The organism is Curtobacterium sp. NPDC098951 (genome assembly GCF_044759965.1).
In the GTDB taxonomy this organism is placed as follows: Bacteria; Actinomycetota; Actinomycetes; order Actinomycetales; family Microbacteriaceae; genus Curtobacterium.
Window position 1 is genome coordinate 525,633 of record NZ_JBIWAG010000001.1, and the last position, 114,582, is coordinate 640,214.

Sequence of the window (114,582 nt, forward strand, 5' to 3'; positions counted from 1 at the left end):
GCCAGCCCGTGCGAGGTTGCTCGCTCCGTGCCCGCCTGTAGCGCCGCACCCAGCAGTCAACGCCGCACCAAGTGACCGACACCGCACCGTGCGGAAGTGGCCCCGTGCCAGACGCCCGCCGGCCGGCCTCGTGCCGGAGCAGCACCGACGCGCGGCACCGTGCCGGATCCGCCAGCCCGTGCGAGGTTGCTCGCTCCGTGCCCGCCTGTAGCGCCGCACCCAGCAGTCAACGCCGCACCAAGTGACCGACACCGCACCGTGCGGAACTGGCCGCGTGCCAGACGCCCGCCGGTCGACCGCGTGCCGATGCAGCACCGACGCTCCGCACCGTGCCGGATCCGCCACCCCGTGCGAGGTTGCTTGCTCCGTGCCCGCCTGTAGCGCCGCACCCAGCCGTCAACGCCGCACCGAGTGACCGACACCGCACCGTGCGCCGCGCCGGACGGCCGGCTCCCCCCGCACCCCGCGCCCCGCGCCCCCGCGCCCCGCGCCCGCGCCTCAGCGCCCGCGCCGCGTCGGCACCGAGCCCGTGGCCACCGCGACCGACCCCGTGAGGGTCTGGATGGCCCGTGACACCACCGGCACCGAGGTCGTGACCACCTGGAGCGACGACGTGATGGCCTCGATGGACGACGTCGACAGGTGCTCCTGGTTGTGCGTGTGCACCGGGAAGCCCCGACGCGCCGCGATCACGACACCGAGGGACCCGACCAGCACGGCGGCGCCGGCGAACGGCATGAACTGCAGGCCGACGACCCCGAGTGCCTGGCCGCCGATGGCCGCACCGCCGGCGATACCGATGTTCGACGCACCGTTGACGAGGGCGCCCGCGATGTCGGGGGAGACACCGCCGGTCCGGATCGCCGCCGCCATGAACAGCGTGCCCGTGGTGCCGTTGGCGGCCATCCACACGCCGGCGACGACCATGGTGCCGAGCAGCGACCCGTGCACGAACGGCAGCACCGCGAACGCCGCGGCCATCACGGCGACGGCTGCGATGAGGGTCTGCCGTGGTGCCCGGTCGACGAACATCCCGGCGAGCCAGAGCCCGACGACACCCGTGCCGCCGAGGACGAGCAATGCCCCGCTGACCATGTCGGCGTCGAGCCCGGCGTCGATCGCGTAGGGCCCGATGTACGTGTAGACGACGTAGTGACCGGCGAAGAGCAGCAGGTCGGCGACCACGACGGAGAGCAGGCCGGTGCGAGCCCAGGCCTTCGGCGAGCCGATGTGCGGCGAGGAGGCCCCGCGGACGCTCGGCAGGAACAGGAGCGCGACCACGGCGAGCACCGCTGCGGCGACCGCGACGGCCCCGACAGCCGGGCGCCACCCGATGGACTGCGCGACCCAGGTCGCCACGGGCACGCCGATGACGAAGCCGAGCGAGCTGCCGGAGTACACGAAGGCGATCGCACGACCGGCGAGCCGCGGCGGGACGATGCGCGTGGCGTACGCCGAGGCGACCGAGAAGAACAGCGCGTGGGCGACACCGCCGACGACCCGGCCGGCGCACACGACCGCGAAGGACGGCGCGAGGGCGATCATCACGTTCGACACCGTGTAGCCGACGAGCGTCGCCACGAGGACGGTCTTGCGCGGGAGCCGGGCGGTGAGCGAGGTCAGCGGGAGCGCGAGGATCGCCACCGCGGCGGCGTACACCGTGACGACGATGCCCATGGTCGACTCGGAGACGCCGAGGTCGGCGCTCATGGTGCCGAGCAGCCCGACGGGCATGAGCTCGGTCGTGATCGCGAAGAACGTCGCGAGACCGAGCACGGCGATGCCCACGACGGACTGCGTGGTGACGGTGATCGGCCGCGTGTTCGTCGACACGGCCGAGGTGGTGGTGTGGGTGGACACGCTGCTGACCTCCTCCGGGGAACGGCGGAGCGCGCGTCGGTGTCGACGTGACGACGACCGGACCGGACGGTGCCGGCCGACGATGCGCGCTCGCTGTGGTGTGTGGGTTGTGGGTACGACTCCACGGCGAGTGCGCTCTTCCAGTGTTGCACGGTGCGCCGATGAGATGCGAGAGCCTTCGCCGAGAAAGTCCTAGGAGCGCTCCAACGCCTGTGGCGCCCAGGCATTCCCGGTCAGTTCTCGTTCGTCACCGTGCCCTGCACACCGCCGCCCCGGAGGTTCAGCGTCAGCGTCCCGCTCATCGACTGCGCGGACAGTGACACCGACCCGTGCAGCGCGTCCTGGCGCGGGTAGCACGCCGAGGTCGACTCCAACCGGTTCGCCGTCGCGACGAGGCAGATCGTGGATCGGTCGGTCCCGACGCCCGCCCAGACGCTCCAGGGCGTCTCGAACGAGCCCCCGTCGAGCGCTCGGTTCGTGAAGATGAGCCGGGTCGTCCGGAGCGTCACCGGCGCCTCGACCGGACCGGGCAGCTGGTCCGCGTAGGTCTGCGGCATGTCCAACAGATCCTCGAGCGTGATGGTCCCGGCGCTCGGCGTGACGCTCGGCGCCGCCGCGGGGTCCGGTCGCGACGTCCCGACGACGGTCCCGGCGGCGAACGCGACGCCGACCGCGGCGGCGACCCCGAGACCGACCCATACACGCGGGCGCGTGGTCCCGATCAGGCGCGTGATCCGTTCACGTACGGCGCGGGTGCGGTCCTGGAGGCGCGGCGCACCCCCGCCTCCGATGCCCGCCCCCGCCTCGTGGCCGGGCATCGTGCGTCCATCCGGACCACCCGTCCCGTCGCCAGGGGCGCCGGTGGCGCCAAGGGCGGCGGCGCCGCCGTCGACGTCGGCCGACACGTCCGCGTCGGCCCGGCGCACCGCCGAAGCGGCTGCGTCCGGCAGAGCGCCGACGGCCCCGGGACCGACCGGTGTCACACCGGTCGGTCCCGGGGTGGATGCGGACCCCGGAGCCGGGGCCGGAGCTGTGGCACCGGGAGCTCGGGATGCGTCGCCGCCGGCCGCGCCCGCCGCTGCCCCCGACGAACCAGCGAGGGGCCGTGCGCCGCCGGTGCCGAGTGACGCCCGAGCCGCGCGTCCGGCGCTGCCGTCGCCCGCGGCACCGGACGGCGCCGACGACGGACCGACGGCAGACGGCGTCCGACGCGACCGCGTCGTGGACGGTACCGGCGGGGTGACGCCAGCCGCGCCTCCTGGACCGCGCCGTGGGGCGCCGAGTCGTTGTAAGGCGATCCTCGCGGCGGCCGCGTCGGCCTCCGACACGCCACCGCCCCATGCGAGCGCCTCGAGCCGTGCTCGTTCTGCTGCCACGTCGTCGTCGGCCATGCGCACTCCCGGTCGGTCGCACTGTCCGCCCATCGTCCCACCGGCGGCGGGCGGGCGCGCACCCAGTTCGCGGGGCGTAGACGGGGTGCATGAGCGACAAGCACGATCCCGACCCCGAGACCCTCGAGCCGCTGAGCCATGACACGCAGTCCGGCGAGGCCGACTACGTCGCGACGAGCCCCGGGGGGACCGGCACCGAGCGCCACGTGCCCCTGCCGGAGGAGGAGCAGGGTCGCGGCACCGAGTACGACCCCGTCGACCAGGGTCCGCAGCAGGAGGGCCAGGGCGGCTGACACCCGGCGGCGCGGCCGAGGGTCGACCAACGGTGCCCGGCATCAGGCCAGGACGCGCCGCAGCACCGCCCGCTCCCCGAGGGTCCACACGGCGCTCGTGACGACGTAGAGGGCGGCCGCGAGCGGTGCGATCGCCGCGAACACGACCGTGACGAAGGGCGCCCAACGCCCGATCGCCGCCGTCGCACCGGCACCGGGCACCGAGGGGTCCGCGACGGCTGCCGGGTTCCACCGCAGGTTCGCGCGGCGGGTGAGCTCGACCACGAGGGCGAGCACGGCGAGCAGGAGCACCACGACCCAGGCGTGCGCCCACAGCGGCGAGGTCACGACGACGACGAACGAGTGCCCGAGCGGCACCCCCGCGAGGGTCGCCGAGAGCAGGGTGTTCACCGTGCCGTCGATCGAGGCGTGCGTGAACAGCGTGTAGACGAGCGAGAGGACCGGCGCCTGGGCGAGGACCGGCAGGCAGCCGGCGAGCGGCGAGACCTTCTCGTGTGTGTAGAGCTCCTGCATCGCGCGCCGGAGCCGCTCGGCGTCCTTCGCGTGGCGCTGTCGCAGCGCCGCGATCTGCGGAGCGAGGCGACGGCGGTCCCGTTCCGCGCGCACCTGCAGCACCGCCAGCGGGACGAGCACGGCGCGGACGGCCAGGGTGAGCAGCAAGACGGCGATCGCGGCGGCGAGTCCGCCGAGCGTGGGGGAGAGTGCCGCGGTGGTGGCGGCGAGGAGGTCGGCGCCGCCGTGCAGCAGCGGCCCGACGAGGGGCAGGGTGGTGAGGTCCATGACGTTCCGATCGGTTCGGTGGGAGTGGGTCGCGTGTGCGGCCCGGCCACCGATCGGTGGTCAGGCCGGTGCGACGGCTCCCGGGGCCCGCGGTCGCGCGTGCCCGTCGGCGTCGGGATGACTCCAGGCGATCCGCGTCACGAGGTCGGCCGGGGCCCGCGACGGCACCGCCGACCGCGCCGGCACGAGGCCGACCACGATCGCGAGGACGGCCGCCACGAGGACCGCGACCGCCACGGCCGTGAGCCCGAGCGCGACGACGGCGACGAGCGGGACGGCGCCGACCGAGGGGTCGCCGAGCACGAGCGCGGCGGTGCAGCGCAAGACGAGCTCGACGATGGTCATGGTCCGTTCAGGGTAACGCCCGCGCGCCGTCGCGGGGGAAGTGCCTGGTCACGGCAGGATCGTGCCCATGACCGCAGGTTCGCCGAGCACCCCAGCGACCGTCGCCCTCGAGCAGGCGGGGGTCGCGTACACCCCCCACGTGTACGAGCACCACGAGACCGCCACCAACTTCGGCGAGGAGGCGGCTGCCGCGCTCGGACTCCGCGAGGAGCAGGTGTTCAAGACCCTGGTGGTGTCGGTCGACGGCGCCCTCGCGGTGGCGATCGTCCCGGTGGCGAACCGACTGGACCTCAAGGCCATCGCGGCGGCCGTCGGTGGGAAGAAGGCGACGCTCGCGGACCCGGCCCTCGCCGAGCGGCGCACGGGCTACGTCGTCGGCGGCATCAGCCCGGTCGGTCAGAAGACGAAGCTGCCGACCGTGGTGGACGAGTCGGCGCTCTCCTACCCGAGCATCTTCGTGTCGGGCGGCCGGCGGGGCTTCGACATCGAGGTGGCCCCGGCCGACCTCGTGCGGGTCACGGACGCCACCGCGGCGCCGATCGCACGGACCTGAGCCGGGTCACCGCAAGTTTCTCCGCCGACCGGGAATGAGCCGGTCCCTCCTGCGTTGCATTGAGTCGAAGGCACTCAAGTTCCCAGGAGGTCCCTTTGCCAGCAACGTTCGGCCCGACCGGCGGCAACGACTCGTTCGACGAGTTCCTCGCCCGTCTGCTCGCGGCACAGGAGACCGGCGCCCAGCGATCCGTCCCGCTGGGACGCCCGGTCGACATCACGCGACTGCTCAGCCGTCGCACCCACGAGCTGCTCCAGCGCACCGCCGAGTACGCGGCCGCGCAGGGCCAGCGCGAGATCGACGCCCTGCACGTCCTGCACGTGCTTGTGCGCACCGACCCGTTCACCGCCGTGCTCCGGCACGCCGGCGTCGACCCCGAGCGCTTCGCCGACGAGGTCGAGCAGCGCCTGCCGGTGGCCCGCGAGCCCCAGGAGCAGCCCGACCCTCGCCCGGCCCTGACCGGCACCGCCCAGCGCATCCTGCTCGAGGCAACCCAGGCCGCCCGCGGGTTCGGCAGCACGTACACCGACCCCGAGCACGTCTTCTTCGCGCTCGTCATGGACCAGGACACCGTCACCGGGCAGCTGCTCGCGAGCGCCGGCGTCACCCCGCAGGTCATGCAGGAGTACGCGGCGGAGGCCGCAGCCGCCGCCAGGGAGGGGCGCACGATGCACACGAGCACGGACCAGACCACCGACACCGCGAGCGACACCCCGACGCTCGACCAGTTCGGCACCGACCTCACAGAGCGAGCCCGCGACGGCCGCATCGACCCGGTGATCGGCCGCGCGGACGAGATCGAGCAGACCGTCGAGATCCTGCTCCGTCGCACCAAGAACAACCCCGTCCTCATCGGCGAGCCCGGCGTCGGCAAGACCGCCATCGTCGAGGGACTCGCGCAGCGCATCGCCGACGGCGACGTGCCCGTGCTGCTCCAGGGCAAGCGGGTCGTCGCGCTCGACCTCGCCGGCATGCTCTCCGGCACCCGCTACCGCGGCGACTTCGAGGAGCGCCTCACGACGGCGATGGACGAGATCGCGGCGCACGCCGACGAGCTCATCGTGTTCGTCGACGAGCTGCACACCGTGGTCGGCGCCGGCGGTGGCGGCGAGGGCGGTTCGATGGACGCCGGCAACATCCTCAAGCCCCGGCTGGCCCGCGGCGACCTGCACCTGGTCGGCGCGACCACGCTGAACGAGTACCGCCGGATCGAGAAGGACGCCGCACTCGAGCGTCGCTTCCAGCCGGTCACGGTGGGGGAGCCGAGCGTCGAGGACGCCGTCGCGATCCTCACCGGCCTCGCACCGCGCTACGAGGAGCACCACGGCGTCACCTACACGCCCGACGCCCTCCGCGCCGCGGTCGAGCTGTCCCACCGCTACGTCACCGACCGGCACCTGCCGGACAAGGCCATCGACCTCGTCGACCAGGCCGGTGCGCGCCGTCGGCTCGCCCTGTCCGGGGACGTCGACGTCGAGGCACTGCGCGCCGAGGTCGCCACGCTCGTGGCGTCGAAGGACGCTGCGGTCGCCGAGGAGCACTACGAGGAGGCGTCGCGCCTGCGCGACGAGATCGACGGACTGGAGGCGCGGATCACCGCCGCCAGTCAGGCCGACGCTGGTCGCGCCTCCGGTCCGGAGACCGTGGGCACTTCGATCACGGAGGAGGACATCGCAGCCGTCGTGTCACGTGCCACCGGCATCCCGGCGACCCGCCTGACGCAGGGCGACCGCTCCCGGCTCGCCGCGCTCGAGGACGAACTCCACGAGCGCGTCGTCGGCCAGGACGACGCCGTGCGCGCCATCGCCACCGCGGTGCGGCGCAGCCGGACCGGCATGGGCGACCCCCGTCGTCCGGTGGGCAGCTTCCTGTTCCTCGGCCCGACCGGTGTCGGCAAGACCGAGCTCGCGAAGGCGTTGGCCGGGTCGCTGTTCGGCGACGAGTCGGCCATGCTGCGGTTCGACATGAGCGAGTTCGGCGAGCGGCACACCGTCTCGCGGCTGGTCGGCGCCCCTCCCGGGTACGTCGGCTACGACGAGGCCGGGCAGCTCACCGAGCGCGTCCGTCGGAATCCGTACTCGGTCGTGCTGCTCGACGAGGTCGAGAAGGCGCACCCGGACGTGTTCAACCTGCTGCTGCAGGTGCTCGACGACGGTCGTCTCACGGACGGCCAGGGCCGCACGGTGGACTTCCGGAACACGGTCGTCATCATGACGTCGAACATCGGCTCCGAGTTCCTCGCGTCGCGCTCCGGTGCGCTCGGCTTCGCGCCGGTCGGTTCCGGGGACGGCTACGCCGAGGACGACCTGCGCGCCCGGGTCATGGGCAAGCTGCGTGAGGCGATGCGGCCGGAGTTCATCAACCGCATCGACGAGATCGTGCTGTTCCGGAAGCTCGACCGCTCGCAGATCGAGTCGATCGTGTCACTGCTGCTCGAGGACACGGCGCTCCGGCTCGTCGCGCAGGGCATGACCCTGACGGTGACGGACGCCGCGGTGGCGTGGCTCGCCGAGCACGGCTACGAGCCAGAGTACGGCGCCCGCCCGCTCCGACGCCTGATCCAGCGCGAGGTCGATGACCGCATCGCGAGCCTCGTGGTGGACGAGGCCGTGACGGGCGGCGACACCGTCCGGATCGACGTGGTCGACGGGGCGCTCGAGGCCTCGGTCGCGGTCCCAGCGGCGGTCTAGTCCGGTCTGGCCCACCCTGCGCCAGGACGCCCCGGCACCCCTCGTGGTGCCGGGGCGTCCTTCGTGTCCGGATGTCCGTGGTGCCGGTGCGTCCGAACGGTTCGGGAATGCAATTCCAGACGGATCCCCGGAAAAGGGTTGCGCGGGGAATAGCGGTGTGGATAGTGTTCACGAGCAGCAATCACCGCGTCAGCACGAGACCGAGAGGGGGCCTGACCATGATGTTCACCGCAACGACTCCGTTCCGTGGAATCCGTACGTCCGGCGGCACCCCGATCCGGGTCCGCTGACACGGAGCGTCCCACACCAGCCGCATCTCCGACCGGCCCGTCCGCGCTGAGGTCTCCTCGCCGCACGGTGCCGATCCAGCCGTCCTGTGCGCTCGTCCGACACCCTCGTGGTGCCTCGGTCCGAGCGCGCCGGATGGTCGTCGTGGACGCTGGTGGTCGGTGCGACGCTCCCACCATCGGTAGTCATTCCTGACCGCACTCGTCGTGCATTCTTCGACGGCGGGCGGAATGCATTCTCGCGCATTCATCTCTCTGCCCGCGTTCCGGGCAGCACTGCCATGCCCTGGCAGTCTTCATCACGCCTGAAAGGCACCACCTTGTCAACGAAGACCGTCATCCGCCCTCCCGATACCCGCGCGGTGCGCCGTCGGGTCTCCCTGTCCGACCGCATCGCGCTCCGCGTCGGGCTGTCCCTGATCATCTGGAGCCGCCGGACGCACCACGTCCGGCATTCCGTCGACCTCGAGACGCGCCGGCGTCTCGAGCAGGAGCGGGCTGCCCGCGAGGCCGCCTGGCTCCTGCAGGTCGGCCTGCAGAACCGCTGGCGCTGAGCGCCGCGCGGTTGCTCCGCGCACGGTGCGGGGTGCGTGACCCGGCTCCCGCTGCAGCGCGGCGGCCGCACCGTGCGCCCTGCGTCAGCCGGTGCCGCGCTGCCCGCTCGGTGCGAGGTTGTAACCCCGCACCGAGCGGTCGCGCCCGCACCGGCCGGCGACCGCCGCACCGTGGCGCGCGGCCGCGACCGGCCGCACCCGGCACGACCCGCCCGACGCACCGTGCGCCCTGCGTCACCCGGTGCGGCGCTGCCCGCTCGGTGCGAGGTTGTAACCCCGCACCGAACGGTCGCGCTCGCACCGGCCGGCGTCCGCCGCATCGTGCGGCCGTGGCCGCAACCGGCCGCACCCGGTACGACCCGCCGGACGCACCGTGCGCACTATGTCACCCCGTGCGGCGCTGCCCGCTCGGTGCGAGGTTGTAACCCCGCACCGAGCGGTCGCGCTCGCACCAGCTGGCGTCCGCCGCACCGTGCGGCCGCGGCCGCGGCCGGCCGCGTCCGCGGCCCGCCGCACCCAGCACGACGCGCTTGCTGCACCGTGCGTCCTGCGTCACCCGGTGCCGCGCTGCCCGCTCGGTGCGAGGTTGTAACCCCGCACCGAGCGGTCGCGCCCGCACCAGCCGGCGTCCGCAGCACGGTGCGGCACGGCCGCGACCCGCACGGCGCGGCGCACCCGCACCCGCACCCGCACCCGCACCAGCGCGCCAAGCTCGCACCGTGCGGCGAGCGCGCACGCACGCCCGGCCACCTCGGGACGGGCCGCGCGTGACGGAGGCGCCCCGCGCCTCCCGTAACGTTGTCGGGTGACCGAAACCGCAGCTGCCCTCGTCGAACGCCTCACCGCCGTCGTGCCGGACTTCCCCTCGCCCGGGATCCTGTTCCGCGACGTCACGCCGGTGTTCTCGGACGCCGTCGCGTTCGGCCGGGTGTGCGAAGCACTCGCGGCGCCGTTCGCGATCGGCGACGGCTTCGCAGCGGTCGCCGGCATCGAGGCCCGGGGCTTCGCCCTCGCGGGCGGGATCGCCGCACAGCACCAGGTCGGCGTCCTGACCGTGCGCAAGGCGGGCAAGCTGCCGGGCGAGGTCCTCAGCGAGCAGTACGCGCTCGAGTACGGCGAGGCCGAGCTCGAGCTGCGACCGGGGCAGCTGCCGGCGGGGACGCGGGTGCTCGTGGTCGACGACGTCCTCGCGACCGGTGGGACGGCCGCCGCGACCGTGACCCTGCTCGAGCGCGCCGGGTACGAGGCGATCGGCTTCGCCGCCCTGCTCGAGCTGGACGGACTGGCCGGCCGCGAACGCCTCGAGCCGCGCCTGCCCGTGCAGACCCTCGGCGCCGTCCCCGCCTGACCATTCAGCGGACGGACCGGCCTGACCGTCCAGCGGACGGACCGGCCTGACCCGCCGGCGGACCGCCCGCGCACTAGTCTTGATCCACCCCATCCAACCGAGGAGTCCCATCATCGTGACCGAGTCAGTCGCACCCGAGCCCGCAGACCTTCCCCAGGCACCCGAGCCCCGCACCGCGACGACGACCACGACGGGCACCGAGCTGTTCGACGGCGTCCGCGGCGTCGTGGCGATCCGGGTCGCCGGCGTGCTCAAGGACCTCGCGGCCGAGGTGCACGACGGCGACGTCGTCGAGCCGGTCACCCTCGACGAGCAGGACGGCCTCGACATCCTGCGCCACTCGGCCGCGCACGTGCTCGCGCAGGCCGTGCAGCAGATCAACCCCGACGCCAAGCTCGGCATCGGCCCGCCCGTCACCGACGGCTACTACTACGACTTCGACGTCGCCGAGCCCTTCACCCCGGAGGACCTCAAGGCGATCGAGAAGAACATGGACCGCATCATCCGCCAGACCCAGCGCTTCCGTCGCGTGGTCGTCACCGACGACGAGGCCCGCGAGCGCATGGCGGGGGAGCCCTACAAGCAGGAGCTCATCGGCCTCAAGGGCGCTGCCGAGGCCGGCGACTCCGGCGAGAGCGTCGAGGTCGGCGCCGGCGAGCTGACGGTCTACGAGAACGTCGACCCGAAGACGGGCGAGGTGCTCTGGCAGGACCTCTGCCGCGGCCCGCACCTGCCGCACACCCGGATCATCGGCAACGCGTCGAAGCTCATGCGCGTCGCCGCGGCGTACTGGCGCGGCTCCGAGAAGAACCCGCAGCTCCAGCGCATCTACGGCACCGCCTGGCCGGACAAGGACCAGCTCAAGGCGTACCTCGTCCGCCTGGAAGAGGCTGCCAAGCGCGATCACCGCAAGCTCGGTGCCGAGCTCGACCTGTTCTCCTTCCCCGACGAGATCGGCTCCGGCCTCGCGATCTTCCACCCGAAGGGCGGCATCATCCGCCGCGAGATGGAGGACTACTCGCGCCGTCGGCACGAGCAGGAGGGCTACTCGTTCGTCTACACGCCCCACATCACCAAGGGCGACCTCTTCGAGCAGTCCGGGCACCTCGGCTGGTACCGGGACGGCATGTTCCCGCCCATGCACATGGACGAGGCGCGCGACGAGGACGGCAACGTCACCCGCCAGGGCGCCGACTACTACCTCAAGCCGATGAACTGCCCGATGCACATCCTCGCGTACCGCTCGCAGGCCCGGTCCTACCGCGACCTGCCGCTGCGGATGTTCGAGTTCGGCACCGTGTACCGCAATGAGAAGTCCGGCGTGATCCACGGCCTCACCCGTGTGCGCGGCCTCACGCAGGACGACGCCCACATCTTCACCACGCAGGAGAAGATGAAGGAGGAGCTCACCACGACCCTCCAGTTCGTCCTGTCGCTGCTCCGCGACTACGGGCTGAACGACTTCTACCTCGAGCTGTCGACGAAGGACCCCGAGAAGTACGTCGGCGACGACGACGTCTGGGACGTCGCGACCGACACCCTGCGCGAGGTCGCCGAGGAGTCCGGGCTCGAACTCGTCCCGGACCCCGCCGGCGCGGCCTTCTACGGTCCGAAGATCTCGGTGCAGGCCCGCGACGCGATCGGCCGGACGTGGCAGATGTCGACCGTGCAGCTCGACTTCAACCTGCCGGAGCGTTTCGACCTCGAGTACGCGGCGGCGGACGGCACGCGTCAGCGTCCGGTGATGATCCACCGCGCGCTCTTCGGTTCGATCGAGCGGTTCTTCGGCGTCCTCACCGAGCACTACGCCGGCGCCTTCCCGGCGTGGCTCGCGCCGGTCCAGGTCGTCGCGATCCCGGTCGCGGCCGAGTACGGCGACTACCTCGACGAGGTCGTCGCGAAGCTCCGTGCGCACGGCGTCCGCGCCGAGGTCGACCACTCCGACGACCGCATGCAGAAGAAGATCCGCACGCACACGAAGCAGAAGGTGCCGTTCCAGCTCATCGCGGGCGGCGACGACCGCGACGCCGGCGCGGTGTCGTTCCGCTTCCGCGACGGCCGTCAGGACAACGGCGTGCCGGTGGACGAGGCGGTCGAGCGCATCCTCACCGCCATCCGCGAGCGCGCGCAGGTCTGATGACCCGGCCAGGAGGCACGGATCCCGCCCGGGGGACCGGTCACGTCGACGACGTGGCCGGCCCCACGGCCGCGCCCACCGCGACCGGGTCGGCCGACGACCCGCTCGTCATCCGCGACGCCGCGACCGGCGCCGCGGTGCCGGACGCGTTCCAGCGCCTCTGGAACCCGCACCGGATGGCGTACATCGACGCCGGCCGCGAGGGGAAGGGCCGCGGACACGACGACGACTGCCCGTTCTGCGAGGCCCCGCACAAGTCCGACGAGGACGGCCTCATCGTCGCCCGCGGCGAGCACGCCTACGTCCTCCTCAACCTGTTCCCGTACAACAACGGGCACCTCCTCGTCTGCCCGTACCGCCACGTCCCGCTCTACGACGAGGCGACGCCGGACGAACTCCGCGAGATCGGCGAGCTCACCCAGACGGCGATGCGCGTCCTGCGTGCCGTGTCGCACTGCGACGGCTTCAACATCGGGATGAACCAGGGCGAGGTCGCGGGGGCCGGGGTGGCCGGCCACCTGCACCAGCACATCGTCCCGCGGTGGCAGTCCGACGCGAACTTCTTCCCGATCATCGCGCGGACGAAGTCGATGTCCCAGCTGCTCGGCGAGACCCGCCGACTCGTCGCCGACGGGTGGCCGTCGGAGCACTAGACTGTCGGCATCATGAGCGACAGCAGCAGCACCACGAGCACCCCCGGCACCTCGATCACCGGCTCGGACCGCGTCAAGCGCGGCCTCGCCGAGATGCTCAAGGGCGGCGTGATCATGGACGTCGTCGACGCCGAGCAGGCCCGCATCGCGGAAGAGGCCGGCGCGACCGCCGTCATGGCCCTCGAGCGCGTCCCCGCCGACATCCGTGCGCAGGGTGGCGTCGCCCGCATGTCCGACCCGTCGATGATCGAGGAGATCATCGCCGCGGTGTCGATCCCCGTCATGGCGAAGGCCCGCATCGGCCACTTCGTCGAGGCGCAGGTGCTGCAGGAGCTCGGCGTCGACTACATCGACGAGTCCGAGGTGCTGTCCCCGGCCGACTACGTCAACCACATCGACAAGTGGAACTTCACCACGCCCTTCGTCTGCGGTGCGACGAACCTGGGCGAGGCGCTCCGTCGCATCACCGAGGGCGCGGCCATGATCCGCTCCAAGGGCGAGGCCGGCACGGGTGACGTGTCCGAGGCCACCAAGCACATCCGCACGATCAACAAGGAGATCGCGGCGCTGCGCCACCTCAAGGAAGACGAGCTCTACGTCGCCGCGAAGGACCTGCAGGCCCCGTTCGACATCGTGAAGGAGGTCGCGCAGACCGGCAAGCTCCCCGTGGTGCTCTTCACCGCCGGTGGCGTCGCGACCCCGGCCGACGCCGCGATGATGATGCAGCTCGGCGCGGACGGCGTGTTCGTCGGCTCGGGCATCTTCAAGTCGGGCGACCCCGCCAAGCGCGCCGCCGCGATCGTCAAGGCCACGACCTTCCACGACGACCCCAAGGTCATCGCCGAGGTCTCCCGTGGGCTGGGCGAGGCGATGGTCGGCATCAACGTCGCCGACGTCCCCGCACCGCACCGCCTCGCCGAGCGCGGCTGGTGAGCGCCCGGCCCCGCATCGGGGTCCTCGCGCTGCAGGGCGACTTCCGTGAGCACATCGCGTCGCTGACGGAACTCGGCGCCGACGTGGTGCCGCTCCGTCGCGCCGAGGAGATCGGCGCCCTCGACGGCGTCGTGATCCCCGGCGGTGAGTCGAGCGTCATGGACAAGCTCTCGCGGGCGTTCGGCGTGGCCGAGCCCCTGTCCGAGGCGATCCGCGGCGGCCTGCCGACCTACGGCACCTGCGCGGGCATGATCATGCTCTCCTCGCGCATCGCCGCCGGCATCCCCGGACAGCAGACGCTCGACGTGCTCGACACGACCGTCCGGCGGAACGCCTTCGGCAGCCAGAACGACTCGTTCGAGATCGACGTCCCGATGCCCGCGCTCGGCGAGGCCCCGGTGCACGCGGTGTTCATCCGCGCACCCGTGGTGGAGCAGCACGGCCCGGGGGTCGAGGTCCTCGGCGCCCTGCCGGACGGCCAGGTCGTCGCGGTGCAGCAGGAGAACGTCATCGCGAGTGCGTTCCACCCCGAGGTCGCCGGCGAGGACCGCTTCCACCGCCGCTTCCTCGCCCTCGTCCGCAGCGCCTGATCGCGAGCGGGCATGCACCGGACCCGCGAGGCGGGGCCGCACCGTCCCTCCCGGCCCGGTAAGCTGGACCGGACTTTCCGCAAGACGCAAGGAGCACCGTGTCCGGGCATTCCAAGTGGGCAACGACCAAGCACAAGAAGGCCGTCATCGACCAGCGACGTGCCAAGTCGTTCGCGAAGCTCATCAAGAACATCGAGGTCGCCGCCAAGATGGGCGGCGCCGACATGTCGGGCAACCCGACGCTCGTCGACGCCGTGCAGAAGGCCAAGAAGACCTCGGTCCCCAACGACAACATCGACCGCGCCATCAAGCGCGGCGCCGGCCTGACCGGTGAGTCGATCGAGTACACGACGATCATGTACGAGGGCTACGGCCCGAACGGCGTCGCCATGCTCATCGAGTGCCTCACGGACAACAAGAACCGTGCCGCTGCCGAGGTCCGCACCGCGATGTCGCGGAACGGCGGCACCATGGCCGACCCGGGCAGCGTCGCCTACAACTTCTCGCGCAAGGGCGTCATCTCGGTCACGAAGACCGACGGCCTCGACGAGGACACGGTCATGACGGCCGTGCTGGACGCCGGCGTCGAGGACGTCATCGACCAGGGTGGCGGCTTCGAGGTCATCACCGAGGCGAGCGACCTCGTCGCGGCCCGCACCGCGCTGCAGGACGCCGGGATCGACTACGACTCGGCCGACGCCGAGTTCGTGCCGGGCCTCAAGGTGCCGGTCGACGCCGACACCGCCCGCAAGGTGTTCCGCCTCATCGACGCGCTCGAGGACAGCGACGACGTCCAGAACGTCTACTCGAACTTCGACATCCCCGCGGACGTCCAGGCCGAGCTCGACGAGGACGAGGACTAGCCCGATGCTGCGCGTGCTCGGGGTCGACCCCGGGCTCACGCGGTGCGGCGTCGGCATCGTCGAGGTCGCATCGAACCGCCGCGCCCGGCTCGTCCACGTGACGGTCGTGCGCACCCCGGCGGACATGGCACTCGAGCAACGACTGCTCCGGATCGCCGACGGGATCGCCGCCGAGATCGACGAGCACCATCCGGACGCCGTCGCGGTGGAGCGGGTGTTCGCGCAGGCGAACGTCCGCACCGTGATGGGCACCGCGCAGGCCGCCGGGCTCGCCCTGCACGCCGCGGCGGCGCGCGGCCTGCCCGTCGGGCTGCACACCCCGTCCGAGGTCAAGGCCGCGGTCACCGGGTACGGCAACGCGGACAAGCGCCAGGTGCAGACGATGATCGCCCGTGTGCTCGGCCTCGACGAGGCCCCGAAGCCGGCGGACGCCGCGGACGCGCTCGCGTTGGCCGTGTGCCACGCCTGGAGGCTCGGGTCGCCCGACGCGGTCGGCACGCGTGCCACGAACCTCACCCCGGCACAACGTGCCTGGCGGGACGCGCAGGGCGGGACCACCGACTCGCCGCTCGCCCGGGCCGCCGCGGCCGCCAGCCGCTCGCAGCGTGGCTCGTCGGCATCGTCGGCGGCCGGCCGTAGGCTCGGAGCATGATCGCGAGTCTCCGGGGCACCTGCATCGACATCGCCGGCTCCGGCGTGGTGATCGAGGTCGGGGGAGTGGGCTACGCGGTCACGGTCACCCCGGCGCACGCGCTCACCATGCGGCACGGGTCCGAGGTCTTCGTCCGCACCGCCATGATCGTGCGCGAGGACGAGCACCAGCTGTTCGGCTTCGCCTCCACCGACGCGCTCCAGGTGTTCGACCTGCTGCGCAGCGTGTCCGGGGTCGGGCCGAAGTCGGCGATGGGTGTGCTCGCCCACATGGAGCCCGCCCAGGTCGCGAACGCCGTCGCGAACGACGACGACGGCGCCTTCCGGAAGGTGTCCGGCATCGGCCCGAAGACCGCGAAGCTCATCATCGTCGCGCTCTCCGGCAAGCTCGCCGCGTTCGAACAGGCCCCCGTCGTGGCGTCCAGCGGCGGCGCCGCGCACCCGGCCGCGACCGACGTCGTCGCCGCCCTCGTCGGCCTCGGCTGGCGCGAGGACGCGGCGCAGCGTGCGGTCGACGAGACCATCGCGTCCGAGCCGGGCGTCGCCTCGATGGGCACGCAGGCCCTGCTCCGCGCCGCGCTCGGTGCCCTCCGTCCCGCCGGTGCCGGCCGGTGAGCGGGATCACGTCCGCCGGCGCCGAGTCGCAGGAGGAGCTCGCGTTCGAGGGCGCCCTGCGACCGAAGTCCCTCGACGAGTTCGTCGGGCAGCGGAAGGTCCGGGGGCAGCTCGACCTGCTCCTCAAGGCGGCCGCGATGCAGGACCGCACCCCGGACCACATCCTGATGGCCGGCCCGCCCGGGCTCGGCAAGACGACCCTCGCGATGATCGTCGCGCACGAGTCCGGCCGCCCCCTGCGGATGTCGAGCGGACCGGCGATCCAGCACGCGGGCGACCTCGCCGCGGTGCTGTCGTCGCTCGTCCCGGGCGAGGTCCTCTTCATCGACGAGATCCACCGGATGGCGCGCTCGGCAGAGGAGATGCTCTACCTCGCGATGGAGGACTTCCGCATCGACGTGATGGTGGGCAAGGGCGCCGGAGCGACGAGCATCCCGCTCGACCTGGCGCCGTTCACCCTCGTCGGGGCCACCACCCGGGCCGGCCTCCTGCCGAACCCGCTGCGCGACCGCTTCGGGTTCACCGCGCACCTCGAGTTCTACGAGAAGGACGAGCTCGAACAGGTCCTGATCCGCGCGGCCCACCTGCTCGAGCTCGACATCGACCGGTCCGCCCTGCGCGAGATCGCCGGACGCTCGCGGGGCACCCCGCGCATCGCGAACCGGCTGCTCCGCCGTGTCCGCGACTACGCCCTGGTGCACCGCACGACCGACGGCATGGCCGCCGTGCAGGGAGCCCTCGACCTCTACGACGTCGACGAGCTCGGTCTCGACCGGCTCGACCGCGCCGTCGTCGAGACCATGCTCACGCGCTTCGACGGTGGACCCGTCGGCCTCAACACCCTCGCGGTGTCCGTGGGCGAGGAATCCGAGACGATCGAGTCGGTGGTCGAGCCGTTCCTCGTGCGCGTCGGGCTCGTCACCCGCAGCCCCCGCGGCCGGATCGCCACGCCGCAGGCCTGGCGCCACTTCGACATGACCCCCGGGCAGAACGGTCTCGCGCAGCCCGGGCTGTTCGACGACGACGCCGACTGACGTCCCCGCCCGCAGTCCCGGTGACATGCCACGCACAGACGTGTGCCCTAGACTGCTACGGCCCGAAACCGAGCAACCAGAGAAGGCAACGCATCATGGGTCAAGAAGTCATCCTCATCGTCATCGTCGTGGCGTTCGCGGCCTTCATGTTCTACAACAGCCGGAAGCGCAAGAAGCAGCAGTCCGAGCTCGCCACCAAGATGGTGCCCGGAGCGAAGGTCATGCTGTCCTTCGGCCTGTACGGCACGCTCCTGTCCGTCGACGACGAGAAGGTCACGGCCGACGTCGAGATCGCTCCGGGAACGGTCGTCACCGTGCACCGCCAGACCCTGTCGCGTGTCGTCGACGACACCGCGTCGGACATCACCACCACGGCCACGCCCGAGGACGAGCCCGCTGCGCCGAAGCCCGTCGCCGAGCTGAACGGGGAGCCGATCTACGGCGAGCGTGTCGACTCCACCGACGCCGACGCCGACGCTGCGAAGCGCAAGACCGAAGACTGACTCCCTCGGCCGCCGGGTCCACCGACCCGGCGGCGACACCTGCCGCCGGTCTCCCGCCGTCGGTCCTGACAGAAAGACGAGACGACCGGTGGCACGATCGACACCCGTCAAGAAGGCGATCCGCTCGCTGACCTGGTTGGTGATCCTCATGGCGGTCCTCGCGGGGTTGAACACCGCCGCGTCGGTCCTCGCCGGGAACACCAAGGACGACACCGGCAAGTGGTTCGAAGGGGCCAGCTGGGTCCCGGAGCTCGCGCTCGACCTCCAGGGTGGGACGCAGCTGACGCTCGCGGCCCAGAACACCGAGGGCGGCTCGGTGACGAGCCAGCAGCTCAACCAGGCCGTCAACATCATCCGTCAGCGCATCAACGCGACCGGTGTCTCGGAGTCCCAGATCAACACCCAGGGGACGAACAACATCGTCGTCTCCATCCCGGGCAAGCCGGACAAGGCGACGATCGACCGCATCGAAGCGGCCGCGAAGCTCACGTTCCGCCCGGTCCTCTACACCGAGGCCGCGACGAACACCGCGGTCGGCGGCAGCGACGGCTCCACGGCCTCGCCGACGCCGTACTCGCCGCCCGCGTCGCTGCAGTCCACGCCGAGCACGAAGCCGACGAACGGCAGCGACCTGTCGCAGGTCACCCCGGCACTGCAGGCGCTGTACACCAACTACAACTGCAACGCGCCCGACGACGTCACGGCAGCGCCGGACGACGAGCCCCTCGTCACCTGCGACCAGGACGGCGCCGCGAAGTACATCCTCGGCCCCGTCGAGGTGTCCGGCTCGGGCATCAGCAACGCCACGTCCGGCCTCGCGACCGACTCGCAGGGCACGTCGACCGGCCAGTGGGCCGTCAACCTGACCTTCAAGGGCAAGAGCTCGGACGACTTCCGCGAGGTCACGAGCCGGCTCGTGAAGCTGCAGGCGCCGCAGAACCAGTTCGCGATCGTGCTCGACGGCTCCGTCATCACGGCGCCGGCGTCGAACGCCGCGATCACGAACGGCAAGGCGCAGATCACCGGGTCGTTCACCGCGGAGTCCGCGAAGACCCTCGCGGACCAGTTGAAGTACGGCGCGCTGCCGATCAACTTCCAGGTGCAGTCGAACGAGAACATCTCCGCGACGCTCGGCACCGCCCAGCTCGTCGGCGGCCTCGTCGCGGGCCTGATCGGCCTGATCCTGGTCATCATCTACTCGGTCATCCAGTACCGGGCCCTGGCGTTCGTCACGGTCCTGTCGCTGGGTGTGGCCGCGGCGCTGACCTACCTCGTGATCGCGATCATGTCGTGGCGCGTCGACTACCGCCTGTCGTTGGCGGGTGTGGCGGGTCTGATCGTCGCGATCGGCATCACGGCGGACTCGTTCATCGTGTACTTCGAACGCATCCGCGACGAGCTCCGGGACGGCCGTGGCCTCGAGAGCGCGGTCGAGGCCGGCTGGAAGCGGGCACTCCGCACCATCCTGGCGTCCGACTCGATCAACTTCCTCGCGGCCGTGGTGCTCTACATCCTCGCCGTCAGCGACGTGAAGGGCTTCGCGTTCACGCTGCTGCTGACCACCCTCATCGACGTCGTCGTGGTCGTGATGTTCACGCACCCGATGATGCAGCTCATCTCCCGCAGCCGGTTCTTCGGCGAGGGCCACCGGTTCAGCGGCCTCGACCCCTCGGCCCTGGGTGCGGTCTACCGCGGTCGCGCGCAGTTCCGCGCTCCCGTGGTCGACGGCAAGCGGCAGCGCAGCGCGGGCGAGGCACAGCGTCGACAGACGATCGCAGAGCGGAAGGCCGCGCAGGCCTCCGGCGAGAACGGCCAGGCGCCGGACGGGAAGGACGACTGATGGCCAGCTTCAGCCAGTTCGGCAGCGACCTCTACACGGGGAAGCGCTCGTACGACATCGTCGGCCGGCGCAAGACCTGGTACGTCATCGCGGTCGTCGCGATCGTGGTGTCGCTCGCGGTGCCGTGGCTCCGCGGCGGGTACCAGCTCGGCATCGAGTTCACCGGCGGGTCCGAGTTCACGCTCTCCGACGTGAAGAACCTCGACCAGAACCTCGCCACCGACACCGTCGAGTCGATCGTCCCCGACGGCGTCCCGCGAGTCTCCCAGCTCGGCACGCACGGCATCCGCGTGCAGACCGGTCAGCTGACCGACCGTGAGACCTCCGAGGTCCAGGACGCCCTCGCCAAGGCGTACGACGTGCCGGACAGCCAGGTCGCCGCGACCTTCATCGGTGCGACCTGGGGCGCCGACGTCCTCAACCAGGCGATCCGCGGCCTCGTGATCTTCCTCGCCCTCGCGGCGGTGTTCATGGCCCTGTACTTCCGCACGTGGAAGATGTCGGTCTCCGCGATGGTGGCGCTCCTCCACGACCTCCTCATCACGGCGGGCGTGTACGGCATCGTCGGGCTCGAGGTGACGCCCGCTGCGGTGATCGGCTTCCTGACGATCCTCGGCTACTCGCTGTACGACACCGTCGTGGTCTTCGACAAGGTGCGCGAGAACACGTCGCAGGAGTCGCACCGCACCTTCGTGCAGTCGGTCAACCTCGCGGTGAACCAGACACTCGTGCGCTCGATCAACACGTCCGTGGTGGCACTCCTGCCCGTGGCGGCGATCCTCTTCATCGGGTCGTACGTCCTCGGCGCCGGCACGCTCCGCGACATCTCGCTCGCCCTGTTCATCGGCATCATCGTCGGGACGTACTCGACGATCTTCATCGCGTCGCCGATGTACGCGCACCTGCGTGAGAACGAGCCGAAGATCAAGCAGGCCGACGCCAAGAAGCAGGCCGCTGCCGCCAAGCGCCAGCGCGAGGTCGACGCGACGGCGGGCGTCTGATGCCGGCGGAGATCGTCGACGTCGACGTCGCCGAGGCCCGTCGCCGGATCGAGGCCGGGGCGCGCCTGTTCGACGTGCGCGAGCAGGGCGAGTGGGACGAGGTCCACGCCGAAGCGGCGACCCTGGTGCCGATGTCCGAGCTCGTCGCCCGCTGGAAGGAGATCGACGGCGGAGGCCAGCCGGCGATCATCGTCTGCCACTCCGGCGGACGCTCCGCCCGGGTCGTCGCCGCGCTCGAGCAGTCCGGTGTCCCCGCGGTGAACCTCGTCGGCGGCATGGTCGCGTGGGAGCAGTCGGGCGCCCCCGTGGTGCGCGACGCCCAGGGCGAACCGCGTCACGAGCACTGACCGGACACGCGTAGTCTTGTCGGATCGAGCTCGGACGGGCACCCCGGGAGGCGCAGCATGACGGACACACGTGAGTCCACGCCCCAGGACGCCCCTGCGCCGCGAGCCGGCCAGGACACCGGGTCCGCCAGCCGGCCCGGTTCGCCGCAGCGTCCGACGAGTCCCCTCGGTCCGAACACGACCGGCAACCTCGGCTCGCTCCGTTCGCTGCTGCCCCGGCTGTTCTCCCGCGCCCAGCCCGCGGGGGCCGTCGACACCCTGATCCGCACCGTCCGGTCGCACCACCCCAAGGCCGACGTCACGCTCATCGAGCGGGCCTACTCGGTGGCGGAGCGCGCGCACGACGGGCAGAAGCGCAAGTCCGGCGAGCCCTACATCACGCACCCCGTCGCGGTCGCGCAGATCCTCGCCGACCTGGGGATCGGGCCGATCACGATCGCCGCCGCGCTCCTGCACGACACCGTCGAGGACACCGACTACCAGCTCGACCAGCTGCGCGAGGACTTCGGCGACGAGATCGCGATGCTCGTCGACGGCGTCACGAAGCTCGACAAGGTCAAGTACGGCGACAGCGCCCAGGCCGAGACCGTCCGCAAGATGGTCATCGCGATGTCGAAGGACATCCGGGTCCTGGTGATCAAGCTCGCCGACCGCCTGCACAACGCGCGCACCTGGGGCTTCGTCGAGTCCACCTCCGCCACACGCAAGGCGAAGGAGACCCTCGAGATCTACGCGCCGCTCGCGCACCGGCTCGGCATCCAGATGATCAAGCTGGAGCTCGAGGACCTGTCGTTCGCGGTGCTCCACCCGAAGCTCTACGTCGAGATCGACAGCCTCGTCAAGGAACGCCAGCCGAAGCGCGAGCAGTTCGTCCAGAACGTCATCGGCACGCTCAAGAAGGACCTCAAGGCCGCCAAGGTGCGCGGCGAGGTGATGGGTCGTCCGAAGCAGTACTACTCGATCTACCAGAAGATGATCGTGCGCGGGCGCGAGTTCGACGAGATCTACGACCTGGTCGGCATCCGTGTCCTCGTGCCGACCGTGCGCGACTGCTACGCCATGCTCGGCTCGGTGCACGCGCGGTGGACGCCGCTGCCGGGTCGCTTCAAGGACTACATCGCGACGCCGAAGTTCAACCTGTACCAGTCGCTGCACACCACCGTCCTCGGGCCCCAGGGCCGCGCGGTCGAGATCCAGATCCGCACGCACGAGATGCACCAGCGCGCCGAGTTCGGTGTCGCCGCGCACTGGAAGTACAAGCAGCGCGCCGCCGGCCGTGACGTCGACTCGTCCTCGGCGACCGACCAGGACATGGCGTGGCTCGCGCACATCACCGACTGGCAGGCCGAGACCAGCGACCCGGGGGAGTTCCTCGACTCGCTGCGCTACGAGATCGGCGCGAAGGAGACCTACGTCTTCACGCCGCAGGGCAAGGTCATCGGGCTGCCGTCCGGCGCGACCCCGGTGGACTTCGCGTACGCCGTGCACACCGAGATCGGGCACCGCACGATGGGCGCCAAGGTCAACGGCCGCCTCGTCCCGCTCGAGAGCGCGCTGTCGAGCGGCGACGTCGTCGAGATCTTCACGTCGAAGAACCCCGACTCTGGTCCGAGCCAGGACTGGCTGACCTTCGTCCGGAGCCCCCGTGCCCGGAACAAGATCAAGCAGTGGTTCACCAAGGAGCGCCGCGAAGAGGCGATCGAGCAGGGCCGCGACGCGATCGCACGGGCCATGCGCAAGCAGAACCTGCCGCTGCAGCGCATCATGAGCCAGGACTCGATCTCCGAGGTCGCGTCCTCGATGCGCTACGACGACATCTCCGCGCTGTACGCGGCCGTCGGCGAGGGGCACGTCTCCACGCAGTCGGTGATCGAGAAGGTCCTCGGCAACGTCCAGACCGAGACCGAGACGGAAGAGCCGGAGCTCAGCTTCCCGCGCCAGGTCACGAGCCGGCAGCTGCGCAACAGCGACAGCGGCGTGCTGGTGCGGGGGGCGCCCGACATCCTCGTCAAGCTCGCGAAGTGCTGCACCCCCGTCCCCGGCGACCAGATCGTCGGGTTCATCACCCGCGGTCAGGGCGTCTCGGTGCACCAGGCCTCGTGCACGAACGTGAAGTCGCTCATGAACGAGCCCGACCGCATGATCGAGGTCGAGTGGGCGCCGTCGTCGAAGTCGGTGTTCCTCGTGCAGATCCAGATCGAGGCCCTCGATCGGTCGGGCCTGCTCAGCGACGTGACCCGTGTCCTCACCGACCACCACGTGAACATCCTGTCCGCGACGGTCTCGACGTCCTCGGACCGGCTGGCGCTCAGTCGCTTCGTGTTCGAGATGGGCGACACGACGCACCTCGACCGCGTGCTGAACGCCGTGCGCCGGATCGACGCGGTCTACGACGTGTACCGGGTCAGCGCGGGCTGACCGGGTCGCTGCAGCCGCCGAGCCGCTGCACTGCCGCCAGTCGCCGCTCCGCCTGACGAACCATCGGGATCGTCCCGAGCGCCGCGAGGTGTCCGGTGACCTCGTCGACCGAGACGGCCTCGATCGCGAGGAGACCGGCCACGGCTCGGGCGTCCGCCGGATCGAAGCCGCCCGGACGGTCCCCGGGGCTGCGCAGCAGGTCGACGACGGTGCGGAGCGGTGTGGTCACGCGGAGTCCACCGAGGACGACCGTGTCCTCGTCGGTGATCACGACCTCGCGGACGTGGACGGCGCCGTCGGTGTGCACGCGGACGCGGAGCGGTACACAGCCCTGGACCGGCGTCGGCGCGCGGGAGACGGCGCCCCAGATCCAGGCGGCCGTCCGGGTGCCGGCGATGAACCGTGCGTCGCCGAGCGACCACGCGGCCGCAGCAGCCCGGAGCGACGGCGTCTGCGGTTCGGTGGGGGAGGCCCAGCAGGCGCCGACCGCCACGAGCTCACCGGCGAGGACGGCCGCCCGCAACTCGGCCTCCGGCCAGTCGTCGGTCGTCAGCAGTCGGGTTCGGGGCACCCGGACATCCTGCCCGACGCGCGCTGCGCACCGGCGCCGCCTGTGGAGAGGCTGCGGGACGCGTCGACGACGCGACCGTCTGCCGGACGGGAGGCGCGGGTCAGCCCCGCACCGCGCCTCCCGTCCGTCAGCACTCGCGTCGCGAGCACCGCGGTCGCCGTCCGGCGACGCCGGGTCAGCGCAGGACGTCCGCGCGGTGCACGAGCGCCGCGGCGCCGATGAGCGGGCCGTCCTGCGAGAGCCCGGTCGGGACGATGCGCACCTTGGTCACGAAGCCGAACTCGACGCGCTCCGCCACCGCCTCGCGCGCGTACTCGAACAGGTCGGGGGTGACGTGCGAGAACCCGCCGCCGATGGCCACGACCTCGAGGTCGACGAGGCTCGTGGCGGCCGCGATGGCCTGCCCGAGCGCACGGCCGCTGCGCTTGACCGCCGCCACCGCGATCTCGTCGCCGGCCGCGTACGCAGCCGAGAGCTCCTCGCCGGTGCTGCCCGCGAAGCCCTGCCGCTGCGCCCAGGCGACGGTCTTCGGCCCGCTGGCGATCGCCTCGAGGCACCCGGTGCCACCGCAGGCGCAGTGGTCGTCGAAGCCGCCGCACTCGACGTGGCCGATGTGCCCGGCGTTGCCCGTCGGGCCCGACACCGTCCGGCCGTGCAGGATCAGGCCACCGCCGACCCCGGTCGAGACGATCATGCCCATGACGTGGTCGGAGCCCTGCGCAGCGCCGACCCAGTGCTCGGCGAGGGTGATCGCGAGGCCGTCCATCCGGAGCGTCACGGGCGTGCCGGCGGGGACGTGCGCCGCGACGCGGTCCCGCAGCGGGTACCCGCGCCAGACCGGCATGTTGAGGGGCGAGACGAGGCCGTGCTCCTCGTCGACCGGACCGGCCGAGCCGATGCCGACCCCGACGAGCGCGGCGTCGGTCGGCAGCGCGGCGAGGGCGGCCGTCACGACCTCGTCGACCGCGGCCTGCAGTTCGTCGGACGTCCGGCCCGGGCCGGTCGGGCTGCGGAACCGGGTGGCCGGCAGGACGACGCCGGCGTCGGTGACGAGGGCCGCCTCGACCTTGGTGCCGCCGAGGTCGACGGCGAGTGCGAGGGCGGTGGGCTGGGTGGTGGTCATGCGCGCTCCGATGCGGCGGTCGGGAGGCGCGGTGCCGGTCCTGGACGCGTCGTCGCGTCCGGCGGGCGCCGGCCCCGGTGGGGTCGGGTGGTGCTCTGGCGGTCCGGGGCTCGCGCCCCGGCAGGTCAGTAGGACGTGGTGTCGTCGCCGACGGAGGACGCGGTGCCGGTCTCGGCACGGTGCGCGACCTCGTCGAGGATGCGGGCCGAGGCACTCGTGCCGATGCGGTCCGCGCCGGCCTCGACCATCTCGACGAGGGTGTCGAGCCCGCGGACGCCGCCGGAGGCCTTCACCCCGGTGTCCGGGCCGACGGTGGCGCGCATGAGCGCGATGTGCTCCGCGGTGGCGCCGCCGCCGGCGAACCCGGTGGAGGTCTTCACGAACGCGGCACCGGCCGACTGCGCGGCGCGCGAGGCTGCCACGATCTCGTCGTCGGTGAGGAACGCGGTCTCGAGGATGACCTTGACGACCGTGCTGCCCGCGGCGTCGACCACGGCGCGGACGTCGGCCTCGACCCGCTCCCAGTCGCCGGACTTCGCGGCGCCGATGTTCTGCACCATGTCCAGCTCGAAGGCGCCGTCGGCGAGGGCCTGCAGCGACTCGGCGACCTTGGCGCCCGTGGACGTGGTGCCGTGCGGGAAGCCGATGACCGTCCCGACACCGACGCCGGTGCCCGTCAGGCGCTCGACGGCGTGCGCGACGTCGCTCGGGCGGACGCACACGCTGAAGACGCGGTACTCGGCGGCCTCGTCCAGCTGGGCGTCGACGTCCGAGCGTGTCAGCTCGGGCTTGAGGATCGCGTGGTCGATGAGACCACGGACGGCATCGGCGGTGACGGAGAACGCTGCTTTGTCCACCCGGCAAGCCTACCCGGAGCCGAGCCGCGTACCGTGCCCCGCATGCGCGTCCTCGTCACCGGGGCCACCGGCTACATCGGCGGTCGCCTCGTCCCACGTCTCCTCGAAGCCGGTCACACCGTCCGGGTCTTCGTCCGCACCCCCCGCAAGCTGCAGGACGTCCCCTGGCACGACGACGTCGAGATCACCTCCGGCGACCTGCAGGACGCCGACGCCGTCCGCACCGCGGTGCAGGACATCGAGGCCGTCTACTACCTCGCACACGCGATGGGCGCCGACGGCGACTTCGAACGCGCGGAGCGCGACGCCGTCGAGACCATGGCGCACGAGGCGAAGGCGGCGGGGGTCCGACGGTTCGTCTACCTCGGTGGGCTGCACCCGGACGGCGAGCTCTCGAAGCACCTCCGGAGCCGCAAGGAGGTCGGCGACGTCCTGCTCGGCTCGGGCGTCCCGACGATCGCCTACCAGGCCGGTGTGGTGATCGGGTCCGGCAGCACCTCGTTCGAGATGATCCGGCACGTCACCGACGTCCTGCCGTGGATGCCGACGCCCCGCTGGGTCCGCAACTTCATCCAGCCGATCGCCGTCCGCGACGTGCTCTACTACCTCGTCAAGGCACTCGACATCCCCGCCGACGTGAACCGCACCTTCGACATCGGCGGGCCGGACGTCCTCCGGTACGGGCAGATGCTCAACGGCTACGCGGTCGAGGCGAAGCTCCCGCAGCGGGCGATCTCGGTCCTGCCGGTGCTGACACCCGGACTCGCCGCGCACTGGTTCAACCTGGTCACCCCCGTCCCGCGCAAGCTCGCGACGCCGATCATCGAGTCGCTCCAGTTCGAGTGCGTCCAGCGCGAGCACGACATCGACGAGGTGGTCCCCCGACCGGAGGGCGGGCTCACCGGGTACCGCCGGGCCGTCCGGCTCGCGCTCACCCGCATGCGCACCGGCGAGGTCGAGACGAGCTGGCGGAACGCGACGCTCGCCGCCACGCCGGCCGACCCCCTGCCGAGCGACCCGGACTGGGCCGGGCACACCGTGTACGTCGATGACCGCAAGCGGCACTCCGCGGCGTCGGCCGAGGACGTCTGGCGCGTCGTCGAGTCGATCGGCGGCGACAACGGGTGGTACTCGTTCCCGCTCGCCTGGGTCGCCCGTGGGTGGATGGACAAGCTCGCCGGGGGAGTCGGACTCAACCGTGGCCGGCGGGACCAGAAGCGCCTCGAGCAGGGCGACGCGCTCGACTGGTGGCGGGTCGAGCGCCTCGAGCGCGGCCGCTACCTGCGCCTGCGCGCCGAGTTCAAGTCGCCCGGGCGCGCGTGGCTCGAGATGACCGTGACCCCGGCGGACGACGGCGGCAGCGACTACCGGCAGCGGGCGATCTACTTCCCGCAGGGACTCGCCGGTCGCCTGTACTGGTACTCGATCCTGCCCTTCCACGGCGTGATCTTCCCCGGCATGGTCGAGCGCATCACGGCGGCCGCCGAGCGGGAGTCCGAGCACACCGAGTCGACGGGGCGGAACTGGACCCAGCAGAATGGGACCCCGGAACCCGTACACGAGGAGGCAGCATGACCGAGGAACGCACGAGCGTCCTGTTCCTGGGCGACAGCATCACCGAGCAGGGGTCATGGGACGCCTGGCTGCCTGACGAGCGGACCGTCAACCAGGGCATCGGCGGTGACACGACCGACGGGGTCCTGCAGCGGCTCGATGCCGTCGTGGCCGAGCAGCCGGAGGTGATCGTCCTGCTCATCGGCACGAACGACTTCGGGAACCACCGCAAGAGCGTCGAGCACGTCGTGCGCGGCGTCGAGTCGGTGCTCGTGACGCTGCGCCGCGAGCTGCCCGGCGTCCGCCTGCTGCTCGTGTCGATCCTGCCGCGTCAGGCCGAGTACACCGCCAAGATCGAGGAGGCCAACCGCCACCTCCGCCAGTTCGTCGCGACCTGCCACGCCCAGTACCTCGACGCCTGGCCGGCCCTCGCCGACGGCGACCACCTCGACGACCGCTTCACCGACGACGGGCTGCACCTCACCGAGGACGGCTACCGCGCGTACGTCGCCGAACTCCTCCCGGCCCTCGAACGTGTCCGCGACCTCCCGCCGATGTCCCGGTCCATCCAGGCGATCGACCTCGACGGGGCCACCGCCTGATGGCAGCGCGGAAGGGTCGGCCACCGGCGGGTTCGTCCCTGCAGGGTGTCCCGACCGGCACGCCGGCTCGGCCGACCAGCACCACTGCCGGCAAGTCCGGGCGCGAGCTGCCGGGGTTCACCCGGCCCGCGCTGGCGCCGTCGCTCATCGCGGCGATGCTCCTGCTCGCCTGCCTCGCCGTGATCGACTCGTCCGCCTTCGTGTTCGCCCGGTGGGGTGTCTCGGTCCTCGCGCTCATCGTCCTGGTGTTCGCCGTCCGGGGTCGCACCTGGTGGGCGGCGGTGCTCATGGCGGCCGTAGCCGTCTGCTGGAACCCGATCGCGGTCGTCCCGATCCCCGGCGAGGTGTGGGCGGCCCTGCAGCTCGTCGCGGCCGCTCTGTTCGTCGTCGTCGGCATCGTCGTCACGGTGCCGCGCGAAACGGAGCCGACCCGCGCCTCCCGGCCCTGACGCGCCGCCGCGGACGCCCGGCTCGGACCGTGCGTCCCCGAGCGGACTGCAGTCCGCTCGGACGGTAGGATGAGGGGCCGGGCACCGAAGGCCCGCGCACTGATGCGAAGGGCATGGATGAGCAACGAGACCGAGCCGGTGACCGAGAGTCCTCTGCTGAACCCTCGACCGTCCTCCGGCGGTCTCGAACGTCCCGACGTCGTCGTGCGGAAGGGCCGTCTGACGCTCGTCAACGGACACCTCACGCCCCAGCAGTCGATGATCGAGGACCTCCTGTTCCTCGACGACGCCCTCACCGCGGGCGACGTCGACCACCTGCTCATCCGCGGCAACGACCAGCGCCCGGTGATCGCGCTCGACGAACGCGACCGGCAGCGGGCGGAGAGCGCCGTGATGGCCGCCGCCGCCAACGAGCCGTTCTACGCGAAGCCGCCGGGCAAGCCCGCCGTGCTCGTCATCGACGACGGACTCGGCTCGGTCGACGAGCCCGTCCTGCGCGTGTTCCGGCCGCGCCTCGAGCCGCTCGGACGCCTGCGCTACGGCGCCGAGACGAGCGTGCAGCTCGAGTTCTGGCGGGTCACCGACACCGAGGTCCTCGCGCCCGTCGAGAACGCCCTCATGCGACGCAGCCTGCCGGTCGACGAGTTCGTGCTCGTGGACATCGAGCGGTACGGCCGCACCTGGCGCACCGTCGAGCACATGTTCGACGACCACGTCTCCGACATCCGGTTCCCGATCGACATCGTGTTCTCGTGGGTCGACGGCAACGCCATCGAGTACCAGCGGGCACGCCAGGCGGCGCAGTCCGGGGCCGTCCTCGGCGAGGGGGACGACGCCCCCGCACGCTTCCGGCAGATCGACGAGCTGAAGTACGCGCTCCGCTCGGTGCACACCTTCGCGCCGTGGATCCGACAGATCTACATCGCCACCGACTCTCCGGCGCCCGCGTGGCTCGCCGACCACCCGAAGGTGCGGATCGTCCGCTCCGAGGAGTTCTTCGCCGACCCGTCCGTCCTGCCGACGCACAACTCGCAGGCCGTCGAGTCGCAGCTGCACCACATCCCGGGCATCAGCGAGCACTTCATCTACTCGAACGACGACATGTTCTTCGGCCGCCTGGTGGACCCGTCGGTGTTCTTCAGCCCGGGTTCCGTGACGAAGTTCATCCTCGCGACGACCCGGATCGGGCTCGGCTCGAACAACCCCGCACGCAGCGGGTTCGAGAACTCCGCCCGCGTCAACCGCCGACTCCTGCAGCAGCGGTTCGGGGCGGTCACCACCCGGCACCTCGAGCACGCGCCGACCCCGCTGCGCGCGTCGATCATGACCGAGATGGAGCACGAGTTCGCCGACGAGTTCGCGGCCACCGCGGCGTCACGGTTCCGTGCGGCCGACAACATCTCGGTGACGAACTCGCTCTACCACTACTACTCGCTGCTCACCGGGCGCGCGATCGTGCAGGAGACCGCCGAGGTGCGGTACATCGACACGACGATGCAGTCCGGGCTGCGGGCACTCGGCGACCTGCTCAAGAAGCGGAACGCGGACTTCTTCTGCCTGAACGACGGCAGCTTCCCGGAGGTCAGCGACGAGGAGCGGACCGAGCGCGTGACGGACTTCCTCGAGAAGTACTTCCCGTTCCCGGCGCCGTGGGAGCGCGACGCCGGCTGACGGTCGGCTCGGCGACGGGTCCGCTGTCGTCCGACGACGGGCGTGTCGTCCGTTGCGCGCACGGAGTGATGGGCGCACGGAGTGGTGCGTGTGCAGGTTCCGACATGCCGCCTGTCGAACGACGACCACGGTGTCGCCCCATGCACACGCAACCACCCACGGGCCGCGCCCGCACGATCGAGCCGACCCGCGCCTCCTGGCCCCGAACGGGGCGCGCCGGGCGCCCCACCCTCAGCGGTGGACGGGGGAGACCGGTACCGAGTCGAGCGTGAACACCGGGATGCTCGACGTCACCGGCGCCGGCTCGGCCGCCGCAGGGATCGTGACGCCGGCCGCTGCGAGCCGCGCCTCGGTCTCCACTGCTGACACCGGCTCGCCGACCGTCGAGTAGTGCCCGATCGGCACGACCGAGTGCACCACGTTGTGGCCGTAGACGTGGACGAGGTTGAACGACTGGGCACCGTCCTGCCCGCGGGTCCCACCCTGGTACTCGGTGAGGTCCTGCGTGTAGCACGTGGCACTCGCCACCGACACCGGGATGCCCGCGAAGACCGCACTCGTCGAGTAGTGCAGGTGACCGGCGATGATCGCGATGACGTCGCTGCCCTCGACGACCTCGGCGAGGGCGTCCTGGTCACGGAGCTCGACGAGCACCGCGAGGTCCTGGACGCTCGGCACCGGCGGGTGGTGCATCGCCAGGATGGTGCCGTGCGGCGCCTGCTCGGAGAGCACCTCGGCCAACCAGTCGAGCTGTTCGGGGGAGACCTCGCCGTGGTGAGCGCCGGGCACGCTCGTGTCGAGGGTGATCACGCGCAGCCCGTTCACGTCGTACACGAAGTCGACCGGGCGATCGGTCGGCTGGAGCCCGAACAGCTCCTGCCGGAACGCACCGCGCTCGTCGTGGTTGCCCATCGCCCAGATCACGGTCGCACCGATGCGCTCGGCGGCCGGCTCCACGATGTCGCGGATTCGGGCGTACGCGCCCGGTTCGCCCTTGTCGGCCACGTCGCCGGTGACGACGATGGCCTCGGGTCGGGTACCCGACGCCTCGATGTCGGCGATGATCGCCGCGAGGCGGGCTGCCGAGTCGACGTCACCGTAGAGTTCGCGGTCACCCGCCGCGAGGTGGGTGTCGCTGAGGTGGAGCAGGAAGTGGTTCGGCCTGGGGTGTTCGGCCGTCCGGCTGTCCATCGGGGTCTCATTCCGTTGGTCGGGTGCGTGGTGCAACACAGTGCCACACCGTCCTGGACGAGTCCAGCACGAGTCGGTGAACCCAACGTGAACGCGGCCCGGCGTGTTCCCGCACGCACGACGAAACCCCCGCCACGACGTGACGGGGGTTCCGGGATCCGATCGCTCGGATCAGCTGACTGCCTAGTGCTTGGCCTCGACCGCGGGGGCGGCGTGACCGGCCTCGAGGTCCGGGCCGTGGTGCGCGGCGTGCGCAGCCTCGAGCTCGGCCTTCGAAACCGGGGTGATCCGGTCCTCGAAGAAGAAGCGCGACAGTCCGGCGCGCGCCTTCTGCAGCCCGGAGATCTTGCCCCGGGCGTTCGGACGGATCATCAGCGGCTTGTACTCGTTGAACTGCAGGAGCTTCCACCGCTCGTACTCGTCGAGCTGCTCGTGCACCTCGATGTACTCCCCGTGGGGGAGTCGCACGATGCGTCCGGACTCGTAGCCGTGCAGGACGATCTCGCGGTCCTTCTTCTGCAGGGCGAGGCACACGCGCTTCGTGATCCAGAAGGCGACGAACGGGCCGAGGACCGTCGTGGCCTGGATCACGTGGATGACGTGGTCGATCGACACGTAGAAGTGGGTCGCGATGATGTCCGACGACGCGGCGGCCCAGAGGCTCGCGTAGAGCGTGATGCCGGCGGCACCGAACGCCGTACGGGTCGGGGCGTTGCGCGGACGGTCGAGGATGTGGTGCTCACGCTTGTCGCCCGTGACCCACGCCTCGATGAAGGGGTAGATGAAGATGGCGAGGATGAGCAGCACCAGGACCGCGATCGGCACGAGGATGTTGAACGACACCGTGTAGCCGAACCACACGACCTCCCAGTGCGGCGGCACCAGACGGAGCGCGCCGTCGGCGAAGCCGATGTACCAGTCGGGCTGGGTACCGGCGGAGACCGGGGACGGGTCGTACGGGCCGTAGTTCCAGATCGGGTTGATCGTGAACAGCGACGCGATGAGGGCGAGGATGCCCGCGACGATGAAGAAGAACCCACCGGCCTTCGCGGCGAACGCGGGGAGGATCGGCACACCGACGACGTTCTCGTTCGTCTTGCCGGGCCCGGCGAACTGCGTGTGCTTGTTGATGACGACGAGCACGAGGTGGACACCGAGCACGGCCACGAGGATCGCGGGCAGCAGCAGGATGTGCAGCGTGTAGAGACGGCCGACGATGTCGGTGCCCGGGAACTCCCCGCCGAAGAGCAGGTAGGCGATCCAGACGCCGATGACCGGCACACCCTCGATCATGCCGACGATGATGCGCAGACCGTTGCCGGAGAGCAGGTCGTCGGGGAGCGAGTAGCCCGTGAAGCCCTCGGCCATGGCCAGGACCCAGAGGACGAAGCCGAACACCCAGTTGAGCTCACGCGGCTTGCGGAACGCGCCGGTGAAGAACACGCGGGCCATGTGCAGCATGATCGAGGCCACGAACAACAGGGCTGCCCAGTGGTGGATCTGCCGGACGAAGAGCCCGCCGCGGATGTCGAACGAGATGTTGAGCGTCGACTGCAGCGCGGTCGACATCTCGATGCCCTTCAGCGGGACGTACGAGCCGTGGTAGACCACCTCGGCCATGGACGCCTGGAAGAAGAACGTGAGGAAGGTACCGGAGAGCAGGACGACGACGAAGCTGTATAGCGCCACCTCGCCCAGCATGAAGCTCCAGTGGTCGGGGAAGATCTTGCGCCCGACCTCCTTCACGAGGCCCGAGATGCTCGTGCGCTCGTCGATGTAGTTGGCGACCCCGCCGATGATGCGGGATCCGCGCTCCGGTGCCGGCTTGGTGGTCGACGACGCGGGTGCGTTGGTGGTCGTGCTGCTCATCAGCGTTCACGCTCCCAGAAGGACGGTCCGACGGGCTCGTGGAAGTCGCTCTGCGCAACCAGGTAGCCGTCGTCGTCGATCGCGATCGGAAGTTGGGGGAGGGGGCGTGCAGCCGGTCCGAAGATGACCTCGCAGTTGTTCGAGACATCGAAGGTGGACTGGTGGCACGGGCAGAGCAGGTGGTGCGTCTGCTGTTCGTACAGGGCGACCGGGCATCCGACGTGGGTGCAGATCTTCGAGTACGCGACGATGCCGTCGTAGCCCCAGTTCTCGTGGCCCTTGGAGGGGTTGAGGTCCTTGGGGTCGAGGCGCATGAGGAGGACGGAGGCCTTGGCCTTCTCCTCGAGCATGTCCTCCTTGTCGAGCATGCCGTCCGGGATGACGTGGAACACCGAACCGATGGTCACGTCGGACGCCTTGATCGGGAGACCCGTCGGGTCCTTGGTCAGGCGCGTGCCCTTCGCCCACATGGTGTGGCGGAGGAGTTCGTTGGGGTCGGCCGCCGGCGCGAGGTCGCGCACCAGGACGATGCCCGGGAGGGGGAAGGCCGCCAGGGCGCCGATCATCGAGTTGCGGATCAGCTTGCGACGGCTGAAGCCGGACTCCTTGTCGGCGAGCTGGAACGCCTCGACCGCCTTGGCACGGGTCGCGTCGGTGCCGCGCGTGCTGTGGCGGAGCTCGGTGATCTCACGGTCCACCACGAGCGACTTCGACCAGTACACCGCGCCCAGGCCGAGCGCGAGGAGGGCGAGGGCGATCGACAGACCGAGCCAGAGGTTGGCGGTCCGGACCGTGCCGAAGTTGTCGGAGTCGATCGGGAACGCGACGTAGGCCGCGATCGCGAGGACACTGCCGACGATCGACAGGTAGAAGAACGTGGCGACCTGACGCTCGGCGAGGCGCTGCTTCTTCGGGTCGACGTCGGTGCGTCGTGCGCGGTGCGGCGGCTCGCCCGGGTTCTCGAACGGGTCCGTCGGCAGGACCGCGGTCCCGGGCGACGTGGTGGTCGTGCCGTGCTTCTCGACAGCCGAGGACGAGTTCAGTGCCTCGTCGTCGTGCTCTGCCATGGTGTTCCCTTCAGTGTCGTTCGACACGGACGATCAGTTGGACTTCGCGGTCAGCCAGACGGTCATCGCGACGACCGCGCCGAGTCCGAAGATCCAGATGAACAGACCCTCTGCCACCGGGCCGAGGGAGCCGAGTGCGAACCCGCCGGGCGACTTGTTGTCCTGCACGTACTTGAGGTACGTGATGATGTCGGCCTTCTGCTCGGGGGTGAGGTTCAGGTCGTTGAACACCGGCATGTTCTGCGGGCCCGTGACCATGGCCTCGTAGATGTGCTTGCCGGACACCGACTGCAGGTTCGGCGCGTACTTGCCCTCGGTCAGCGCACCGCCGGCGCCGGCCACGTTGTGGCACATGGCGCAGTTGATGCGGAAGAGCTCCGCGCCTTCGGCGGCGTCACCGTCGGAGCCGTTGGTGAGGCTCTCGGAGGGGACGGCCGGGCCGGGGCCGAGCGACGCGACGTACTCGGCGAGGGCGTCGATCTGCTCGTCCGTGAACTGCGCGGGCTTCTCTTCTGCCTGCGGTCCTTGGGCGGCCATCGGCATGCGGCCGGTGCCGACCTGGAAGTCGACCGACGCGGCACCGACACCGATGAGGGACGGACCCTCGCTGGTGCCCTGCGCGGAGAGGCCGTGGCAGGTGGCGCAGTTCGAGGCGAAGAGCTTCTGGCCCTCGTTCACCTTCGACTGGCTCGACGCCGCCACGGTGGTCGTGCTGTCGTCGGCGTTCGCCGTGGAGCTGAACAGCGCGTACGCACCGCCGGTGGTCATGAGACCGACGACGATGAGCGACACGGTCGCCATCGGTGAACGGCGGCCCTTCTTGGACTTGCTTCTGTTGAACATGCGGTGGGGGCTATCCAGTTCCTACTTGAGAAGGTAGATGACGGCGAAGAGGCCGATCCAGACGACGTCGACGAAGTGCCAGTAGTACGACACGACGATCGCGGTGGTCGCTTCCTTGTGACCGAAGTTCTTGGCGGCGAACCCGCGGCCGAGCGTCAGCAGGAAGGCGATGAGGCCGCCCGTGACGTGCAGACCGTGGAACCCGGTGGTCATGTAGAAGGCCGAACCGTACGCGCTGGAGGAGAGCGTCACGCCCTCGTGCCAGAGGTTCGCGTACTCGAAGATCTGACCGCAGACGAAGATCGCGCCCATGCAGTACGTGACGAAGAACCACTCCGTCATGCCCCAGTCCTTGGGGTTCCAGCTCGTCCGGTGCACCTGGAAGCGCTCGGCGGCGAAGACCGCGAACTGGCAGGCGAAGCTGGACAGCACCAGGATGATCGTGTTCACCGAGGCGAAGGGCACCTCGAGCTTGGCGGTCTCGGTCGCCCAGAGTTCGGGCGAGGTGCTGCGCAACGTGAAGTAGATCGCGAACAGGCCGGCGAAGAACATGACCTCGCTGCCCAGCCACACGATCGTCCCCACGGCAACGGCGTTCGGCCTGTTCAGGACCGGACCGCTGGCGGATCTGGAGAGAGGGGTGCTAGTCACAGACTCCATTATGGCCGAAACCACGGACAGTGTTTTCCTAGCCAACTGGCGGGTTGCTCGAATTCACTACGATCGGAGCATGCTCGACGCTCTCACCTGGCCTGCCGTGATCAGTGCGCTCATGGCGCGCGAAGACCTGACGATCAGCCAGTCCACATGGGCCATGCAGGAGATCGTGGCAGGCTGCGCCACGCCGGCACAGATCGCGGCCTTCGTCGTGGCCCTGCGCGCCAAGGGGGAGACGGTCGACGAGGTCGTCGGCTTCCGCGACGCGATCCTCGACGCCGCCGTCCCGCTCGACGTCGACCCGATGGCGCTCGACATCGTCGGGACCGGTGGTGACGTCGTCGGGACCGTGAACGTCTCGACGATGAGCGCGATCGTCATCGCGGCAGCGGGCGTGCCGGTCGTCAAGCACGGCAACAAGGCGAGCTCGTCGAAGTCCGGGTCCAGCGACGTGCTCGCCGCACTCGGACTCGACCTCACGATGGACGCCGCGCGTGTCGCCGACACCTTCCGGCGTGTCGGTCTGACCTTCGCGTTCGCGAGCGCGTTCCACCCCGGTTTCGCGCACGCAGGCCCGGTGCGGCGGGAGATCGGCGTGCCGACGGTGTTCAACTTCCTCGGGCCGCTGGTCAACCCCGCACGGTGCGAAGCGAACGCCGTGGGCGTGGCGCAGCTCGAACTCGTGCCGATCATCACCGGCGTGTTCCAGACCCGCGGGGCCACGGCGCTCGTGTTCCGCGGCGACGACGGCCTCGACGAGCTGACGACGACCGGCCACAGCCACATCTGGGAGGTCACGGGCGGGCGTGTCACCGAGCACGACCTCGACCCGCGTGACCTCGGCATCGCCCGTGCGCGCATCGAGGACCTCCTCGGGGGCGACCCGGAGCACAACGCCGCGGTGGTGCACCGCGTCCTCGCGGGGGAGACCGGTCCGGTGCGCGACATCGTGCTGCTCAACGCCGCGGCCGGTCTCGTGTCGTTCCGACTCGCCGAGGACCCGACCGAGGTCGACCGGCCGATCCTGCAGCGGTTCCGCGAGCAGCTGGTGGTCGCCGCGGACGCGATCGACTCCGGCGCCGCAGCGCGCAAACTGGCTGATTGGATCGGCGTCGCCCCCGCCGCCTGACCTGCACCGTGCGAGGTTGCTGGCCGCTGCACCCGGTGCCCCTGCCGCCTGACCTGCACCGTGCGAGGTCGTTGGCAGCGGCACCCGCTGCCGCCGCGCGCCGCACCGTGCGTACTTCGTCACCGGGTGCGCGGTTGCGCGCACGGTGCGGCGCCGCAAGCGCGCACCCCGCGGGCAACCTCGCACCGAACCACGCACGCCGCACCGCGCGCCGGCCGCCGCCGCCCGGAGCTCGCACGTGCAGCACGGCGCAGCCGCTCGCCGCGCCGTGCGTACTTCCTCACCTGGTGCGCGGTTGCGCGCACGGTGCGGCGCTGTAGGCGCGCACCGTGCCGGCAACCTCGCACCGGACCACGGACGCCGCACCGTGCGCGAGTGCCCGCGCCTCACCGCACCCGCGCCGCGCCGCGCCCGACCCCAGCGCACCCCACACCCGACCGAGCGCACCCCACACCCCACCGCGCCCACCCCGCGCCCCCGCGCCCCCGCGCGCCCCCGCAACGCCAGGAGGCGCGGTGCCGGTCCGTCGGACCCGCACCGCGCCTCCTGGCGGTCACCGCAGAAGCGGACTACTGGACGTCCTCGTCCACCCAGTCGAACGTCTTCGTGACGGCCTTCTTCCAGAGGCGCAGCGTGCGCTCGCGCTCTGCCTCGTCGAGCTGGGGCACCCAGCGCTTGTCCTCCTGCCAGTTGGCACGGAGCTCGTCGAGGTTCGCCCAGAACCCGACGGCCAGGCCGGCCGCGTAGGCCGCACCGAGCGCCGTGGTCTCGGCGACCACCGGACGGACCACCGGCACGTTGAGGATGTCCGCCTGGAACTGCATGAGCGCGTCGTTGGCGGTCATGCCGCCGTCGACCTTGAGCTCCGTCAGGTCCACGCCCGAGTCCGCGTTGACGGCGTCGAGGACCTCGCGGGTCTGCAGCGCCGTCGCCTCGAGGGCGGCACGGGCGATGTGCCCCTTGTTGACGTAGCGGGTGAGGCCGACGATCGCGCCGCGGGCGTCCGGACGCCAGTACGGCGCGAACAGGCCCGAGAACGCCGGGACGAAGTACACGCCGCCGTTGTCCTCGACGGTCTTGGCGAGGGCCTCGACCTCGGGCGCGCTGCCGATCAGGCCGAGGTTGTCGCGGAGCCACTGGATGAGCGAACCGGTGACGGCGATCGACCCCTCGAGCGCGTAGTGCGTCTCCTGGTCGCCGAGCTTGTAGCCGACGGTGGTGAGCAGCCCGTTCTCCGAGCGGACGATCTCCGTGCCCGTGTTGAAGATGAGGAAGTTGCCCGTGCCGTAGGTGTTCTTCGACTCGCCCTGGTCGAACGCGGCCTGGCCGAACGTCGCGGCCTGCTGGTCGCCGAGGATGCCGGCGATCGGGACCTCGCGGAGGAGGTTCGACGACTCGACGTGGCCGTAGACCTCGGAGGAGCTGACGATCTCGGGGAGCATCGACTTCGGCACGCCGAAGTCGGCGAGGATGTCGTCGCGCCACTGGAGCGTCTCGAGGTCCATGAACAGCGTGCGGGACGCGTTCGTGACGTCGGTCTTGTGGACGCCGCCGTCCACGCCACCGGTCAGGTTCCAGAGGACCCAGGTGTCGGTGGTGCCGAAGAGCAGGTCGCCCGCCTCGGCCTTCTCGCGTGCACCCTCGACGTTCTCGAGGATCCAGACGATCTTCGTCCCGGCGAAGTACGTCGCCAGGGGCAGGCCGACGACCGACTTGTAGCGGTCGGTGTCGCCGTCGGCGAGCTTGTCGACGATCGACTGCGTGCGGGTGTCCTGCCAGACGATGGCGTTGTAGACCGGCTTGCCGGTGTTCTTGTCCCAGACCACCGCGGTCTCGCGCTGGTTCGTGATGCCGACCGCCGCGACGTCGTGGCGGGTGATGTCGGCGCGGGACAGTGCCTGGCCGATGACCTCACGGGTGTTGTCCCAGATCTCCGACGGGTCGTGCTCGACCCACCCGGCACGCGGGAAGATCTGCTCGTGCTCCTTCTGTCCGACGGAGACGATCGAGCCGGAGTGGTCGAAGACGATGGCTCGGGTGGAGGTGGTGCCCTGGTCGATGGCGACGATGTAGTCGGCCATTGGTGCTCCTTACGCTGGTGCTCGGGTTGGTGGGGTGAAGACGATCAGGAAGCGATCGGCAGCAGGAAGGTCGAGAGGCCGGCCGCGAGGGCGCCGCCGACGAGCGGTCCGACGACCGGGACCCAGGCGTACGCCCAGTCGCTCGAGCCCTTGCCCTTGATCGGCAGGAAGGCGTGGGCGATGCGCGGACCGAGGTCACGTGCCGGGTTGATGGCGTAGCCGGTCGGGCCACCGAGGCTGACACCGATCGCGATCACGAGGAAGGCGACCGGGACGGCGCCGAGCTCGGCCGGGGTCTTGCCGTTGGTGAAGGCGAGCACGACGAAGACGAGCACGAAGGTGCCGATGATCTCGGTGACGACGTTCCACCCGTACGAGCGGATGGCCGGGCCGGTCGAGAACACGCCGAGCTTGGCGGCCGCGTCGGGCTCCTCGTCGAAGTGCTGCTTGTAGGCGAGCCAGACGATGACCGCACCGATGATCGCGCCGATGAGCTGGGCGATCCAGTACAGGAGCATCTCCCCGACGGTGATCTTGCCGAGGATGGCGAGCGCGAGGCTGACCGCGGGGTTGAGCTGGCCGCCGGAGCTGTAGGACACGGTGACACCGGCGAAGACCGCGAAGCCCCAGCCGATCGTGACCATGAGGAAGCCGGCTCCGAAGCCCTTGGACTTCGTCAGCGAGACGGCGGCGACGACGCCGCCACCCAGGATGATGAGCATCGCCGTGCCGACGAGCTCGGACAGGAAATTGACGCCGATGCCGTCCATCGGTGACCTCCAGTGCGTGAGGGTGGGGGTCCGGTGGTACAGCGCCGGCACTCCCCGTTGAGTGATTGGGGCCGAGCATACTGACGGGCATCGGCGGATAGCGACGCATCGGTGAGGGAAGTGCGCGATTGTGCACGAACGTGCACGGACCGTGTGCGCTCGCGCATCCCAGGTCGGTAGGCACCCCTCAGCGGCCTGCACGAACGTGCACACGGCAGGAACGGTCGCCCGGGGTGGCGATGTACATTGAGGGCACTCCGGTCGACGACGGCGGTGCTGCCTCGCGATCGCCCGCACCCCGTGGAGGTCAGCATGAAGAAGCTCATCAACGATCCGCAGGCCGTGGTCGACGAAACCGTCCGCGGGTTCGCCCGCGCGCACGCCGGACACGTCGTCCTCGTCGAGGACCCGATCCACATCCACCGCGCGGACGCCCCGGTGTCGGGCAAGGTCGGCATCGTCAGCGGCGGCGGCAGCGGGCACGAGCCCCTCCACGCCGGGTTCGTCGGACACGGCATGCTCGACGCCGCGGTGCCCGGGCCGGTCTTCACGAGCCCCACCCCGGACCCGATCGTCGCCGCGACGAAGGCCGTCGACGGGGGAGCCGGCGTGCTCCACATCGTGAAGAACTACACCGGGGACGTCCTCAACTTCGAGACCGCCGCCGAGCTCGCCGGCATGGACGACATCCGGGTCGAGTCGGTCGTGGTGGACGACGACGTCGCCGTGCAGGACTCGCTCTACACGGCCGGCCGGCGCGGAGTCGCCGGGACCGTCGTCGTCGAGAAGTGCGCCGGCGCCGCAGCCGAGCGCGGCGACGACCTCGACGCCGTCGCCGCCGTGGCGCGGCACGTCAACGACGTCACCCGTTCGATGGGGCTCGCGCTCGCCTCCGGCACGGTGCCGCACGCCGGCGAGCCGTCGTTCACCCTCGCCGACGACGAGGTCGAACTCGGCATCGGCATCCACGGCGAGCCCGGCCGCGAGCGCATCCCGATGGCGCCGGCCGACGAGCTGGTCGACCGGGTGCTCGAACCGATCCTCACCGACCTCGCCGCTCCCGCCGGGTCGAAGCTGCTGCTCCTCGTGAACGGCATGGGCGGCACACCGCTGTCCGAGCTGTACATCGTGTACCGACGCGCCGCCGAGGTCCTCACCGACCGCGGCCACGACGTCGCGCGTAGCCTGGTCGGCGACTACGTGACATCCCTCGAGATGCAGGGGTTCTCGCTCACCGTCACGGTGCTCGACGACGAACTCACCGCCCTCTGGGACGCACCGGTGGAGACCCCGGCACTGCGCTGGGGACGTTGACCCACCGCCCACCCTCCAGGAAGGAACACCGAATTGGCGCTCGACACCGCATGGGCCATCGACTGGGTCCGACGCACCGCCGCCACGATCGACGACCACCGGGCCGAGCTCGTCACGCTCGACCGCGAGATCGGTGACGGCGACCACGGCGAGAACCTCGACCGGGGCTTCCGCGCCGTGCTCGAGGCCGTGGACGCCGGTTCCTTCGACACCCCCGGAGCCGTGCTCAAGGTCGTCGCGACGAAGCTCATCTCGACGGTCGGCGGGGCCGCCGGGCCGCTCTTCGGGACCGCGTACCTCAAGGCAGCACAGGCTGCGGGCGACAAGACGGAGCTCGACGCCGACACGCTCGTCCAGGTCCTGACCGCCGCGCGGGACGGCATCGTGTCGCGGGGCAAGGCCGCCGTCGGCGACAAGACGATGGTGGACGCCTGGTCGCCCGCCGTCGACGCCGCGGCAGCCGCCGCAGCAGCCGGCGACGCACCGGAGCGGGTGCTGGCGGCCGCGGCGGACGCCGCCGCCACCGGCGCCGAGTCGACCGACCCGCTGGTCGCCCACAAGGGTCGGGCCAGCTACCTCGGGGAGCGCGCGGTCGGGCACCGTGACCCGGGCGCGCAGTCGACGGTCTACATCCTCCGTGCGGCCGTGGACGCCGCGTGAGCGTCGGCATCCTGGTCGTCTCGCACAGCGCGTCGATCGCGACCGGCACCGTCGAGCTGGCCCGGCAGATGGCCGCCGACGTCCCGATGGTCGCCGCGGGCGGCACGGACGACGGCGGGATCGGGACCTCGTTCGAGGCGATCACGGCCGGCATCGAGGAACTGGGTGCGGCCGACTCCGTGGTCGTGCTGTGCGACCTCGGATCCGCCTACCTCACGACCGACACCGCGCTCGACTTCCTCGACGACGACGCCCGGGCGCGCGTGCACGTCTCGCCGGCTCCGCTGGTCGAGGGGACGGTCGCCGCGGCGGTCGCCGCGCAGACCGGCGGCGACGTCGACGCGGTCCTGGCCGCTGCCGCGTCTGCCGCAGCCTCCGGGACGGACGCGAGCCGTGCCTCCAGTGCGTCCGACGACGGTCCTGGAGGCGCGGCACCGGTCTCCGGGACGCCGCCCGTCGACGAGGCGGCCGCGTCCGAGACGGTGGAACTCGTGAACGAGAGCGGGCTGCACGCCCGGCCCGCCGCGGAGTTCGTGAAGACGGCCGCGAAGTTCGCGGCCGCCGTGCGGGTGAACGGGGTGGACGCCAAGAGCCTGCTCGCGATCATGGCGCTCGCGCTGCCGAAGGGGGCCACCGTCACGATCGAGGGCACCGGGCAGGACGCCCCCGAAGCAGTCGACGCCCTGGTGGCGCTCGTCCGTTCCGGCTTCGGCGAGTGACCGGACCCGTCCGGGTTCCAGCGAGGCGCCGGATCTAGCGGATCTCGCGGATCTCGCGGATCGAGACGGTCCCGGCGAGGTCGAGGTCGGACGGGCCGCCGGTGACCCCGGCGTCGGCGAGGAGCGTGGCGCCGAACACCGCGCTCCAGAACGTCCGTGCGTCACGACCGACGCCGCTCCCGCTCGTCCACCCGTGCTCGATGACGACCCGCTCGAGGTAGCGTTCCGACTGGCGGAACAACACCTGCAGGAGCAGCCGGACCCGGTCGCGTTGCGCGGCGTCGTCGCCCGCCGCGGCGAGGGCCCGGACGACGAGCGGGGTCGACGGCATCGCGAGGGCGGTCCGCGCGAGCACCCGGCGGAACGCCTCGGCGCTGCCGGCTCGACGCCCGGCGGCCTGCAGGCGCGTGGTGTCGCGGAGGAAGAGCGCGAACGCGGCGTCGAGCACCAGGCGGTCCTTCGAGCCGTAGTGGTGCGTGATCTGGTTCGGGTACACGCCCGCGGCCCTCGCGATCTCGCTGACGGTGATCGTCCGCCGCGTGGGCCGACCGCCTTCGCCAGCACCGAGCAGCCCGGCGGTCGCGGCGAGGATGCGTGCCCGCGTGGCCGCACCCCGCGGGGTGCCGGGAAGGTCGCTCGTGGTTGCCATGCCGGAATTGTACGTGGTACAACTCAACTTGTTCAACGTACAAGAAGGAGTCACCCGTGCACATCTCCATCACCGGCTACGGGGCGGTCTCGCCGTTCGGCCACGGCGTCGACACGCTCTGGGACGCCCTCGTCGCCGGTCGCTCGGGCGTGCGCGTCCTCGACCGGACCGGAGCGCACTGGGACCAGGTGCCGACCCGGGTGGGGGCCGCCGCCGCACTCGACGCCGACGCCGCGCTCGGACGGGTCCGTGCGAACCGGCTCGACCGCAGCCAGCAGCTCGCCCTCGTCGCCGCGGAGGAGGCATGGGCGGACGCCGGCGCACCCGAGGTGGCGGGGGATCGGCTCGCCGTCGTCGTCGGCACCGGGATCGGGGGAGTGGAGACCCTCCTCGACGCGCACGACGTGCTCGGGACGTCAGGGGCACGTCGGGTGTCGCCGCGCACGGTGCCGATGCTCATGGCGAACGCCGCCGCCGCGCAGATCAGCATCGCGTTCGGTGCACGTGCCGGCGCCTACACCACGGTGTCGGCCTGCGCGTCCGGTGCCGAGGCGATCGCGACGGCCGCGCGACTCATCGTCACCGGGGAGGCCGACGTGGTCATCGCCGGCGGGACCGAGGCGGCCGTGACGCCGGTGACGATGGCGTCGTTCGCCCAGTCGCAGGCGCTCGCGAAGCCCGGCGACGCCGACCCGACGACACTCTCGCGACCCTTCGACGCCGACCGCCGCGGGTTCGTGCTCGGGGAGGGCGCCGGGTTCGTCGTGCTCGAACGGGCCGACCACGCCGCCGCCCGTCGTCGGCCGTCGCACGGGACCCTCGCCGGCTGGGGCATCACGTCGGACGCCTTCCACATCACCGCGCCGCTCGCCGACGGCTCCGAGCAGGAGCGCGCGATGACGGCGGCGATCCGGATGGCCGGGCTGACCGGCGCCGACATCGACCACGTCAACGCACACGCGACGAGCACCCCCGTCGGCGACGTCGGCGAGGCCGCGGCCATCGCCCGCGCCGTCGGCACGGGCGCCGTCGTGACCGCACCGAAGGGAGCGATCGGCCACCTGTTCGGTGCGGCGGGCGCCGTCGAGGCGATCCTCGCCCTGCGCGCGATCGAGACCGGGATCGTCCCCGCGACCCTGAACCTCGAGCACCTCGACCCGTCCGTCGAGCTCGACGTGGTCGCGGGGGCCGCGCGAGAGGTGCCGATCCGAACGGCGCTGAACAACTCGTTCGGGTTCGGTGGGCAGAACGCGTCGCTGGTGTTCACCGCGGCATGACGCTCTGTGACGCCGATCGCGCCAGGAGCGGACGCGCCTGCCTACGCTCCATCCACTGGCACCGTGGCCAGCACAACCCGTCATCGAGGAGCCCGACCGTGACCGAACAGACCATCGCCCGCCAGGTGCACGAATTCAACGAGGGCTTCACCGCCCAGATCGGCCCGGACCTGTCCGCGGTGTTCGACGGTGAGCAGCGGGACCTCCGTGCCGCGGGCGTGCCAGGGGACGTCGTCGGCGTCGGCGACACGACCCCGGACGCCCCCCTCGTGACGCCGACCGGAGAACGGACCTCGCTCTCCGCCGTCCGTGGCGATGCGCCGACCGTGCTCGTCTTCTACCGCGGCGCCTGGTGCCCCTACTGCAACATCACCCTGCGCACGTACCAGCAGGAGCTGCTGCCCGCGCTCGAGGGCCGCGGCACCCGGCTCGTGGCCGTGTCGCCCCAGACACCGGAGGCCGCGGAGCAGTCCATCGCGAACGGCGAACTCGCCTTCCCGGTCCTCACCGACCCGGAGAACGAGCTCGCCGGACGGTTCGGCATCGTGACGGAGCCGAGTGCCGCGGCGCGTGGTGCGCACACGGCGCTCGGGTTCGACGTCGCGGACAGCAACGCGGACGCGACCGCCGCGATCCCGTTCCCGTCGGTGTTCGTCATCGACGCCGGCGGCGTCGTGCGCTTCGCGGACGTCCACGTCGACTACACGACCCGCACCGAGGTCGCCGAGGTCCTCGCCGCCGTCGACGCGCTGCTCGCCGAGGCGCGCTGACACGTCGGAGCGGAGGTTGCCGGCGGCGTTCGGTAGGGTCGTGCTCAGCTCGGCGTGAGTTCCTGCAGACCGGTGACGCGCAGGAGGTCGAGCTTCGCGGCGTCCTCGGTGCCCGGCACGGCGGTGTAGACGACGATGCGGAGGTCCCCACCCGGCACGCTCAGCACGTCGCAGTCGATCTCGATCGGGCCGACCGAGGTGTGCACGCGCTTGCGGCTCGCGCGGTGTTCGGCGACCCTGCCGGTGTCCCAGCGGCGCTCGAACTCGGGTGACTCGCGACGCAGGCGGGCGACGAGCTCCGCGAGGTCGCGATCCGCCGGGTACCGGCCCACCGCGGCACGGAGGTCGGCCGCGAGATCGCTCGAGAACTCCTCCTGGTGCTCGTCGTCGAACTCGACCTCGTCGTGCCCGTGCATGAAGTGCCGCCACACGAGGTTCCGGTCCATGCCCGTGTACCGCGACGGGTCACCGGTCATCGCGGCCCAGAGGGCGTTCCACAGGATGATGTCGTGCGCGGCGGTGAAGACGGCGAGCGGGACGTCGCCGAGGCGGTCGATGATCCGCTGCACGCCCGGCGTGACGTGCCGCGGGACCATCCGGCGGGACGGCAGCGCGGTCCCCGCGACCCGGTGGAGGTGCTCACGCTCCGCATCGGACAGCCGGAGTGCGGTGGCGAGCGCGCCGAGCAGTTGCGGGGACGGGTTCGTCGCCCGCCCCTGTTCCAACCGGACGATGTAGTCGACGCTGACACCGGCGAGGGCGGCGAGCTCCTCACGACGGAGACCGGGCGTCCGTCGACCGGACCCGGCCGGCAGGCCGACCGCTTCAGGACGGACCCGGTCGCGCCAGGAACGCAGCACACTCGCGAACTCGCTCATGCCCACCATCCTCGACCTGCGCCTCCCGGCCTGCCTGGTACTGGTGGTCCCACTGTCGAGCGGTGCCTGGGGGACCCGGCCACGGGGGCGGAGGCTGGGGGCATGACAACGACACTCATCACCGGAGCCAACCGCAGCCTGGGGCTCGAGACCGTCCGCCGCCTCGTCGAGGCCGGGCACACCGTGTACGCCGGCATGCGCGACCCCGACACCGGGGACGAAGCGCGGGCCCTCGGCGCGCACGTCGTCCAGCTGGACGTCACCGACCAGGCCTCGGTCGAGCGGGCGGTCGGCGAACTGCCCGGACTCGACGTGCTCGTCAACAACGCCGGCATCCTCGGGACGTCGTTCGGGGTCGACGACCTGGACGCCGACGCGATCACGGCGGTGCTCGACACGAACGTGACCGGCGTCGTCCGGGTCACGCAGGCTGCGCTGCCGCTGCTGCGGGAGTCGGCGAACCCGGTCATCGTCAACGTGGCCTCGGGTGTGGGCTTCCCGCGGTGGCTGACGACCCCGGGTCGGGACGAGTACCCGGTACCGGCGGTGCCGTACGCGGCGTCGAAGGCGGCGCTCATCGCCCTCACCGTGCAGTACGCGAAGAACCTGCCCGGGTTCCGGGTGAACGCGAGCGACCCCGGGTACACGGCGACGGAGTTCAACGGCTTCGGCGGACACCAGACCGTGACCGAGGGGACGGACGCCACGGTGGCGCTGGCGACGATCGGCGCGGACGGCCCCACGGGGGAGTTCCACGACCGGGACGGGCGCATCGCGTACTGAGGGGCGGGGCGGAGGCGCGCCACGGGGCACGCCGCGCGCGCCCCGTGGCCGCTTCGTGAGCAGGAGAAGTCGGGTCTGACGGACGGACCCGACACCTTCTGCTCACCGAGTGCGTCCCCACCGCGGGCGGGACGGCCTGGAGGCACGGCGCGCGTGGGACGGGGCGAGCTCGCCCCGTCCCGTGGCCGGGTCGCAGAGCGCCCGGTTCAGTCGTGCACGTCGGCACCGAACCCGGGGCCGGGACGCATCATCCAGCCCGCGGCGTCGGGGAGCGGGCGGAACCCGAACCGCTCGTACAACCCGTGGGCGTCGGCGGTGAAGAGCGCGAACCGCTTCAGCCCGAGCGGCTCGATCGCCTCGGTGACACCCCGCACGAGGGCGACGCCGACCCCGCGGCCCCGCGTTCCCGGGTCGACGAAGACGTCGGCGAGCCAGCCGAACGTCACGCCGTCGGTGATCACACGCGCGTACCCGAGCTGCTGCCCCGAGTCGTCGTCGTACACCCCGAAGTTCCGCGAGCCCGCGATGATCGCGTCCTGCGTCGCACGATCACGGCCGCGGGCCCAGTAGGACTCCTCGCTCAACCAGCGGTGCACGCGGGCGACGTCGAGGTCGTCGGGGTCGGCGGAGAAGCGCAGTCCGTTCATGCAGCCAGTGAAGCGGCGGCCGCGTCCCGCCCGCAACGGCCGATCCGCGATCTGTGGACAGCACGCACGTCGGGCTCCGTCTGTCAGGATTGCCGGATGCGCGCAGTCCAGTACGACGAGTTCGGTTCCGTCCCCGCAGTCGTCGAGGTCCCGGACCCGACCGCCCCCGGCGACGGCGTGGTCGTCCGGGTCGCCGCGACCGGTGTCTGTCGGAGCGACTGGCACGCGTGGAAGGGGCACGACGACTCGGTGCACCTGCCGCACGTCCCGGGGCACGAGTTCGCCGGCGTGGTGTCGTCGGTCGGATCGGACGTCCGGGGATTCGCCGTGGGGGACCGGGTCACCGCGCCGTTCGTCTTCGCGTGCGGCGAGTGCGAGCAGTGCCTGGACGGCGCGACGCAGGTGTGCACCCGGCAGCAGCAGCCGGGCTTCACGCTCCCGGGCTCGTACGCCGAGGCAGTGGTGGTCCCGCACGCGGACGTGAACCTCGTCGCGCTGCCGGAGGTCGTCGGGTTCGCCGAGGCCGCTGGGCTCGGCTGCCGCTTCGGCACCGCGTACCACGCCCTGCACGCCCGGGGACGGGTCGCCGAGGGGGAGTGGGTGGCCGTCTTCGGCTGCGGGGGAGTCGGGCTGTCGGCCGTCATCGTCGCGGTCGCCGCCGGAGCGGACGTCGTCGCGGTGGACGTCTCGCCCGCAGCGCTCGCACGTGCGGAAGCCCTCGGCGCGATCGCAGTGCCGATGGACGACGCGGTCGCGGACGCCGTCCGGACCGTCACCGGTGGTGGTGCGCACGTCTCCGTGGACGCGTTCGGCAGCCGTGCCACCTCCGTCGCTGCGGTGGACTCACTCCGGCCGCGCGGTCGGCACGTCCAGGTCGGGCTGCTGCTCGACCACGAGGCCGTGCCGGCGATCCCGATGGGCCGCGTGATCGGCGACGAGCTCGAGCTGCTCGGCAGTCACGGCATCTCCGTGGGGGAGTACGCCGCGATGCTCGACGACGTCGTCGCGGGTCGTCTCCGCCCGGCGGAGTCGATCGGTCGGACGATCGGGTTCGACGAGCTCCCCGAGGCGATCCTCGCGATGGACCGGCCGGCGACGTCCGCCGGCATGACGGTCGCGGTGTTCTGACTCTCTCGGCCGGGGAACGTCTCTCGGACGGCCCGGCTCCGACGGTTCCTGCCGAGCTGGTCTCTCGCGGTGGTCATCCTGCTGACTCACCGGTCCGCATGGCAGATCGAGAACGAGGGCCTGCTGGAGTCGAGTGGCTCTCCGCGGAGGCGCGGGTTCTCGTCCGAAACGTAGAAAGTCCGGGGTTCGGTCGGAGCAATGCCGCGCGGCCGGGGGTGGTCGTCGCGGAGCCGATCGTGCGGTCGAGCAACGGGTGGGGACGAGCACGATCGATGCTCCTCGTTCCACGAGTTGACATAATATGCATTATCGGCGCACTACACAGAACCCCGGATGGGTTTCAGGACTGGTCGTCGCCGCTCGTGGGGACGTCGTCCGCGTCGATCTCCAGCGAGGCGTGCTCCTCGCCGTGTTCCTCGAGGTTCGACCGGTCTGTGTCCGGCTGCTCCGGCTCCTCGGCGTGCGTGGTCTCTTCGGCGGGGTCAGGCTGGCTGTAGCTCATGTGACGGACCGTACGCGGGCACACCTGGGCGGGCATCCGCCGGTCCGGAACGCGCACCCGGCCGACCGTGCGTCCTGAACTCCCTGGCTGTGCACGACGGAACGCCCCGCCGGCACGGGCCGTCGGGGCGTTCGGTCACGAGGTGGTGACCCGTCAGGAGCTGTCGTCGGTCACCGGCGCTCGTCGTGTCAGTTGTTGGTGACGGCGGGCACGACGACCGCCAGCGCGACGATGATCAGGATGATGGACAGCACGATCGCGATGGCGCTCAGGACGATGCCGGCGAGGACCATCCCACGGCTGCCGACCGCACGACGACGGGCGATGATCCCCAGCACGAGGCCGACGATCCCCGCGATGAGACCGATCCAGACGAACAGGAACGAGAAGACGACCCCGACGATGCCGAGGACGAGCGAACCGATCGCGATGCCGTTGCCACCGCTCGCGGCCGGCGCAGCACCGTTCCGTGCGGGCGGGTATCCATTCGTGGACATGAAGAGCTCCTTCGGTCAGGGACGCTCTCGACGGCCGGGCAGCCGCGGACCAGAGGACGTGAGCGTCAGCCCGGACGCTAGACCGCTCGGCCAGCTGGCGCTCAGGTTCCTCGTGGTCCGCCGTACCCCGTTTCAGGTTCCGACGTAGGCGGCGAGGTGCTCCCCCGTGATCGTCGACCGCGCCGCGACGAGTGCGGCCGGGGTGCCTTCGAAGACCACACGACCACCGTCGTGACCCGCGCCGGGGCCGAGGTCGATGAGCCAGTCGGCGTGCGCCATCACGGCCTGGTGGTGCTCGATGACGACGACGGTCCGGCCGGCCTCGACCATCCGGTCCAGCAGCCCGAGCAGCTGTTCGACGTCCGCCAGGTGCAGCCCGGTGGTCGGCTCGTCGAGCACGATGACGCCGCCGGGGTCACCGAGGTGCATCGCGAGCTTGAGTCGCTGCCGCTCGCCGCCGGACAGGGTCGTGAGCGGCTGGCCGATGGTGAGGTACCCGAGACCGACGTCGACGAGTCGGGCGAGGATCGCGTGCGCCGCGGGGATCCGCGACTCCCCTGCTGCGAAGAACGCCGCCGCGTCGGCCACGGGCATGGCGAGGACCTCGCTGATGTCCTTGCCGGCGAGCCGGTACTCGAGCACCGACTGGTCGAACCGCTTGCCGTCGCACTCGACGCACGGGGTCGCGATCCCCGCCATCATGCCGAGGTCGGTGTAGACGACACCGGCACCGTTGCACGCGGGGCAGGCGCCCTCGGAGTTGGCGCTGAACAGGGCGGGTTTCACACCGTTGGCCTTGGCGAACGCCTTGCGGATGGGTTCGAGCAGTCCGGTGTACGTCGCCGGGTTGCTCCGACGCGACCCCCGGATCGCACCCTGGTCGACCGCGACGACACCGTCGCGGGGTGCCAGTGACCCGTGGATCAGCGTGCTCTTGCCGGAGCCCGCGACACCCGTCACGACAGTGAGCACCCCGGTCGGGACGTCGACGTCGATCCCCTGCAGGTTGTGGGCGTCGGCACCGCGGATCGCGAGCACGCCGGTCCGCTCGCGCACGACGCCCTTCACGCGCACCCGGTCGTCCAGGTGCCGACCGGTCACCGTGTCGCTCGAGCGCAGGCCGTCGACCGGCCCCTCGTAGCAGAGCGTGCCACCGTCCTTGCCCGCACCGGGTCCGAGGTCGACGACGTGGTCCGCGATCGCGATGACCTCGGGCTTGTGCTCGACGACGAGCACCGTGTTGCCCTTGTCACGGAGCCGGAGCAGCAGCGCGTTCATCCGCTCGATGTCGTGCGGGTGCAGGCCGGTGCTCGGCTCGTCGAACACGTACGTGACGTCGCTCAGCGACGAGCCGAGGTGCTTCACCATCTTGACGCGCTGCCCCTCTCCCCCGGACAGCGTCCCGGTGGGACGGTCGAGCGAGAGGTAGCCGAGACCGATCTCCACGAAGGAGTCGACGGCGTCGCGGAGGCCGTCCAGCAACGGCCCGACGGTCGGCTCGTCGAGTCCGTGCAGCCAGGTGGCCAGGTCGGTGATCTGCATGGCGCAGACGTCCGCGATGCTCTTGCCGGCGATCGTCGACGAGCGGGCGACGTCGTTCAGCCGGGTGCCCCCGCACGCCGGACAGGTGGTGAAGGTGACCGCGCGGTCCACGAACGCCCGGATGTGGGGCTGCATCGCTTCGCGGTCCTTCTGCAGGAGCGAGCGGCGCACGCGCGGAACGAGTCCCTCGTACGTCATGTTGATGCCGGCGATCTTCCGCTTCGTCGGCTCGCGGTACAGGAAGTCCGCTCGCTCGGCGTCGGTGAAGTCCCGGATCGGGGTGTCCTTGTCGAAGTACCCGGACTCGGCGAACATCCTGACGTTCCAGCCGTCGGTGCCGTAGCCCGGGACCGTGATCGCACCGTCGGACAGCGCCTTCGTGTCGTCGAACAGCTGGGTGAGGTCGATGTCGGTCACCGTCCCGCGACCCTCGCAGTCGGCGCACATGCCGCCGAGGCGCGAGAACGAGACCTTCTCGGCCTTGGCGTCCTTGCCCTTCTGCACCGTGATCGCGCCACCCGCGGTCACGGTCGCGAGGTTGAACGAGAAGGCGTTCGGTCCCCCGACGTGCGGCGTGCCCAGCCGGCTGAAGAGGACGCGGAGCATGGCGTTCGCGTCCGTCACGGTGCCGACGGTGGACCGTGGGTCGGCACCGATGCGTTCCTGGTCGACGACGATCGCCGTGGTGAGCCCGTCCAGTACGTCGACGTCCGGACGCGCCAGCGACGGCATGAACCCCTGCACGAAGGCGCTGTACGTCTCGTTGATCATGCGCTGCGACTCGGCCGCGATCGTCGCGAAGACCAGGGAGCTCTTGCCCGAACCGGACACGCCGGTGAAGACCGTCAGTCGTCGCTTCGGCAGGTCGACGTCGACGTCCCGGAGCGTGTTCTCACGCGCACCCCGGACCCTGATGCGGTCGTGGCTGTCGGCGGCGTGCTCGGCGCTCGGTTCCATGATCACAGCGTAGCGGTGACGTGTCACGTTCCACAGGACGGTTCCGGAGCGGAACGGACGCTCCAGAGGGTGGTTCCGGTCCGGAACGAGCGGGGATCAGGTCGTCGTGTACCGACGGACCAGCTCGGGGAGCTCCGCCGGCTCGAACGGCTCGTCCGTCGCGTCGAGTTCGTCCGCCGTCCACCACCGGGCGCGCAGGATGTCCACCCGCTCGTCATCGGTCCACTCGGCGTCCGACAGCGTGAAGCCGGGCGTCCGGACGACGTAGAACTCCGCGTGGCCGCGGTCGTGGTCGGCCAGGTCCCACTCGACGGTGAAGTCCCAGGACCACACCGGCTCCCCCGGCTCGTCGATGACGATGCCGGTCTCCTCGCGCAGCTCGCGGATCGCCGCGTCGCGGTGGTCCTCGCCCGGGTCGACGCCACCGCCCGGCGTGATCCAGCGGTGGGCGCCGTCCGACGACGGTGAGTTGGTGTCCATGAGGAACACGCGACCGTCGGGGTCGAGCAGGACGATCCGGGAGGTGCGGCGCAGGCCGGGCTTCGCAGTCACCCGTCCGACGTTAGCCGACGAAGCCGCTGACGTCGCCGACGAGCTTGGTGTGGTCGGCGGGGATCGGCTCGACGGCCGCCGCAGCGATCTCGGCGGCGAACTCGGAGACGCTGTAGAGCTTGCCGACCTCGGCACGGCGCCCCTCGATCGCTCCCGGGTTGAGGCGGTTGAGGAGGGTCGCGGTGATCGTGCCCTCGATCATGTCGCCGGACACCACCACGAACTCGATGCCCGCGGCGTCGAGCTGCGGCACGAGCTCGCGCAGGGCGAGCTCGCCGGCACGCTTGCTCTTGGCGACCGGTACGTACTCGTCCATCGTCTCGGCCGTCTCGACGAAGTGCGCCTGGTGGCTCGTGACGAACACGACCCGTGAGCCGGCGGGCATGTGCGGGACGGCGGTCTGCAGCATGTCGACCTGTGCGTCGCGGTTCAGCCGGAGGGCGTAGTCCTCGCCGAGGCCGGACTCCATGCCGCCCGAGGCGTTGAGCACGAGCAGGTCGATGCCGCCCCACTCCCCCACGACCGTGTCGACCATGGCCTGGACGGAGTCGTGGTCGGTGAGGTCCGCGCCGACCGCCAGGGCCGATCCGCCTGCCGCGACGATCTTCTCGGCGATCTGCTCGGCACGCTTGGCCTTGTTCCGGTAGTTCACGACGACCTTGGCGCCGGCCTCGGCCAGGTACCCGACGGTGTCGGCTCCGATGCCGCGGGACGACCCCGTGACGAGGGCGCGCTTGTCGGCGAGGGATCCGGGGGCGAGAGGGTTGCTCACAGTCGTGTTCTCCAGGTCTGGTTCGGCGGTTCGGCCGCCGACGAGCCTACCAACCACCGGGCAGCCGCAGCACTGAGGTGATATGTTGAACGGAGTTGGACCGGCCGTCGCGACGCAGCGAGCAGCCGCGCGCGACCGAGGGAGGGAGATCGCGTGAACGGGATCGATTGGATCCAGACCGTCGTCTGGATCGGACTGGTGCTCCTGCTGGGTGTGGTCGAGATCTTCACGCTCGACTTCATCTTCATCATGCTCGCGGCCGGCGCCGCCGGGGGCCTCGTCGCCGCCCTGCTCGGTGCCCCGTGGTGGCTGTCCGCCATCGTCGCCGCCGGCGTCGCCCTGCTGCTGCTGTTGCTGGTGCGCCCGCGCCTGCTGACCGCGCTCGGCCGGAACGCCGACCCGCACCGCACCAACGTCGAGGGCCTCATCGGGTTGCCCGGCACCGTCGCCGTCGCGTTCACCGCGTCGTCGCCCGGACAGGTCCGCCTCGCCAACGGCGAGACCTGGAGCGCCCGCATCGCCGCCGGCTCCACAGACCGAACACCGCCGCTCGGGACCCCCGTGGTCGTCGAGTCCATCGAGGGGTCGACGGCTGTCGTCCGCCTCGGAGAAAGGGCCACCTCGTGACCATCTCAGCCGGGACGATCGCTCTGCTCGTCCTCATCCTGGTCGTCGTCATCTTCGTGATCGTCGTCCTGTCCCGCGCGATCCGGATCGTGCCGCAGGCGACCGCGGGCATCGTCGAACGCCTCGGGAAGTACCACAAGACCCTCAACCCGGGGTTGAACCTCCTGGTGCCGTTCATCGACCGGCTCCGGCCGCTGCTCGACATGCGCGAGCAGGTCGTGTCCTTCCCGCCGCAGCCGGTGATCACCGAGGACAACCTCGTCGTCTCGATCGACACGGTCGTCTACTTCCAGGTCACCGACGCCCGTGCGGCGACGTACGAGATCGCGAACTACCTCGGTGCGGTCGAGCAGCTCACGACCACCACGCTCCGCAACGTCGTCGGTGGCCTCAACCTCGAAGAGGCGCTGACCAGCCGAGACAACATCAACGGCCAGCTCCGCGTCGTGCTCGACGAGGCGACCGGCAAGTGGGGCATCCGCGTCGGCCGCGTCGAGCTCAAGGCCATCGAGCCGCCCGTGTCGATCCAGGACGCGATGGAACAGCAGCTGCGCGCCGAACGGAGCCGTCGTGCGGCGATCCTGCAGGCCGAGGGCACGAAGCAGTCCCAGATCCTCGAGGCCGAGGGGCAGCGGCAGGCCGCCATCCTCGCGGCCGAGGGTGACGCGAAGGCCCAGGTCCTCCGCGCCGAGGGTGAGGCACAGGCCATCGCCACGGTGTTCGACGCCATCCACACCGGCGACCCGGACGACAAGCTCCTGTCGTACCAGTACCTGCAGACGCTGCCGAAGATCGCCGAGGGCAGCGCGAACAAGCTCTGGATGATCCCGAGCGAGTTCACCGAGGCGCTGTCCGGCATCGCCAAGGGCTTCACGACCGGCCGCACCGGCAGCGGACCCGTCGCGGGCGGCGCCGCCGGCGGCGACTTCCTGTCGCGCATCTCGAAGCTCGCCAACGAGAGCCTCGCGAACACCGCCGCAGCCGACGCGGCTGCCGCGTCGGTGCCCCGCCCGGACGCCACCGCGGCGGACATCGTCCCCGAGTCCGAGCTCGACCAGCGCCTGGCCGAGTCGAACCGCAGCGTCGACGCGCACCTCGCGGCCTCCGACGAGGCAGCGGCGGACGAGCTTCGTGACGCCGCGGCCGACGAGCACCACGCCGCCCCGACGCACGCCGCGGCGGACGAGCACCAGGCCGCCCCGACGGACGCCGGTCCGGACGCCTCCGGACACCGCACCAGCGACGGCTCCGGCCGCCGCTGACGACGCGGTCACCGAACACGACGACGCCCGCCCCGGCAGACCGGGGCGGGCGTCGTCCTGTTCAGGTGCGGTGTCAGGCGCCGCGTCGAGCACGCAGGAACTGCAGGCGCTCCTGCAGGAGCTCCTCGAGTTCCTCGCGCGAACGGCGTTCGAGCAGCATGTCCCAGTGGGTCCTGGGGGCCTTGACGTCCTCTTCGGCGACCTCGACGGGGATGCCGTCGTCACCGAGGAGTCGTCCTTCACGTCCGGAGCGGGGCTCCGACCACGTCTGGGGCACGTCCGCATCCGCCGAGAAGACGATGTCGAACGTCTCCCCCGATTCCGTCTGGTAGACCGCTCGCTTGCGGTCCGAGAGCTCGACGCCCTCTTCGCTCTGGAGACTCTGACTCCCGAGCCGCATGCCGCGGAGACTCCGATCAGCCATGTGTGTGCTCCTCTCGCTCGTCTGCCCTGCACAACACTGTCCCACGCGCCTGCACTCCCGGACCGGTGCATTCACAGTCCTCTCCCAGTGCCGGCGCTCGGGACGCGGATTCCCACCGGACAGCCAGCGAGCCGCTGCTGCAGCTCGCCACGGCCACGGCGTGCCCCGCGGCTGGCCAGCTCTGACGCGGCGTGCCCCCGCGGCGGGTCGCGACAGCCACGGCGGGCCCCCGCGACTGGTCGGCTCAGGCGCGACGAGCAGCCCGGCGCCGTCTCCACGGGGCGCAGGCGAGCAGGACGAGCAGCCCGCCGAGCGAGAGCACGAGCGCGATGGACCCCGATGCGAGGGTCGCCGGCGTCGTCGAGGTCCCGAGCGGCACGTCCGTCACCATGGACGTCGCGGTGTAGGCGGGCACCCGGTCGATCGTGCGACCGGTCGGGTCGATGACCTGCGACGCCCCGACGGTCGAGATGTTCACGAGCGACCGCCCCGTCTCGATCGCCCGCATCCGGGCGATCTCGAGCTGCTGCAGGTTCTCGTCGGTGCCGTCGAAGTCCGCGTTGTTCGTCTGCGCGAGGATGACCTGCGCTCCCCCGCGCGCCATGTCGATGGCGAGACCGTCGTCGACGATGTCGAAGCAGATCGCGATCCCGGCCTTGATCCCGGCGACGGACAGGACGTTCGGCTTCGTCCCCGGGGTGTAGTCACGCTGCAGCAGCCCGATGAGCGACGGCGCGAGCTTCGAGAAGAACCACCGGTCGGGCACGTACTCACCGAAGGGCACCGGACGCTTCTTGTCGTAGGACGACTGCCAGCCGTCCTTCGTCCACACGAACGAGGTGTTGTGCAGGACCCCGGAGGGCGTCTGCGTGATCGCGCCGGCGACGATCGGCGCACCGACGCCGTCGACGACCTGGTCGAGCGCGGATGCGATCACGGGCTGCTGCCGCGGGTCGAACTCGGCGGAGCCCTCGGGCCACACCACCAGGTCGACGCCCTTCGCGTCGACGTCGGTCGCCGCGACCTGCGCGCTCAGCACCGCGCCCGGAGCCGCCCGGTCGAAGTACCCGGCCGGACCGTTCCCCTGCACGGACTCGATCCGGATCGTGCCGTCGGTCGCGGTCGGCCACGCGGGCACGGCGAGCACCGCCGCGACGAGCAGCCCGGCGGTCGCCACCCTGAACGGGACGCGGACCGGGCGACCCAAAGCCCTGGGCGTGACGAGCGCGAGCGACAGGACGACGGCGACGCAGTACACGACGACGAACGTCACGCCGAGGACGCCGACGTAGGCGGCCAGGTGCGTGAACGGGCCCTGCGACTGCGAGAGGCCGACGCGTCCCCAGGCGAAGCCGCCGTAGGGCCAGCTCCCCGAGAACCACTCGCGTCCGGTCCAGAGTGCGGCGACGACGGCCGGGAGGCCCCACACACGTCCGGCGGTCGACGGCAGGACGCGCGCGACCCAGCGGTACGCGAGGGCGATCGCGACGCTGCCGAGTGCGAAGAAGGCGGCTTCGAACAGCGCGAGCGCGAACCACGGCACCGGCCCCAGGTAGCGGCCGGCCCACGAGATCGCGGGGATCCAGAAGGCCGCTCCGGCAACGTAGCCGAGCCACGCCGCACGCCGGGCGCGCTGGCCCATCGCGGCGAGCAGCATGCACGCGAGTGCCGGGTAGGCGAGGAACCACCAGCCCGGCGAGGGGAAGGCGAGTGCGAAGAGCACGCCGCCGATCACGGCGAGCGGGAACGCCTGCGCGAGCGGGAGGGCGGCGAAGTCCGACCGACGGCCTGCCGGAGGAAGCGCTGCGGCGCCGCGACCGACCCCGGCGGACGCACCACGGGCGGTCGCGGACGCAGGACCGGCGTTCGCGGACGCACGACCGGACGTGCCACCGGGGGGAGTGGATCCGTCGCCCTGCGGGCGCACGTCGGACTCGGGAACCGGCACCGTGCCTCCTGTCAGACCGCCGCGTAGGCGACGATGCCGCGGCGCACCGCGTCCGTCGCCCGCCGCGCGGTCTGGGCGAGGTCGTCGTCGCCGGCGTTCCGGATCTGGTCGAGCAGGTCGATGACCTGCTTCGACCAGCGCACGAAGTCACCGGCCGGCAGGTCGAGCGTGCGGAGCACGTCGTCGAGCGCGGAGCCCGACGCCCAGCGGAACATGCCGACCGCGGCGGCCGGGGTCGGCGGCTGCGACCCGGCGAGGCGGGCGTCCCGCTCGATGTCGTCGAGGCGCGACCAGATCGTCAGGGTCTCGTCGAGCGCGGGCCGGAACGCACCGCGGGGCAGGGCGTGCTCGGTGCCGGGAGCGTCCTCGCGGCGGGGCTGGTAGACGATCGTGGCGGCCATGGCGGCGAGCTGCGCCGGGGTGAGGTCCTTCCAGACACCGGCTTCGAGGCACTCGGCGACGAGCAGGTCGCGCTCCCCGTAGATCCGCTGCAGGCGTCGCCCGCCCGCGGCGACCGTGGCCTCGCCGTTGCCGGTGTCGACCAGGTAGCCGAGCTGGAGCAGCACGTTCGTGACCCGGTCGAAGGTGGTCGCGACCGCACCGGTGCGGGACCGGATCTGCTGCACGAGCTTGTCGTTGGCGCGCTTGAGCTTGTACCAGCGCTCGGACCAGCGCGCGTGCGCCTCACGGTCGGGGCACGCGTGGCACGGGTGCCGCTGCATCCGTCGCCGGACGTCGGTGATGGCCGCCTGGCGCTCGGCCCGGGCGCCGTGCGAGGCCTCGCGACCGCCGGGGACGTTCGTCCGCTCGAGGTCGGAGAGCTCCCGGCGCAGGGCCGCGTACTCGGTGAAGTCCCCGAGGTGGCACTGCATCGCCTGCTGGTAGCCGTCGAGCGACTCCTGCTGCGACCGGACCTTGCGGGCCAGGTCGACGACGGACCGGTCGGCCTGGAACTGGGCGAACGAGGTCTCGAGGACCTCGCGCGTGCGCTGCCGTCCGAACTGGTCGATCAGGTTGACGGCCATGTTGTACGTCGGCTTGAACGAGGAGTTGAGCGGGTAGGTCCGACGACTGGCGAGTGAGGCGACGCCCTGCGGGTCGAGGCCGTCCGACCACTGGATGACCGAGTGCCCCTCGACGTCGATGCCGCGGCGGCCGGCACGACCGGTCAGCTGCGTGTACTCCCCCGGCGTGATCGGCACACGGGCCTCGCCGTTGAACTTCTCGAGCTTCTCGAGGACCACCGTGCGGGCCGGCATGTTCACGCCGAGCGCCAGGGTCTCGGTCGCGAAGACGACCTTGAGGAGCTTGCGCTGGAAGAGGTCCTCGACCACCTCCTTGAAGGCGGGCAGCAGGCCGGCGTGGTGTGCGGCGACCCCGCGCTCGAGCCCCTCGAGCCACTCCCAGTAGCCGAGGACGGCGAGGTCCTCGTCGAGGAGCGTGCGGCAGTGGTACTCCGCCGTCTCGCGGATCTCGTTGCGTTCCTGGGCCGTCGTCAGCGACAGGCCGGAACGCAGGACGTTGCGGACGCCCTGGTCGCACCCGTTGCGACTGAACACGAAGAAGATCGCCGGCAGCAGCATCCGCTCGTCGAGCATGTGCGCGATGCGCTCGCGGTGGAGCTTCTCGGTGCGGGGCCCGCGACGGTCGTGGTAGCCGCCACGCCCGCGGCCACCGCGGTGTCCACCGCCGTGTCGCTCGCTGCGGGAGGCTCCGCCGACGAGGCGCAGGAGCTCCGGGTTGACCCGGTTCGTCGCCGCGGCACCGCTCGAGTCGAACAGGTCGACCATCTTCGAACCGACGAGCACGTGCTGCTCGAGCGGGACCGGCCGGTCCTCGGAGACGATGACGTCGGTGTCGCCGCGGACGGTCTGCAACCAGTCGCCGAACTCCTCGGCGTTGGACACCGTGGCGCTCAGCGAGACGAGACGGACCTCGGTCGGGAGGTGGAGGATCACCTCTTCCCACACGGCACCGCGGAACCGGTCGGCGAGGTAGTGCACCTCGTCGAGGACGACCCACGCGAGGTCGTCGAGCAGGTCGGAGTCCGCGTAGATCATGTTCCGCAGGACCTCGGTCGTCATCACGACGACGCGCGCCCGCGGATTGACGTTCGTGTCGCCGGTGAGCAGCCCGACCTCGGACTCGCCGTAGACGTCCACGAGCTCGGCGTACTTCTGGTTGCTCAGCGCCTTCATCGGCGTCGTGTAGAAAACCTTCGCCGAGGGCTGCCGCATCGCCAGCCAGATCGCGAACTCGGCCACGACGGTCTTGCCGGCACCGGTCGGCGCCGCCACGAGGACGCTGCGCCCCTGGTCGAGCGCGTCGCACGCGGCGAACTGGAACGGGTCGAGGTCGAACCGGAGGTCGGTGCGGAACAGTTCGAGGTTGCGGGACCGGTTCCGGACCTTCGCCGCCCGGAACCGTTCGGCAGCGCTGGGTTCCGTCGTGCTCACAGTCCGTACTCTTCGTCGAGCTTCGCCTGGCGCTTGGCCACCCGGCGGTCGTGGACCCAGGCCACGGCGCACGCGGCGACGTACAGCACGATCATCGGCACGGCGAGCAGGAACATCGAGATGACGTCGGCGCTCGGCGTCACGATGGCGCAGAAGACCAGGATGCAGAGGATCGCGACGCGCCACGACTTCATGATCGACGCCGCGGACAGCACGCCGACGAAGTTCAGCAGCACCAGGAAGACCGGCAGGACGAACGCGATGCCGACGGCGACGATGAGCTTGATGACGAAGTCGTAGTAGGCCTTGGCATCCACGATCGAGGTGTCCTGGCTCGACACGAAGCTGCCGAGGATGCCGACCACGTGCGGCAGGATGTACCACCCGAACCAGCAGCCGGCGAAGAACAGCGGGATCGCGGTGCCGAGGAAGCCCCAGACGTACTGCTTCTCGCGGCGGACCAACGCCGGAACGATGAACGCCCAGATCTGGTACAGCCACACCGGGCTCGCGATGACGATGCCGATGGTGATCGCGATCTGCAGCTTCAGGTCGAAGGCGCCCGTGATCATCGGGAAGTTCAGTTCGGCCGTGTGCCCGCCGACCTTGGCGAGCTGGGAGACCGGGGACCGCAGCGCGTCGAGCACGAACGGCGTGAGGAACCACCCGCCGACCGCGGCGACGACGATCGCGATCACGGCGCGGAACAGTCGGTTGCGCAGCTCGATGAGGTGCTGCCCGAGCGACATGCGGCCTTCGGCGTCCTTCGTCGGACGCCCGGTCCGCCTCGCTCGCCCGCGCGCGGTCGTCGAAGCCATGCCTCGATCCTACGGGGTCGGGACCGACAGTCGACCGCGACGTGCGATCGCACAGGTGGGTCACGGACTGGAGGGACGGGGCGCGTCCCGCGGTGGCGGACCACGGCGCAGGGGGCGGCGTACGGGAGGCGCGGTGCGGGCTGGCACCGCGCCTCCCGTCCCGTCGGTGGGCGCGTCTTCGGCTGGGCCGACGCGCGGGAGCGGCCCGCGCACGGGTCGGCGCGCCGACGCGCAGCGCAGCGGGAGCGCGCCTCAGTCGGCGGCGAGGGCCGCGGCGGCGAAGTCGCGGACCGCGGCGCGCGCGGCCGGCGGGTCGAGCACGACCGCGCGACCGGGCAGCCCGGCGACGAGCCGCACGACGCCGTCGAACCCGTTCGACGCGGCCAGTCGGATGCGCACCCGGCCGTCGGTGTCCGGCGCGTCGGCCGTGTCCGCGAGGAAGTCGGCCACGAGCGGCAACGACGACGAGTCGAGCTCGACCGTGACGATCACGTCCTCCGCCGACTGCTGGAACAGCGTGTCCGGGATCACGACGTCGTCGATGGACTTCTCGGCCGGACGGTCGTCGACCCGCACGCCGGACATCCGGTCCAGGCGGAACGTCCGGAGGGCCTGTCGGTCGAGGTCCCACGCCCGCAGGTACCAGTCGGTGTCGATCGACTCCACGCGCAGCGCGTCCACCCGGCGGGTGCTCCCCCGCGTGCGGGGTCCGGCGTAGTCGAAGACGAGTCCTCGGCAGTCGGCCATCGCGCGACGGATGGTCGCGAGGGCGACGTCGTGCAGGTCCTGTCCGACCGTCACGTTCGCCGCCGCACCACCGGCGCCGCGGGAGAGCTTCGCCATGAGGGCCCGGATCGCGTCGCGGTCGGCGGCCTCGGGCAGGGCGGAGAGGTACTGCAGCCCGGCGATGAGGGCCGAGGCCTCGCGCGCCGAGAGCCGGGGCGAGTCGTCGATCGCGACGAGGTTCGTCAGCACGATCATGTCGTTCTGGTCGAAGTCGTCCCAGGCGATGTCGAACAGGTCGCCGTGCTGGTACTGCATGGTCTCGCCGGGGACGCCGGACACCGCGATGAGCTCGACGGCGCGGCGGATCCGGGTCTCGGGCACGCCGAAGTGCCGCGCGGCCTCGGCGACGGAGACCCGCTCGCGGTCGATCAGGTAGGGCACGAGGGCGAGCAGGAACGCGAGCTTGTCCTGTGCCTGGAGCGGTTGCTGCTCAGCCACGGGTGCTCCCGTCGTGGTCGTCGGTGTGGTCGGCCACGAGGGCCGTCAGGCGCGCGGTCACCCGGTCGCGCAGGTCCTCCGGCTCGAGCACACGGACCTCGGGGCCGAACGCGGCGAGCTCCTCGGCGAGGATCTGCGGGTCGACGTGGTGCAGCACGAGGACGCCGTCGTCGTCGGTCTCGGTGTCGCGACGTCGCGCGAGCCGGCGCGCGGCGTCGGACCCCGGTGCGACGCGGATCCGTGCGGTGCGGGCCGCCCAGACCCGTTCGAGTTCGGCCAGGGCGCGTTCGCCGGCGCCGGCCGGAGCCGGGTGCCGTCCGACCTCGAACTGCGTGACGGGGCCGACGATCCGGGCCAGCAGGTAGTTCTTCTCGCTGCCCGTCGCGAACTCGTGTGCGGCGAGCATCCACCGGCCGCCGTGCTGGACGAGGGCGAGCGGCGCGACCTCCCGACGACGGGGTTCGTGCTGACCGGGCGTGATGTAGTCGAACCGGACCGCCGCGGCCCGGTCGAGCGCCGAGCGCAGCGGTTCGAACGCGACGTCGCGGGCGCGGAGCCGCGGGGCGTACGCGTCGACGCCGATGGCACCGACTGCGTCGTCCTCGGACCCGGCGGAGCGGACCTTGAGGAGGCCACGGCGGGAGTCGGCGGACAGCGCGCCCTCGCGCCAGGCCATCGCCGCGAGCGACAGCAGCGCCGACTCGTCCGGCGTGAAGCGGACGTCGACCGGCAGGTCGTACTCGCCCTTCGGGATCCGGTACCGGAGCGTCTGGTTGTTGCCGGCCGCCCCGGGCGTCTCGATCGTCTCGAGCGGGATGCCGAGCTCGCGGACGTCGTCCTTGTCGCGCTCGAACTGTCGCTCGAGCGAGGCGTTGTCGCCGCCCGTCGTGAACCGCTGCCGGTAGCCCTGGACGTTCGCCAGGATCTCGGACTTCGTCAGCCCGGACTCCGTCGAGAGCAGCGCGAGCACCAGGCTGAAGAGCCGTTCCTCGGCAGGCACTCGGGGCACACGGGTCGCTGGCACGAGCCGATCCTACGGCAGCGCGGGTGCACCGGAGTGCACCCGCGCCGCGGTCGGTGGACGGTCCGGGAAGGTCAGGCCGAGACCTTCCCGAGGACGTCGATCACGTACGCGTACGCCTGTCCCTGCTGGTGCACGATCGCGAGGACCTGGTCGCCGACGCGGTGGCCGACGATGGCGTTCCGGACGCCCTCCTGCACCTGGCCCTTGGCGAGCGGGACGCTCTGCGCGCCCGACCCGTCGGTCCAGCTCGAACCGGCGACCGACGAGTCGGCGCCGTCCGTGCCCCAGGACACGGCGGTGTACTTGATGAGGGCGGTGTCCTTCTCGGTGAGCACGGCGCCGCTGCCCTTGCGGAGCAGGTGCGTCTCGTCCGAGGACGGCGCGCTCCACGACGGGATCGTGATGCCGGGAGCACCGGAGGGTGCGAGCACGACGGCGGGCATGCCGTCGCCGGCGAGCTGCGGGGTGCCGGTGGCGCGGGCGTCCCAGGCGCGCTTGACGTCGATGACCGCGATGACGGCGTCCTCGGTCTTGCCGGAGGTCGTGCCGGTGTCGCCGGTCGTGGACGAGTTGAGCGCGCTCTTCGGCAGGGCGACGGCGAGGCGGTCCCCGACGTGCGCGCACTCGAGCGAGGCACCGAGGGCACCGTAGTTGTCGGCGCCGGCCGTGATCGGGGCCGTCTGGCCGGAGTACCCGCTGGTCTGCGCGACCTCGCCGGTCGAACCGTCGACGAGCGTGTACTCGATGAGGACCGGCGTGCCGTCCTCGATCTCGCGTCCGTCGCCCGTCTTCAGGACCGAGACCTGCGTGCCCTTCGTGGTGAGGCCGCTCGGGACGCTGACCTTCGGCTCCTTGCCGAACGCACCCGTCGCGGTGACCGCCTCGGACGCGGCGCCGGGAGCGGCACAGCTCGACGGCGTGGAACCGGCCCCGCTCGCCGCGCACCCGGTGAGTGCTGCGGCGAGGCCGATGGTGACCAGGAGTGCGGGGATGGTGCGCACGGACCCTCTTTCCGTTCGATGCAGGACGGGCACGACGCGTAGCCTACCGGTCGTCCTCAGCAGGGCCGTCCGCGTCGGACGTCGCGGGGCCGGCCTCGGCAGCGGCGACCTTGCGGGCCTGCGCCGCCGCCTGCCGAGCGACCTTGCGGAGCTTCTTGTCGCTGGCCGACCGCTCGCCGACCGCGCCGGGGGTCCAGGCCTCGACGTCCTCGTCGGAGAACTCGGCCTTGCCTGCGCGACGCTTCAGGTTGGGGAGCACGACGCCGTCCGCCAGCCGGCGTGCCGTCACGAGGAACCCGGTGTGCCCCACCATGCGGTGGTCGGGTCGGACCGCGAGGCCCTCGACGTGCCAGGTGCGCACGAGCGTCTCGCTCGACTGGGGGTCCGTGAACCGACCGGTGTCCCGGAGCGCCTCGGCGGTGCGGGACAACTGCGTGACGGTCGCGACGTAGCAGACGATGAGGCCCCCGGGGACGAGGGCGTCGGCCGCGGCGTCGACGCACTCCCACGGCGCGAGCATGTCGAGGACGACCCGGTCGACACTCTGCTCGTCGACGGCGCCCGGCAGTTCCTCGACGAGGTCGCCGACGGTGACCGACCAGTTGTCCGGGACGGCACCGAGGAAGGTGCCGACGTTGCCCCTGGCGATGGCCGCGAACTCCTCGCGACGCTCGAACGACCGCAGCTGCCCGGTCGGGCCGATCGCCCGGAGCAGGAAGAGCGAGAGCGCCCCCGAGCCGACACCGGCCTCGACCACGCGGGCGCCGGGGAAGACGTCGGCGAACGCGACGATCTGGGCCGCGTCCTTCGGGTAGACGATCGCCGCACCGCGGGGCATCGACATCACGTAGTCGTTGAGCAGCGGGCGGAGCGCCAGGTACTCGTCGCCGGTGCTCGCCCGGATCACCGAGCCGTCGGGCTGCCCGATGACGTCGTCGTGACGGAGCACGCCGCGGTGCGTGTGGTACTCACCGGCGACCTCGAGCGAGAGGGTCGTGAGCTTGCCCTTGGGGCCGGTCAGCTGCACGCGGTCACCGGCGCGGAAGGGTCCGCGCGGCGGGGTGTGCGGCGCTCCCCCGGCGGTGTGCGGGAGGTGCTCGGTCGGGTTCGGGACGGCGTCGGTCATCGCGCGACCTCCTGGGTGCGGGCGGCGAGGGCCGGGCCGGTCAGCTCGACGAGCCGGTCGACGTCGACGTCCGCGAGGGTGGTCAGGTGGACGTCGCCGCCCGTGATGTCCGACAGCGGCACGATGTGCTCGACGGCGACCGTCACCGCGCCGGAGGCCACGGCCGAGGCGACGCCGGTGGCGGAGTCCTCGATCGCGATGCAGGCGGTGGCGTCGACGCCGAGCTGGGCCGCGGCGGAGAGGTAGGCGTCCGGGTACGGCTTCGGCCGCTCGACGTCGTCACCGGCGACGACCACACGGAAGCCGCGGTCGCCGATCGCCTCGGCGGCGACGAGCGCCATCTTGCGGCGGGACATCGTCACGAGCGCGGTCGGGATGCCGCGGTCGTGCAGCCCCTCGATGAGTTCTCGGGCGCCCGGTCGCCACGGCAGTTCGCCGTCGCGCAGTCGTTCCATGACGTAGTCGGTCATCCACTGGATGATCTCCTCGACCTCCATGTCGACGCCCTTGTCGCGGAGGAGCTCGCCGGAGCGCTCGAGACCGCTGCCGACGAGGGACAGTCCGTCCTCGTGGGTCCACTCGGCGCCGTACCGCGCCGTCAGCTCGACCTGGGACTGCTGCCAGATGGGCTCGGTGTCGATGATCGTGCCGTCCATGTCCCACAGCACGGCTGCGGGCAGGACTCGGTCGGGGTGCTGGGCGGTCACGGGCGACGAGTCTACCGGGGCGGCCGGACCCGCTTTCCGCTCACCGCGGACGCATGGACGCACTGCGGTCGAGCGGCCCTATCCTTGTTGCTGCGATTCGTGTCCGGCCGAGGGCGGTCCCGCACCGCGCTCGCCCCGCTCCACCACCAGGAGGTCCCGTCCGTGCCACAGCACTCCCCCTTCAGCGACGGTCGACTGCTCGTCGTCGCCTTCGAGGGCTGGAACGACGCCGGAGAAGCGGCGAGCGGTCTCGCCAGGCGCATCGTCGAGTCGCTCGAGCTCGACGAGCTGCGTGAGCTCGACGGCGAGCGGTACGTCGACTACCAGTTCAACCGGCCGAACGTCGGCACGGACGAGAACGGCGGGCGCGGCATCCAGTGGCCGCGGATCGTCCTGCACGGCCCCGGCGCCGAGGGCCGGCCCGTGATCGGCGCCACCGGCTCCCCGTCCGAGCGCGACGTGTTCGTGCTCGTCGGCCCGGAGCCCTCGCGCACCTGGCGCGGCTTCTGCGCCGAGATCATCGACCTCGCCGACGTCTACTCGATCGACGCGGTCGTCTTCGTCGGTGCGATGCTCGCCGACGTCCCGCACACCCGGCCCATCTCGGTCTTCGTGTCGAGCGAGAACGCCGGCGTCCGTGCCGCGTTCGACGTCGACCGTTCGTCCTACGAGGGGCCGACCGGCATCCTCGGCGTCCTCGCCGACGCCATGGACACCGCCGGGCTCACCACGCTGTCGCTCTGGGCCTCGGTGCCGCACTACGTGCACAACTCGCCGTCGCCGAAGGCCACGCTGTCGCTGCTCGACAAGATCGAGGAGCTCACCGACGTCACCGTCCCGCGGGGATCGCTGCTCGACGACGCCACCGAGTGGGAGGAGGGCATCGACGCCCTCGCGGCCGACGACGAGGACATGGCGTCCTACATCGGCCAGCTCGAGCAGGCGCGCGACACGGTCGACTCCCCCGAGGCCTCGGGCGACGCCATCGCGCAGGAGTTCGAGCAGTACCTGCGCCGTCGCGAGCGCAAGGACGGCAAGGACGGCGGTACCGCCGGCGGCGAGGGCTTCCGCCCGCCGCCTCCCGCGCAGTAGACGCGACCGACGGACGGACGGGAGGCGCGGTGCCAGCTGGCACCGTCCCTCCCGTCCGTCCGTTGAGGACGTTCCGGGCGCGCGGCCGCGCACCGAACGGGCGCGGTCCGTCACGCTCGGCGCGCGGATCCGGCCCGTTCCGCCCTTTCGGCGAATCCGAGCGGCGCGTCCTGCCCGCTCGGCACCGGCGCGGCGGCCTCGGGGTCAGCCCAGGCGGATGCCGAGGAGCGCGTCGACGAGGTCGACGAGCTCCGGCGTGACCGCCGTCCCGCCCGCGATGGCGGTGTCCACCGCCGCGACGGCACCGGGCGTGTCGAGGTCGTCCGCGACACGGGCCCGGACGCGCGCGACGACGTCGGCCGCGTCGTCGGCGTGTCCGGCATCGCTGCCGGACGCCCACGCATCCCAGGTCGCCAGACGCGTCGTCGCGCTCGTGAGCTCGGCGTCGAACCACTCCCAGTCGTCCGAGTACTTGTGCGACAGCAGCGCGAGCCGGACCGCGCGGGGGTCGGCGCCGTCGTCGAGCAGGCCGCGGACGGTCACGAGGTTGCCGAGCGACTTCGAGATCTTCTCGCCCTGGTAGGCGATCATCCCGGTGTGCACGTACGCGCGTGCCAACGGCTGGTGCGCGAGGGCCGCGGCGTGGCCCGCGCTCATCTCGTGGTGCGGGAAGACGAGGTCGCTGCCGCCGCCCTGCACGCTGATCGGCAGGCCGAGCTTGTCGCCGGCGATCACGCTGCACTCGATGTGCCACCCCGGACGACCGGGGCCGAGCTCGGTGTCCCAGCTCGGTTCGCCGTCGCGGGCTGCACGCCAGAGCAGCGGGTCGAGCGGATCGCGCTTGCCCGGGCGGTCGGGATCGCCGCCCCGCTCGGCCGACAGGGCGAGCATCGTCTCGCGGTCGAGTCGGCTCTCGTCGCCGAGGGTCCACGACTCGGTCGGACGGTTCACGTCGAAGTAGACGTCGTCGCCGTCGGAGTCGTCGGTCGGCACGTCGTAGGCGTAGCCGGTCTCCTGCAGGAACGCCACGGCCGCCGCGACGCGCTCGACCTCGTCGGTGACGGCCACGTAGTCGTCCGGCGGCAGGATGCGCAGCGCCTCCATGTCACGCCGGAACAGGTCGATCTGCGACGCGGCGAGGTCCCGCCAGTCGACGCCGTCACGGGCGGCGCGTTCGAGGAGCGGGTCGTCGACGTCGGTCGTGTTCTGGGCGTACTCGACCTCGAGCCCGGCGTCGCGCCACACGCGTCCGAGCGTGTCGAACGCCAGGTAGGTCGCGGCGTGGCCGAGGTGGGTCGCGTCGTACGGGGTGATGCCGCAGACGTAGAGCGCCGCCCGCTCCTCGCCGCCGGTCGGGTCGACGGGCTTGCCGCTCGCCGTGTCGTGCACGACCGGGCGGGGCGCGGAGCCCGGGACGTCGGGGACGGACGGGACCTGCCAGGCCCTCACGGCTGGATCACTCCGAGCGACAACAACACGATGAGAACGATACCGAGTGCGATGCGGTAGACGACGAACGGCATGAAGCTGCGCTTGCTGATGTAGTTCATGAACGCGGCGATGACGACGAAGCCGACGACGAACGCGACGACGGTCGCGATGAGCGTGTCGACGACGCCGAAGGGCGCTCCGGTGTCCCCGAGGCTCGTCGCCGCCTCGTACAGCCCGGAGAGGAACACGGCCGGCACGGCGAGCAAGAACGCGAACCGGGCGGCCGCCGGGCGGGTGTAGCCGAGCGCGAGCCCCATCGACACCGTCGCCCCCGAGCGCGACACCCCCGGCACGAGCGCGAGCATCTGCGCCAGGCCGATCAGGATCCCGCCGCCGAAGGTCATGTGCTCGAGGCGGCGCACCTTCTTGCCGACGACGTCGAGGACGCCCAGCACGATGCCGAAGACGATGAGCACGATCGCGACGATCCAGAGCGACCGGAAGGTGGTCTCGATCGAGTCCTTGAGCAGCAGCCCGGCGACACCGATCGGGATCGTGCCGAGGATCACCAGCCAGCCGAGGCGCACGTCCGGGTCGCCCTTCGGCACGTCACGCCGGACGACGGAGCGGAACCACCGGCCGACGATCCGGGCGATGTCCTTCCAGAAGTAGATGAGCACCGCGGTCTCGGTCCCGAGCTGCGTCACGGCGGTGAACGCCGCGCCCGGGTCCTGCGCGTCCGGCAGGAACAGCCCGACGATGCGCAGGTGGGCGCTGGACGAGACCGGCAGGAACTCGGTGAGCCCCTGGACGAAGCCGAGGAAGATCGCCTCGAGGATGTGCACGCACGGGCCTTTCGGGGAAGTCGGTCAGGACACCGCCACGGAGGCGACCACGCACGGTATCAGTACGTGGCGAGGAGGTCTCCGAGGACCCGCCGACCGAACGCGAGCGCGTCGAGCGGCACCCGCTCGTCCACGCCGTGGAACATCGCCGGGAAGTCCACCCCGGCCGGCAGCTGGAGCGGGACGAACCCGTACCCGGCGATGCCGAGCGTCGAGAGCGCCTTGTTGTCCGTGCCGCCCGAGAGCAGGTAGGGCAGGACCGGGGCACCGGGGTCGTGGCGGCCGAGGACGTCGCGCACCGCGTCGACGAGCGGCCCGCCGAAGTCCTGCTCGAGGCCGATGTCGCGGAAGGACATCACCACCTCGACGTCGTCGCCCGCGAGCTCCCGCACCCGCGCCAGCACCGCGTCCTCGTCGCCGGGCAGGCACCGGATGTCGACCAGGGCCTCGGCGCGGTCCGGGATCACGTTGTGCTTGTACCCGGCCGTCAGCACCGTCGGGTTCGTCGTCGTGTGGAGCGCCGCGTGGATGAACCGCGAGGCCGAGCCCGTCGCGAGCGCCACCTCGTCCGGGCCGGTCACCGTGGGGTCCACGCCGAGGAACCGCGCGACCTCGGCGACCATCGCGTCCGTCGTCGCCGACAGCCGGACGGGCCACTCCTCGCTGCCGATCCGGGCGACCGCGGCGGCGAGCTTCGTGACCGCGTTGTCGTGGATGACGTGCGAGCCGTGCGCCGCCGTGCCCGTCGCGACGAGCTTGATCCACATGAGCGCCTTCTCGCCCGTCTGCAGCAGGTAGGCACGACGGTCGCCGAGCGTGATCGAGTAGCCGCCGACCTCGCTGATGGCGGCGTTCGCGCCCCGGAACACCTCGGGGTGGTGCTCGACGACGTGGTGGGAGCCGAGGACGCCCCCGGCCTCCTCGTCAGCGAAGTACGCGATCACGAGGTCCCGCTCGGGTGCGCCCTGCCGCTCGATGACGTCCGACAGCGACGTGAGCATCATCGCGTCCATGTTCTTCATGTCCACGGCGCCGCGACCCCAGAGCATGCCGTCACGGACCTCGCCGCCGAACGGGTCCACGGACCAGTTCGCCGGGTCCGCGGGCACGACGTCGAGGTGGCCGTGCACGACCAGGGCGGGCTTGTCGCGGTCGCGTCCGGGCACCCGGGCCACGACGCTCACCCGGTCGGGCTCGGACTCGAAGAGCTGCGGCTCGAGTCCGAGTGCTCGGAGCTCCGCCTCGACGTAGTGCGCCGCCTCGGTCTCGCCGCGGGACTTCCCCTCGCCCCAGTTCGTCGTGTCGATGCGGATGAGGTCGCGGGCGATCGCCGCGGTGGCCTCGAGGTCGGTCGGCGTGGCCTCCGGGTTCGTCATGGCCCCACGCTACCGGTCGGGTCCGACGTGCCCGGTGCCCGGCGGGACGCGCCCGGCGTCACGGCGAGACGCGCCCGGGATGCGTCGCCGTGTTCATCGCGCGTTCAGACCCGTGCTAGTGTCTTCTCTCGGCAGGAACGCCGGGGAAAACCCGGGAAACAGACACCAGACACCCTGTCCGGGTGGCGGAAATGGTAGACGCGCTAGCTTGAGGTGCTAGTGCCCGTATTAGGGCGTGGGGGTTCAAGTCCCCCCTCGGACACACGAAGGAGAAGCCCCCTGGTCATCGGCCAGGGGGCTTCTCCCGTTCCGGCCGCGGCGGCGACACGGACCCGCGATCAGTGTCGGATCGCCTCCCGCACCCACCGCGCGGCACCCTCCGCATCGACGAAGCGCCCGTCGTCCTGCGCGTCCGCCGCTGCGTCGAGGAGCGCACGGAACCGCGGCCCCGGGACGAGCCCCGCGTCGATGAGGTCGCGGCCCGTCACGAGGCGCGGCCGCGGCCCCGACACCTCGTCCGCCAGCACGACCTCGAACCACGCCCACGCCGGTGACGGCCCCGACGCCGGGCCACGACCCCGCGAGTCCGCCTCGCACACCCGTGCCCAGACCTCCACGGCCGACAGCGGACCGCCGAGTCGGCGCCGGAGTCGTCGCGCGGCCGGGACGGACGGCGGCGCGCCCGTCGTCGAGTGCGCCACCATGTGCTCCCGGATCGCGGGGACCACCCGGTCGACGACGGCCCTCGGCGCACCGATGCGGCGGAGCAGTGACCGCGCGGCACGGGCACCGCTGACCTCGTGTCCGAGGCTCCGGATCCGGACGGTGCCGTCCTCGCCCCGCACCCGCTGCGTGCCGTCCCCTGCTTTGCCGAGGTCGTGCAGGAGCGCGGCGAGCACGACGACCGTCCGGTCCTCCCCCGTCACCCCGTCGGCCGTGCAGGATGCCGCCGCGGCGTCCGCTGCGAGCCCCAGGTGCACGTGCACCGGACCCTCCGGGTGCCAGTGCGGGTCCTGCGGCACGTCGCGGACCGCGGCGAGCTCCGGGAAGTGCCGTTCCCACCCCGTGGCGTGGAGGACGTCGAGGGCCCGCGAGGGGTGGTCGCCCCTGGTCACCTTGCGCACCTCCGGCCAGGTGCGTTCCGGTGCCACGGCGGGGAACGCGTCCACCAGTGACCGGGCGACGGCGACCGTGGCGGGGTGCACGGTGAGGTCGAAGCGCGCGGCGAGCTGGGCGGCCCGCAGCACCCGCAGCGGATCGTCGACGAACCGCTCCGAGGTGTGCCGGAGGATCCCCCGAGCGGCGTCCTCGATCCCGCCGAACGCGTCGACGTACTCGTTCGTCGCCGGGTCCCAGGCGATCGCGTTCACGGTGAAGTCCCGACGGGCGGCTGCCCGGACGAGGGCCGCGTCGTCGCTGCCGCTCGGGAGCACGGCGACGTCGGCCTGCACGCCGAGGAACACCACCTTGAGCACCTCGAACCGCGTGCCGGCGAGGACGACGACGGCCCCGGCCGCGCGGAGGGCGTCCATCACCGCAGCCGTCTGGGTGCCGTGCACCTCGACGTCGACGTCGTGCTCGGGGTCGGTGCCCGACCGCCCGGTCTCGCGGAACACGGCGTCACGGACCATCCCGCCGACGAGGAGCGCGCGGCCGACGCTGCCGAGGACGGCGAGGAGCGCGGCGACGGCACCGGTCACGCCGAGCGCGTCCTCGGGGTCCGTGGGGCCGGGGCACCGGTGGACGGCCGCGGGCCGGCGAGCGGCACCGCAGCGGGGGCAGGAGATGGTGGTGGTCACGTGCGGCGTCTTCCAGGACCTCCGTGCGGCGGCACCGAGGGAGTCAGTCTGCCGCACCATGCGCGTCGGCGCGACCGGACGACGGACAGGAGGCGCGGTGCCAGCCGGCACCGCGCCTCCTGTCCGTCAGTATCTGGCGTCTACGACTTCGACGCCTCGACGAAGGTGCGGCGCGGGTCGGTCTCCTTGATGAGCGACGTTGCGTCGCGACCCGAGACAGCACCGGTGATCCACCCGATCACGATGCGCACCTTGCGGTTGAGCGTCGGCATCGCGTACACGTGGTACGCGCGGTGTGCGAGCCAGGCGAGCAGGTTGGTCATCTTGATGCCCTTGATGTTCGCCGCGCCCTTCGCGACACCGTACGAGGCGACGGTGCCGATGGACGGGTGGCGGTACTCCTCGAGCGGCTTGCCGGTGATCGTCGCGACCACGTTGTCCGCGGCCACGACGGCCTGGCGGACGGCGTTCTGCGCGTTCGGCGGGTAGTACGCCGGCTGCTTCTCGGCGGTCAGGTCGGGGACCTGCGCGACGTCGCCGAGGCCCCAGACGCCGGGGACGACCTCGTGCGTGTCCTCGCTCTCGACCTGCAGCTTCGCGTTCGCGGCGAGGTGGCCCTTCGGACCGCGCGGCAGGTCGGAGGCGTCGAGGAGCGGGTTCGGCTTCACGCCGGCGGTCCAGACGAGCAGGCCGGCCGCGAACTCGTCGCCGTCGGAGAGCTTGATGACGCCGCCCTCGGCGCTCGGCATGGTGGTCTTCAGGCGGACGTCGATGCCACGGGCGCGGAGGGACTCGAGGGTCCACTTCGACAGCTCCGGCCCGACCTCGGGCGCGACGCGGTCGAGCGCGTCGATGAGGACCCAGCGGGGGTGCTCGCCGGCGAGCGACGGGTACGTCTTGATGGCGGCCTGCGAGACGTCGAACAGCTCGCCGATCGCCTCGACGCCGGTGTAACCACCGCCGACGAAGATGCTCGTGAGCAGGCGGCGGCGTTCGTCCTCGTCACGCGTGGCAGCGGCCTTGGCGATGTTGTCGAGGAGCTTCGCGCGGACGTAGGCAGCCTCTTCCACGCTCTTGAAGCCGACGCCGTACTCCTCGAGCCCGGGGGTCGGGAAGGTGCGGGTGACGGAGCCGAGGGCGACGACGAGCTGGTCGTAGCCGAGCGTGCGGTCGTCGCCGCCCGCCGTGGCGATCGAGACGGTCTTGTCGGCCGACGAGATCCCGGTGACCTTGCCCTGGATGACCCGCGTCTTGCGGAGCGCGCGGCGCAGCTCGAAGGTCACGTCCTTCGGGGCGATGTGGCCACCGGCGACCTCGGGCAGGAACGGCAGGTACGTGTAGTACGTGTTCTGGTCCACCAGCGTGATGCGCATCGGCACGGTCGCGGCGTGCTTCTGGAGCTGCTTGACGGTGGTGTAGCCAGCGGAGCCGCCGCCGAGGACGAGGACGTGAGGGATGGAGTCTGCCATTCCCCCGGTCTACCCGACTTCGGCTTGTGATGTCATGTGCCGCGCGGCCTGTCGCGGAGCCGCCACCAGGCGGTCTCGGCGAGTTCGACGCCGGTGTAGACGCCGTGCGGGGTCCGACGGGACTCGGTGAGCGAGAAGCGGCGGAGCCGGTAGCCGCCGCCGAAGCGGTCGATGATGGCCTCGGGTGAGGACTCGGGGTCGCGCTTGACGTACCAGGTGCGGTCGTCGACGGCCTCGATCACGCGGTGCTCACCGACGCCCGCCGATCCGGGAGCGCAGCACGTCGATGCGCTTCTGGATCTGCTCGATGCTCGCCTGCGCGACCGCCGGACCCCCGCTGATGCGGCGGAGCTCCGCGTGGATCGCGCCGTGCGGCTCGTTCGCGTGCCGCGACCAGATCGAGACGAGCCGGTGCAGTTCGGACCGCTGCTCCTTGATCGTCTGGTACATCGGGCGGTCCTCGGTGGCGGCTGCGGCCTTGGGCATGCCGTCCTTCGGGGTGCGCCCCTTCGCCCGCTTCGCCTGGGTCGCCTGCCGCGCGCGGAGCAGGTCGCGCACCTGGTCGGGCTCGAGCAGCCCCGGGATGCCGATGAAGTCGAGTTCCTCGAGCGATCCGACCTCGCCGCCGGTGCCGAACTCGCCGCCGTCGTAGAGGACCCGGTCGAACGATGCCTGCGAGTCGAGCGCCTCGAACGGCTGGACCTCGAGCAGGCTCTCCGACGCGCGGTCCTCCTTGTTGGCCTCGGCGACCATCGCGTCCTCGGGGTTGTACATCCCGTCGTCGGCGTCCTTCGGGCGGTCGAGGGCGTGGTCGCGCTCGAGTTCGAGGGAGGCAGCCAGCGCCATCAGGCCGGGCACGCTCGGCAGGAACACCGACGCCGTCTCGCCGCGCCGTCGGGCTCGGACGAACCGGCCGATCACCTGGGCGAAGAAGAGCGGGGTGCTGGCGCTCGTCGCGTACACGCCGACGCACAGTCGCGGGACGTCCACGCCCTCGGACACCATCCGGACGGCGACCATCCAGCGCGAGGTGTCCTCGGCGAAGGCCTGGATCCGGCTCGACGCCGCGGCTTCGTCCGAGAGGACGACGGTGGGCCGCTCGCCGGTGATCTGCTGCAGGATCCGGGCGTAGGCGCGGGCCGTGGTGGTGTCGGTGGCGATGACGAGGCCGCCGGCGTCCGGAACGCCTCGCCGGACCTCGGTCAGGCGCTTGTCGGCCGCGGAGAGGACGGCCGGCATCCACTCGCCCTCCGGCGAGAGGGCGGTCCGCCACGCCTGGGCGGTGATGTCCTTCGTGACCTGCTCGCCGAGCGACGCCGACATCTCGTCGCCCATGCGGGTCTTCCAGCGCATCTGCCCGGCGTACGCCATGAAGAGCACCGGACGGACGACGCCGTCCTTGAGGGCGCGCCCGTAGCCGTAGTTGTAGTCGGAGATCGAGGTGCGGATGCCCTGCTCGTCGGGGGCGTACTGCACGAACGGGATCGGCGCGGTGTCGGAGCGGAACGGGGTCCCCGACAGCGACAGGCGGCGGGTCGCCTTCGAGAACGCCTCCCTGATGCCGTCGCCCCAGGTGAGGGCGTCGCCGCCGTGGTGGACCTCGTCGAGGATGACGAGCGTCTTGCCGCCGGCGGTGATCTTCTGGTGGACCTCGGGGTTCATGCCGACCTGGGCGTACGTGATCGCCACGCCCTGGTAGTGCCGGCCGAACATGCCGTCGCCGTTCTTGAACATCGGGTCGATCCGGATGCCGACACGGTCCGCCGAGTCCGCCCACTGCCGCTTCAGGTGCTCGGTCGGCGCGACGACGACGATGCGGTCGACGGTGCCGCGGGCGAGGAGCTCGGTGGCGAGCCGGAGCGCGAACGTGGTCTTGCCGGCGCCGGGCGTGGCCGCGGCGAGGAAGTCGCGCGGCTCGGTCTCGAAGTACTTCGTCAGCGCCTCGACCTGCCAAGCGCGGAGCTTCGAGGCGGTGCCCCAGGCGGCACGGTCCGGGAACGCCGGCGACAGGTTCTGCACGGCCGAGTTGCCCGCTGCCTCGGCAGCGGCGACGGCCTCGTCGTGGGCGACGACAGCGTGCTCAGGTGCGGCGGTACCGTCGTCCCACAGGGCCGCGGGCTGGTCCCCCGCCCCTGGCTGATCGGTGTACTCGGCTGCGCTCACTGCACGAGATTCTACCGTCACCCTTCGTCCTGCCGAGCGTGCGGGACGTGCCCCTCGGGCGTGCCGCGCACCAGGGATGCCGGTCGGAGCACGCCGGCGCCGAAGCGAGCGGCGACCGCGTCGATCGTCGTCTCGGTCTCGCGCCACGGCGCGTCGTCGTCCCACAGCGCGTTGCTCGCCGCGGCAGGCACGAGGTTCTCGCCACGGACCCCGATGAGGCGGATCCGGTTGCCCGGCCGGTGCAGCACGTCGTACAGCTCGACGGCTTCGCGGTGCAGGCGCTTCGCGACGTCGGTCGGTTCCGCGAGGGTGCGGGACCGGGTCAGCGTGGTGAAGTCGGTGTAGCGGACCTTGAGCGCCACCGTCCGTGCCTGGACGTCGGCGCGCCGGAGTCGCACGGCCACCTTGTCGGCGAGGCGCAGGAGTTCACGGGCGACGTCGTCGCGCTCGGTGAGGTCGTGGCCGAAGGTGACCTCGTGCCCGATCGACTTCTCGCCGACGCCGGCCTCGACCGTCCGCGGGTCGCGGCCCCAGGCGAGGTCGTGCAGCCGCTGGCCACCGGCGGGCCCCAGCGCGGAGACGAGCGAGCCGAGGGGCGTGGTCGCGAGGTCGCCGACCGTCCGGATGCCGCGGCGCTCGAGGGTCTCCTGCGTCTTGCCGCCGACGCCCCACAGCGCGGAGACCGGCTGCGGGTGGAGGAACGCCACGGTGTCGGCCGCCGGCACCACGAGGAGCCCGTCCGGCTTCGACCGGCTCGATGCGAGCTTCGCCACGAACTTCGTCGACGCGGCGCCGACCGAGCAGTGCAGCCCGGTCTCGGCGAACACTGCGGCGCGGATCGCCCGGCCGATCTCCCACGGCGTGCCGTAGAGCCGGATGGCCCCGGCGACGTCGAGGAACGCTTCGTCGATGCCGAGCTTCTCGACGCGCGGTGTGAACCGGTCGAAGACGTGCATCACGGCGTCGGACTTCGCCCGGTACTTCTCGAAGTGCGGCTCGACGATGATCGCGTTCGGGCACCGACGCTTGGCGACGGCCATCGGCATCGCGGAGTTCACGCCGTACTTGCGTGCCTCGTACGTGGCGGCCGTCACGACGGAGCGGTCGGAGTCGTGCCCGACGATCACGGGCAGGCCGCGGAGGTCCGGCCGGTCCAGCAGCTCGACCGAGGCGAAGAAGGCGTCCATGTCGACGTGCAGCACGGTCGCCGTGACGTCGTCCACCGGTGCGTCCGAGACGAGCCGGTTGCGTCCGTCCTGTTTGCTCACGCGCCGATGATGCCACCACCCACCGACATCGCGGTTCGAGGGGCGGCGGCGGCCGGGCGCTAGCCGGGCAACGCCGCACGAAGCGGCGCGAGCGGCACCGTGCGGCATCCGTCACCGCGTGCCGGGTTGCCCGCTCCGTGCGGCGCTACAACCTCGCACCGATCGGGCAGCGCCGCACCGGCCGGCGCGCCCCGCACCGTGCGGCGTCGGCGATCGCTGGGCTGCACCGTGCGCCCTCCGCCACCGCGTGCCGGGTTGCCCGCTCCGTGCGGCGCTACAACCTCGCACCGAGCGGGCAGCGCCGCACCGGCCAGCGGACCCCGCACCGTGCGGCGTCGGCGATCACCCGGCAGCACCGTGCGGCTCCCGTCACCGCATGCCGGGTTGCCCGCCCCGTGCGGCGCTACAACCTCGCACCGAGCGGGCAGCGCCGCACCGGCCGACGGTCCCCGCACCGGGCGCCGAAACCCGCACCGTGCGAGCCGGCCGCCCGCGCCCCCGCCCGCACCCCCGCCCGCGCCCCTCAGGCGGGCGGCCCGAGCACCGACGCCGCGATCGTCCGCGCCGCCGAGTCCCGCGTCGACGGGTGGTACTGCCCCGCCCGGACGTCCCGCGCCAGCCGCGCCAACTCGCTGCCCGCCCGGTAGGCGCTCCCGCCCACCACGCGCATCGCCTCGTCCACCGCGTGCGCCGCTGCGTCCACCGCCCGGGCCTTCGTCCCCACGAGCAGCGGGAACCACCGCGCCCCGAGGTCATCGAGCTCGTCCACCGACCGCGCGAGCGACGAGACCTGCAGCTCGACCCCGTCGACGGCGCCCTGCACGTCCGCGATCGCCCGCCGGACGTCGGGGTCCGCGGAACGCGGAGTCCCGTCCCGCGCGGTCCGGGCGTGCACCGCCGACACCGCCAGCGACACCGCCCGCGAGGCGATCCCGACGTACACCGACGCGACGAGGAGCTCGAACGCCGCGAAGACCCCGAACACGAGCGGGTCCTGGTTCGGCCCGACCGGCAGGCTCCGCACGATCCGGTCGGCCGGCACGTGCACCCCGTGCAGCAGCGTCGTCCGGCTCTGCGTCGCCCGCATCCCGAGGGTGTCCCAGTCGTCCAGGTGCTCGACGTCGCCGTCCGACCGCAGCACGAAGCCGTGCACCAGTCGCGGTTCCGCGCCGCTGCTGTCCTTCCCGAACACGCTCAGGACGTCCCACGCGGGTGCGAGCGAGGTCGACACCTTCGTGCCCGTGAACCGGTAGCCGCCGTCGCCGTCCGGCTCCGCCGACGTCGTCGAGTCGAACAGCACGGCGTCGTTGCCGGGTTCGCTCACCCCGAACGCGAGCAGGCGGTCGTCCGCCGCGTGGTCGGTGACGGACTGGAGGAACGACTCGCCTCGCGCGGTGACGGCGCGCGCCGCCTGCACCCAGACCTGGTGCATCCCGAGTCCGAGCGCCGTCGCCGGTGCGGCCTGCGCGAGCCGCTGCTGCACCGCTGCCGTCGCGGCGAGCCCGAGCCCGGCGCCGCCGCGCTCGACGGGGACGCCGAGTCGGAGGTAGCCCGCCGCCCGCAGCTCGTCGAGGTCCTCGGCGCAGAACGCGTTCCGGGCGTCGTAGTCGGGCGCACGCGCGGCGATCCGGTCGAGCAGCTCGTCGGGCAGGCTCCGGGACGGGTTGGCCTTCGTCATGGCACGAGACTATGGTCCGAGGGGTGTCAGATCGTCATCCGTGGTCCAGGTACGTCGCGATCGGTGACTCGTTCACCGAGGGGATCGGGGACCCCGACCCCACGGTGCCCGGCGGCAACCGCGGCTGGGCGGACCGGGTGGCCGAGGTCCTCGCGCACCAGTCCGACGACTTCGCGTACGCCAACCTCGCGATCCGCGGACGGCTGCTCCAGCAGATCATCGACGAGCAGGTCGAGCCGGCGCTGGCGCTGCACCCGGACCTGGTGACGGTGTCCGCGGGTGGCAACGACATCATCCGCCCGGGCTCCGACCCCGACGAGCTCGCCGAGCGCGTCGACGCGATGGTCGCCCGGCTCCGGAGCGACGGCGCGACCGTGGTGCTCTTCACCGGGCCCGACGTCGGCATGACCCCGGTCCTCGGGATGGTCCGCGGCAAGACGGCGATCTACAACGAGAACCTGCACGCGATCGCGTTGAAGCACGGTGCGATCGTGGCGAGCATGTGGGCGCTCCGCGTCCTCCGCGACCCGCGCATGTGGGCGCCCGACCGACTGCACCACTCCCCCATGGGCCACGCCACCGTCGCCGCCGCGGTGCTGGACGCACTCGGTGTCGAGCACGGCCTCGAACCGTTCAACCCGGAGCCGCTCGAGGCCCGGCCGTGGCGCGAGGCCCGCGCCGAGGACCTCGGCTGGGCGCGCGAGTACCTCGTGCCGTGGGTGGTGCGGCGGATCAAGCACACGTCCTCGGGCGACGGCGTGACCGCGAAGCGGCCCGAGCTCCAGGACGTCGTCGAGCACCGCTCCGACATCCCCTAGTCCCGGTCAGTCGGCGGGGCGCCGGAGCGTCATCGGCCCGTCGTGCAGGGGTTCGGTCCCCCACTTCGCCCCGACCGTGCCCCGGTCGAGGTCGAGGCGCAGGTGCAGCAGATGCGGCGTCTCGACGAACCGCAAGGCGACGCGAACCGTCCCGTCCGGCTCGGTCGCGGCGCTCGCCGCGAGGGCGCCGTCGACGGCCCATCGTCCTTCGCCGAGCGGCACCGAGTCCGAGCGTCCGTCGTCGGTCACGGTCATACGGATCCCGTCGCCGTCGCGCGCGAACGTGACCGCGTCGAGGATCCCGCCGGGGCGGGACCGCAGCGAGACCTCGGCGAGGTGCTCGGGGAGGCGACCACCCGCCACCGGTGGCAGCCCCAGGGAGGCGAGCCGCGCCTCCAGGCCGGCGTCCGCGGCCGCGTCGACGTCCACTGCGTCGAGGGCGGGCAGGAGGTGCTGCCAGGCCGCGTCGAGGACGGCCTGCATGTCGAGGCTCTGCCCGGTGAGCGCGAGGACGACGTCCTGCTCGGGCAGGACGACGCAGAACTGGCCGTAGGCGCCGTCGCCGCGGTACCCGTGGCGGGCCATCCAGAACTGGAAACCGTAGCCCTGCGACCAGTCCGGGTTCTCCTCGCCCGGGTTCTCGACCTGCGTGCTCGTGGCCTGGGCGACCCAGTCCTCGTCGAGGATCCGCTCGCCGTCCCACACGCCACGCTGCAGGTACAGCTGGCCGAGCCGCGCGATCGCCCAGGTCGGCGCGTAGCAGCCGCTGAAGCCGAGCTCCGCGCCGGTCTCGTCGCGTCGCCAAGCGAGGTCGTCGATGCCGAGCGGGTCGAGCAGCCGCGGGCGCAGGTAGTCGACCAGCGTGCCGCCGCTGACCCGCCGGACGATGGCACCAAGCGTGTAGGTGCACGGCTGGTTGTAGGCGAAGACGCTGCCGGGCTCCTCGTCGGGCGGCGTGAGCAGGAAGCCGCGGACGAGGTCGTCCGGGTCGGCGGCACGGGCCCGGTCGAGGGCTTCCTCGCGGTGCCCGCTCGCCATCGCGAGCAGGTGCCGGACGCGGATCCGGCGGCTGCGCTCGTCGGTGATCTCGGCGTCGAGCTCAGGGAAGTACGACAGCGCGGTGGCGTCGAGGTCGATCAGCCCCTCGCGGACGGCGATCCCGACGGCTGCGGCCGTGAAGCTCTTGCTGAGCGAGTAGAGCAGGTGGACGCGGTCCTCGGCGTACGGGTGCCACCACCCCGCGGCGGCCACCTGACCGTGGCGGAGCAGCACGATGCTGTGCGGCTCGACCCCCGGTGTGGACTCGAGTGCGTCGAGGAACCGGTCGACACCGCCGGCGTCGATGCCGAGGGCGGACGGGGCAGCGGTGGGGAACGTCGTCGTCACACCATCGACCCTACGCGTGCGGTCGACCGGTGCGTCGGACGGAACCCGGGACGAGCCTGAGAGGCACGGCATCCGGGTCACGGCCGCCGTCCACGCTCCTGCGCAATGATCCCCCGGTACGACTGCACCACAGCACGAGGGGGCCCGATGACGGCAGCGGTCCGCCCGGGGCGGGTGTCGGCGGCGGTGCCCGCGCGGTGGACGGTGCCCGCGCTGTCGACGGTGCTCGTCGCCGTCGCCACGGCCGTGCTCGCATGGGTCCGCATCGGCGCCCCCGCCCGCGGCGTCGCCTGGGCCGAGGACTCCGGGCGATTCCTCACCGACCGGCTCGTCCTCGGCCCGGTCCGGTCCGTCTGGCACCCGTACGACGGGTACCTGCACGTCCTGCCCCGCCTCGTCGTCGACTCCGCCGTCGCGACCGGGCGCATCGACCTGTACGCCCTGACGGTCTCGGCGCTGTCGTGCGCGGTCCTCGGCGCGGTCTGCGGCACGGTCTTCGCGCTCGCCCGCGACGTCGTGCGGTTCTGGCCGCTGCGCGTCCTGCTCGCGGTCGTCCCGGCGGTAGTCCCCCTCGCACCCGTCGAGATCGCCGGCACCGCGGCGAACCTGCACTGGTACCTCCTGTTCGCGGCACCCTGGCTCCTCGCCCACCGTCCGCGGAGCTGGTGGGCGGCCGGTGCCACCGCCGCGGCCGTCGGCGTCGTGACGACGAGCGAGATCCAGGCGGCCGTGTTCCTCCCGCTGCTGCTGATCGGCCGTCGGCAGGTGCGCGTGCTGCCCGTCGCCGCGACCGCGGTGCTCGGTGTCGCGGCGCAGGCCACCGCGGCCCTCACGCACCCCCGTTCCGCGACGCACCAGGGTGGCATCACCTCGTTCCGGGACATGACCGCCGGGTTCCTCGCGCAGGTCGTCGGCGGCAGCTGGGACGCCGACGTCCGCGCCGTGGGTGCCTCCGTCGCAGCGCACGGCTGGTGGGTCGTCGCCGTGCCGGCGGCGCTCGTCGTCGCCGCCGTGGTGACCGCGCTCGTGCGGGCACCCTGGCCGGCCAGGTGGATGCTCCTCGCCACCACGGTCGGCGCCGGCCTCGTCTGGTACGCGGCGCTCATCGTGAACCGGACGCCCGGCACCACGTGGTCGACGTTCACCCCGTCGGACTGGGCGGACACCGAGCCCCTGCGCTACGCGGCGGCGGCGTCGATGTTCCTCGTCGCGGCCGTGGTCCTCGCCGCCGACGTCCTGCTCGCCCGCGGGCGGTGGCCCTGGCGTGCGGCCGGCGGGGCGCTCGTCGTCGTGACGGTCGCCGCCCTCGTCGCCGGGAGCGGAGCGACACCGCTCCGCGCGGACGGCCCCGTGTGGGCCGCCCAGGTCGAGCACCGTGCGGCCCACTGCGCCGCGCATCCCGGGGACACCGTCCGGATCGGCGGGATGCCACGGCTCGCCGGGTGGGACGCGGTCGTGCCCTGCTCGATGATCGAGCACGCCGTCGGGCGCTGAGCCGGTCGAGCGCGCCGTCGGCCCGACCCTCGTCAGGCGCGCCGTCGGGCGCTGCGCCCGTCGGTCGTCAGGCGCCCTGGAACGGGTTCGTCCACCGCCACCAGACGCCCGGGTCGTCGATCGACCGCTCGAGCACGAGCGGGACCGTCACCGCGTCGTGGTCGGTGATCGTGAACCGGACCCGGCCGACCCGCTCCCCCTTCGTGCCGAGCGTGATCCGGTCGAGGTGCGTCGACGCGGACACCGTCGTCCTCCCCCAGACGAGCACCTCGGCCGCCCGGCCGGACACCGCGTCGGCCTCGTCCTGCCACGGCGTCGAGAAGGTCCCGAACGTCTGGCCGGCGTGGGTGAGCGTCACGACCTGGAAGTTGTCGGCGACCGACCGCAGCAGCCGTTGGACGTCGTCGTCGAGCGACTCGTGGTCGACGCCGCCGAGCATCGCCCCGACCACCGTCACCTGCCGGCCGCCCCGCTCGTAGGTCGCGGCGAACAGCAGGCACGCCCCGGCCTCGTCGAGCGTGCCGGTCTTGATGCCCTCCACGCCGTCGAGCCCGAGCAGCTTGTTCGAGTTCTCGATCTCGCCGGCACCGGGGACCGTGACCTGCTTCGTCCCGACGACCTCCTTCACCACCGGATCGGCGAGGGCCAGTTGCCCGAGCGTGACGAGGTCGGTCGCGGTCGAGGTGTTGCCGGCGTCGAGGCCCGTCGGCTCGTGGATCGTGGTGTGGTCGAGTCCGTGCTCGTCGAGCCAGGTGTCCGCCGCGGAGCGGTACGCGTCCATCGACCCGAACGCCCACAGCGCCAGCGCACCGGCGTAGTTGTTCGCGGACTTCATGAGCATGACCTGGAGCGTCTGGTACTCCGACAGCCGCAGGCCGGCCGGCATCGGCGCGACCTCGCCGTTCACCGCCAGGTACTTCGCGTAGAGCGCCTGCATCCCCGGGCTGAACGTGATCGTCGGCCCGGACTCCCCCTGCTCCAGCGGCTTCGCGTCGAGGACGACGAGCGCCGTGACCACCTTCGAGATGCTCGCGATCGACCGTGGCTTGGTGTCACCGCTCGTGCGGAGGCTCTCCGGGAAGTCGGTGGCCTCGACCGCGGTCGCGCCGTAGCCGGGGAACGTCAGGTCCGGCACCGACGACGTGGGCGCCGAGTAGGTCGTCGTCGAGGCGCTCGCCGGGGCGAACGGCACGACGGCCGCGGCCACGAGGTAGCCGACCGCCAGCACGAGCACGGCGACGACCGAGACGGTCACCGGCCTCCGGACGGCGGAACGGGGGCGGCGGACGACTCGTGACACGGGAACCGAGCGTACCGGGGGCGTGTCCCGCGTGGCTGCGAGGACGCGCGGACAGCGGGACGGCGGACGGGAGGCGCGGCTCGGCCCCGACACGGACGGTCGCGTCCGGCGGGACCCCGGTCCCGGGTCGCCGGTCACCCCGACGCGGTGCGGTGCCACGGGCGGCGGGACGGTGGAGGCGGGACGCGACCACCCGGTCCCCCGGCCCGACCGACGGGGACGAGCCGCGCCTCCTGGACGCGACTCAGGCGCGCTCGGCGGCGAGCCGCTGGGCGTGGGTGACCGCCCACAGGCCGACGGCGCTCGCCGCGGCGACGTTCAACGAGTCGACGCCGTGCGCCATCGGGATCCGCACCGTCGTGTCGGCCGAGGCGATCGCCGCGGGCGTGAGGCCCTGCCCCTCGGTGCCCATCACGAGCGCCACGCGCTCCGGCACGTCGGCGACGAAGGCGTCGAGGTCCACCGAGCGGTCCGTGAGCGCCATCGCGGCGAGGTGGAAGCCCTGCGCCCGGAGCTCCTCGCCGGCGGCCGGCCAGTCGCCGATGCGGGTCCAGGGGACCTGCAGCACGGTGCCCATGCTGACCCGGACGCTGCGGCGGTAGAGCGGGTCGGCGCAGCGTGGGCTGACGAGGACCGCGTCGGCCCCGAGGCCGGCGACGCTCCGGAAGACGGCGCCGACGTTGGTGTGGTCGACGATGTCCTCGAGCACGACCACGACCCTCGCGTCGCGCACCACGTCCGCGACGCTCGGCAGTTCCGGACGGTGCATCGCGGCGATGGCGCCACGGTGCATGCGGAACCCCGTGAGGTCCTCGAGCAGGTCGTCAGGACCGACGAACACCGGGCCGTCGTGGTCCGCGACGACCGGCAGGACGCTGTCCAGCCACTTCTCCTGCACGAGCACGCTGCGCGGGACGTGACCGGCCCGCACGGCGCGCTCGATGACGGTGTTCGACTCGGCGATGTAGAGCCCGCCCTCGGGCTCGGACACGCGGCGCAGGGCGACGTCGGTCAGCCGGGCGAAGTCGTCGAGACGGGGGTCGTCGAGGGAGTCGATGCGGACGGCGTGCACGGGGCTCGATTCGGTGTCGGGAGGGTGTCGCCCGCGACGCCGTGGGGCCTCGCACGGCGGGAGGGAAGTGACCGGGTCGGTCGGCTGTTGAGGGTACCGTGAACACGATGGCCACGAGCGAACCGACCAGCCCCCAGGGCGCGACCGCGTCCGCGCTCGACCTCGACCGCGCCGTCGAGCTCCTCGCGGGCAAGCGCATCGCGGTGCTCTCGGGCGCCGGGCTGAGCACCGACTCGGGCATCCCCGACTACCGCGGTGCCGGCCGCGTCGTCCGCAAGCCGATGACCTTCCAGGAGTTCCGCGCCGACCCAGCCAAGCGCCAGCGCTACTGGGCCGGCTCGCACCTCGGGTGGCGGACCTTCGCGGCGGCCCGTCCGAACCCCGGGCACCAGGCGCTCGCCGCGCTCGAACGCGACGGTGTCGTCACGGGCATCGTCACGCAGAACGTCGACGGACTGCACCTCCGCTCCGGGTCCCGGCGAGTCGTCGAGATCCACGGATCGATGGACCGTGCCGTCTGTCTCACCTGCGGGCAGGTGTTCTCGCGGGCCGACCTCGCGGCTGTGCTCGACCGCGACAACCCGTGGATCGACGAACCCGGGTCGGTGCAGCTCCAGCCCGACGGCGACGTCGAGATCACCGACGTCGACCGCTTCCGGGTGCCGGACTGCTCGGTGTGCGGCGGGGTGCTGAAGCCCGACGTGGTGTTCTTCGGCGAGTTCGTGCCGGCCGAGAAGTTCCGCGAGGCCGTCTCCATCGTCGCCGAGGCCGACGCACTGCTCGTCGTCGGCTCCTCGCTCACCGTGAACTCCGGCGTCCGACTGGTCGACCACGCCGCCCGCCGGAAGCACCCCGTCGTCATCGTCAACCGCGGTGCGACCCGGAGCGACGCGCGGGCCGCGGTCAAGATCGACGCGGGCACGACCGAGACCCTCGAAGCCCTCGCGGCGCGTCTGCGATGATCGAGCGGTGACGACGCTCCTGTACCTGGTCCGGCACGGCGAGACCGACTGGAACGCCGAACGGCGCATCCAGGGCTCGACGGACATCCCGCTCAACGACACCGGACGCAGGCAGGCACATGCCACCGCGACCCTGCTCGGGCGACGCCGGTTCGACGCCGTCGTCGCATCCCCGCTGTCCCGAGCGTTCGAGACGGGTGCCGTCATCGCGGCCCACCTCGACCTGCCCGAGCCCTCGACGTATACCGGACTCGCCGAGCGCTCCTACGGCGAGGCCGAGGGCCTGACCGACGACGAGGTCCGGGCGCGGTACCCGCACGATGACATCCCCGGCCGCGAGTCCCGCAGCGCGCTGCTCGCCCGGGTGACCGAGACGCTCGGCGAGATCGCGGTGCGGTTCGACGCGGGCCGCGTCGTCGTCGCCACGCACGGCGCCGTCATCCGCACCGTCGTCAACGCCGCGGCCCCGGGGACGGCCGACCGGCACAGCACCCCGATCCGGAACGGGTCGGTCCACTCCTTCCGGTGGGACCCCGAGCGCTTCCGTGCGGAGCTCGTCCGGTTCGACGACCCGATCGACGAGGTGTCCGACGCCGAGGGCCGCTCGGCGTTCGCGGACCAGAAGCCCCTCGAGCGTCGGGCGTAGCCGGGGACACCGTACTAGGCTCCGATGCACTCGCAGACCCGAGCGTGTGAGGGGGCTGACATGACCGTCGACGGATCCGGTGGTGGGGGCGCTCGGCCCGGACGGCCCCAGAGCCCCGAAACGGACGACCTCGACCGCGCGTTCGGTCCGGACACCGCATCGGTCCCGGTGCGCACGCCGCGGCAGCGGGTCGGACGCAGTGCGCTCGTGGGCCTCGGCGTGGTCGTCGCGGTCGGTGTGATCGCGGTCGTGCTCGTCACGATCGTCGGGAGCGTGCAGAACGGCGTCGGCGGGGTGTTCCCGCAGCCCGGGGCCGCCCTCGACCGGTTCGGCGGCGCAGCACGCGCACTCGACGGGGTCGAGGGGGTCCGCGACCAGGAGCCGGAGAAGACCTCGTTCGCGAGCTACGACGTCGAGTCGACCGTCACGGTGACCCCGACCCTGTCCGACGAGGAGCGCACCGCGGTCGTCGAGGGACTCCGCACCGCGACCGAGGACGCCAGCGGGAACGGTGTCCGGGTGTTCGCCGTCGCCGACCTCGGCGCACTCGAGGTCGGGATCTCGACCGACGCGAAGGTCACCCGGGAACGACTCGAGCTCGCCCGGCAGCTGGACGCCATCGGGGGTGTGTCCGCGGTCCGGTGCTCGTGGGGCGACGACGGCCCGTCGGACGACCCGGCCGACCAGACGATCACGGTCGAGACGATCGGTCGAGGCGCCGCACTCGGTGCCGTGGTGGCGAAGGCGACCGCGGAGGCGCACGCCGTGTTCCCCGGGGCGACGGTGACGGCGGTCCGTCCGTCCTCGTGACGGCGGTCCGTCCGTCCTCGTGACCGGTCGCGGGCGCGCACCGACCACGTGACCGGTCACGGGAGCGCACCGCCCGGATGACCGGCCGCGGGTGCGCACCGCCAGCGTCAGTCGGTCCCGCGGTCCTCGCGCCGGGCGACCGCCTGCTCCACCGCACGGACGACCTGCTCGGCCGACGACTCCCACCGGAACCGACCCGCCTGCGCGATCGACGCCCGTGACGCGTCGTCCCACCGCGCCTCGAGCCGGCGGACCGCGGCGGCGACCGCCGACGGCGACGTCGGGTCGAAGTACTCGGCGACGTCCCCGCCGATCTCACGGAAGATCGGGATGTCACTGACCACCACCGGTGTGCCGACGCCCATCGCCTCGACGAGCGGGATGCCGAAGCCCTCGTCGTACGACGCCGTCGCCAGCGCGGTCGCCGACCGCAGCACGGACAGGTACTCGTCGTCCGAGGCGCCGTCGTGGAACACGATCGAACCGGCGGGCGCGAGCCGCTCCAGACGAGCACGATCGGCGACGGACACGCGCGACATGCAGTGCAGCACCCAGTCCGCGCCGAGCAACGGCAGCGCGGCCGCCAGCGTCTCGACGTTCTTGTACGGCATGAACGAGCCCATGTAGACGAGGGACTTCTCGCGCGTGCCGCCGAGGCGCGGGGTCGCCGGGTCGGCGGCGTTGTACGCGACCGTGACGGGCCGCTTGGTCAGGTGGTGCTCGGCGATCAGGCCGGCGGTCGTCTCGGAGACCGTCACGACCCCGTCGGCACCGTTCAGGAGCACGCGTTGCGGCACCCAGCTGAGGTGGAAGACACGCCAACCGAGCCGGAGCGGCCACGAGAACTCGCGCGGGGGCGTACGGTTCCGATAGTAGATGAGGTCGTGCAGCGTCAGCACGAGGGCGTACCGCCGGCCGCGCGAGCCCATGGTCTGCATGGGCGAGAACACGGCGTCGAACCCCAGGCGGTTGACCGTCCGGGCGACGAACGGCTCGCCCGGCTCGGTCGGTGCCGGCAGGAGCTCCCACGGCAGATCCGACGGCAGGGACTCGAGCTGTCGCTCGTCGTGCACGAGCAGGATGTAGTCGTGCCGTTGCGGCAGGTGCGCGACGACACCGGCGGTGAACCGGCTGATGCCGTCGTGGCGCCCGATGCGGACGTACCGGCAGTCGATCCCGATGCGCAGCCGGGTCACGACGCCGCGCCGTCCGACGCGGCCGACGACCGCGGCGCACGCTTCGTGCCCGACGGCCCGCCCTTGCGACCCCGCTTCGGGGCGTCCGCCATCCGCCGCAGTACCGCGGACGCCGCGGCCCCCGGGGTCTCGTAGTGCACGAGGTGCCCGACGTCCGGCACGACGACGAGTTCGGCGTCGGGCAGTCGGGCGGCCAGGGCGCGCTGCTCGGGCACGGCGGTGATGTCGTCGCGTTCGGCCGCGATCATGAGCACCGGCACGCCGATGCGGTCGGCGTACTCGGAGACGTCGTGGGTGACCGAGGTGCGGAACGCCTCGAGCACGCTCGTCCGGTTCGCGAAGGCCGAGAAGTACCGGTCGTGCTGGTCGTGGACCCACCGCCGGAGGTCGCGGTCGTGCGACTTCACCATCGCCAGGCTCATCACGCGGACGATGGCCGGGTTCCGGAGCAGCCCGAGGCCCAGCGGCTTCGGGAGCACCGCACCGGCGCGGTAGTACCCGATCGCGATCGCCGTGCCCACCGCCCTGGGGCCCTGCAGTGCCGGGGCGGCGATCGGGTTCACGAGCACGAGCAGCCGCGTCGCGAGGCCCGCGGCCACCGTCGCGGCGACCACGATCGACCCGAACGAGTGCCCGAGCACGACGGTGTCGGGGCCGAGGCCGAGTGCCGCGTGGAAGCCCTGCAACCACGCGACGTAGGAGTCGATGTCGGAGACCGGCAGCGGGTCCGAGATGCCGAAGCCCGGCAGGTCCGGCACGATCACGCGCACCCCGACGAGGTGCGCGGCGATCGTCTCGAGGCCGTGGTGGTCCCCGCGGAAGCCGTGCACCGCGAGGACGGTCTCGTCGGCGTCGGACGGCCCGTACTCCCAGTAGTGCGTGGTGCGGCCGTCGACCTGCACGGAGCGGTGGACGACCGGGGTGGCGGCCATCAGCGACTGGTACGGGGAGAGCACGGGCGGTTGCATCCGGGCCAGTCTACGAACGCGAGCCGGTGCGCCCGGGCTGCCCCACCCGGAATCGTGGACAACTCGCAGAGGCGACCCCTCTGTGGAGGACCGGACCACCCGCGAACGTGACGCGCCTGTGGAAGACGAGCCGCGCCTCCAGGCCCCTCCAGACGCACCCGGCCCTGCCGGGTCGCTGCGATCTCCGGACAACTCCATGCGCCGCGGCCTAGCGTGTCCACGGTGACGTTCACCGCCCCGATCCAGCTCCCAGGCCTGACACTGGACCCGCAGTGGTACAAGCGCTCGGTGTTCTACGAGTGCATGATCCGTTCCTTCGTCGACTCGAACGGTGACGGCATCGGCGACATCCAGGGGGTGATCGGCAAGCTCGACTACCTGCAGTGGCTCGGCGTCGACGCACTGTGGCTCCCGCCGTTCTTCCAGTCGCCGATGCGTGACGGCGGCTACGACATCGCCGACTACAAGGCGATCCTGCCGGAGTTCGGCACCCTCGACGACTTCCGCGAACTCGTCACCAAGTCGCACGAACGCAACATGCGCATCGTCATCGACATGGTGATCAACCACACGAGCGACCAGCACGAGTGGTTCCAGCAGTCCCGCGAGGACCCGGACGGTCCCTACGGCGACTTCTACGTCTGGCGGGACACGGACACCGAGTACGAGAACATCCGCATCATCTTCGTGGACACCGAGGAGTCGAACTGGACGTTCGACCCGGTGCGCCGCCAGTTCTTCTTCCACCGGTTCTTCTCGCACCAGCCGGACCTCAACTTCGAGAACCCCGCCGTCGTCGAGGCCGTGTACGACGTCGTCCGGCACTGGCTCGACCTGGGGGTCGACGGGCTGCGACTCGACGCCATCCCCTACCTGTTCGAGTCCGAGGACGGCAACGGCGAGGGCGAACCGGAGACGCACGAGTTCATCAAGAAGCTCCGCGCGATGGTGGACGACGAGTACCCCGGGCGCGTCCTGCTCGCCGAGGCGAACCAGTGGCCGCGCGAGACCGCCGCGTTCTTCGGCACCGACGAGGAGCCCGAGTGCCACATGGCGTTCGACTTCCCGGTGATGCCGCGCATCTTCTACTCGCTCCGCGCGCAGCACGCGGCCGAGCTCAAGGCGATCCTGTCCGAGACGCTCGACGTGCCGTCCTCCGCCGCCTGGGGCGTGTTCCTCCGCAACCACGACGAGCTCACGCTCGAGATGGTCAGCGAGGAGTACCGGCAGGCCATGTACGGCTGGTACGGCTACGACCCGCGCATGCGCTCGAACATCGGCATCCGTCGCCGCCTCGCTCCCCTGCTCGACAACTCCCGCGCCGAGCTCGAACTCATCCACGCGCTGCTGTTCTCGCTCCCGGGGTCGCCGTTCCTGTACTACGGCGACGAGATCGGGATGGGCGACAACATCTGGCTCCCGGACCGCGACTCCTCGCGCACGCCGATGCAGTGGACGCCGGACCGCAACGCCGGGTTCTCCACCGCGGACCCCGGCAAGCTCTACCTGCCGGTCGTCCAGTCGCTCGTCTACAACTACGCACAGGTCAACGTCGAGGCGCAGCTCGCCCAGTCCCGCTCGCTCCTGCACTGGGTCCGGAACGTCATCCACGTCCGGAAGGCGCACCCCGTGTTCGGCCTCGGCACCCTGGCCGTGCAGGACACCTCGAACGACTCGGTGCTCGCGTTCGTCCGGTCGTGGGAGGGCTCCGGCTCCGGCCACCAGTTCGGGCCCTCCGCCGAGGACGTCCTGTGCGTCTTCTCCTTCGCCACCAACCCGACGTCGGTCACGATCTCGGCGCCCGAGTACGCGGGGCGGCCGCTGTACGACCTGTTCGGCGGCGGGTCGTTCCCGTCGTTCGACGAGTCGGGCGAGGTGACGCTGACCATGGGGACGCAGTCGTTCTACTGGCTGCACGTGGGTGCGCCGGTCGGGTAGGGGTGTCCAGGAGGCGCGGGTCGGCCCCGGTAGGGCTACCGCGCCCCCGCGCGGCTGCGCGGCTCGGTCGCGCCGCCCCCTGGTCGCGCGGCTCGGTCGGGCGGCGGTCCGGTCGGGCGGTTCGGGAGGCGCGGGTCGGCACCGGTGGGCGGGTCGCGTCTCGGCGTGTCGGTGCGTCCGGTTAGCCTGACCGCGTGACGTTCCCCACAGCGCAGCTCGACTCCCCCGCTCCGACCCAGGACCTCTCGGGTCGCCCGTGGTGGCACGCGCTCGGCGTGTTCGACCTCGAGACCACCGGCGTCGACGTCGAGACCGCCCGGATCGTCACCGCCCACGTCGGCCTGATCGACATGACCGGACGCTCCATCGTCGAGGGTGCCTGGCTCGCCGACCCCGGTGTGGAGATCCCCGAGGGCGCCGCCGCCGTGCACGGCATCACGACCGAGCGCGCCCGCGCCGACGGCCGTCCCGCTGCCGAGGTCGTCGCCGAGATCATCGCCGCGGTCGAGGCCGTGTTCGCCCGCGGCATCCCCCTGGTCATCTACAACGCCCCGTACGACCTCACCGTCCTCGACCGCGAGGCCAAGCGGCACGGCATCGCCTCCCCCGTCATCGGGAACGTCGTCGACCCGCTCGTGATCGACAAGGCGCTGGACACCTACCGCAAGGGCAAGCGCACGCTCGAGGCCGCGTCCGAGCTCTACGGCGTCACCCTGTCCGATGCCCACGACGCCGGCGCCGATGCCATCGCTGCCGGGCGTGTCGCGCAGGCCATCGCGGCGAAGTACCCCGAGGAGCTCGGCGTGTCAGCCGAGGAACTCCACCGCAAGCAGGTCGGCTGGTGCGCCGACCAGGCCTCCTCGTTCCAGGAGTACATGCGGAAGCAGCGCGACCCGTCGTTCACCGCCGACGGCCGCTGGCCCCACCGCAACGCGGGCTGAGGCGCCCGCCGGGCTCCGAACCACGAATCCGACGTCGAACCACGCCGCTCGCCTGGTTCCACGTCGGATCCGTGGTTCGACGCGCGCGCCGGCTGGCCCGCCCGCGCCCCGCACCGACGCCCGCGCCGATCCCGCACGGCTGCACAACCAAAGTCCGCCCGAGCCGCGCCATGCCGCGGCGCGAACGCACTTGCGTTGTGCGCCGGCAATCCGCGACCGCCGGCCACCCCTGCGCCATGTCGGCCGCACCACTCGGTCCGCCCGGGCCGGCCGCACCACGCCGCCCGGGCCGGCCGCACCACGCCGCCCGCGCCGCCCGCGCCGCCCGCGCCGCCCGGCCGAGCGTGACGCGACGTCGAACCACGCTTTCGACGTCGAACCACGCCGTTCGCCTGGTTCGACGTCGGTTCCGTGGTTCGAACCGTCGCCGCAGCCACGCCCCGCACCGGCCGGCCGCAACGCGCACCGCCCGCCCGCCCGCCCGCCCAACATGCCACACCCCGGCCGCACCGCCTGCACCGGACGCCCGAACCACCGGCCGCTCCACCCGACCTGCCACCCACGCCCCCGACTACGACGGAACGGGCGGCCCTCCCGCAGGAGGACCGCCCGTTCGAGCGTCGTGGACGACTGCTTACTTGCCGAAGCCCTTGAAGCGCTGGTTGAACTTCTCGACGCGGCCGGCCGAGTCGAGGATGCGCTGCTTGCCCGTGTAGAACGGGTGCGACGCGGACGAGATCTCGACGTCGATGACCGGGTAGGTCGCACCGTCGAGCTCGATGGTCTTGTCGCTGTTCGCGGTCGAACGCGTCAGGAACGTCTCACCGGAAGCCAGGTCACGGAAGACGATGGCGCGGTACTCGGGGTGGATGTCGGTCTTCATGGAGATTCCTCGGTTGCGGTGGTGGGATGTGCGCGGCACTCGTACGAGCACGACGCCGGAAGTCTGCGGCTTGCGCCAGCCGTCTACGTTACCAGATCGGCGGCCCGGAGTGCAGCAGGCGCAGGACGGACACGCGGATGATCAGGCGGCGCGTGCCGTGTACCGCCCGGCGTCCTTCGAGACCGTGAGCTCGATGCCGAACGCCTCGGTCAGGGTCTCGGCGGTCAGGACGTCGTCGATGGGTCCGGCAGCCTGCACGTGGCCGTCGGCGAGCACCAGCGCGTGGGTGAACCCGGCCGGGATCTCCTCGACGTGGTGGGTGACGATGACGATCGCCGGCGAGTCCTCGCTCTGGGCGTAGCCGCCGAGGGTCCGGACGAGGCTCTCGCGTGCGCCGAGGTCGAGCGACGCCGCCGGCTCGTCGAGGAACAGGATCTCCGGGTCGGTCATCACGGCACGGGCGATCTGGACCCGCTTCTGCTCGCCGTCGCTGAGCTCGCCGAAGGTCCGGTCGGTGAACGCACCGAGGCCCCACTCGTCGAGCACGCGCTGGGCACGGCGGACGTCGAGCTCCTCGTACTCCTCGTTCCAGCGACCCGTGACCGAGTACGCCGCGGTGAGCACGACGTCGATGACCTTCTCGGTCACCGGGATGCGACGGGCGAGCGCGGTCGACGCGAAGCCGATGCGGGGTCGGAGCTCGAACAGGTCGGCACCGCCCAGCTCGGTGCCGAGCACCTCGACGTCACCCGAGGTCGGGAACGTCTGGGCACCGGCGACCTGCAGCAGCGTGGTCTTGCCGGCGCCGTTGGCACCGAGCACGACCCAGCGTTCGTCGTCCTGCACCTCCCACGAGATCCCGTCGAGGATGGTGGCCCCGTTGCGGACCACGGAGACGTCTGACAAGCGCACGACCGAGGGCATGCGACCAGCCTAGGGGTTCTGCCCGAGCACCTCGTCGTAGACCTGGCGTGTCCGACGGGCGATCGCGTCCCAGGTGAACTCGGTCTCGACGCGGAGCCGTCCGGCGCGGCCCATGAGCTTCGCGAGCCCCTCGTCGGCGAGCACCTCGTCGAGGGTCGCGGCGAGGTCCGCCACGTACCGGTCCGGGTCCGTCGGGGTGCCGGTGCCGTCCTGCGCCTGGTCGATCGGCACGATGCGTCCGGTCAGCCCGTCGGCGACGACCTCGGGGATGCCGCCGGTGCCGGTGCCGACGACGGGGATCCCGCACGCCATCGCCTCGAGGTTGACGATCCCGAGCGGCTCGTAGATCGAGGGGCACACGAAGACGGTGCCGGACGACAGCACGTTGACGATCTCCTGGTGGGCGAGCATCCGGTCGATCCAGACGACACCCTGGCGCGTGGACCGCAGCGACTCGACGAGCCCGGTCACCTCGGCCATGATCTCCGGCGTGTCCGGCGCGCCGGCACAGAGGACGATCTGCACGTCCTCCGGCAGCGTCGCGACCGCGCGGAGCAGGTAGGGCAGGCCCTTCTGCCGGGTGATCCGTCCGACGAACACGACCGAGCGGCGCGTCGGGTCGATCCCGAGTGCGCGCACGGCGTCCTCGTCGACGGTCGGCTTCCACTCGTCGATGTCGATGCCGTTGTAGACGACGTGCACCTTCGACGGGTCGATCGACGGGTACGACCGGAGGATGTCGGCACGCATGGCCTTGGACACGGCGATCACGCCGTCGGCCTGCTCGAACGCCTCGCGCTCCATCCAGCTCGAGAGCCGGTAGCCGCCGCCGAGCTGTTCGGCCTTCCAGGGGCGCAGCGGCTCGAGGCTGTGCGCCGTGACGACGTGCGGGATGCCGTAGGTCAGCTGCGCGATCCGGCCGGCCGCGTTCGCGTACCAGGTGTGCGAGTGCACGAGGTCGGCGCCCTCGACGTCCGCCGCGATGGCGACGTCGGTCCCGAGCGCCTGGAGTGCGCCGTTCGCCTGCCCGAGCGTGTCGGGCGTGCCGTAGGACGACACGCCCGCCTCGTCACGGTGGGCCCCGAAGGCTCGGACACGCACCTCGGTGTCGGTGCCCGACCGCAGCGCTGCGGTGAGCTCGGCGACGTGGACGCCCGCCCCGCCGTACACCTCTGGTGGGTATTCCCTGGTCAACAGATCGACTCGCACGGGTTCAACGTAACCGTTCACCGGTCCGGGCGCATACTGTGAGCGGTATGGCACCAAAGAAGGTCTTCGGCATCGTCCTCGCCGGCGGAGAGGGCAAACGCCTCATGCCGCTCACGGCGGACCGTGCGAAACCAGCAGTCCCGTTCGGCGGCAACTTCCGGCTCATCGACTTCGCGCTGTCGAACCTGGTGAACTCCGGCCTGCAGAAGATCGTCGTCCTGACGCAGTACAAGTCCCACAGCCTCGACCGTCACGTCGCCGAGACCTGGCGCATGGAGGGGCTGCTCGGCTCCTACGTCGCCTCGGTCCCGGCGCAGCAGCGACTCGGCAAGCGGTGGTTCGCCGGGTCGGCCGACGCGATCCTGCAGTCCCTCAACCTCCTCCGTGACGAGCGCCCCGACATCGTCGTCGTGGTCGGCGCCGACCACGTGTACCGGATGGACTTCCACCAGATGGTCGAGGCGCACATCGCCGCCGGCCGCAGCGCCACCGTCGCCGCGATCCGCCAGCCGATCGGCCTCGCCGACCAGTTCGGCGTCATCCAGGTCGCCGACGACGACCCGACCAAGATCGAGGCCTTCCTCGAGAAGCCGAAGGACGCCGTCGGCCTCGCGGACTCCCCCGGCGAGATCCTCGCGTCGATGGGCAACTACGTCTTCGACGCCGACGCCCTCGTCGACGCGGTCCTCCGTGACGGGCAGATCGAGACGTCGAACCACGACATGGGCGGCGACATCGTGCCGGACTTCGTGGCCCGCGGCGACGCCGGCGTCTACGACCTCAAGCGCAACGACGTCCCAGGGTCGAACGAGCGCGACCGGTACTACTGGCGCGACGTGGGGACGATCGACTCGTTCTACGACGCGCACATGGACCTCATCGCGCCCGTCCCGGTGTTCAACCTGTACAACCAGGACTGGCCGATCTTCAACCAGCAGACGAACCTGCCCCCGGCGAAGTTCGTCCGCGACGCGAACGGCAACACCGGGTCCACCGTCGACTCGCTCGTCTCGCTCGGCTGCCTGGTCTCCGGCGCGCAGGTCGAGCGCAGCATGATCGGTCCGTGGTGCGGCATCGACTCCGGTGCGAAGGTCCTCGACTCGATCGTCTTCGAACGCGCGTCGATCGGCGCGGGCGCCGTCGTGAACCGGGCGATCCTCGACAAGGACGTGGTGATCGCACCAGGCGCCCAGGTCGGTGTCGACCGTGAGGTCGACGAGGCACGCGGCTTCACCGTCACCGAGTCCGGCATCACGGTCGTGGGCAAGGGCGTCCGCGTCGACGCGTAGCGTCGCGCTCGGAGCGACCAGCGACCAGCGACCAGCGACCAGCGACCAGCGGTCCAGGAGGCGCGGCTGACGTCATGGAGGCGGGCCGCGCCTCCTGAGTCGGTACCGTTGGTCCGTGCCCCGCTTCCTCGTCGTCCTCGATGCCGATTCCACGCTCCTCGAGGACGAGGTCATCGAACTCCTGGCGGACACCGCCGGGACCCGACCACAGGTCCAGGCGATCACGGAGCGTGCCATGCGCGGCGAGATCGACTTCACCGAGAGCCTCCGGCAGCGTGTCGCCACCCTGGCGGGCCTCCAGGACGACGTCTTCCGGGGCGCACAGCAGGCGGTCCGCGTGACGCGGGGCTCCGACGAACTCGTCCGTGGCGTGCACGCCGCAGGCGGCACCGTCGGCGTCGTCTCGGGTGGCTTCCACGAGGTGCTCGACCCGTTCGCCGAGCGACTCGGGCTCGACCACTGCCGAGCCAACCGGCTCGAGGTGGTGGACGGCGTCCTCACCGGGCGCGTGCTCGGCGACGTCGTGGACGCGCACGCGAAGGCCGTGGCGCTCCGGGAGTGGGCCGGTGCCGACGCCGTGCCGATCGTCCGCACCGTCGCGGTGGGCGACGGTGCGAACGACCTCGAGATGATGCGGGTCGCCGGGCTGTCGGTGGCCTTCGACGCGAAGCCGCTCGTGCGCGAGCAGGCCGACGTGGCCGTCGTCGACCGCGACCTGTCGAGCGTGCTGGCGACCCTCGGCCTGCGCGGCTGACGCGCTCCGCTGCCGCGCGGACGTCACGGGCTCAGCGACACCTCACGGCCGACCGGTGGCGTGAGGTGTCGCGCAGCGCATGGCGTCGGCGCGACCCGACCGGGTCAGCTGCCCATCCCGAGGCCGCACCGGCGGCTCGGCTCAGATCAGCCGCCCGGCAGCACCGCCTTCGGCACCCGGTGGAGCGTGACCGCCCCGACTGCGGCGAACGGGTGCAGCGGATGCGGGTCGCCGGAGCCCGTCGGACCGCCGAGCTTCGAGTCGCCCACCGCACTGAGCACCGCGTAGGCGTCCTCCGCGGTGAAACCGTGCGTGCCGACCAGGAACGCGAACGCGTCCTCGTAGCCGCGTCGGACACTCTCCTGCACGGGGTCGCCCAGGCCGACGAAGAGCCACTCGTCGGCCGTCTCGATGCGCGGCGCCCGGAGCTCGGGGCCGCCGCGCACGAGGTCGACCGACACGATCGCCGTCCCCTGGGCCTCGATCGCGACGAAGGACGACTCCCCCTCGGCCATCAGCGCGTGCACGTCACCGATCGACAGCAGCGCACCGGGCACCCGGACGGGCAGGTACACGGTCGAGCCGGGGCGCGCCTCGGTGACGTCCATGTTCCCGCCCTCGGGGTAGGCGGGCATGATCGTCGAGTGCTCCCCCGACGCCGGCGCCACGCCGATGCAGCCGATCATCGGCCGCACCGGGAACGCGTGCCGATCGGTGACGTGCACCACGCCGCCCTCGATGGGACACCGGCGTGCGAACACCCCCTCGGGCATGACGTGTTGCAGTGCACCGGAGCCCGGCAGGGAGACCGACCACCCGTGCGTCGTGAGCTCGATGTCGTGGATCGTCGCCGCCAGGGTGTCGCCGGGCTCGGCGCCCTCGACGAACACCGGGCCGGTCACCGGGTTGATCGGTGCCCGCAGTCGCTCGAGATCGTGGTGCTGGTCGAGCTCGGCGTAGACGGCGTCGGTCGTCTCGAACCCGATCGTCTCGCCGGTGCCGGGTCGGACGGTGAGCACCGGCTCGCGGTCCGCCGAGAAGCCCGGCCGACCGAGGGTGTTGGGCAGGAAGTGGTCGGGGGTCATCGCGCCTCGGCCTCCTGCGGCGCCTGCGGCTCCTCGGAACCGACCGCGGTGGACCGTCCGGTCCGTCGGTAGTAGAGGAAGACGACGGCACCGACGACGAGCCACACGATCCCACCGACCTTCGCCTCGACCGCGGCGTTCAGCAGCACGTAGCCGATGATGAGGAACCCCACCAGCGGGACCACGAGGTGGAGCAGCCAGTTCCGGGACCGTCCCTTGACGATGTAGTGCACGAACACCGAGACGTGCAGCAACATGAACCCGAAGAGCGCCCCGAAGTTCACGAGCGACGAGATCGTGTCGATCTGGCCGACGAAGAACAGCACGAGGATCGCGGAGAGCACCGACACGACGATGATCGCGGCGGACGGGACCTGGCGGCGGTTCAGCCGGTGCAGGAACGCCGGCAGCTGCCGATCGCGGCTCATCGAGAACAGCAGTCGGCTCGTCGCCGCCTGCGCGGCCATCGCGTTGGCGATCCCGACCGCGAGCACGTTCACCGCGAAGAAGGCCGTGGCCCACCCGCTCGACGATGCCTGTTCGACGACGGTGAAGAACGCGTTGCCCACCTCGGAGTCCGAGAAGGAGTCCCGCCCGGCGGCGAGGGCCGATGCGAGCCAGGTCTGCAGGACGAACAGGAACGCGACGATGACCAGCGCGAGGATCATGGCCGTGCCCGCTCCGCCTCGGCGCCCGGTGGACTCCTCCGAGAGCGTCGAGATGCCGTCGAACCCGAGGAAGCTGAGCACCGCGATGGACAGCGCGCCGGCGATGAGCGGAGCAGAGACCTTCGCCGGGTCCCACACCTGGTCGGTCGAGAACGCGGCGCCCGGCACAGATCCGCCGGTGAGGGCCACGACCGCGATGACGACGAAGATCACGACGAACACGAGCTCGACGAGGAGGAACAGGCGGTTCGCGATCTTCAACGACGAGACACCGAGCAAGTTGATGACGGTGTTGATCGCGACGAACAGCAGTGCCCAGAGCCACCGGGGCGTCCCGGGGAAGATGCCGACCATGCTCTCCGCCGCGAACACGTAGAGCAGCGTCGGGACGAGCAGGTAGTCGAGCAGGATCGCCCACCCGGCGAAGAAGCCGGCGGTGGGGTGGATGCCGCGGCCGACGTACGAGAAGACACTCCCGGCGAGCGGGATCGACTTCGCCATCTGGGCGTAGGCGAGTGCCGTGAAGATCATCGCGACGAGGCCGACGATGTAGACGAGCGGCACCATGCCGCGGGACGAGTTGTAGACGGTGCCGAAGATCGCCCACGGAGCGATCGGCACCATGAAGACCAGCCCGTAGACGAGCAGGTCGGTGGTGGACACGGAGCGCTTCAGCTCCTGCTTGTAGCCGTAGGCCTCGAGCTGCTGCTGCGCGGAGAGCTCGCTGTGCTGCTGCGACATGGTGGTTCCGTTCGGGGAGACGGTGCGTGGAGGGGGGGAAGGACGGACGGGAGGCGCGGTGCGGGGGTGAGCCGCGCCTCCCGTCCGGCGGACCGCCGGCTGGTCCCTGTGGCCGGCCCGGTGGGGCCGGCCACACGCTCAGTCGACGGGGTCGTCGTGCCCGGCGAGGAACGCCGCGACCACGCGACGGAACTCCTCGGGCTGCTCCAGGTGCGAGCAGTGGCTCGCCCCCGGGAAGACGTGCTGCTCGACGTCGGCGATGCGCTCGACGAAGGGCTGCCAGGTGGCCGGGGTCGCCTCGTCGTGCTCGCCGGCGACCACGAGCGTGGGGACGGTCACGGCGTCGAGCCGATCGATGATCGTCCAGTCGCGCATGGTGCCGATCACGTGGAACTCGTTCGGACCGTTCATGGTGTGGTAGACGGTCGGCTCGGCCTCCATCTGGGCCTCGGAGTCGACGAAGTCCTGCGGCATCGGCACGGTGCGGCAGACGTGGCGCTGGTAGAAGACCTGCGTGGCGGCGAGGTACTCCGGGTCGTCCACGGAGCCGTCGGCCTCGTGGCGCGTCAGCGCGTCCTGCACGTCTGCGGGGAGCTGGGCGCGGAGTTCGGCGGCGCCCTCCACCCAGAGCTGCATCGACGCCGGCGAGTTGCAGATCGCGAGGCTCCGCAGGTGCGCCGGGCGCCGGACCGCGATCTCGGCGCCGAGCATCCCGCCCCACGACTGCCCGAGCAGGTGGTGGGCACCGAGTCCGAGGTGCTCGACGAGGGCGGAGTACTCGTCGACGAAGAGCTGCGGTACCCAGGTGGAGACCGGTGCGTCCGGGCGGTGGGTGCTCCGACCGCAGCCGAACTGGTCGTGGTGCACGATCGTGCGCCCGGTCTCGTCCGCGAGGGCGGCGAGGTTCCGGAGGTAGTCGTGTGCCATGCCCGGGCCGCCGTGCAGGACGACGAGGGGCAGCGCACCCGGCGTGGGGTGATCGGGTTCGGTGACGCGGTACCAGGTGTGCCCGTCCTGGAACGGCATCGTGCCTTCGGTGATGCGGGACATGTCGCACAGCATGGACCGCGCAAAGGTCCCGTGCAAGACCTTTTCTGGTCCTTTAACGTGGACGAAACGAACGAGGGGAACCCGGTGGCAGAACGGACGACCGAGAGCCGGGTCGACGAGGTCGAGGACCGGCTGGTCACGGCCGTCGCGGTCGGCGAGTACCTCCCGGCGTCGCGGCTCCCGCCCGAGCGCGAGCTCGCGATCCTGCTCGGGGTCGGGCGCGTCACGGTGCGCGCCGCGCTGGCTCGACTCGTCGACCGCGGGCTGCTGGAGACCCGGCGCGGGCGCGGTGGCGGGACCTTCGTCAGGACCCAGTGGCCGGACTCCTCCTCCGACGCGGTCGGACGCACCCTCCTGGCACGGTGGGACGCCATCCGCGCCACCGCGGACGCGATCGCCCTGCTGCACGGCGCCCTCGCGACCGCGGCCGCCGAACGGATCGACACCGAACACGCGGCACGGGTCCGGGAGCGCCTCGAGGACTTCCGGGCCGCGGCGTCCGGGCTCGCCAAGCAGCAGGCCGATGCGGTGCTGCACCGGACGATCATCGACGCGGCGGGCAACGACGTGCTCGCGGCGGTGCTCGCCGACCTCGAGGGCCAGGTGTCGATCGCGGCGCCCGCGCACCTCTGGGGTGTCGCCGACGGGATGGCCGCGATGGAGGACCGGGCGCTCCACGAGCACGAGGCGATCGTCGACGCGGTCTGCGGCGGGGACCCCGTCACCGCCGGGCAGCTCGCACGGCGGCACGTGGGGATCGACCTCGAGCTCCTGGAGCGGGCGATGCTGCGTGCCGGCCAGGTGCCGCGCGCCTGACCGGCGGAGCTGGGTGCTCGGCGGTCGCCCGACCGGGGTCGGCCGACCGGGGGTCGGCTGGCCGGGGGTCGGCTGACCGGGGTTCGGCCGACCGGTGGGTCGGCCGACCGGTGGATCGGCCGACTGGTGCCTAGTGGCCCATCCCGAGGCCGCCGTCGACGGGGATGACCGCGCCCGAGATGTAGCCGGCACCGTCGCCCGCGAGGAACAGCGTGGCGTCCGCGACGTCGTCCACCGTGCCGTACCGCGACGCCGGGATCTGCTTCTTGAACTCCGCGACGAGCTCGTCCGGCAGCGCCGCGGTCATGTCGGTCTGGATGAACCCGGGAGCGACGACGTTCGCCGTGATGCCGCGGGAGCCGAGCTCACGCGTGATCGACCGGGCCATGCCGACGAGGGCGGCCTTCGAGGACGCGTAGTTGACCTGCCCGACCTGGCCGTAGGCGCCGACCACGCTGGACATGAGCACGATGCGGCCGAACTTGGCCTTCATCATGCCCTTCGTGGCGCGCTTGACCACCCGGAACGTGCCCGTGAGGTTCGTGTCGATCACGCTCGTGAAGTCCTCCTCCGACATGCGGAGCAGCAGCTGGTCGTTCGTGATGCCGGCGTTGGCGACGAGGACCTCGATCGGACCGAGCTCGGCCTCGACCTGCGAGAAGGCGGCGTCGACGCTGGCGGTGTCCGTGATGTCCGCCTGGACCGTGAGTGCCCCCTCGGGTCCGCCCTGCCCGCTCCGGGAGGTGACGGCGACACGGTGGCCGGCTGCGACGAAGCGCTCGGCGAGGGCGTGGCCGATGCCGCGGTTGCCGCCGGTGACGAGGACGGTACGGGGGGTGCTCATGGTCGCTCCGTTCGGTGTGGGTGCACGGCGCGCCGGACCCGGACCGGGTCGGACACGCCCGGAAGAGCGTACCGGAGCCGATACGCGCACCGTGTCCGCGCGCGGCGGAACCGGTTCGGCCCCCACGGAGTTAGGCTTGCTCTCGGGCAGAGGAAAGAACATCGGATGAAGACGACGCACAGCATCACCACCCTCCCGGACTCTCCGGAGCAGGACCGTGCACATCGCCTGTCCCGGTACGTCTGGCAGATGGCCCTCCGCGTGGTCTTCTTCATCGGAGCGGTCGTCGTCTGGTCGATCTGGCACACGTGGCTCGCGGTCATCCCGATCGTGCTCGCCGGTGTGATCCCGTGGGTCGCCGTCATCATCGCGAACGCCGGCAGCCGCGCCGAGAGCGACATCGTGACGCCGGCTGGTGCGATCCAGCTGTACGACGCCGTGGACCCCCGACTCCGCGAACAGCAGGAGGACGCCCGGGCCGAGGCGTACCGCGCCGAGCAGGACCGACTGCGCGAGCAGGCGCAGGACGCGCAGGCCGAGTGGCAGCGGAGCGGCGACCGTTCCCGTGTCTGGGGACGGCGCTGATGGGGGCGACGTTCGACCTCGTCACCGAACCCGGCTCGACCCCGGTGTGCTCGCGCGCCGGCTGCGTGTCCACCGCCGCCTGGCGCGTGAACTGGCGCAACCCCCGGATCCACGCCATCGACCGCGTGAAGATCTGGGCGGCGTGTGACGAGCACCGGGACTTCCTCGCCGACTACCTGCGGTCCCGTTCCTTCCCGGTCCGGGTCACGGGCATGCACGAGGACGTGGACCGACTCGACGACGAACGCGATCCGGCCGACGCCCCGAAGAACGACGTCGGTGCACGCGCAGCCGGTGACCGTCGGTGAGCCAGCAGTTCGACCCGACTTCCCGGTACGGCCGACGGCACGCGCAGAAGCTCGAGCGCGCCGCGGCAGCCTCGCCCGAACGCGGCAGCGGGAGCGCCGTCGCCGAACGTGACCCCGACGAACCGTTCGTCGGCTGGCGGTTCGTCCGCAGCAGACGATGGCTCGGCTACTTCGCCATCGCCGTGGCGTTCGCGATCGTGTGCACACTGTTCGGCATGTGGCAGTGGGACCGCCGGAACGAGGCCGTGCGCCAGAACGAGCAGGTCGCGCAGAACTACGAGCACACCCCGGTGCCCCTCGACGAAGCCCTCCCGACGGCGTCCAGCTGGGACGACGCGAAGACCTGGCTCCGGGTCAGCGTGACCGGCCGCTACGACACCGCCGACCAGCTCCTCGTCCGGAACCGCGTGCACAACGGGCAGCCCGGCTTCGAGGTCCTCACGCCCCTGGTCACCGCCGACGGCCGGGCCTTCATCGTCGACCGCGGCTGGGTGCCCACCGGCAACGCGCAGGACGCCCCCGACCACGTCCCCGCTCCCCCGTCCGGCGAGGTGACCGCGATCGTCCGCCTGCAGCAGAGCGAGCCGCGCATCCCCGGCCGCACCGATCCGGCGCACACCGACCAGGTGCAGTCGGTGACGCTGTCGGACGTCGACAAGAAGGTCGACACGCCGATCTACACGGGCGCGTACGGGCAGCTCGCCTCCGAGTCCCCCGCCCCGAGCGAGGCGCGTCCGCTCGGCTGGGAGCGCCCGACCGCCGACACCGGCCTGCACCTCAGCTACTTCATCCAGTGGTTCATGTTCGCCGCGGGAGGGTTCGGGTTCCTCGCCTACCTGATGGTGCAGGAGTTCCGGAACCTCAACCAGGACGACCCCGAGGAGCGCGAGCGCGCCCTCGAGCGGCAGCGCCGCAAGGACGCGAAGCCGAAGTCGGACGCCCAGATCGAGGACGAGCTGCTCAACGCCGGCCGCTGACGCCCCGGCGGGCGGTGCGCGTTGCGCGCCGCGTCTCGGCTGCTCGCCGGGGTCGGCGGCGTCGGCGCACCGTGCGCGGTCCGTCCCCCCGTGCGAGCTTGCCCGCACCGTGCCGCGCTGAAAGCGCGCACCCAGCGGCCACCGCCGCACCACACGGCGGAACCCGCACCGTGCGAGGGCTGCCGCAGCGCGCGAGAAGCGCCGCACCCGGCGGCCCGGAGGCACGGTGCCAGCACGCCCCGCGCCTCCAGACCGCACCGTACGCGCTCCGTCACCCCGTGCGCGCTTCCCCGCACCGTGCCGCGCTGAAAGCGCGCACCCAGCGGCCACCGCCGCACCACACGGCGGAACCCGCACCGTGCGAGGACTGCCGCAGCTCGCAAGAAGCGCCGCACCATGCGGACGGGAGGCGCGACGCCAGCCCGCCCCGCGCCTCCAGACCGCACCGTGCGCGCTCCGTCACCCCGTGCGAGCTTCCGCGCTGCGTGCCGCGCTGAAAGCGCGCACCCACCGATCAGCGTCGCACCAGACGGCGAATCCCGCACCGTGCGCCGACTGCCGCAGCGCGCAGGCAGCGCCACATCCGGCGGACGGGAGGCGCGGTCCAAGCCCACCCCGCGCCTCCGGGCCGCACAGTGCGCGGTCCGTCACCCCGTGCGCGCTTGCCCGCACCGTACGCGCTCCGTCACCCCGTGCGCGCTTCCCCGCACCGTGCCGCGCTGAGAGCGCGCACCCAGCGGCCACCGCCGCACCACACGGCGGAACCCGCACCGTGCGAGGGCTGCCGCAGCTCGCGAGAAGCGCCGCACCATGCGGACGGGAGGCGCGGCGCCAGCCCGTCCCGCGCCTCCAGACCGCACCGTGCGCGCTCCGTCACCCCGTGCGAGCTTCCGCGCTCCGTGCCGCGCTACAACCTCGCACCGAGCGGTCGACGCCGCACCAGGTGGCAAACGCCGCACCGTGCTCGCGCGAGCGCCCGCACCGCGCGCGCACCGCGCCCGCACCACCCGCGCCCGCACCGCGCGCGCCCCCTACGCGAGCTCGATGAGCTCCGCGTAGTCCTTGTTCCAGTGGTCCTCGGTGCCGTCCGGCAGCAGCAGGACGCGCTCCGGGTTGAGCGCCTCGACCGCGCCGGCGTCGTGCGACACGAGCACCACGGCACCCTCGTAGCCGGCGAGGGCGCCGAGGATCTCCTCGCGGGATGCCGGGTCGAGGTTGTTCGTCGGCTCGTCGAGCAGCAGCACGTTCGCGCCCGAGACGACGATCATCGCGAGGGACAACCGCGTCTTCTCGCCGCCGGAGAGGACGCCGGCCTTCTTGTAGCCGTCGTCGCCGGTGAACAGGAACGAGCCGAGCACCCGCCGCGCCTCGGTCTCGTTGAGGTCGTTCGACGCCGACACCATGTTCTCGATGACGGTGCGGTTGACGTCGATGTTCTCGTGCTCCTGGGCGTAGTAGCCGATCCGGAGACCGTGCCCGGGGAGGATCTCGCCGGTGTCGGGCTGGTCGGCGCCCGCGAGGATCCGCAGCAGCGTCGTCTTGCCGGCACCGTTGAAGCCGAGGATGACGACGCGCGAGCCCCGGTCGATCGCCAGGTCCACGCCCGCGAAGATCTCGAGCGAGCCGTAGGACTTCGACAGCCCCTCGGCCATGAGCGGGGTGCGGCCGCACGGGGTCGGCGTGGGGAACCGCAGCTTCGCGACGCGGTCGACGGCGCGCTCGTCCTCGAGTCCGGCGAGGAGCTTCTCGGCACGCGCGACCATCTGGTGCGCCGCGGCGGCCTTCGTGGCTTTCGCGCCGAAGCGGGCGGCCTGGTCCTTGAGGGTCGCGGCCTTCTTCTCGGCGTTCGCGCGCTCCTTGCGGCGGCGTTCCTCGTCGGCGGCACGCTGGCGCTGGTACAGCTTCCACCCCATGTTGTAGACGTCGATCGACTGGCGGTTGGCATCGAGGTAGAAGACGCGGTTGACGACCTCGTCGACGAGCTCGACGTCGTGGGAGATGACGATGACGCCGCCGGGGTAGGTCTTCAGGTGCTCGCGCAGCCAGATGATCGAGTCGGCGTCGAGGTGGTTCGTCGGCTCGTCGAGGATCATCGTCTCGGCGTCCGAGAACAGGATCCGGGCCAATTCGATGCGGCGACGCTGACCGCCCGACAGCGTCTTGAGCTGCTGGTCGAGGATGCGGTCTGGCAGCTTCAGGTTCGAGGCGATGGAGGCCGCCTCGGCCTCGGCCGCGTAGCCACCGAGCGCGTTGAACTGGTCGTCGAGCCGGCTGTACCGACGCATCGCCTTCTCGGCGACGGCGGTGTCCGTGCTGGCCATGTCGAGCGTGGCCTGGCGGATGCCCTCGACGAGCTCGCCGAGCCCGCGGGCGTCGAGGATGCGCTTGCGGGCGGTGTCCTCCGGGTTGCCGGAGCGGGGGTCTTGCGGCAGGTAGCCGATCTCGCCGGAGCGGTCGATCTTGCCCCCGGTGGGCTGGGTCTCCCCCGCCAGGGCCTTGGTCATGGTGGTCTTCCCCGCGCCGTTCCGGCCGACGAGGCCGATCTTGTCCCCCTTCTCGACGCGGAAGGACACGTTCTCCATCAGGAGGCGAGCCCCGACGCGGATCTCGAGGTCGTGCACGGCAAGCACAGCAGACGTCCAATCAGTTGGTGGATGTGCACAACGGTGTGTGCGGGAGGTGCACCGCTACGCTGACGGGACCGATGGTCCCGAACGGGACCAGCAGTCCATTCTAGGAGAATCCATGACGAACGCCACCGGGTTCGCTCGCCGCGCAGTCCTCGCCGACCGTCTGCGCACCCACGGCCTGGCCACCGATGTCGCCCTGATCGCCGGAGGCGCCCTGTTCACCGCCGGCATGGCGCAGCTCCAGGTGCCCATGTGGCCGGTGCCGATCACGGGCCAGACCCTGGCCGTCGTGCTCGTCGGGGCGACCCTCGGCGCGCGCCGCGGCTTCCTCTCGCTGCTGCTGTACGCGGTGGCGGGACTCGCCGGCGCACCGATCTTCGCCGAGCACACGGGCGGTCTCGCGGCCCTCGCGACGCCGAGCTTCGGCTACGTCATCGGCTTCGTCATCGCCGCGGCCGTCGTCGGACGCCTCGCCGAGCACCAGTGGGACCGCAAGGTCGGCCGTGCTGCGGTCGCCTTCACCCTCGCGAGCGCGATCCCCTTCGTGACGGGCCTGCCCTGGCTCGCGGTCGTCCTGGGTCAGCTCGGCGCGCCGAACGACCTGCAGTCGGTGCTCGCCGCCGGCCTGTACCCGTTCATCGTCGGCGGCATCGCCAAGGCCCTCATCGCCGCCGGTGTCCTGCCGCTCGCGTGGAAGCTGGTCGGCCGCCGCTGAATCCGCTGCTCGAAGGGCCCCGCACCGTCCGGTGTGGGGCCCTTCGACGTCCGCGGGGCGCGTGCGAGCGGGCAGGACACGCCGTCGGCCGCCCGCTCGGACCGGCGGGCCACGCCGTCCGCCGCCCGCCGAGCGGGCAGGACACGCCGCGCGTCGCCCGCCGAGCGGGCGGAACCGGCCGCTTCACTACGCCGAGCGTGACGTACTTCGCCCGCTCGGGGCGCGCCCGGGACCCGGCCACAGACGGACGGGAGGCGCGGTGCCAGCCGGCACCGCGCCTCCCGTCCGTCAGGGGGTCGCGACTAGATCGAGAACCCGAGCGCGCGCATCATCTCGCGCCCGTCGTCGGTGATCCGCTCCGGACCCCACGGCGGCATCCAGACCCAGTTGATCCGGAACGCGTCGACGATGCCGTCCAGCGCGTTCGCCGTGTCGCCCTCGATGACGTCCGTCAGCGGGCAGCCCGCACTCGTCAGCGTCATGCTGATGACGAGCGCGGTCGCCTCGTCGTCCCAGGCGAGGTCGTAGATGAGCCCGAGGTCGACGATGTTCACGCCGAGCTCCGGGTCCTGGACCTCCTTCAGGCCCTCGACGACCTCGTCGAACTTCTCCGGTGCGAGTGCGGTGATCATCAGGCCTGCGCCTCGGCGGCCGCGGCCTGCACGTAGCGGTCGTAGCCCTCGTTCTCGAGGCGCTCGGCGAGCTCCGGGCCACCCTGCTCGGCGACCTTGCCCGCGACGAACACGTGTACGAAGTCCGGCTTGATGTAGCGGAGGATCCGCGTGTAGTGCGTGATGAGGAGCACACCGAGGCCGGTCGCGGCCTTGGCGCGGTTGACGCCCTCGGACACGATCTTCAGCGCATCGACGTCGAGCCCGGAGTCGGTCTCGTCGAGGACGGCGAACTTCGGCTTGAGGAGCTCGAGCTGCATGATCTCGTGGCGCTTCTTCTCGCCACCGGAGAAGCCCTCGTTGACGTTGCGCTCGGCGAAGGCCGAGTCCATCTTGAGGTCGGCCATCGACTGGCGGAGGTCCTTGACCCAGCTGCGGAGCGCGGGGGCCTCGCCGTCGATCGCGGTCTTCGCGGTGCGGAGGAAGTTCGACACCGTGACGCCCGGGATCTCGACCGGGTACTGCATCGCGAGGAACATGCCGGCGCGGGCACGCTCGTCGACGCTCATCGCGAGGACGTCCTCGCCGTCGAGCGTGATGGAGCCGCCGACGACGTTGTACCGCGGGTGGCCGGCGATCGTGTAGGCGAGGGTGGACTTGCCGGAGCCGTTCGGCCCCATGATCGCGTGGATCTCGCCCTCGTTGATGGTGAGGTCGACGCCCTTCAGGATCTCCTTGGTGCCCTGATCGGTGTCGATCGAGACCTGGAGGTCACGGATTTCGAGAGTGGACATTGCGTTCCTTCGGTTGCAGCTGGTGCGCGGCGTCAGCCGCGGGACGTGTGTGGGGCCGGGGTCGGCCGGGACGGGAGGGGCTCAGTCGACCGGGACGGGGTCGTGCACGTCGACGTAGACTTCGCCGTCGCGGACCTCGACCCGGAAGACCGGGACGGGCTCGTAGGCGGGGAAGTTCTGCGGCTTGCCGGTGGCCAGCGAGAACCGGGACCCGTGGGCCCAGCACTCGAGCGTGTCGCCCTCGACGAACCCCTCGGCCAGGGAGATGTCCCCGTGCGTGCAGGTGTCGCCGATCGCGTGCACGGTGCCGGCGGAGTCCTTCACGATGGCGACCGCGGTGCCGTCGACCACGGCACGCATCGGGCTGTCCACCTGGATGTCCGCCTCGGAGCAGACCTTCGTCGACATCAGGCGGACGCCTCCGGTGCCGCGTCGGCGATGACCGAGCGGCCCTCGGCGAGCTCCTGCTCGACTGCGGCGATGAGGCGTTCCTCGAGCTCGGGCGCGCCGATCTTCTGGATGACCTCGACGAGGAAGCCGAGCACGACGAGACGACGCGCCTCTTCCTCGGGGATCCCGCGGGACTGCAGGTAGAACAGCTGCTCGTCGTCGAAGCGGCCGGTCGCACTCGCGTGGCCGGCACCCTCGATGTTGCCCGTCTCGATCTCGAGGTTCGGGATGCTGTCCGCGCGCGTTCCGTCGGTGAGGACGAGGTTGCGGTTCTGCTCGTACGAGTCCGTGCCGTCACCGGCACGGCCGATGAGCACGTCGCCGATCCACACCGTGTGGGCGCCCTGGCCCTGCAGCGCGCCCTTGTAGTTGACCCGACCGCGCGTGTTCGGCGCGTCGTGGTTCACGTAGACCTGCTGCTCGATGTACTGGCCGGCGTCGGCGAAGTACACGCCGTACATCTCGGTGTCGGCGCCCTGCGCCCCGAGGTGCGTCGACGGGTTCACGCGGACGACCGCGCCGCCGAGCGACACCACGACGTGCTTGAGGAAGGCGTCACGGCCGACCTCGGCGAAGTGGGTCGACACGTGCACGGCGTCGTCGTCCCAGTCCTGCAGGGTGACGACGGTCAGGCGCGCGCCGTCGCGGGCGACGATCTCGACGTTCTCGCTGAGGAGTGCCGAACCGCGGTTGTCGAGCACGACGATGCCCTGTGCGTGCGCCTCGGCCGTGATGACCGTGTGCGCCGCGCGGGGCTGCGTGCCGAAGTCCGAGCGGGTGATCGTGAGGAACTCGTGCGCCTCGGTCGCCGTGACCGTGACGGCGAGCACGGCGTCGCGCGCGGTCCAGGCTGCGGCCGCGGCGCGGTCCTCGGGCAGGCCGGCCGTGCCGACGCGCGGGTCGTCGCTGCGGACCCACTCGACGTCGGCACCGTCGGACTGGCGGGCGAGGAACGGGTACGCGGAGCCGTCGAGCCCGCCGTCGAGCAGCGGCTGGAGCTTCGCGAGGGGTGCGAACTTCCAGTTCACCTCACGCCCGGTGACGGTCGGGAACGCGTCGATGTCGCCGGACTGCGGGCGCTCCGAACGGGTCTGGACGGGGACCTTGGCGTCCGGGGCGTCCCAGCCGCCGTCGGTGTGCGCGCCGGCGCCGTGCTGAGCAGGTGCTTGAGCAGCCGCGGACGGCTCGATCGGCTGGTCGATGTGGGGAGGGGTGGTGCTGGACATCTAGCCGACGGATCCTTCCATGCTCATCTCGATGAGCTTGTTGAGTTCGAGTGCGTACTCCATCGGGAGCTCGCGGGCGATCGGCTCGATGAAGCCGCGGACGATCATCGCCATCGCCTCGTCCTCGGGCATGCCGCGGGACATGAGGTAGAACAGCTGCTCCTCGCTCACGCGGGAGACGGTGGCCTCGTGGCCGAGCTGGACGTCGTCGACGCGGATGTCGATCGCCGGGTAGGTGTCCGACCGGCTGATCGTGTCGACGAGCAGCGCGTCGCACCGGACGGTGTTCGCCGCGTGGTGCGCGTTCGGGTCGACACGGACCTCGCCGCGGTACCCGGCACGACCGCCGCCGCGGGCGATCGACTTCGACACGATCGAGGACGTCGTGTACGGCGCCATGTGGATCATCTTCGCGCCGGCGTCCTGGTGCTGACCGGGACCGGCGAAGGCCACCGACAGGGTCTCGCCCTTGGCGTGCTCGCCCGCGAGGTAGATCGACGGGTACTTCATCGTCACCTTGGAGCCGATGTTGCCGTCGATCCACTCCATCGTGGCGCCCTCGTGCGCGATCGCACGCTTGGTCACGAGGTTGTAGACGTTGTTCGACCAGTTCTGGATCGTCGTGTAGCGCACGCGGGCGTTCTTCTTCACGATGATCTCGACGACGGCCGAGTGCAGGGAGTCCGACTTGTAGATCGGCGCCGTGCAGCCCTCGATGTAGTGGACGTAGGAGTCCTCGTCCGCGATGATCAGCGTCCGCTCGAACTGCCCCATGTTCTCGGTGTTGATGCGGAAGTACGCCTGCAGCGGGATCTCGACGTGCACGCCCTTCGGGACGTAGACGAACGAGCCGCCCGACCACACGGCCGTGTTCAGCGCGGCGAACTTGTTGTCGCCGGCCGGGATCACGGTGCCGAAGTACTCCTCGAAGATCTCGGGGTGCTCGCGGAGCGCGGTGTCGGTGTCCATGAAGATGACACCCTGCTGCTCGAGGTCTTCACGGATCTGGTGGTAGACGACCTCGGACTCGTACTGCGCGGCGACGCCGGCGACGAGGCGCTGGCGCTCGGCCTCGGGGATGCCGAGCTTCTCGTAGGTGGCGCGGATGTCCTCGGGGAGGTCCTCCCACGACTGCGCCTGCTTCTCGGTGGAGCGCACGAAGTACTTGATGTTGTCGAAGTCGATGCCGGTCAGGTCGGCACCCCACGTCGGCATCGGCTTGCGACCGAACAGCTGCAGGCCCTTGAGGCGGTTCTTGAGCATCCACTCGGGCTCGCCCTTGAGGTTCGAGATGTCGGTCACGACCTCCTCGGAGATGCCGCGGCGCGCGGAGGCGCCGGCCGAGTCGGAGTCGGACCAGCCGAACTCGTATTGGCCGAGCCCTTCGAGCTCGGGACGGTCGATGAGCACGTCGGACATGGTCTCCTCGTTTCCTTCTCGCGGCAGCGTTCTGGGTGTCAACCCGTGGCGTCTGGACGCCATTCCACCGCAGACCGCCGACAGGCGGCCACGGTGTTGCTCCCTCGCAACGTCGATGGTTCCACGCAGTCCTGGACGTGAGCGGCGATCTCGGACCTTTCGGAGCCGGCGCTTGCCTAGACTTGACTGCTGCTGAACCCTCGAATCCTACAGGTTCACTGCACGGAACAACAGGAAGGCACCACGCTCGTGACTCGCGTCGCATCCCCCGCCGACCAGGACGTCCGCGATGCGCGGTGGTGGTCGCTCCCCCGTGTCGTCGACCAGCGCGTCGTCGTCCTCGCCTGGGCGTCGTTCGTCGTCGAGGTGATCCTGATCGGCACCGGCGGTCTCGTGCGCCTCACCGCGTCCGGCCTCGGCTGCCCGACCTGGCCCAAGTGCACGGCGGACTCGCTCGTCTCGACGCCCGAGATGGGCGTGCACGGCGTCATCGAGTTCGGCAACCGACTGCTGACCTTCGTGCTCGTCATCGTCGCGATCGCGATGTTCCTGCTCGTCGTCCGGATGCGTCGCACCCGCCCCGAGCTGTTCTGGCTCGCGTTCGCCCAGGGCGCAGCGATCCCGGTGCAGGCCGTGATCGGCGGCATGAGCGTCTGGACGAACCTCAACCCCTTCGTCGTCGGACTGCACTTCGTGGTCTCGGCCGCGCTCACCTCCGTCACCGCCGCACTGGTCTACCGCGCGATGCGGGGCCCGCGCACCGGCGAGCGACTCGTCCCCGGCTGGTACACGGGCGTCGTCCGCGGCACGATCGCGGCCGTCGTCGTCACGGTGCTCGTCGGCATCCTCACCACCGGCAGCGGCCCGCACGCCGGAGCGGACGAGGCCGTCGACGGCGGCCGGCTGCACCGCACGGGCTTCGACCCGGCCGTGATGGAGCACCTGCACGCGGTGCCCGCCTACGTCCTGTTCGCGCTCACGCTCGTGCTCGTCGTCGGTGCGGTCCGCCTGCGCCTGTCGAGCAAGTGGGCGCTGCTGCTCCTCGTCGTCGAGTTCGTCCAGATCGCCGTGGGGCTCACCCAGGCGCGCACGGGCCTGCCGGTCGGCCTGGTCGGGACGCACATGGTCCTCGCGGGGCTGCTGGTCGGCGCGGTGACCGTCGTCACGCTCTCGACGCGCGGCACCGCCGGTCGCCAGGCCGTCCGCGAGCCGGTCGCGGGCTGACGCGCAGCGCACCGCAAGCGGTCGACGACACCCCACGACTCGATCGACTCCTGGGGTGTGGTTCGTTGCGCACGCATCCGATCAGGACAGCACGGTGCGGTGGGCGTCACCCCGTGACGGCCTGGAGGCGCGGTGCGGGCCCACACCGCGCCTCCAGGCCGTCGGTGGGTCGCGTCGACCACCGCACGTCGCGGCGTGCGCCCTGCCGGGCCGGACTCGGCCGGGGTCGAGTCGGGGCGACATCGTCGACGTCGTACGACAGCGACCTCGTCGCTCCACGTCGGCCGCACGACGACACCACCGCGCGCGCACGCAAGAAGCGACAACGTCGACGTCGTACGACA

General features: G+C 71.6%; 106 protein-coding genes and 1 tRNA gene. 49 read left to right on the top strand and 58 right to left on the bottom strand.

Annotated elements, in window-relative coordinates; translation table 11 throughout:
- Positions 1-498: 498 nt before the first annotated feature.
- Positions 499-1,860 carry an MFS transporter gene (locus tag ACIQUC_RS02515; RefSeq protein ID WP_022908403.1) on the bottom strand — a complete coding sequence of 454 codons (1,362 nt, stop codon included), beginning with the start codon at positions 1,858-1,860 and terminating at the stop codon, positions 499-501.
- A 233-nt stretch (positions 1,861-2,093) separates the two neighbouring features.
- Positions 2,094-2,678: a hypothetical protein gene (locus tag ACIQUC_RS02520; RefSeq protein ID WP_402262881.1), complete on the bottom strand. Its 585-nt coding sequence runs from the start codon at positions 2,676-2,678 to the stop codon at positions 2,094-2,096.
- A 662-nt stretch (positions 2,679-3,340) separates the two neighbouring features.
- Between ACIQUC_RS02520 and ACIQUC_RS02525 the strand changes: the two genes are divergently transcribed.
- Positions 3,341-3,544, top strand: coding sequence for a hypothetical protein (locus ACIQUC_RS02525; protein ID WP_022907500.1), 204 nt, complete (start codon positions 3,341-3,343; stop codon positions 3,542-3,544).
- Between the two features lie 42 nt (positions 3,545-3,586).
- On the opposite strand, the gene ACIQUC_RS02530 is transcribed toward ACIQUC_RS02525, so the two are convergent.
- Positions 3,587-4,324, bottom strand: coding sequence for a YidC/Oxa1 family membrane protein insertase (locus ACIQUC_RS02530; protein ID WP_402262884.1), 738 nt, complete (start codon positions 4,322-4,324; stop codon positions 3,587-3,589).
- A 60-nt stretch (positions 4,325-4,384) separates the two neighbouring features.
- Complete coding sequence (locus ACIQUC_RS02535; RefSeq protein ID WP_022907502.1) at positions 4,385-4,669, bottom strand: DUF6412 domain-containing protein; 285 nt, start codon at positions 4,667-4,669, stop codon at positions 4,385-4,387.
- Between the two features lie 67 nt (positions 4,670-4,736).
- On the opposite strand from ACIQUC_RS02535, the gene ybaK reads away from it, so the two are divergent.
- From ybaK to ACIQUC_RS02620, 17 genes are all read left to right on the top strand, one after another.
- Positions 4,737-5,222: a Cys-tRNA(Pro) deacylase gene (ybaK, locus tag ACIQUC_RS02540; RefSeq protein ID WP_402262886.1), complete on the top strand. Its 486-nt coding sequence runs from the start codon at positions 4,737-4,739 to the stop codon at positions 5,220-5,222.
- Positions 5,223-5,317: 95 nt separating this feature from the next.
- Complete coding sequence (locus ACIQUC_RS02545; RefSeq protein ID WP_402262889.1) at positions 5,318-7,912, top strand: ATP-dependent Clp protease ATP-binding subunit; 2,595 nt, start codon at positions 5,318-5,320, stop codon at positions 7,910-7,912.
- Positions 7,913-8,519: 607 nt separating this feature from the next.
- Positions 8,520-8,753 (top strand): hypothetical protein, encoded by a 234-nt coding sequence (locus tag ACIQUC_RS02550; protein WP_402262892.1) that lies wholly within the window; start codon positions 8,520-8,522, stop codon positions 8,751-8,753.
- An 805-nt stretch (positions 8,754-9,558) separates the two neighbouring features.
- A complete protein-coding gene (locus tag ACIQUC_RS02555) occupies positions 9,559-10,101 on the top strand; it encodes an adenine phosphoribosyltransferase (protein ID WP_022907327.1) in 543 nt (180 codons plus the stop codon).
- A gap of 202 nt (positions 10,102-10,303) precedes the next feature.
- Entirely contained in the window at positions 10,304-12,238 is a 1,935-nt protein-coding gene (gene thrS / locus ACIQUC_RS02560) for a threonine--tRNA ligase (protein WP_402263803.1), read from the top strand.
- A complete protein-coding gene (locus ACIQUC_RS02565) occupies positions 12,238-12,891 on the top strand; it encodes an HIT family protein (protein WP_402262894.1) in 654 nt (217 codons plus the stop codon). Before thrS ends, ACIQUC_RS02565 begins: the two co-directional genes overlap by 1 nt.
- Positions 12,892-12,903: 12 nt before the next feature.
- Positions 12,904-13,824 carry a pyridoxal 5'-phosphate synthase lyase subunit PdxS gene (gene pdxS / locus ACIQUC_RS02570; RefSeq protein WP_402262897.1) on the top strand — a complete coding sequence of 307 codons (921 nt, stop codon included), beginning with the start codon at positions 12,904-12,906 and terminating at the stop codon, positions 13,822-13,824.
- Positions 13,818-14,414: a pyridoxal 5'-phosphate synthase glutaminase subunit PdxT gene (gene pdxT, locus ACIQUC_RS02575; RefSeq protein WP_402263806.1), complete on the top strand. Its 597-nt coding sequence runs from the start codon at positions 13,818-13,820 to the stop codon at positions 14,412-14,414. Before pdxS ends, pdxT begins: the two co-directional genes overlap by 7 nt.
- Before the next feature lie 98 nt (positions 14,415-14,512).
- Positions 14,513-15,277: a YebC/PmpR family DNA-binding transcriptional regulator gene (locus ACIQUC_RS02580; RefSeq protein WP_022905284.1), complete on the top strand. Its 765-nt coding sequence runs from the start codon at positions 14,513-14,515 to the stop codon at positions 15,275-15,277.
- A gap of 7 nt (positions 15,278-15,284) precedes the next feature.
- Positions 15,285-15,929: a crossover junction endodeoxyribonuclease RuvC gene (ruvC, locus tag ACIQUC_RS02585; protein ID WP_261974825.1), complete on the top strand. Its 645-nt coding sequence runs from the start codon at positions 15,285-15,287 to the stop codon at positions 15,927-15,929.
- Entirely contained in the window at positions 15,926-16,543 is a 618-nt protein-coding gene (gene ruvA, locus ACIQUC_RS02590; RefSeq protein ID WP_402262900.1) for a Holliday junction branch migration protein RuvA, read from the top strand. Before ruvC ends, ruvA begins: the two co-directional genes overlap by 4 nt.
- The gene (gene ruvB, locus ACIQUC_RS02595; protein WP_022905287.1) at positions 16,540-17,577 is read left to right on the top strand and encodes a Holliday junction branch migration DNA helicase RuvB; all 1,038 of its coding nucleotides are present in this window, start codon (positions 16,540-16,542) and stop codon (positions 17,575-17,577) included. Before ruvA ends, ruvB begins: the two co-directional genes overlap by 4 nt.
- Before the next feature lie 95 nt (positions 17,578-17,672).
- Complete coding sequence (gene yajC, locus ACIQUC_RS02600) at positions 17,673-18,080, top strand: preprotein translocase subunit YajC (RefSeq protein WP_022905288.1); 408 nt, start codon at positions 17,673-17,675, stop codon at positions 18,078-18,080.
- 88 nt (positions 18,081-18,168) lie between these two features.
- Positions 18,169-19,920, top strand: a complete 1,752-nt coding sequence (gene secD / locus ACIQUC_RS02605) for a protein translocase subunit SecD (RefSeq protein ID WP_402262904.1) — start codon at positions 18,169-18,171, stop codon at positions 19,918-19,920.
- Positions 19,920-20,921, top strand: a complete 1,002-nt coding sequence (secF, locus tag ACIQUC_RS02610; RefSeq protein WP_402262907.1) for a protein translocase subunit SecF — start codon at positions 19,920-19,922, stop codon at positions 20,919-20,921. The genes secD and secF overlap by 1 nt, the downstream gene beginning before the upstream one ends.
- Positions 20,921-21,268: a rhodanese-like domain-containing protein gene (locus ACIQUC_RS02615; RefSeq protein WP_402262910.1), complete on the top strand. Its 348-nt coding sequence runs from the start codon at positions 20,921-20,923 to the stop codon at positions 21,266-21,268. Before secF ends, ACIQUC_RS02615 begins: the two co-directional genes overlap by 1 nt.
- A 57-nt stretch (positions 21,269-21,325) precedes the next feature.
- The gene (locus ACIQUC_RS02620) at positions 21,326-23,686 is read left to right on the top strand and encodes a bifunctional (p)ppGpp synthetase/guanosine-3',5'-bis(diphosphate) 3'-pyrophosphohydrolase (RefSeq protein WP_022905291.1); all 2,361 of its coding nucleotides are present in this window, start codon (positions 21,326-21,328) and stop codon (positions 23,684-23,686) included.
- Here the strand turns inward: ACIQUC_RS02620 and ACIQUC_RS02625 are convergent.
- The 3 genes from ACIQUC_RS02625 to deoC all read right to left on the bottom strand — a co-directional run bounded on the left by ACIQUC_RS02625 (position 23,673) and on the right by deoC (position 26,237).
- A complete protein-coding gene (locus ACIQUC_RS02625; protein WP_402262913.1) occupies positions 23,673-24,257 on the bottom strand; it encodes a type IV toxin-antitoxin system AbiEi family antitoxin in 585 nt (194 codons plus the stop codon). The genes ACIQUC_RS02620 and ACIQUC_RS02625 overlap by 14 nt on opposite strands.
- 175 nt (positions 24,258-24,432) lie before the next feature.
- Complete coding sequence (locus ACIQUC_RS02630) at positions 24,433-25,380, bottom strand: ROK family protein (protein WP_402262916.1); 948 nt, start codon at positions 25,378-25,380, stop codon at positions 24,433-24,435.
- Positions 25,381-25,505: 125 nt separating this feature from the next.
- A complete protein-coding gene (gene deoC, locus ACIQUC_RS02635; protein ID WP_022905294.1) occupies positions 25,506-26,237 on the bottom strand; it encodes a deoxyribose-phosphate aldolase in 732 nt (243 codons plus the stop codon).
- A gap of 42 nt (positions 26,238-26,279) precedes the next feature.
- On the opposite strand from deoC, the gene ACIQUC_RS02640 reads away from it, so the two are divergent.
- The 4 genes from ACIQUC_RS02640 (at position 26,280) to ACIQUC_RS02655 (ending at position 30,513) form a co-directional block, all read left to right on the top strand.
- Complete coding sequence (locus ACIQUC_RS02640) at positions 26,280-27,812, top strand: SDR family oxidoreductase (protein WP_022905295.1); 1,533 nt, start codon at positions 26,280-26,282, stop codon at positions 27,810-27,812.
- Entirely contained in the window at positions 27,809-28,393 is a 585-nt protein-coding gene (locus tag ACIQUC_RS02645; protein WP_031260853.1) for a GDSL-type esterase/lipase family protein, read from the top strand. The genes ACIQUC_RS02640 and ACIQUC_RS02645 overlap by 4 nt, the downstream gene beginning before the upstream one ends.
- The gene (locus ACIQUC_RS02650; protein ID WP_022905296.1) at positions 28,393-28,842 is read left to right on the top strand and encodes a DUF6804 family protein; all 450 of its coding nucleotides are present in this window, start codon (positions 28,393-28,395) and stop codon (positions 28,840-28,842) included. Before ACIQUC_RS02645 ends, ACIQUC_RS02650 begins: the two co-directional genes overlap by 1 nt.
- Positions 28,843-28,959: 117 nt before the next feature.
- On the top strand, positions 28,960-30,513 hold the full coding sequence (locus ACIQUC_RS02655) for a stealth conserved region 3 domain-containing protein (RefSeq protein ID WP_402262921.1): 1,554 nt from the start codon (positions 28,960-28,962) through the stop codon (positions 30,511-30,513).
- Between the two features lie 231 nt (positions 30,514-30,744).
- Here the strand turns inward: ACIQUC_RS02655 and ACIQUC_RS02660 are convergent, their stop codons facing one another.
- From ACIQUC_RS02660 to ACIQUC_RS02680, 5 genes are all read right to left on the bottom strand, one after another.
- On the bottom strand, positions 30,745-31,704 hold the full coding sequence (locus tag ACIQUC_RS02660; protein WP_402262924.1) for a phosphodiesterase: 960 nt from the start codon (positions 31,702-31,704) through the stop codon (positions 30,745-30,747).
- A gap of 183 nt (positions 31,705-31,887) precedes the next feature.
- Complete coding sequence (locus tag ACIQUC_RS02665) at positions 31,888-33,573, bottom strand: cytochrome bc complex cytochrome b subunit (RefSeq protein ID WP_022905300.1); 1,686 nt, start codon at positions 33,571-33,573, stop codon at positions 31,888-31,890.
- The gene (locus ACIQUC_RS02670) at positions 33,573-34,640 is read right to left on the bottom strand and encodes a ubiquinol-cytochrome c reductase iron-sulfur subunit (protein WP_022905301.1); all 1,068 of its coding nucleotides are present in this window, start codon (positions 34,638-34,640) and stop codon (positions 33,573-33,575) included. Before ACIQUC_RS02670 ends, ACIQUC_RS02665 begins: the two co-directional genes overlap by 1 nt.
- A 33-nt stretch (positions 34,641-34,673) precedes the next feature.
- On the bottom strand, positions 34,674-35,483 hold the full coding sequence (locus tag ACIQUC_RS02675; RefSeq protein WP_402262928.1) for a cytochrome c: 810 nt from the start codon (positions 35,481-35,483) through the stop codon (positions 34,674-34,676).
- Positions 35,484-35,504: 21 nt separating this feature from the next.
- Positions 35,505-36,143, bottom strand: coding sequence for a heme-copper oxidase subunit III (locus ACIQUC_RS02680; protein WP_031260857.1), 639 nt, complete (start codon positions 36,141-36,143; stop codon positions 35,505-35,507).
- Positions 36,144-36,213: 70 nt separating this feature from the next.
- Here ACIQUC_RS02680 and trpD point away from each other — a divergent pair, with 70 nt between their 5' ends.
- On the top strand, positions 36,214-37,269 hold the full coding sequence (gene trpD / locus ACIQUC_RS02685) for an anthranilate phosphoribosyltransferase (RefSeq protein ID WP_402262932.1): 1,056 nt from the start codon (positions 36,214-36,216) through the stop codon (positions 37,267-37,269).
- Positions 37,270-37,838: 569 nt separating this feature from the next.
- Here trpD and glpK read toward each other — a convergent pair.
- A complete protein-coding gene (gene glpK / locus ACIQUC_RS02690; protein ID WP_402262935.1) occupies positions 37,839-39,350 on the bottom strand; it encodes a glycerol kinase GlpK in 1,512 nt (503 codons plus the stop codon).
- 44 nt (positions 39,351-39,394) lie between these two features.
- Positions 39,395-40,120: an MIP/aquaporin family protein gene (locus tag ACIQUC_RS02695; RefSeq protein WP_402262938.1), complete on the bottom strand. Its 726-nt coding sequence runs from the start codon at positions 40,118-40,120 to the stop codon at positions 39,395-39,397.
- A gap of 312 nt (positions 40,121-40,432) precedes the next feature.
- On the opposite strand from ACIQUC_RS02695, the gene dhaK reads away from it, so the two are divergent.
- The 3 genes from dhaK to dhaM are packed head-to-tail and all read left to right on the top strand — an operon-like array spanning position 40,433 to position 42,813.
- Positions 40,433-41,434 carry a dihydroxyacetone kinase subunit DhaK gene (gene dhaK, locus ACIQUC_RS02700; RefSeq protein WP_031262554.1) on the top strand — a complete coding sequence of 334 codons (1,002 nt, stop codon included), beginning with the start codon at positions 40,433-40,435 and terminating at the stop codon, positions 41,432-41,434.
- Between the two features lie 33 nt (positions 41,435-41,467).
- Positions 41,468-42,094, top strand: a complete 627-nt coding sequence (dhaL, locus tag ACIQUC_RS02705) for a dihydroxyacetone kinase subunit DhaL (RefSeq protein ID WP_402262941.1) — start codon at positions 41,468-41,470, stop codon at positions 42,092-42,094.
- Positions 42,091-42,813 (top strand): dihydroxyacetone kinase phosphoryl donor subunit DhaM, encoded by a 723-nt coding sequence (dhaM, locus tag ACIQUC_RS02710; protein WP_402262944.1) that lies wholly within the window; start codon positions 42,091-42,093, stop codon positions 42,811-42,813. Before dhaL ends, dhaM begins: the two co-directional genes overlap by 4 nt.
- A gap of 34 nt (positions 42,814-42,847) precedes the next feature.
- Here dhaM and ACIQUC_RS02715 read toward each other — a convergent pair whose 3' ends face one another.
- The gene (locus ACIQUC_RS02715; RefSeq protein WP_402262947.1) at positions 42,848-43,462 is read right to left on the bottom strand and encodes a TetR/AcrR family transcriptional regulator C-terminal domain-containing protein; all 615 of its coding nucleotides are present in this window, start codon (positions 43,460-43,462) and stop codon (positions 42,848-42,850) included.
- A 56-nt stretch (positions 43,463-43,518) separates the two neighbouring features.
- Here ACIQUC_RS02715 and ACIQUC_RS02720 point away from each other — a divergent pair, with 56 nt between their 5' ends.
- Together ACIQUC_RS02720 and ACIQUC_RS02725 are read left to right on the top strand one after the other, a co-directional pair.
- The gene (locus tag ACIQUC_RS02720) at positions 43,519-44,739 is read left to right on the top strand and encodes a beta-ketoacyl-[acyl-carrier-protein] synthase family protein (protein ID WP_402262950.1); all 1,221 of its coding nucleotides are present in this window, start codon (positions 43,519-43,521) and stop codon (positions 44,737-44,739) included.
- A gap of 98 nt (positions 44,740-44,837) precedes the next feature.
- Positions 44,838-45,509: a peroxiredoxin-like family protein gene (locus tag ACIQUC_RS02725; protein WP_022907275.1), complete on the top strand. Its 672-nt coding sequence runs from the start codon at positions 44,838-44,840 to the stop codon at positions 45,507-45,509.
- A gap of 44 nt (positions 45,510-45,553) precedes the next feature.
- On the opposite strand, the gene ACIQUC_RS02730 is transcribed toward ACIQUC_RS02725, so the two are convergent.
- On the bottom strand, positions 45,554-46,387 hold the full coding sequence (locus ACIQUC_RS02730) for a helix-turn-helix transcriptional regulator (RefSeq protein WP_402262953.1): 834 nt from the start codon (positions 46,385-46,387) through the stop codon (positions 45,554-45,556).
- A gap of 102 nt (positions 46,388-46,489) precedes the next feature.
- On the opposite strand from ACIQUC_RS02730, the gene ACIQUC_RS02735 reads away from it, so the two are divergent.
- Positions 46,490-47,170 carry an SDR family NAD(P)-dependent oxidoreductase gene (locus ACIQUC_RS02735; protein WP_402262956.1) on the top strand — a complete coding sequence of 227 codons (681 nt, stop codon included), beginning with the start codon at positions 46,490-46,492 and terminating at the stop codon, positions 47,168-47,170.
- A 206-nt stretch (positions 47,171-47,376) separates the two neighbouring features.
- On the opposite strand, the gene ACIQUC_RS02740 is transcribed toward ACIQUC_RS02735, so the two are convergent.
- Complete coding sequence (locus ACIQUC_RS02740; RefSeq protein ID WP_402262959.1) at positions 47,377-47,817, bottom strand: GNAT family N-acetyltransferase; 441 nt, start codon at positions 47,815-47,817, stop codon at positions 47,377-47,379.
- A gap of 96 nt (positions 47,818-47,913) precedes the next feature.
- On the opposite strand from ACIQUC_RS02740, the gene ACIQUC_RS02745 reads away from it, so the two are divergent.
- A complete protein-coding gene (locus ACIQUC_RS02745) occupies positions 47,914-48,945 on the top strand; it encodes an alcohol dehydrogenase catalytic domain-containing protein (protein WP_402262961.1) in 1,032 nt (343 codons plus the stop codon).
- Positions 48,946-49,285: 340 nt separating this feature from the next.
- Here the strand turns inward: ACIQUC_RS02745 and ACIQUC_RS02750 are convergent, their stop codons facing one another.
- The 5 genes from ACIQUC_RS02750 to ACIQUC_RS02770 form a co-directional block, all read right to left on the bottom strand.
- Positions 49,286-49,447, bottom strand: coding sequence for a hypothetical protein (locus ACIQUC_RS02750; RefSeq protein ID WP_022907282.1), 162 nt, complete (start codon positions 49,445-49,447; stop codon positions 49,286-49,288).
- A gap of 188 nt (positions 49,448-49,635) precedes the next feature.
- Positions 49,636-49,944: a hypothetical protein gene (locus ACIQUC_RS02755; RefSeq protein WP_402262965.1), complete on the bottom strand. Its 309-nt coding sequence runs from the start codon at positions 49,942-49,944 to the stop codon at positions 49,636-49,638.
- A gap of 132 nt (positions 49,945-50,076) precedes the next feature.
- Positions 50,077-52,443 carry an ATP-binding cassette domain-containing protein gene (locus ACIQUC_RS02760; protein ID WP_402262968.1) on the bottom strand — a complete coding sequence of 789 codons (2,367 nt, stop codon included), beginning with the start codon at positions 52,441-52,443 and terminating at the stop codon, positions 50,077-50,079.
- A 96-nt stretch (positions 52,444-52,539) separates the two neighbouring features.
- Positions 52,540-52,995, bottom strand: a complete 456-nt coding sequence (locus ACIQUC_RS02765) for an NUDIX hydrolase (protein ID WP_402262970.1) — start codon at positions 52,993-52,995, stop codon at positions 52,540-52,542.
- Between the two features lie 10 nt (positions 52,996-53,005).
- Entirely contained in the window at positions 53,006-53,767 is a 762-nt protein-coding gene (locus tag ACIQUC_RS02770) for an SDR family oxidoreductase (protein ID WP_022907286.1), read from the bottom strand.
- Positions 53,768-53,920: 153 nt separating this feature from the next.
- Here ACIQUC_RS02770 and ACIQUC_RS02775 point away from each other — a divergent pair, with 153 nt between their 5' ends.
- Together ACIQUC_RS02775 and ACIQUC_RS02780 are read left to right on the top strand one after the other, a co-directional pair.
- Entirely contained in the window at positions 53,921-54,394 is a 474-nt protein-coding gene (locus ACIQUC_RS02775; RefSeq protein WP_042723839.1) for an NfeD family protein, read from the top strand.
- A complete protein-coding gene (locus tag ACIQUC_RS02780; protein WP_042723840.1) occupies positions 54,391-55,656 on the top strand; it encodes an SPFH domain-containing protein in 1,266 nt (421 codons plus the stop codon). The genes ACIQUC_RS02775 and ACIQUC_RS02780 overlap by 4 nt, the downstream gene beginning before the upstream one ends.
- A gap of 73 nt (positions 55,657-55,729) precedes the next feature.
- Here ACIQUC_RS02780 and ACIQUC_RS02785 read toward each other — a convergent pair whose 3' ends face one another.
- The 9 genes from ACIQUC_RS02785 to ACIQUC_RS02825 all read right to left on the bottom strand — a co-directional run bounded on the left by ACIQUC_RS02785 (position 55,730) and on the right by ACIQUC_RS02825 (position 66,384).
- Entirely contained in the window at positions 55,730-56,080 is a 351-nt protein-coding gene (locus ACIQUC_RS02785) for an RNA polymerase-binding protein RbpA (RefSeq protein WP_070419007.1), read from the bottom strand.
- A gap of 244 nt (positions 56,081-56,324) precedes the next feature.
- The gene (lnt, locus tag ACIQUC_RS02790; protein WP_402262975.1) at positions 56,325-58,028 is read right to left on the bottom strand and encodes an apolipoprotein N-acyltransferase; all 1,704 of its coding nucleotides are present in this window, start codon (positions 58,026-58,028) and stop codon (positions 56,325-56,327) included.
- An 11-nt stretch (positions 58,029-58,039) separates the two neighbouring features.
- Positions 58,040-60,484, bottom strand: coding sequence for a DEAD/DEAH box helicase (locus ACIQUC_RS02795; protein WP_402262978.1), 2,445 nt, complete (start codon positions 60,482-60,484; stop codon positions 58,040-58,042).
- A complete protein-coding gene (gene tatC, locus ACIQUC_RS02800) occupies positions 60,481-61,233 on the bottom strand; it encodes a twin-arginine translocase subunit TatC (protein WP_402263809.1) in 753 nt (250 codons plus the stop codon). Before tatC ends, ACIQUC_RS02795 begins: the two co-directional genes overlap by 4 nt.
- 321 nt (positions 61,234-61,554) lie before the next feature.
- Positions 61,555-62,526, bottom strand: a complete 972-nt coding sequence (locus ACIQUC_RS02805; RefSeq protein ID WP_402262981.1) for a helix-turn-helix transcriptional regulator — start codon at positions 62,524-62,526, stop codon at positions 61,555-61,557.
- Positions 62,519-63,550: a helix-turn-helix transcriptional regulator gene (locus tag ACIQUC_RS02810; protein WP_402262984.1), complete on the bottom strand. Its 1,032-nt coding sequence runs from the start codon at positions 63,548-63,550 to the stop codon at positions 62,519-62,521. The genes ACIQUC_RS02805 and ACIQUC_RS02810 overlap by 8 nt, the downstream gene beginning before the upstream one ends.
- Before the next feature lie 71 nt (positions 63,551-63,621).
- Positions 63,622-64,551: a hypothetical protein gene (locus ACIQUC_RS02815; protein ID WP_402262987.1), complete on the bottom strand. Its 930-nt coding sequence runs from the start codon at positions 64,549-64,551 to the stop codon at positions 63,622-63,624.
- 43 nt (positions 64,552-64,594) lie between these two features.
- On the bottom strand, positions 64,595-65,677 hold the full coding sequence (locus ACIQUC_RS02820) for a tRNA (adenine-N1)-methyltransferase (protein WP_022906241.1): 1,083 nt from the start codon (positions 65,675-65,677) through the stop codon (positions 64,595-64,597).
- Positions 65,674-66,384 carry an HAD family phosphatase gene (locus ACIQUC_RS02825; RefSeq protein WP_022906240.1) on the bottom strand — a complete coding sequence of 237 codons (711 nt, stop codon included), beginning with the start codon at positions 66,382-66,384 and terminating at the stop codon, positions 65,674-65,676. Before ACIQUC_RS02825 ends, ACIQUC_RS02820 begins: the two co-directional genes overlap by 4 nt.
- A gap of 162 nt (positions 66,385-66,546) precedes the next feature.
- Here ACIQUC_RS02825 and ACIQUC_RS02830 point away from each other — a divergent pair, with 162 nt between their 5' ends.
- Positions 66,547-67,476: a proteasome assembly chaperone family protein gene (locus ACIQUC_RS02830; protein ID WP_031261723.1), complete on the top strand. Its 930-nt coding sequence runs from the start codon at positions 66,547-66,549 to the stop codon at positions 67,474-67,476.
- Positions 67,477-67,680: 204 nt separating this feature from the next.
- Here ACIQUC_RS02830 and mshC read toward each other — a convergent pair whose 3' ends face one another.
- Genes mshC through ACIQUC_RS02845 form a run of 3 tightly spaced genes read right to left on the bottom strand, consistent with a single transcriptional unit; the run spans position 67,681 to position 71,128 of the window.
- On the bottom strand, positions 67,681-68,925 hold the full coding sequence (mshC, locus tag ACIQUC_RS02835; protein ID WP_402262992.1) for a cysteine--1-D-myo-inosityl 2-amino-2-deoxy-alpha-D-glucopyranoside ligase: 1,245 nt from the start codon (positions 68,923-68,925) through the stop codon (positions 67,681-67,683).
- Positions 68,922-69,752 (bottom strand): undecaprenyl-diphosphate phosphatase, encoded by an 831-nt coding sequence (locus tag ACIQUC_RS02840; protein ID WP_402262995.1) that lies wholly within the window; start codon positions 69,750-69,752, stop codon positions 68,922-68,924. Before ACIQUC_RS02840 ends, mshC begins: the two co-directional genes overlap by 4 nt.
- A 59-nt stretch (positions 69,753-69,811) precedes the next feature.
- Positions 69,812-71,128 (bottom strand): M20/M25/M40 family metallo-hydrolase, encoded by a 1,317-nt coding sequence (locus ACIQUC_RS02845; RefSeq protein WP_402262998.1) that lies wholly within the window; start codon positions 71,126-71,128, stop codon positions 69,812-69,814.
- Between the two features lie 176 nt (positions 71,129-71,304).
- Between ACIQUC_RS02845 and ACIQUC_RS02850 the strand changes: the two genes are divergently transcribed.
- A tRNA-Leu gene (locus ACIQUC_RS02850) sits at positions 71,305-71,390 on the top strand.
- Positions 71,391-71,466: 76 nt separating this feature from the next.
- Here the strand turns inward: ACIQUC_RS02850 and ACIQUC_RS02855 are convergent.
- From ACIQUC_RS02855 to ACIQUC_RS02880, 6 genes are all read right to left on the bottom strand, one after another.
- Positions 71,467-72,927 carry an HD domain-containing protein gene (locus tag ACIQUC_RS02855; protein WP_402263000.1) on the bottom strand — a complete coding sequence of 487 codons (1,461 nt, stop codon included), beginning with the start codon at positions 72,925-72,927 and terminating at the stop codon, positions 71,467-71,469.
- A 140-nt stretch (positions 72,928-73,067) separates the two neighbouring features.
- A complete protein-coding gene (locus ACIQUC_RS02860) occupies positions 73,068-74,396 on the bottom strand; it encodes an NAD(P)/FAD-dependent oxidoreductase (protein ID WP_022906234.1) in 1,329 nt (442 codons plus the stop codon).
- A 32-nt stretch (positions 74,397-74,428) separates the two neighbouring features.
- Entirely contained in the window at positions 74,429-74,638 is a 210-nt protein-coding gene (locus ACIQUC_RS02865; RefSeq protein WP_022906233.1) for a hypothetical protein, read from the bottom strand.
- Positions 74,639-74,645: 7 nt separating this feature from the next.
- Positions 74,646-76,559: a DEAD/DEAH box helicase family protein gene (locus ACIQUC_RS02870; protein ID WP_022906232.1), complete on the bottom strand. Its 1,914-nt coding sequence runs from the start codon at positions 76,557-76,559 to the stop codon at positions 74,646-74,648.
- Positions 76,560-76,576: 17 nt separating this feature from the next.
- A complete protein-coding gene (gene dinB / locus ACIQUC_RS02875) occupies positions 76,577-77,827 on the bottom strand; it encodes a DNA polymerase IV (RefSeq protein WP_402263005.1) in 1,251 nt (416 codons plus the stop codon).
- Positions 77,828-78,350: 523 nt separating this feature from the next.
- Positions 78,351-79,505 (bottom strand): acyl-CoA dehydrogenase family protein, encoded by a 1,155-nt coding sequence (locus ACIQUC_RS02880; RefSeq protein WP_402263008.1) that lies wholly within the window; start codon positions 79,503-79,505, stop codon positions 78,351-78,353.
- A gap of 23 nt (positions 79,506-79,528) precedes the next feature.
- On the opposite strand from ACIQUC_RS02880, the gene ACIQUC_RS02885 reads away from it, so the two are divergent.
- Entirely contained in the window at positions 79,529-80,323 is a 795-nt protein-coding gene (locus ACIQUC_RS02885; RefSeq protein ID WP_402263011.1) for an SGNH/GDSL hydrolase family protein, read from the top strand.
- Positions 80,324-80,329: 6 nt separating this feature from the next.
- Here ACIQUC_RS02885 and ACIQUC_RS02890 read toward each other — a convergent pair whose 3' ends face one another.
- Positions 80,330-81,709, bottom strand: coding sequence for a serine hydrolase domain-containing protein (locus ACIQUC_RS02890; protein WP_402263014.1), 1,380 nt, complete (start codon positions 81,707-81,709; stop codon positions 80,330-80,332).
- A gap of 147 nt (positions 81,710-81,856) precedes the next feature.
- On the opposite strand from ACIQUC_RS02890, the gene ACIQUC_RS02895 reads away from it, so the two are divergent.
- Positions 81,857-83,203: a hypothetical protein gene (locus ACIQUC_RS02895; RefSeq protein WP_402263017.1), complete on the top strand. Its 1,347-nt coding sequence runs from the start codon at positions 81,857-81,859 to the stop codon at positions 83,201-83,203.
- A gap of 67 nt (positions 83,204-83,270) precedes the next feature.
- On the opposite strand, the gene ACIQUC_RS02900 is transcribed toward ACIQUC_RS02895, so the two are convergent.
- Positions 83,271-84,503: a D-alanyl-D-alanine carboxypeptidase family protein gene (locus ACIQUC_RS02900; RefSeq protein ID WP_402263020.1), complete on the bottom strand. Its 1,233-nt coding sequence runs from the start codon at positions 84,501-84,503 to the stop codon at positions 83,271-83,273.
- A gap of 244 nt (positions 84,504-84,747) precedes the next feature.
- Entirely contained in the window at positions 84,748-85,575 is an 828-nt protein-coding gene (locus tag ACIQUC_RS02905) for a TrmH family RNA methyltransferase (protein ID WP_402263023.1), read from the bottom strand.
- Positions 85,576-85,682: 107 nt separating this feature from the next.
- Between ACIQUC_RS02905 and ACIQUC_RS02910 the strand changes: the two genes are divergently transcribed.
- The 3 genes from ACIQUC_RS02910 to ACIQUC_RS02920 are packed head-to-tail and all read left to right on the top strand — an operon-like array spanning position 85,683 to position 87,993.
- Positions 85,683-86,537 (top strand): Sir2 family NAD-dependent protein deacetylase, encoded by an 855-nt coding sequence (locus ACIQUC_RS02910; RefSeq protein ID WP_022905893.1) that lies wholly within the window; start codon positions 85,683-85,685, stop codon positions 86,535-86,537.
- A gap of 7 nt (positions 86,538-86,544) precedes the next feature.
- On the top strand, positions 86,545-87,183 hold the full coding sequence (locus tag ACIQUC_RS02915) for a histidine phosphatase family protein (RefSeq protein ID WP_402263027.1): 639 nt from the start codon (positions 86,545-86,547) through the stop codon (positions 87,181-87,183).
- A gap of 60 nt (positions 87,184-87,243) precedes the next feature.
- Complete coding sequence (locus tag ACIQUC_RS02920) at positions 87,244-87,993, top strand: hypothetical protein (RefSeq protein ID WP_402263030.1); 750 nt, start codon at positions 87,244-87,246, stop codon at positions 87,991-87,993.
- Between the two features lie 107 nt (positions 87,994-88,100).
- On the opposite strand, the gene ACIQUC_RS02925 is transcribed toward ACIQUC_RS02920, so the two are convergent.
- Complete coding sequence (locus ACIQUC_RS02925; protein ID WP_402263812.1) at positions 88,101-89,180, bottom strand: glycosyltransferase family 4 protein; 1,080 nt, start codon at positions 89,178-89,180, stop codon at positions 88,101-88,103.
- Positions 89,181-89,185: 5 nt separating this feature from the next.
- On the bottom strand, positions 89,186-90,157 hold the full coding sequence (locus ACIQUC_RS02930; protein WP_402263033.1) for an alpha/beta fold hydrolase: 972 nt from the start codon (positions 90,155-90,157) through the stop codon (positions 89,186-89,188).
- Positions 90,158-90,379: 222 nt separating this feature from the next.
- Between ACIQUC_RS02930 and treS the strand changes: the two genes are divergently transcribed.
- Both treS and ACIQUC_RS02940 read left to right on the top strand, forming a co-directional pair.
- Positions 90,380-92,095 carry a maltose alpha-D-glucosyltransferase gene (treS, locus tag ACIQUC_RS02935; RefSeq protein ID WP_031261495.1) on the top strand — a complete coding sequence of 572 codons (1,716 nt, stop codon included), beginning with the start codon at positions 90,380-90,382 and terminating at the stop codon, positions 92,093-92,095.
- Between the two features lie 194 nt (positions 92,096-92,289).
- Entirely contained in the window at positions 92,290-93,036 is a 747-nt protein-coding gene (locus tag ACIQUC_RS02940) for a 3'-5' exonuclease (RefSeq protein ID WP_402263036.1), read from the top strand.
- 634 nt (positions 93,037-93,670) lie between these two features.
- On the opposite strand, the gene ACIQUC_RS02945 is transcribed toward ACIQUC_RS02940, so the two are convergent.
- From ACIQUC_RS02945 to glgA, 3 genes are all read right to left on the bottom strand, one after another.
- Positions 93,671-93,919, bottom strand: a complete 249-nt coding sequence (locus ACIQUC_RS02945) for a type B 50S ribosomal protein L31 (protein WP_022905887.1) — start codon at positions 93,917-93,919, stop codon at positions 93,671-93,673.
- 141 nt (positions 93,920-94,060) lie between these two features.
- Complete coding sequence (locus ACIQUC_RS02950) at positions 94,061-94,843, bottom strand: ABC transporter ATP-binding protein (protein ID WP_022905886.1); 783 nt, start codon at positions 94,841-94,843, stop codon at positions 94,061-94,063.
- Between the two features lie 9 nt (positions 94,844-94,852).
- Positions 94,853-96,052, bottom strand: a complete 1,200-nt coding sequence (gene glgA, locus ACIQUC_RS02955; protein ID WP_402263040.1) for a glycogen synthase — start codon at positions 96,050-96,052, stop codon at positions 94,853-94,855.
- Between the two features lie 47 nt (positions 96,053-96,099).
- Between glgA and ACIQUC_RS02960 the strand changes: the two genes are divergently transcribed.
- Together ACIQUC_RS02960 and serB are read left to right on the top strand one after the other, a co-directional pair.
- The gene (locus tag ACIQUC_RS02960) at positions 96,100-97,341 is read left to right on the top strand and encodes a glucose-1-phosphate adenylyltransferase (RefSeq protein WP_402263043.1); all 1,242 of its coding nucleotides are present in this window, start codon (positions 96,100-96,102) and stop codon (positions 97,339-97,341) included.
- A 115-nt stretch (positions 97,342-97,456) separates the two neighbouring features.
- Positions 97,457-98,095, top strand: coding sequence for a phosphoserine phosphatase SerB (gene serB, locus ACIQUC_RS02965; RefSeq protein ID WP_402263046.1), 639 nt, complete (start codon positions 97,457-97,459; stop codon positions 98,093-98,095).
- Positions 98,096-98,241: 146 nt separating this feature from the next.
- On the opposite strand, the gene ACIQUC_RS02970 is transcribed toward serB, so the two are convergent.
- The 3 genes from ACIQUC_RS02970 to ACIQUC_RS02980 all read right to left on the bottom strand — a co-directional run bounded on the left by ACIQUC_RS02970 (position 98,242) and on the right by ACIQUC_RS02980 (position 101,639).
- Complete coding sequence (locus tag ACIQUC_RS02970) at positions 98,242-99,180, bottom strand: acetamidase/formamidase family protein (RefSeq protein WP_402263049.1); 939 nt, start codon at positions 99,178-99,180, stop codon at positions 98,242-98,244.
- Entirely contained in the window at positions 99,177-100,589 is a 1,413-nt protein-coding gene (locus tag ACIQUC_RS02975; protein WP_402263052.1) for an APC family permease, read from the bottom strand. Before ACIQUC_RS02975 ends, ACIQUC_RS02970 begins: the two co-directional genes overlap by 4 nt.
- 138 nt (positions 100,590-100,727) lie before the next feature.
- Positions 100,728-101,639 (bottom strand): proline iminopeptidase-family hydrolase, encoded by a 912-nt coding sequence (locus ACIQUC_RS02980; RefSeq protein WP_402263055.1) that lies wholly within the window; start codon positions 101,637-101,639, stop codon positions 100,728-100,730.
- Between the two features lie 84 nt (positions 101,640-101,723).
- On the opposite strand from ACIQUC_RS02980, the gene ACIQUC_RS02985 reads away from it, so the two are divergent.
- On the top strand, positions 101,724-102,455 hold the full coding sequence (locus tag ACIQUC_RS02985; RefSeq protein WP_402263058.1) for a FadR/GntR family transcriptional regulator: 732 nt from the start codon (positions 101,724-101,726) through the stop codon (positions 102,453-102,455).
- A gap of 130 nt (positions 102,456-102,585) precedes the next feature.
- On the opposite strand, the gene fabG is transcribed toward ACIQUC_RS02985, so the two are convergent.
- Positions 102,586-103,299, bottom strand: coding sequence for a 3-oxoacyl-ACP reductase FabG (fabG, locus tag ACIQUC_RS02990; protein WP_022905877.1), 714 nt, complete (start codon positions 103,297-103,299; stop codon positions 102,586-102,588).
- A 165-nt stretch (positions 103,300-103,464) separates the two neighbouring features.
- Here fabG and ACIQUC_RS02995 point away from each other — a divergent pair, with 165 nt between their 5' ends.
- Genes ACIQUC_RS02995 through ACIQUC_RS03005 form a run of 3 tightly spaced genes read left to right on the top strand, consistent with a single transcriptional unit; the run spans position 103,465 to position 105,169 of the window.
- On the top strand, positions 103,465-103,884 hold the full coding sequence (locus tag ACIQUC_RS02995) for a DUF3099 domain-containing protein (protein ID WP_022905876.1): 420 nt from the start codon (positions 103,465-103,467) through the stop codon (positions 103,882-103,884).
- Entirely contained in the window at positions 103,884-104,192 is a 309-nt protein-coding gene (locus ACIQUC_RS03000) for a hypothetical protein (protein WP_022905875.1), read from the top strand. The genes ACIQUC_RS02995 and ACIQUC_RS03000 overlap by 1 nt, the downstream gene beginning before the upstream one ends.
- Entirely contained in the window at positions 104,189-105,169 is a 981-nt protein-coding gene (locus tag ACIQUC_RS03005) for an SURF1 family protein (protein WP_402263063.1), read from the top strand. The genes ACIQUC_RS03000 and ACIQUC_RS03005 overlap by 4 nt, the downstream gene beginning before the upstream one ends.
- Positions 105,170-106,200: 1,031 nt before the next feature.
- Here ACIQUC_RS03005 and ACIQUC_RS03010 read toward each other — a convergent pair.
- Positions 106,201-107,799 carry an ABC-F family ATP-binding cassette domain-containing protein gene (locus ACIQUC_RS03010; protein WP_031261586.1) on the bottom strand — a complete coding sequence of 533 codons (1,599 nt, stop codon included), beginning with the start codon at positions 107,797-107,799 and terminating at the stop codon, positions 106,201-106,203.
- 115 nt (positions 107,800-107,914) lie between these two features.
- Here ACIQUC_RS03010 and ACIQUC_RS03015 point away from each other — a divergent pair, with 115 nt between their 5' ends.
- Positions 107,915-108,514, top strand: coding sequence for a biotin transporter BioY (locus tag ACIQUC_RS03015; RefSeq protein WP_402263066.1), 600 nt, complete (start codon positions 107,915-107,917; stop codon positions 108,512-108,514).
- Between the two features lie 302 nt (positions 108,515-108,816).
- On the opposite strand, the gene ACIQUC_RS03020 is transcribed toward ACIQUC_RS03015, so the two are convergent.
- From ACIQUC_RS03020 to sufB, 5 genes are all read right to left on the bottom strand, one after another.
- The gene (locus ACIQUC_RS03020; RefSeq protein ID WP_022906025.1) at positions 108,817-109,146 is read right to left on the bottom strand and encodes a metal-sulfur cluster assembly factor; all 330 of its coding nucleotides are present in this window, start codon (positions 109,144-109,146) and stop codon (positions 108,817-108,819) included.
- Positions 109,146-109,919, bottom strand: a complete 774-nt coding sequence (gene sufC, locus ACIQUC_RS03025; protein ID WP_402263069.1) for a Fe-S cluster assembly ATPase SufC — start codon at positions 109,917-109,919, stop codon at positions 109,146-109,148. The genes ACIQUC_RS03020 and sufC overlap by 1 nt, the downstream gene beginning before the upstream one ends.
- An 81-nt stretch (positions 109,920-110,000) precedes the next feature.
- On the bottom strand, positions 110,001-110,327 hold the full coding sequence (locus ACIQUC_RS03030) for a non-heme iron oxygenase ferredoxin subunit (RefSeq protein ID WP_402263072.1): 327 nt from the start codon (positions 110,325-110,327) through the stop codon (positions 110,001-110,003).
- Positions 110,327-111,595 carry a Fe-S cluster assembly protein SufD gene (gene sufD / locus ACIQUC_RS03035; RefSeq protein ID WP_402263075.1) on the bottom strand — a complete coding sequence of 423 codons (1,269 nt, stop codon included), beginning with the start codon at positions 111,593-111,595 and terminating at the stop codon, positions 110,327-110,329. The genes ACIQUC_RS03030 and sufD overlap by 1 nt, the downstream gene beginning before the upstream one ends.
- Entirely contained in the window at positions 111,596-113,014 is a 1,419-nt protein-coding gene (gene sufB / locus ACIQUC_RS03040; protein WP_402263078.1) for a Fe-S cluster assembly protein SufB, read from the bottom strand.
- 249 nt (positions 113,015-113,263) lie between these two features.
- Here sufB and ACIQUC_RS03045 point away from each other — a divergent pair, with 249 nt between their 5' ends.
- Positions 113,264-114,238 (top strand): heme A synthase, encoded by a 975-nt coding sequence (locus ACIQUC_RS03045; RefSeq protein WP_402263081.1) that lies wholly within the window; start codon positions 113,264-113,266, stop codon positions 114,236-114,238.
- The last annotated feature ends 344 nt before the right edge of the window (positions 114,239-114,582 follow it).

Bases quoted from the DNA above. Each gene is read 5' to 3' on its own strand.
- sufD (WP_402263075.1), bottom strand. From the start codon at position 111,595: ATGTCCAGCACCACCCCTCCCCACATCGACCAGCCGATCGAGCCGTCC.
- ACIQUC_RS02680 (WP_031260857.1), bottom strand. From the start codon at position 36,143: ATGGAGTCTGTGACTAGCACCCCTCTCTCCAGATCCGCCAGCGGTCCG.
- ACIQUC_RS02665 (WP_022905300.1), bottom strand. From the start codon at position 33,573: ATGAGCAGCACGACCACCAACGCACCCGCGTCGTCGACCACCAAGCCG.
- ACIQUC_RS02660 (WP_402262924.1), bottom strand. From the start codon at position 31,704: ATGGACAGCCGGACGGCCGAACACCCCAGGCCGAACCACTTCCTGCTC.
- ACIQUC_RS02530 (WP_402262884.1), bottom strand. From the start codon at position 4,324: ATGGACCTCACCACCCTGCCCCTCGTCGGGCCGCTGCTGCACGGCGGC.
- ACIQUC_RS02735 (WP_402262956.1), top strand. From the start codon at position 46,490: ATGACAACGACACTCATCACCGGAGCCAACCGCAGCCTGGGGCTCGAG.
- ybaK (WP_402262886.1), top strand. From the start codon at position 4,737: ATGACCGCAGGTTCGCCGAGCACCCCAGCGACCGTCGCCCTCGAGCAG.
- glpK (WP_402262935.1), bottom strand. From the start codon at position 39,350: ATGGCCGACTACATCGTCGCCATCGACCAGGGCACCACCTCCACCCGA.
- ACIQUC_RS02895 (WP_402263017.1), top strand. From the start codon at position 81,857: ATGACGGCAGCGGTCCGCCCGGGGCGGGTGTCGGCGGCGGTGCCCGCG.
- yajC (WP_022905288.1), top strand. From the start codon at position 17,673: ATGGGTCAAGAAGTCATCCTCATCGTCATCGTCGTGGCGTTCGCGGCC.
- ACIQUC_RS02565 (WP_402262894.1), top strand. From the start codon at position 12,238: ATGACCCGGCCAGGAGGCACGGATCCCGCCCGGGGGACCGGTCACGTC.
- ACIQUC_RS02520 (WP_402262881.1), bottom strand. From the start codon at position 2,678: ATGCCCGGCCACGAGGCGGGGGCGGGCATCGGAGGCGGGGGTGCGCCG.
- secF (WP_402262907.1), top strand. From the start codon at position 19,920: ATGGCCAGCTTCAGCCAGTTCGGCAGCGACCTCTACACGGGGAAGCGC.
- ACIQUC_RS02930 (WP_402263033.1), bottom strand. From the start codon at position 90,157: ATGCAACCGCCCGTGCTCTCCCCGTACCAGTCGCTGATGGCCGCCACC.
- ACIQUC_RS02535 (WP_022907502.1), bottom strand. From the start codon at position 4,669: ATGACCATCGTCGAGCTCGTCTTGCGCTGCACCGCCGCGCTCGTGCTC.
- ACIQUC_RS02880 (WP_402263008.1), bottom strand. From the start codon at position 79,505: ATGACGAAGGCCAACCCGTCCCGGAGCCTGCCCGACGAGCTGCTCGAC.
- ACIQUC_RS02960 (WP_402263043.1), top strand. From the start codon at position 96,100: ATGGCACCAAAGAAGGTCTTCGGCATCGTCCTCGCCGGCGGAGAGGGC.
- ACIQUC_RS02995 (WP_022905876.1), top strand. From the start codon at position 103,465: ATGAAGACGACGCACAGCATCACCACCCTCCCGGACTCTCCGGAGCAG.
- ACIQUC_RS02745 (WP_402262961.1), top strand. From the start codon at position 47,914: ATGCGCGCAGTCCAGTACGACGAGTTCGGTTCCGTCCCCGCAGTCGTC.
- ACIQUC_RS02630 (WP_402262916.1), bottom strand. From the start codon at position 25,380: ATGACCACCACCCAGCCCACCGCCCTCGCACTCGCCGTCGACCTCGGC.
- ACIQUC_RS02920 (WP_402263030.1), top strand. From the start codon at position 87,244: ATGACCGTCGACGGATCCGGTGGTGGGGGCGCTCGGCCCGGACGGCCC.
- dhaK (WP_031262554.1), top strand. From the start codon at position 40,433: ATGAAGAAGCTCATCAACGATCCGCAGGCCGTGGTCGACGAAACCGTC.
- ACIQUC_RS02820 (WP_022906241.1), bottom strand. From the start codon at position 65,677: ATGACCGACGCCGTCCCGAACCCGACCGAGCACCTCCCGCACACCGCC.
- trpD (WP_402262932.1), top strand. From the start codon at position 36,214: ATGCTCGACGCTCTCACCTGGCCTGCCGTGATCAGTGCGCTCATGGCG.
- ACIQUC_RS02655 (WP_402262921.1), top strand. From the start codon at position 28,960: ATGAGCAACGAGACCGAGCCGGTGACCGAGAGTCCTCTGCTGAACCCT.
- ACIQUC_RS02760 (WP_402262968.1), bottom strand. From the start codon at position 52,443: ATGGAACCGAGCGCCGAGCACGCCGCCGACAGCCACGACCGCATCAGG.
- sufB (WP_402263078.1), bottom strand. From the start codon at position 113,014: ATGTCCGACGTGCTCATCGACCGTCCCGAGCTCGAAGGGCTCGGCCAA.
- ACIQUC_RS02785 (WP_070419007.1), bottom strand. From the start codon at position 56,080: ATGGCTGATCGGAGTCTCCGCGGCATGCGGCTCGGGAGTCAGAGTCTC.
- ACIQUC_RS02945 (WP_022905887.1), bottom strand. From the start codon at position 93,919: ATGAAGACCGACATCCACCCCGAGTACCGCGCCATCGTCTTCCGTGAC.
- ACIQUC_RS02695 (WP_402262938.1), bottom strand. From the start codon at position 40,120: ATGGACGGCATCGGCGTCAATTTCCTGTCCGAGCTCGTCGGCACGGCG.
- ACIQUC_RS02715 (WP_402262947.1), bottom strand. From the start codon at position 43,462: ATGGCAACCACGAGCGACCTTCCCGGCACCCCGCGGGGTGCGGCCACG.
- ACIQUC_RS02670 (WP_022905301.1), bottom strand. From the start codon at position 34,640: ATGGCAGAGCACGACGACGAGGCACTGAACTCGTCCTCGGCTGTCGAG.
- ACIQUC_RS02615 (WP_402262910.1), top strand. From the start codon at position 20,921: ATGCCGGCGGAGATCGTCGACGTCGACGTCGCCGAGGCCCGTCGCCGG.
- ACIQUC_RS02730 (WP_402262953.1), bottom strand. From the start codon at position 46,387: ATGAGCGAGTTCGCGAGTGTGCTGCGTTCCTGGCGCGACCGGGTCCGT.
- ACIQUC_RS02650 (WP_022905296.1), top strand. From the start codon at position 28,393: ATGGCAGCGCGGAAGGGTCGGCCACCGGCGGGTTCGTCCCTGCAGGGT.
- ACIQUC_RS02755 (WP_402262965.1), bottom strand. From the start codon at position 49,944: ATGTCCACGAATGGATACCCGCCCGCACGGAACGGTGCTGCGCCGGCC.
- tatC (WP_402263809.1), bottom strand. From the start codon at position 61,233: ATGTCGCTCGGGCAGCACCTCATCGAGCTGCGCAACCGACTGTTCCGC.
- ACIQUC_RS02975 (WP_402263052.1), bottom strand. From the start codon at position 100,589: ATGTCGCAGCAGCACAGCGAGCTCTCCGCGCAGCAGCAGCTCGAGGCC.
- ACIQUC_RS02860 (WP_022906234.1), bottom strand. From the start codon at position 74,396: ATGGCAGACTCCATCCCTCACGTCCTCGTCCTCGGCGGCGGCTCCGCT.
- ACIQUC_RS02750 (WP_022907282.1), bottom strand. From the start codon at position 49,447: ATGAGCTACAGCCAGCCTGACCCCGCCGAAGAGACCACGCACGCCGAG.
- ACIQUC_RS02620 (WP_022905291.1), top strand. From the start codon at position 21,326: ATGACGGACACACGTGAGTCCACGCCCCAGGACGCCCCTGCGCCGCGA.
- ACIQUC_RS03015 (WP_402263066.1), top strand. From the start codon at position 107,915: ATGACGAACGCCACCGGGTTCGCTCGCCGCGCAGTCCTCGCCGACCGT.
- ruvA (WP_402262900.1), top strand. From the start codon at position 15,926: ATGATCGCGAGTCTCCGGGGCACCTGCATCGACATCGCCGGCTCCGGC.
- fabG (WP_022905877.1), bottom strand. From the start codon at position 103,299: ATGAGCACCCCCCGTACCGTCCTCGTCACCGGCGGCAACCGCGGCATC.
- ACIQUC_RS03000 (WP_022905875.1), top strand. From the start codon at position 103,884: ATGGGGGCGACGTTCGACCTCGTCACCGAACCCGGCTCGACCCCGGTG.
- ACIQUC_RS02640 (WP_022905295.1), top strand. From the start codon at position 26,280: ATGCGCGTCCTCGTCACCGGGGCCACCGGCTACATCGGCGGTCGCCTC.
- ACIQUC_RS03020 (WP_022906025.1), bottom strand. From the start codon at position 109,146: ATGATCACCGCACTCGCACCGGAGAAGTTCGACGAGGTCGTCGAGGGC.
- ACIQUC_RS02980 (WP_402263055.1), bottom strand. From the start codon at position 101,639: ATGTCCCGCATCACCGAAGGCACGATGCCGTTCCAGGACGGGCACACC.
- sufC (WP_402263069.1), bottom strand. From the start codon at position 109,919: ATGTCCACTCTCGAAATCCGTGACCTCCAGGTCTCGATCGACACCGAT.
- ACIQUC_RS02675 (WP_402262928.1), bottom strand. From the start codon at position 35,483: ATGTTCAACAGAAGCAAGTCCAAGAAGGGCCGCCGTTCACCGATGGCG.
- ACIQUC_RS02970 (WP_402263049.1), bottom strand. From the start codon at position 99,180: ATGACCCCCGACCACTTCCTGCCCAACACCCTCGGTCGGCCGGGCTTC.
- ACIQUC_RS02525 (WP_022907500.1), top strand. From the start codon at position 3,341: ATGAGCGACAAGCACGATCCCGACCCCGAGACCCTCGAGCCGCTGAGC.
- ACIQUC_RS02845 (WP_402262998.1), bottom strand. From the start codon at position 71,128: ATGACGAACCCGGAGGCCACGCCGACCGACCTCGAGGCCACCGCGGCG.
- ACIQUC_RS03030 (WP_402263072.1), bottom strand. From the start codon at position 110,327: ATGTCGACGAAGGTCTGCTCCGAGGCGGACATCCAGGTGGACAGCCCG.
- ACIQUC_RS02645 (WP_031260853.1), top strand. From the start codon at position 27,809: ATGACCGAGGAACGCACGAGCGTCCTGTTCCTGGGCGACAGCATCACC.
- ACIQUC_RS02950 (WP_022905886.1), bottom strand. From the start codon at position 94,843: ATGCCCTCGGTCGTGCGCTTGTCAGACGTCTCCGTGGTCCGCAACGGG.
- ACIQUC_RS02910 (WP_022905893.1), top strand. From the start codon at position 85,683: ATGGCCACGAGCGAACCGACCAGCCCCCAGGGCGCGACCGCGTCCGCG.
- pdxS (WP_402262897.1), top strand. From the start codon at position 12,904: ATGAGCGACAGCAGCAGCACCACGAGCACCCCCGGCACCTCGATCACC.
- ACIQUC_RS02740 (WP_402262959.1), bottom strand. From the start codon at position 47,817: ATGAACGGACTGCGCTTCTCCGCCGACCCCGACGACCTCGACGTCGCC.